We start from the raw sequence: 112,082 nt of genomic DNA on the forward strand, positions 1-112,082 counted from the left end.
GTTTGGGTCCAAGGCTGCGCGGGACGGGACCACTCGATCCAGGCGAGGGTCTGGCCATCCGGGCTGATACGCGGTGCGGCGTAGAAGTCGGCCCCTTCGACGAGTACCTGACGGTGCCCACCCTCCAGGGCAATGGACACCAGCCGGTGAACGCCCCGGTCTTCTTCCACTGCCAGTACGGCCCGCTCACCCGGCCAGAGATCGCCGTAGCGGCACCCAGGGGTCCCGGTCAGCGCGGCAGGTACGCCGGAGAGAACCTGGACATAGAGCTGCTGGTCTGCCTCGTTGACGAACGCCACGCCCTCGTCGAGCAAGCAGAAAGCGCCGCCACCGTATTCGTAGACCCGGCTGCGCACGGAAAAGGCGGCGGGTGTGAGGCAGCGTGCAACGCCTGCCTGCCAGCGCCAGAGCGTGGTACGGCCATCAGCGGGGTCGAACAGACTCCAGAACAGCCCCGCTGGTCCCCAGCGCAGCTCCGCGAAGTCACGGCTCGCCGCCACGGCACGTTCCGCGCTCCAGTCACTGTCCCAGAAACCAAAAGGACGGCTCTCAGGCGCGGCAGATGATCTTGGAGGTGCGCTCATTGCGATAGGTCAGTTGCTCCAGTCCCTTGGCAGCGTGTTCCGCTTCTTCCCGTGCCGCCAGTACCTTGCCGTGGTGCGCCGACTTCACGCAGACCGGATCGGCGTTGCTGGCATCACCAGTGAGCATGAAGGCCTGGCAACGGCATCCGCCGAAGTCCCGCTCCTTCTCGTCGCAGGAGCGGCAAGGTTCTGGCATCCAGTCATAGCCACGGAAGCGGTTGAAGCCGAAGGACTCGTACCAGATGTGGCGCAGGCTGTGCTCGCGCACATTGGGGAACTGCACCGGCAGCTGGCGCGCGCTGTGACAAGGCAGCGCCGTGCCGTCCGGGGTGATGTCGAGGAACAGGTTGCCCCAGCCGTTCATGCAGGCCTTGGGGCGCTCTTCGTAGTAATCCGGGGTGACGAAGATCAGTTTGCACGGATGCTTTTCGGCCGCCAGCTTCGCCCGGTAGTCATTGGTGATGCGCTCGGCGCGCTGCAGTTGCTCGCGGGTCGGCAGCAGGCCGGCGCGGTTCAGTTCGGCCCAGCCGTAGAACTGGCAGGTGGCGAGTTCGACGAAGTCCGCTTCCAGCTCCAGGCATAGCTCGATGATCCGCCCGATGCTGTCGATGTTGTGCCGGTGGGTGACGAAGTTCAGCACCATCGGGTAGCCCTGGGCCTTCACCGCGCGGGCCATGGCCAGCTTCTGGGCGAAGGCCTTGCGCGAGCCGGCCAAGAGGTTGTTCACCTCTTCGTCGGCGGCCTGGAAGCTGATCTGGATATGGTCCAGTCCGGCGTCCTTGAAGGTTTTGACGCGCGCCTCGGTGAGACCGATGCCGGAGGTGATCAGGTTGGTGTAGTAGCCCATCTCCCGCGCGGCGTGGATCAGTTCCTCGAGGTCCTGGCGCACCAACGGCTCGCCGCCGGAAAAGCCGAGTTGTGCCGCGCCCAGCTCACGGGCCTGGCGGAACACCTCGATCCACTGGGCGGTCGTCAGTTCCTCGCCCTGTTTCGCGAAGTCCAGGGGGTTCGAGCAGTACGGGCACTGCAGCGGGCAGCGATACGTCAGCTCGGCCAGCAGCCAGAACGGCGGCCCCGGCTGGGTTTCAGGCTTCGAGTTGCAACCAGAACTGGGCATGGGCCACCTCGATGAACGCCAGTATGTCTTCGTCCAGGCCGGGTACGTCGGGAAAGCGTCGACGCAGGTCGAAGACGATCTGCGCCACCGAACGCTGGCCATCCACCAGGCGCAGGATCTCCCCCGCACTCTCGTTCAGCCGCACCATGCCTTCCGGATACAGCAGCACGTGGCAGCCCTGGGCCGGTTCCCATTGCAGGCGGAAGCCCCGCCGCAGGTTGGGTACCTGATGCATGTCGAAGTCGCTCATAGTGCAATTCCCCGGTGCCAGACCCGTTCACGGGTCACCGTGTGGAACGGCGGACGTTCCAGCTCGAAGGCCATGCTCATGGCGTCGAGCATGCTCCAGAGCACGTCCAGCTTGAATTGCAGGATCTCCAGCATGCGCTGCTGGGCGTCCCACGTGCGGTAGTGGTCGAGGGTGATGCGCAGGCCGTGCTCGACATCGCGGCGCGCCTCTTTCAGGCGCTTCCTGAAGTAGTCGTAGCCAGTCGGGTCGATCCAGGGATAGTGCTGCGGCCAGCTGTCCAGCCGCGACTGATGGATCTGCGGCGCGAACAGCTCGGTCAGCGAACTGCTGGCAGCCTCCTGCCAGCTCGCGCGACGGGCGAAATTCACATAGGCATCCACCGCGAAACGCACGCCGGGCAGCACCAGTTCCTGGGACAGCACCTGCTCGCGGTCCAGCCCGACGGCCTCGGCCAGGCGCAGCCAGGCCTCGATGCCGCCTTCCTCGCCGGGGGCGCCATCGTGATCGAGGATGCGCTGAATCCATTCGCGGCGGGTATCGCGGTCCGGACAGTTGGCCAGGATGGCGGCGTCCTTCAGCGGGATGTTCACCTGGTAGTAGAAGCGGTTGGCCACCCAGCCCTGGATCTGCTCGCGGGTCGCATGGCCTTCGTACATGGCTCGGTGATAGGGATGATGGATGTGGTAGCAGGCGCCCTTGGCGCGCAGGGCCTGCTCGAACTCGGCGGGGCTCATGGCTGGCTGGTTCATCTCGGGCTCCCTTACAACTCGATGCTCATGCCGTCCCAGGCCACTTCGATTCCGTGGCGGCCCAGTTCGGCGCGCTCGCAGGAATCGACGTCGAGGATCGGGTTGGTGTTGTTGATGTGAATGAGCACCTTGCGCGGGCCCGAAATGCCATCGAGCACCTCGATCATCCCGCCCGGACCGCTCTGCGGCAGATGGCCCATCTCGCTGCCGAGCTTGTCGCCGACTTCGCAATGGCGCATTTCGTCGTCACGCCACAGGGTGCCGTCCACCAGCAGGCAGTCGGCGCGGCGCATCCAGCCGCGCACGGTTTCGTCTACCTGACCAAGGCCGGGGGCGTAGAACAGATTGCCGCCGGTATTCAGGTCTTCCACCAGCAGCCCGATGTTGTCGCCGGGGTGCGGGTTGCCCCGGTGCGGCGAATACGGCGGCGCACTGCTCAGCAAGGGAATCGCGGTGAAGCGCAGGCCCGCGCAGGCGGGAATCTCGAAGCCCGGACTGGCCAGGTCGATGGGGTTCCATGCAAGCCCGCCATTCCAATGACTGAGCATGGTGAAGAGCGGGAAGCCGGTGCTGAGGTCCTGGTGGACCATCTCAGTACACCAGACCGGGTGCGGGCAGCCTTCGCGCAAGCTGAGCAGGCCGGTGACGTGATCGATCTGGCTGTCCATCAGGATGATCGCGGCAATGCCCGTGTCGCGCACACGACGCGCCGGCTGCAGCGGCGGGAAGGCCTCCAGCTGGGCACGGATATCTGGCGAGGCGTTGCACAGTACCCAGTCGACACCGTTGGCGCTGATGGCGATGGAGGACTGCGTACGCGGCTGGGCGCGGACCTTGCCGCTGCGCACGCCACGGCAGTTGTGGCAGTTGCAGTTCCACTGGGGGAAACCCCCACCGGCGGCAGAGCCGAGAATCTGGATATGCATGGGATTAGCCCTGGGCGGGGGCCCCGGCAGGGCCGGGGCGATGCGAATCAGCGGTTGGCGAAGTACAAGGTCACTTCGAAACCAATGCGCAGATCGGTAAAGGCGGGTTTAGTCCACATGGAGCCATCCTCTTGTTATGGCGCCGGAGGATTCCGGCAAGTCCAGTTAATCACCAGGCCGGAGAGGCCCGAATGGTACTTTCGAAGGAGATGCGCTCGTGATTTGGTAGGGCTTTTGGGGGCCGGCAGGTCACGCGTCAGGCCGAGCTACCTGTGTAGGAGCGAGCTTGCTCGCGAAGGTCGTGGCACCGTTCGCCAGCAAGCTGGCTCCTACAGGGTCGCCAAGAAAAAACGCGGCCGAAGCCGCGTTGCGAGTAAACCCTGGCGGGCATGGGATTCGTGTGCGCAGTCCCGCTGGCAGGGCATCATCGGCAAAGGGAGTGTGGCGCCCGAACCTGCGCGCCACGGGATCAATCGTAGATCAGAAGAAGCCCAGCGGATTGATGTCGTAGCTGATCAGCAGGTTCTTGGTCTGCTGGTAGTGGTCGAGCATCATCTTGTGGGTTTCACGGCCGACGCCGGACTTCTTGTAGCCACCGAACGCGGCGTGGGCCGGGTACAGGTGGTAGCAGTTGGTCCACACGCGGCCGGCCTTGATGCCACGGCCCATGCGGTAGGCGCGGTTGATGTCGCGGGTCCAGACGCCAGCGCCCAGGCCGAACTCGGTGTCGTTGGCAATCGCCAGGGCTTCGGCTTCGTCCTTGAAGGTGGTGACGCCCACCACCGGGCCGAAGATTTCCTCCTGGAACACGCGCATCTTGTTGTGCCCCTTCAGCAACGTCGGCTGGATGTAGTAGCCGCTGGCGAGGCCGCCCTCCAGTTTTTCGGCCGCACCGCCGGCGAGCAGCTCGGCGCCTTCCTGCTGGGCGATTTCCAGGTAGGAGAGGATCTTCTCGAACTGCTGCTGCGAGGCCTGGGCGCCAACCATGGTGTCGGTGTCCAGCGGGTTGCCACGCTTGATCTTCTGCACCTTCTTCATCACCTCGGCCATGAACGCCGGGTAGATGGATTCCTGCACCAGCGCGCGCGACGGGCAGGTGCAGACTTCGCCCTGGTTGAAGAAGGCCAGCACCAGGCCTTCGGCCGCCTTCTCGATGAACTCGGGCTCGGCCTGCATGATGTCTTCGAAGTAGATGTTCGGGCTCTTGCCGCCCAGCTCCACGGTGGACGGAATGATGTTCTCCGCCGCGCAGTGGAGGATGTGAGAGCCCACCGGGGTGGAGCCGGTGAAGGCGATCTTGGCGATGCGTTTGCTGGTGGCGAGCGCCTGGCCGGCTTCCTTGCCGAAGCCCTGCACGATGTTCAGCACGCCAGGCGGCAACAGGTCACCGATGATCTCTGCCAGCACCATGATCGACAGCGGGGTCTGCTCGGCGGGCTTGAGCACCACGCAGTTGCCGGCAGCCAGCGCGGGGGCCAGTTTCCAGGCGGCCATCAGCAGCGGGAAGTTCCAGGGGATGATCTGCCCGACCACGCCCAGCGGCTCGTGGAAATGATAGGCAGCGGTGTGCTCGTTGATCTCGGCAGCGCTGCCTTCCTGGGCGCGAATGCAGCCGGCGAAGTAACGGAAGTGGTCAGCGGCCAGCGGTACGTCGGCGTTCAGGGTCTCGCGCACAGCCTTGCCGTTGTCCCAGGTTTCGGTGACGGCCAGCACGTCGAGGTTCTGCTCGATACGGTCGGCGATCTTCAGCAGGATCAGCGCGCGGTCCTGCACGGAAGTCTTGCCCCAGGCATCAGCCACGGCGTGGGCGGCATCCAGCGCCTTCTCGATATCCTCGGCGCCGGAACGGGGGAACTCGGCAATCACCTCGCCATTCACGGGGGAAGTGTTGGTGAAGTACTGGCCACCCACCGGCGGTACGAACTCGCCACCGATGAAGTTGCCGTAGCGCGGCTTGAAGCTGACGACGGCGCCCGGAGTGCCTGGTTGTGCGTAGATCATGGCGTTGCTCTCTCTGGTCGGTGCCCACCCGGTTGGGCAGGTTGTAGACCGATCTTAGTCAGCGCCCCGCGCTCCCCGGTATGCGCCCATGGCACAGACACCCTCCTCATTTGGTAGTAGTTGGCCCGTCCTCAGGCGCTTGCCAGAGCGTCCTTGCGCGGGGCCGGTGTCGCAGCGGCCTGCTCGGGCCGGTAGCCCAGGCGCAATCCACCCCAATGGCGCCCGTGGAGGATGATCGGCACCGAGAGGTCGTGCATCAGCTCACCGGTGTCACGGGTATAGGTCTGCAGCAGCAGCGGCTGCTGGTGGCTGCCACAGCGGATGCCGGTGCGGTCGCTGAACATCCGCTTGCTGCGGCTGCGAGCCATGTCCTGCTCGCGGTCCCCGCTGGGCGCCTGACTGAAGGCCAGGTTGTGGGTGGGCACATACCCCTCCTGGGTGCAGGCGATGGCGAACACCAGGCCCTCATGTTGTTCGAGCAGCGGCTCCTGGATGTCCGGCAGGACCTGGTCGGTGTAGCGGTCGAAGCGCGAGCTGTACTTCTGCGGGTAGGTGCCGGGCACCACCTGGAAGCGACGGTCGAACAGGTCATCGAGGCTGATGTGGCCGTCCCGCACATCCCGCTCGAAGCGTTCGGCGATGGACGTCGCGCCCTGCCGGGCCAGGTCATAGACCCGCTGGTGGTAGTCATCCAGGCCTACTTCGGCCAGGCGTTCGCTGATGGTTTCGGCTTGCGCTTCCAGTTGGCTGGCGGCCTCAGCCAGGCGGCGGGTCTGTTCATCACTGACACCCAGGTCGCTGCGCATCTGCCCCACGGCCTCGAACAAGCCCGCCAACTGGTCACGGTTGGTCCGGGCGCCTCGGGCGATTTCGTCCACCTGCCCTTCCACTGCGGCAGCCAGGCCCGCGATCTTCTCCAGCTGGCGGCCGGTCAACTCCACCTGGCCTACGCCCGCGTCCAGATCGATGGAAAGCTGTTGGATCTGTTCCACCACCAGCGTCGTCTGCCGCTGGATATCGGCCACCATCTGCCCGACTTCGCCGGTGGCGCTGGCGGTTCGCCCGGCCAGGCCACGCACCTCGTCCGCCACCACGGCAAATCCCCGGCCGTGTTCGCCGGCGCGCGCGGCCTCGATGGCGGCGTTCAGCGCCAGCAGATTGGTCTGGCTGGCGATGGACTGGATGACCTGGGCCACCTGCTGGATTTCCTCGCTGCGCTGGCTGAGGGCCGCAATCAGCTCACGACTGGCGCTGGCCCGGGCGCTGAGCTGGTGCATGAGCGCTATCGCCTGCCGCAACACCTCGCGACCTTCATCACTGCTCTGACGCGCGCCATGGGCGGCGGCGAAGGCCTGCTGGCTGAGTTCGGACGTGGCGGCCTCGGTCGCGATCATCACCTCGGCACTGCCGACAATGCGCTCGGCGGCCTGCAACTGGGATTTGAGACGTTCGGCCAGGCGATCCACCGACCAGGCGACACCGGCGGCGGACAGGGCATTGTGGCTGGTGCTGCGGGACAGGTCGCGGGTCAGTCGTGCGATGTCGGCACCCTCCCCCGCATCGGCCAGCGCGGCCATCGTCTTCGGTCGGAATAGCCAGGGCACGGGCAGCAGCAGGAGGACACCCAGCCAGGGCGGCAGGCCGGCAAAGGCCATTGCACCGGCGATGACGATAATCAGGAGGCTATGGATCAGGCAGTAGCGCATCGCTTGTCCCTTTGTTGTCATTGTTTTCGGGTATTAAGCGGCGAATCGGCTGTACGGAATATGGTTCCTTGGTCGTAGAGCGAACGGTGCGAATGCCGGTTCCTCGCCCAGGAGTGGCGATACCGCGTCGCCCCTGCATACTTCAGCTGCTGATTGTGCGGCGGCGCCTCCCACTGGCAGACTGCCGCCCCTGCTTCGCTTTCCAAGGCCCCCAGGACCTATGCAACTCTTCACTGATCGTCAATTGCTCCTGGCCAGCTGGGTCATCGCACTCATCGGCCTGCTGCTGGTGCTGCCCTTCCACCTGTTGCCGTCCCTGCTGTCCGGCCTGTTGGTCTACGAACTGGTGGTCACCCTGGCACCCCGCCTGCAACCGGTCATTCCCGGTGGCCGCCGCGCCCACTGGCTGGCGGTGGCCTTGCTGGGCATCCTGGTGGTGAGCCTGCTGACAGTCTTCTTTGTGTGGATCGCCGGCGTGGTGACTCAGGAAGTCCACAACCCCGGCCAGTTGCTGGAGAAGTTCATCGTCCTGACCGAGCAGGCGCGAGCGCAGTTGCCGGCGTCCATCGAGAATTACCTGCCGGCCAACGCCGATGACCTGCGCCGCGAGCTGATGGAATGGCTGCGTGCCCACGTCGGCCAATTGCAACTGCTGGGCAAGGGCGCGGCACACACCTTCGTGACCATGCTGATCGGCATGATCCTCGGCGCCATCATCGCCCTGCAGCCCATCCCCAATTTCGAGACCCTGCGTCCGCTCAGCCGCCTGCTGCTGGAGCGCATGGCGCTGCTGGTCACCGCCTTCCGCAATATCGTTTTCGCGCAGATCAAGATTTCCCTGGTCAATACCACCCTCACCGGCATCTTCCTTGCCGTGGTGCTGCCACTGATGGACATCCACCTGCCGCTGACCAAGGTGCTGATCCTGCTGACCTTCATCCTTGGCCTGCTGCCGGTGATCGGCAACCTGATGTCCAACACGCTCATCTTCATCGCCGGATTCTCGGTATCCCTCTGGGTCGCGCTGGGTGCCCTGGGCTACCTGATCGCCATCCACAAGCTGGAATACTTCCTCAACGCGCGGATCGTCGGCGGCCAGATCAGCGCCAGGGCCTGGGAGTTGCTGCTGGCGATGCTCGCGTTCGAGTCGATCTTCGGCCTGCAGGGGCTAGTGGCGGCACCGATCTACTACGCCTACCTGAAGAGCGAGCTGAAGCACGCGGAGCTGGTGTAGCCTCGCTCGCCAGCCAGACGCCCCCCGCGCAGGGTTCGATCACTCCTCCACGTGCACGCTTTCCAGGTAGGTGCGGATGGCCCACAGGGCTTCCTGGCTGAGGAACTCGGCCATCTTCGGCATGTACACCGCGCCGTCGCGCACCGCGCCGTTGATCACCCGCTCCTTGTACCACTCGTCACCGCTGGCATCGGTTTCCAGGTAGCGCAGGTCAGGGGCGATACCGCCGGATTTGGCTTCCAGGCCATGGCAGCGGGCACAGTTCTGGTTGTAGGCCGAAGAGCCGATCTCGACGGCAAGGTCATGCTGGGGATAGGGCGCGCGATAGGGGTTCTCGGCGCGCCACTCCTTGCCCAGTGCCTCCAGGCCTTCGGTGTTCACGGCCTGGGGCACCACGTCGCCATGGGCCAGGGCCATTCCGCTGAGAGTCAGGCCGGCCAGGAATGCGAGGCCGCGCAGTGCGCTGTTGTTGTTCATCACGTACATCCTCATTGAGCTACTGGGCAAGGCGGCGCCCCGTGGGGAGCGCTGTGGAGACATGGTAGGAAGCCCCCGGTCAGGCCCCCATCCTGCTTTGGTGGCTTGCCCTTCCTCCCTTGGTAGTAGTGCGGGTGGATGCGTGCGGACGAACGCCCTGGCGCCATCAGGCGTGCAGGCGCGAGCCTGCTGACGAACGACGCGACGTCATTCACCAGCAAGACGGGTGTTATGGAGGCGGGAGAAACGGGGCAATCAGTCGGCTACGGGCGTGGACGCCGGGAGGGAGAAACGTTGATCTGGCAGGTCGATGGCAGGGCGGACCAGGTCGCCGGAGGCCCTGGCCAGTTCGAACTCGAGCAGGCAGCAGATCAGCAGCAGCGGTAACAGAAGGTGCTTGATGATGATCATGACGGAATCCTCTTGCGGGTTTCCCTATCTGTCAGGCTAAGGCCGGGGAGCTCATCTGGCTGTAGCGCCTTGGTATCGAACGGCCGATACCTTGGTAGCGGTCGCTGCAACCTTCGTTCGTCGTAGCTCCTCGGAAGGTATCGACAAGGGCTTTGGCAGCAATGCCAAGTCATGCCCGGGCTGGGAAGTTTTCCCGACATGCGCGGGAGATTTTCCGTATCAAGGCGACAGCGCGAATTCCACCATTCGAAACGCCGGGCCAGCAGATGGCCCCGTATCCATCGACTATGGGAATCGCAAAGATGACAACAAGATCGCTACCCTCCCCTGCCAGCCCGCTTTCCACCGCCATCCGTTGCCTGCTTCTCGTCGGAGGCCTGACCGCTGCCGCCGGCGCCTTCGCCCAGAACGTGACCTGGGACGACATTGCCAACGACCACAAAACGACCGGTGACGTGCTGCAGTACGGCCTGGGCACCAATGCCCAGCGCTGGAGCCCGCTGGACAAGGTCAACGCCGACAACGTGTTCAAGCTGTCGCCGGCCTGGTCGTTCTCCTTCGGCGACGAGAAGCAACGCGGCCAGGAGTCCCAGGCGATCATCAGCGACGGGGTGATCTACGTCACCGCTTCCTATTCCCGCGTCTTCGCCCTCGACGCCAAGACCGGCCAGCGCCTGTGGACCTACAACCACCGCCTGCCGGACGACATCCGCCCCTGCTGCGACGTGGTCAACCGTGGTGCGGCCATCTATGGCGACAAGATTTTCTTCGGCACCCTCGATGCCCGCGTGGTCGCCCTGAACAAGAAGACCGGCAAGGTGGTCTGGAACAAGAAGTTCGGCGAACACGGTGCCGGCTACACCATGACTGGCGCGCCGACCATCGTGAAAGACCAGAAGAGTGGCAAGGTCCTGCTGGTGCACGGCAGCTCGGGTGACGAATTCGGCGTGGTGGGCCAGCTCTTCGCCCGCGATCCGGACACCGGCGAAGAGGTGTGGATGCGCCCCTTCGTCGAGGGCCACATGGGTCGCCTGAACGGCAAGGACAGCACGCCCACCGGCGACATCAAGGCGCCGTCCTGGCCGGACGACAAGAATTCCCCCACCGGCAAGAAAGAGGCCTGGAGCCACGGTGGCGGCGCGCCCTGGCAGAGCGCCAGCTTCGATCCTGAAACCAACACCATCGTTGTGGGTGCCGGCAACCCGGCGCCCTGGAACGGTTGGGCACGTACCGCCGATGGTGGCGATCCCAAGGACTTCGACAGCCTCTACACCTCCGGCCAGGTCGGCGTAGACCCGAGCACCGGCGAGGTGAAGTGGTTCTACCAGCACACGCCAAACGACGCCTGGGACTTCTCCGGCAACAACGAACTGGTGCTCTTCGACTACAAGGACAAGAACGGCAAGACCGTAAAAGCCACCGCCCACGCCGACCGCAATGGCTTCTTCTATGTGGTGGATCGCAACAACGGCAAGCTGCAGAACGCCTTCCCCTTCGTCGACAACATCACCTGGGCCAGCCATATCGACTTGAAGACTGGCCGTCCGGTTGAAAATCCGGGCCAGCGCCCGCCGCTGCCGGAGCCGGGCCAGAAGCACGGCAAGACGGTTGAAGTCTCCCCGCCCTTCCTCGGCGGCAAGAACTGGAACCCCATGGCCTACAGCCAGGACACCGGCCTCTTCTACGTACCGGCCAACCACTGGAAAGAGGACTACTGGACCGAAGAAGTGGCCTACAAGAAGGGCTCGGCCTACCTCGGCCAGGGATTCCGTATCAAGCGCATGTATGACGACCACGTCGGCATCCTGCGGGCGATGAACCCCACCACCGGCAAAGTGGCCTGGGAACACAAGGAGCGTCTGCCGCTCTGGGCAGGCGTGCTGGCCACCAAGGGCAACCTGGTGTTCACCGGCACCGGCGACGGTTTCCTCAAGGCCTTCGACGCCACGAACGGCAAGGAACTGTGGAAGTTCCAGACCGGCAGCGGCATCGTCTCCCCGCCCATCACCTGGGAGCAGGACGGCGAGCAGTACATCGGTGTGACCGTGGGCTACGGCGGCGCAGTACCCCTCTGGGGCGGCGACATGGCCGAGCTGACCAAGCCGGTGGCCCAGGGTGGTTCCTTCTGGGTATTCAAGCTGCCGAGCTGGGACAAGACCGCGCAGCGTTGAGTGACGGACCGGGGCCCAGCGCCCCGGTTTCCTTTCAAGCCTCCCTTCGGAAACCTGCCATGAACAACCTGCACCTCTATCTGCCGCTCGCCCTGCTGGTAGCCGGCAGCCTGGCCCTGGCCGACGACGGCGACCTGATGATCAACGGCTGCCGCATCGCCCCGGAAAGCCGCTGCCCCGGCGCCGACCTGCGTGGCGCCCAACTGGCCAACCAGGATCTGGGCAAGATGGACCTCTCCGGTGCCAACCTCGAAGGCGCCGACCTGCGTCATGCCCGCCTCGATCTGGCCAACCTGGAAAAGGCCCGTCTGGTCGGCGCCAACCTGACCCGGGCAAGCCTGCAACAGGCCAACCTGCGCCTGGCGGACCTCAGCAACAGCCGCATGGTGGCCGTGCAAGGTTGGGGAATGTTCGCCCAGGCCGCGCAGTTCCAGGGCGCGGACCTCTCCGCGGCCTACCTGGAATTCGCCCGCCTTTCCGGCGCGAAAATGCACCGGGTGAAGCTCCAGGCCGCCGACCTGGAAATGGCCTGGCTGAGCAAGGTCGACCTCAAGGATGCCGACCTGCGCGACGCCAACCTGCAGGAAGCCAAGATCGGTCAGGCAAACCTGGAAAACGCCGACCTCACCGGCACCCGCAAGCACTATGCGACCTTTCAGGAGACCAATATGGAAGGCTGCACGGGTTGCCCGAGCGGGTGGGATTGAGCGCCCCAGCGCGGCACTGAAGGTGTGTAGTTTTTCTGTGGGGGCGATTTCAATCGCTGTGTCTGCGTTAGCTGTTGCACGAGATTTACCATCGGTCCAAGAGCCTTGTAGGAGCTGGCTTGCCAGCGAAACGGGGCTATTCGCTGGCAAGCCAGCTCCCACGGGCAATACGGCTTCTTGCAACACGTAATGCAGACATCGCCAATTCATTCGCCAAGGGCCGCGAAGCGGCCCCTCTCCTACGGCCCCACCCGCAAAACACCGGTATCGATCGCCAGGTGCACCAGTTCTGCATGGGATTCCACCTGCAGCTTGCTCTTCAGCAAAGTCAGGTAGTTCGACACGGTCTTGCCGCTGATGCACAGGCGCTCGGCGATTTCGCGAGAAGGCAGGCCACGGGCGAGCATCACGAATATCTCGAACTCACGTTGGGTAATGCCGCGCAAGCGCGGGTCATCGGTCTGATGGCACGCCAGCTGGGTCGCCAACTGCTGTTCGATGTAGGGATGGCCGGCAAGGATGCGCCGTACCGCTTCCAGCAGCACTTCCGGCGGCGAGCTCTTGGTGATGTAACCCGCAGCGCCGGCGTCCAGGGCCTGGCGCACCAGGGGCAGTTCGTCGTGCATGCTGAAGAACAGCACGCGCAACTGCGGCAGGCGCTGGCGCAACCGGCGAGTGACCTCCAGGCCGCTGATGCCGGGCAGACCCACGTCCATGATGACCAGGTTGGGAATCTCCTCCTGCACCTTCTGCAGGGCGTCCTCGCCGCTGCCGGCCTCGCTGACCTGCACCTCCGGCAGCAACGCGCAAAGCAAGGCCGCATAGCCCTGGCGCACCACGGCATGGTCGTCCACCAGCAGGATTTTCATGATCCAAGCCCCTCCACGGGCACGCTGAGGCTAAGCACCAGGCCAGCGCCGGGACGCGTCAGCAATCTGAGCTCACCTCCCAGGCAGCGGGCGCGTTCGCGCATGGAGCGCAGGCCGATGCCACCGCCATCGAGACGCTCGGCGCCGCGTCCGTCATCCCGCACCACCAGGCGCAACCTTCGCCCTCCGGCGCGCAGGCGCACCCGCACCTCGCTCGCCTCGGCATGGCGCACCACATTCGTAAGCGCTTCCTGCAGCAGTCGATAGAAATGGGCCTTGGCTTCGCCGGAAATCGGCGGCAGGTCCTCAGCCAACTGCATGCGACAGGTGATGCCATGGGTCTGCTGCCACTGCTGGCCGAGCAGGCGAATGGCTTCGACCAGTTCCAGGCGTTCCAGCATCACCGGGTAAAGATCGCGGACCAACGCGCGGAAGCCGTCCTGCAGGTGCTGGCAATTGCTCTCCAGCGCCTGGGCGGTGTGGTTCACCACAGGCAGTTGGCCGGTCACGCTGCGCAGCAGGAAGAGCTGGGCACGAATCCCGGCGAGGTATTGACCGAGGTCGTCGTGCAGCGCCTGCGCCAGCTGGCGTCGCTCGCGCTCCTGCAACGCCAGTAGCGCCTGGGTAAGCGTGGCGTTCTCCGCCTTGACCTGTTCCAGGGAGGACGCCATCTGATTGAAGTGACTGGCCAGACGGCGTGATTCGGCCGTGGAATAGGCTGGCAGGCGCACCTGCAGCTCACCACGGGACACCTGCTGCAAAGCGCCGAGCAGGTCATCCAGCACCCGCATACCACGCCTCACCGCCCAGCGCATTGCCCACAGGCCGAGGCCAAGGGCGATGCCGAACAGCGCCAGCATGAAGATCAGGGTCACCAGCAGGTCGACGTGCCATAGCGTGTGCATGGCAGGCCTCACTCATCCATCCAGAGAATGCGCTCCACACGCCCCCCGGTCGGGTGGCGGTCGTCCACCGGCCTGGCTCGATCGAAGCCGAGCAGACTGAGGATCAGCAACGCAGGCAACAGCAAATGCTTGAGGATGCGCACGGCGCGAACTCCCTCTGATTATTGTGTTGCCATGCTAGGACCGAACGGCAGAGAGGCTTCTACTACCTTGGTACCGCCCGACCGGTACTTTCTGCGTACGTTCGCACCCTGACCCCTTCCTGTGGGCTGGCCCTGGGACGGCAGGGTGCCCAAGCCGGGAACCGTTCTGGCATGGGCCATCTACTACTTTGGTACTGCTTCCCCCCTCTCAACGTCGAATTCCAAAAGCAGCGGCACTGGCCTGTAATAGCTGCCTATAAAAAGTACAGAGCGTCCGCGATGAAGTCCGCCCGTCCCGTGCCCTTCCCCTGACCGGGCACACCCGGGCCTGCCGCACCATAATGAAAACAATGAGGTGAAAGGCCGTGTACAAGATTCTGATTGCCGATGACCACCCGCTCTTCCGCGAAGCCATCCACAACGTCATCAGCGATGGGTTTCCGGAAAGCGAAGTGATGGAGACCGCCGACCTGGACAGCGCCCTGGCCCTGACCCAGGAGCACGACGACCTGGACCTGATCCTCCTCGACCTGAACATGCCCGGCATGCATGGGCTGAACGGGCTGATCAACCTGCGCAACGAGGCCCCCACCGTGCCGGTGGTCATCGTCTCCGCCGAGCAGGACAAGCAGGTGGTGTTGCAGGCCATCACCTACGGCGCGGTGGGTTTCATCACCAAATCCTCGCCCCGCGCGCAAATGACCGACGCCATCGAGCAGATTCTCAACGGCAACGTCTATCTGCCGTCCGACATCATCCGTACCCAGAAGACCTCGCCCCGCCGCCACCATGAAGACGCCGGCATCCCGCCGGAACTGCTGCAGGCGCTGACCCGCAAGCAACTCCTGGTGCTGGAACGCATGACCAAGGGCGAGTCGAACAAGCAGATCGCCTACAACCTGGACATCGCCGAAACCACGGTGAAGGCCCACGTCTCGGCCATCCTGCGCAAGCTCAACGTACACAACCGTGTACAGGCCATCCTCTCGGCCAGCGATATCGACTTCACCGCCTATCTGCGCCGTTGAACCAACGGGTATCCCCCTAAGGACAGCCATGCCCGCCGCCCGTACGCTGTTGCTCACCGCACTGGCCATGCTGGCCTTTGCCGGCAACTCCCTGCTCTGCCGACTTGCCCTGAAGGAAACCGCCATCGACGCGGCGAGCTTCACGGCCATCCGCATCGCCTCCGGCGCACTGATGCTCTGGCTGTTACTGCGACTGCGTCACACGCCCCTGGCCAGCACCGGCAACTGGCGTGCCGCGCTGGCGCTGTTCGTCTACGCCGCAGCGTTCTCCTATGCCTACCTGCAGCTGGACGCCGGGGCCGGCGCGCTGTTGCTGTTCGGCGCGGTGCAGCTCTGCATGGTGGTTTTCGGCCTGTTGCGTGGCGAGCGCCTGAACCCTCAACAGACCCTGGGTTTCGCCCTGGCCACGGGCGGCCTGGTGGTGCTGCTGCTACCCGGCGCCACTGCGCCGCCCCTGGTCGGCGGGCTGCTGATGCTGCTCGCGGGCCTGGCCTGGGGCGTCTATACCCTGCTGGGCCGCCAGGCCGGCCTGCCGCTGGCGGCCACCGCCGGCAACTTCATCCGCGCCCTGCCCTTCGCCGCCCTGCTCCTGCTGCCCTTCATCGACCAACTGACCCTGGACCTGCCAGGCCTCATCTACGCCCTGCTCTCCGGCGCATTGACCTCGGGCATCGGCTACGCCATCTGGTACAGCGCCCTGCCCGGCCTCGGCGCCCTGCAGGCCGCCAGCGTGCAACTCAGCGTCCCCGTCCTCGCGGCCCTTGGCGGCGCGCTGCTGCTGGGCGAAACCATCAGCCTGCGCCTGGTGCTGGTTTCGCTGGCGGTGCTGGGCGGCATTGCGCTGGTGCTGCGCGCGAAGTTGCAGGGGGTGGTGCCGCAGAAGGCGTAAGGCTTACTCGATTTCCCACGTTCGTAGGACGTGGGCTTGCCTATGGCCCCGATAAGGGGGGTATCTCGGATTTCATCCGGGCTACCGACAATCCGGCTTAAGGCCGAGCCCATCGGGCCCGGCCTTTTCTGTCCGCCAGCACGATCAGCGCAGCGGCTGCCCCTTCATCTCCGGCATACGGATGTAGACCACCAGGCTCACCAGGCACACCGCGGCGACGTAGACCCAGAACAGATGGCCATAACCCGCGCCCGCTGCCGCCGTCATGATGTAGGGCGAAGTCCCGCCGAACAGGGTGACCGACAGCGCATAGGGCAAGGCGATGCCCGTGACCCGCACCTCGGCCGGGAACTGCTCGGCCATGGTTACGGCCGAGGCGGCGCCGAAGCCGGTGAGGATGACCATGGAGACAGTTTGTAGCAGCACCACCTCAACCAGGCTGATGCCCTGGTAAAGCAGCCCGAAGCTTGGCCAGGCCCAGAGGATGGACGCAGCGGCAAAGGCAATCAGCACCGGGCGGCGGCCAATGCGATCAGCCAGCATGCCGACCAGCGGCATCAGCAGCAGCGACACGCTCACGGCGATGGCCCCGGCGAGCAAGGTCTCGCGGATCGACATCCCGGTCACCAGGTGAACCTGGGACGGGTAGCTCACCATCCACACATAGTTCAGCAGGTTGCCCGCCATGGCGACGCCGATGACCCGCAGCACGTCCTTGCGGTGTTTGGTGAACATGTCGCGGATCGGGCGTTTCTCGACGGCCTTCTTGGCCACGCGGGACTTGAACACCTCGGTTTCCTTCACCGACAGCCGGATCCACAGGGTGAGCACGCCCATCAGCGCGGCGATGATGAACGCCACGCGCCAGCCCCAGTCTTCCAGGGCCGTGTCGCTACCCACCGAGGCCAGCACGAAGCCGAGCAGGAAGGACACCAGCGTGCCGGCGTTGATCGCGAACCACTGCCAGGAGCCGGCGAAGGCACGCCGGTTGGACGGTGCCGATTCGATCAGGAAGGCCGAGGCGGAACCGAATTCCCCACCGGCGGAGAAGCCCTGGGTGAGGCGTGCCAGCACCAGGATGATGGGGGCGGCGATGCCGATGCTCTCGTAATTGGGGCAGATGCCGATCACCAGCGAGGCCAGCGACATCAGCAGGATCGACAGGGTCAGGCCCTTCTTGCGGCCATAGCGGTCGGCGAACACACCGAGCACCGCACCGCCGATGGGGCGCATGAGGAAGCCCACGGCGAACACCGCCAGTACCGAGAGCAGCGCGGTAAGGCTGTTGCCTGCCGGGAAGAACTGCTTGGCGAGGATGGACGAGAAGGTGGCGTAGATCACCCAGTCGGTGTACTCGACTATGGTGCCCAGGGTCGCGGCCACGATGGCCTTTTTCTCGGTCCGGTTCAGCTTGCGGCCAATATCGGCCTGGCCCGTGGCGGACATGGAATCAGGCATGAGGCCGCCAATCGCACTATTGTCGTTAGTCATTGCATCGCTCCCGTGAGCACACTTTTTGTTGTTGATCGCCCGAAGGCGTTCTCTTCTGGTTAGCGAGCAAGATGCAGTGTCACGCAGGGGCGGTGAAGCGAGATTTCCGCCCAGTACACTTGACTTTAAATCAAGCGACAGCCCAGGCGAGGCGTGCGTTCCGGGCAATCTGACGCTTGAGGTTTTCTCAAGCCTTGATGGCTGAAAATTCCTTTGAAGGCACGCAGCCGAAGGCCGAACCTGCCCCTGCGCCCGGGTCGACGAACAAGAATGGCACCCGATCATGATCCGGGCCTTGAATTGAGGAGTCTCGAAGCATGTTCTTGAAAGTTGAGAGCTACATCGGCGGGCGCAGCCTGGCGCCTGTCGAAGGTCGCTACGTCGACAAGTTCGACCCGCGCACCGGCGAAAAGCTCGGCGAGGTCGCCAACAGCGGCCCGCAGGAAGTGGAGCTCGCCATCCAGTCCGCCCAGGACGCCCTGCCGGCCTGGCGTGACATGCGGCCTTCCGAGCGTGGCCGCATCCTGGTGGAGCTGGCGCGTATCGTGCGCCGCAGCGAAGACCGCCTGGGCAAGCTGGAAAGCGCCGAGACCGGCAAGCCCGGCCGCGAGATGGCCACGCTGATGGACCTCACCGCCCAGTACTTCGAGTTCTACGCCGGCCTGGTCAACGTGATGGACGGCGAAGTGATCAACCAGGGCCCCAACTACCACGTCTACACCCGCCGCGATCCCTTCGGCGTGATCGGTGCCATCCTGCCCTGGAATGCCCCGTTGCATCAGGCCGCCCGCGCCATCGCACCGGCCCTGGCCACCGGCAACACGGTCGTTGCCAAACCTTCCGAGCACACCTCCGCCTCGCTGGTGGAACTGGCCCGCATCGCCGTTGAAGAAGCCGGCCTGCCTGCCGGTGTGTTCAACGTGATCGTCGGCAAGGGCAGCGTCATCGGCCCGGTGATGGCGCGCCATCCGCTGATGCGCAAGATTTCCTTCACCGGTGGCATTACCGCGGGTCAGGAACTGGGCCGCATCGCTGCCGAGCGCATCCTACCGCTGACCCTGGAGCTGGGCGGCAAGTCGGCGAATATCGTCTTCGATGATGCCGACCTCGACGCCGCCGCCAAGGGCGCCACCACGGCCTTCACCTGGAACAGCGGCCAGTGGTGCTGCGCCGGCACCCGTCTGCTGGTGCAGGAGAGCGTCCACGACCGCTTCGTCGAGAAGCTGGTGGCCGAGGTCGCGGCCTTGCGCGTCGGCCCAGACTTCGACTGCACCTCCGGCCCCATCACCACCCAGGCACAGTTCGAGAAGATCCAGAGTTACTTCGCAATCGCCGAGCGCGAAGGCCTCAAACCGGCCATCGGCGGCAAGGTGGCCAGCGGCGAGCATCTCGGCAATGGCTGGTACATCGAACCCACGGTCTACACCGGCGTGACCAACGACATGACCCTGGCCCGGGAAGAAATCTTCGGCCCCATCCTCTGCGTCATTCCCTTCAAGGACGAAGCCGATGCCCTGCGCATCGCCAACGACAGCGAGTTCGGCCTGGGGGCCGGCATCTGGAGCCGCGATATCGGCCGCGTGCACCGCGTGGCCGCCGGCCTGGAAGCGGGGCGCATCGTAGTCAACGAGTACAGCGGCGGCTTCGTCCAGACGCCGTGCGGTGGCTTCAAGCAGAGCGGCTACGGCCGCGAGCAAGGCATCGACGCCCTCTCCCACTACACCCAGCTGAAGTCGGTGATCATCCGCCTCTGATCCTGCGCCAGGGATTGCCCATGCAGGATGTGGCGGGCGGCGTTCCGCTGGGGCGCAGCGATACCCATCACCTCGTATCGATGGGTATCGCAAGCTCCACCCATCCTACGGCCTCGAATTGAGCGAGACGCTGTACCCCCTACAAGAACGCAAAAACCGGCCCCTTCTGGGGCCGGTTGCTTTGCGCTGATACGGATTACCAGAGCGGCAGGGTGTAGGTGACGATCAAGCGGTTCTCATCGATATCGGGACCGAAGTTGCTGCGCACGCTCGCATTGCGCCATTTGATGCCGAGATTCTTCAGCGGCCCGTTCGGCACCACGTACGCGATGTCGGTATCCCGCTCCCACTCCTTGCCCTCCTCCGTCCGGCCCGTGACTTGCACGTTATCGCCCGACAGGTAGCGCGTCATGAAGGTCAGGCCGGGAATGCCCAGCGCGGCGAAATCGAAGTCGTAGCGCGCCTGCCAGGAGCGTTCGTCCGCATTGCCGAAGTCGTTGATCTGCACCAGATTCACCAGGTAACCATCCGCCCCGCTGACATAGGCGAAGCCGGTATCGCCGGCCATGTGCTGGTAGCCCATCCCGAGGGCGTGGGGGCCGCGCTTGTAAGTGAACATCGCCCCCAGGGCGCGGTTATCGACATTGCTGCCGCCATCGTCGAGGCTCCGCGCCCAACGCAGGTCGGACTTGATGGAGCCGGCATCGCCCAGGTCCAGGCTGTGGCCGAGGGTGAGGTAGTGCTGGCGGTAGATGCCGTCCAGTCCGCCGTAGTGGTACGCGGTGGTCAGGGCCGGTGTCCACTTGTAGCTGGCACCGGCGAAGTCCAGCGCATCGCTGGTCTTGTTGCGGCCCAGCACGATGTTGCGCGCCCCGCCGTTGAACACCTGCATCGCCTCGTTATCCGAAGAGTTGCGCAGGTTCACCCGGTCGAAGCGTCCCAGGTCCAGGGTCAGGTCCTTCACCTCGGTACTACTGAGCCAGGCACCGCGAAAGGTCTGCGGCAGCAGCCGACTGTCGTTGGACAGGGCAACCGGCAGCTTGGGCTGCAGAGTGCCGATCTTCAGCAGGCTGCTGGAGGCCCTCAGCTTGGCAGTGAGCCCCAGTTCGCCGTACTCGTCCTGGGCACGATTGGGCCTTTCCCGGTCGGATTGCAGCAGGCCCGTTCCGGTGCGATCCGGGCTGGAATCCAGCTTCACCCCGAGCAGGCCAAGGGCATCGACGCCGACGCCGACCGGCCCCTCGGTGAAACCCGACTCGTAGCGCAGCAGAAAACCCTGGGCCCACTCCTCGGCCTTGCTCTGTGCAGCGCCGTCCTGGCGGAAATCGCGGTTGAAGTAGAAGTTGCGCAATTCCAGGCTGGCCCTGGAGCCATCGATGAAATCGGCACTGGCGGTGCCGCTGGCACCGCAGGTCAGGCCGAAGAGCGCAAACAGGGTGTGCGGACCGAAGCAACGGGCCCGGTTGGGAGTGGTCATGGAGCGGCTCTCTCTTGTTGTTGTGATACGTCCGGAGCCGATCCTAGGAACCCGCCAGAGGCCGCGACAAACGATTAAAACAGGGTTTTCGCTTGAGATTTACTCAACCAGAACTAGAGTAAGATTCCGCGCCATTCCACGCGTCCAAGAAGAAGAACCGATGATGGACAGACTGCCGCCGCTCAACGCCGTAAGGGCTTTCGAAGCCGTTGCCCGGCACCTCAGCATCACCCTCGCCGCCGATGAACTGAACGTCACGCCAGGGGCTGTTTCCCGGCAGATCCGCGCCCTGGAGGATTACATGGAACAGCCACTGTTCCTTCGCGGGCACCGGCAGATCACCCTCACCCCGGCCGGCGAGCAGTACTTCAAGGCAGTGGCACGCATCATCGAAGAACTACGCAGCGCCACCCGCAAGCTCAAGCGCCCCGCCAAGCGCCGGCAGATCAAGGTACGCGCCTACACCACCTTCGCCATGCAATGGCTGATTCCGCGCCTGGCCAGCTTCCACCAGGAGAACCCCAAGATCGAGGTGCTGCTGACCGCCTCGCTGGACCCGGTGGACTTTCAGAAGGATGACCTGGATGCAGCGATCCGCCTCGGCTCGGGAGACTGGCCCAACTGCAACTGCTACGTGCTCAGCGACAACGTACTGGCCCCCGTGTGCAGCCCCAGCCTGCTCGACATCGGACCGGGCCTGCACGAGCCGGCGGACGTGGCCGAGTACACCATGCTGCACTCCATCGCCCGGCCGGACGACTGGAGCCATTGGCTGCAGGCCGCAGGCGTGGGCAGCGCCGTGGACGCCCGCGCCGGCATGACCTACCAGAGTTCGTCCATGGCCTATGCAGCGGCTTCCGGCGGCCAGGGCATCGCCATCGCCCAGTTGTTCCTGGTGGAAAAAGAGCTGCGCGAAGGCACCCTGGTGCGACCGTTCCCGCAGACCGTGGACATGGGCGCCTACACCTATTACCTGCTCACCCCCAGGCACCGGGCGGAGAGCGAGGACATGAGCATCTTCCGCCAATGGCTGCTGGAACAGGCGCGCCAGACGCGGCACGGCCCTTCATAGGTTGGCGCTGAGCGCAGCCGGGTGGATCACGCTCCACCGATCCACCATCGACGCTCACCCTGGCGCCGAATGGTGGAAATGCAGCGCGATTTCCACCCTACGCGTTGACCACCGCTCCGGCCTCGAGCATCTGTGCTACTTCCAGCTCGCTGAAGCCCATCTCGGCCAGCAGCTCGCGGGAGTGCTCGCCCTTGTCCGGCGCTGGCCTGTAGGGCTGCTTGGCGGCCTCGGCGCTGTTCACCGGGAAACCGGGTACCCGCAGCACGCCATGCCGCGGATGCTCGATCTCGGCGAGCATGCCGTTCTGTTCAAGCTGAGGATGGTTCAGCAGGTCGCTGTAGTCGGCCACCTTGGCGCAGAGGATGTCCGCCGCACGCAGGCGCTCCAGCCAATGGCCGGTGCCCCGGGTGCGGAACACGCTATTGAGGGCTTCCTGCATCTCGGTCCGGTGCACCACGCGTTGGGCGGAGGTGAGGAAGCGTGGATCGGTGGCCCATCCCGGGTGACCGAGCACCGTGCACAGGCGCTCCCAGCGGTTGCCGTTGTAGGCAGCCACCATCATCCAGCCGTCCGCGGTCTGGAAGGCTTCGTTGGGTGCCGAGTAAGGCGCGGCGCTGCCGATCGGGGTGGGTAGCTCGCCGTCACGCAGGTAGCTGCTGATGGAGGACTGCTGCAACGCCAGGGCGGAGTTCATCAGGCTCACATCCAGGTGCCCGCCCTGCCCGTCCTGGTGCCGCGCCTGCAGCTTGGCGAGGATGGCCATGCAGGCCATGTAGCCGGTGACCACATCCACCACGGGCGCCTGCACCTTGCAGGGCGGCGCACCGGGGATGCCGATCAGGCTCATGAGTCCAGAGTCCGCCTGGAGGATGCCATCCACGCCCGCGCGGTCCGCGTAAGGACCCTGCTGGCCATAAGCGGAAATGGAGCAGTAGATCAATGCGGGATCCTGCGCCGACAGCGCTTCGAATCCCAACCCGAGCCGCGCCATCACGCCGGGGCGCATGCTTTCGATCACCACGTCCGCTTCAGCCACCAGGCGCTTGGCGACGGCCAATCCCTGGGGATTCTTCAGGTCGAGGCAAAGGCCTTGCTTGCCCCGGTTGAAGCCGTGGTAGAGGGCACTGGAATCCCCCACCCAGGCCGGCCCCAACGTGCGGCCGAGGTCACCTTCCGGCGGTTCGATCTTGATCACCCGCGCGCCCATGTCGGCGAGCAGCATGGTGCAGGTGGGGCCGGCGGCGATCTGGGTGAAGTCCAGCACCGTCAGCCCTTGCAAGGCATTACGCAGCATGACGGCGGTCTCCCTGCTTGAAGGTGCCCTGGGCCGTGGCGAGCACCTCGCCCTCTTCGTCCACCAGGGATGCCTCGGCGAAGTAGAGGCTGCGGCCACTGCGGCTGACCCTGCCCCGGGCGATCACGCGTCCGGAGCGGGCCGCTTTCAGGTAGGCGATGTTCAGCATCACCGTGACGCCGTGGACTTCTTCCTCGCCCTCGGCCGAGTGCAGGCCCGCGTAGCCACAGGCGGCATCCAGCAAGGTGGCGATCAGCCCCCCGTGCAACATGCTCTGGCGGTTCAGGTGACGCGCCTCGATGGGCATGTGGAACTCGGCCTCGCCAACGGCCCAGTGGACCAATTCGACACCCAGGCTCTGCAAGAACGGATTGCTCAGATGCATGACGGCTCTCCCCGGAACTAACGGCCCTTGTACTGAGGTGCGCGCTTCTCGGCGAAAGCCGTGCGCCCTTCCAGGCGGTCCTCGGTGTCCCGCAGCACGCCCCAGTACAGCTCGGTGAGACGCTGGGCGTCGGCATCGGACAGGTGCGCCGTCTGCCGTGCCAGGGATTGCAGCGCCTGGACCGCCAGCGGTGCCTGGGCGGCGATGCGCTCGGCCAGTGCGAAGGCCCGTTCCAGCAGTGCTGCCGGACTGGCCGAAACCTCTGACACCAGACCGATGGCCAACGCCTGGGCGGCATCGATGCGCTGGCCGGTCAGCGCCATCTGCATGGCATGGGCCGGCGGCACGGCCTTGAGCAGACGATGCAGGCCGGACACTGCTGGAATCGACCCCACCACCGCTTCCGGCAGGCCGAAACCGGCGTTGGCGGAGGCAATGCGCAGGTCGCACTGCAGCGCCAGTTCCAGGCCTCCGCCCAGGCAGTGCCCATTGATGGCCGCGATCAGCGGCTTGCGCAGGTCGAGGTCGGCCAGGTCCATCAGGCGGATGTACAAGCCGGCATCGGCCGCCAGCTCCTTGTCGAGAAACAGCGCCTCGGCATAGGACGCGTTGGACGCCCGCGTGCTCTTCAGGTCGGCGCCGACGCAGAAGGCGCGTTCACCGGAGCCGGCGAGAATCGCCGCACGAATTTCGCGGCGGTCACGGACCTCCTCCAGGCGCGCACGCAGGGTGCGCAGGGATTCGATATCCAGGGCGTTGAGGGCATCCGGGCGGTCGAGGCTGATCAACGCCACCGCGCCCCGGATCTGCAGATGTACAGGCATGGTGGCCTCCTCAGACGCTGGCTGACGACAGGCTGCGCCCGCCGCAGACATAGAGGGTCTGTCCGGTGATGTAGGCACTCGCCGGGTCGAGGAAGAACTCCACGGCGTTGGCGATATCCTCCGGCGTGCCGATCCGTTTGACCGGCACCGTGTCCTTCAGGCGCGCCTGCACCTCGGGCTCGAAGGCCTGGAACAGCGGTGTGTCGACGATGCCGGGAGCAATGGTATTGACCGTGATGCCCTTGGCCGCGAACTCGATGGCCAGGCTGCGGCTCAGGCTCACCACCCCGCCCTTGGCGGCGGAGTAGTTGGCCTGGCCGAAGCCGCCCAGCCAGGCGCGCGACGACAGGTTGACGATGCGTCCGAAGCTGCGCTCCAGCATCAGCGGCAGCGCCGCCTTGCAGCAAAGGAACTGCGCCCGCAGGTTGGTATCCACCACCAGGTCCCAGTCGTCCTCGGTCATCTTCAGGAAGCGCTTGTCGCGGACCACGCCGGCATTGTTCACGAGGAAGTCCAGGCCGGCGCCGGCTTCGGCGATACGGCCGAAAGCGCGCTCCACCGCAGCACCCTCGGTGAGGTCCAGGGCCAGGCCATGGACGTTCATCCCCTCGCTGCGAAGCTGGGCGACCGCTTCGGTCAGCACAGCCTCGTCGCGGTCCAGCAGGTAGACGGTCACGCCCTGGCGCGCCAGGCGCGTGGCAATGCCGAGGCCGATGCCGCGGGCGGCACCGGTAACGGCCGCCACCTGCCCTTCATGGAAGCGTTGTGCGCTCATCTCACACCCCCAGTACGTGAACGGAAGACGCGGCATGGTCGACGCCGGCGATGCCGCCACCGGTGCACTGGGCAACGCCGATGGTGGGCTTGTTGTCCGCCTGACGGCCTGTTGCGCGGCCCTGCAGCTGCCACATCAGCTCGACCATCTGTGCCACGCCGGTAGCGCCCAGCGGGTGCCCCTTGGCGAGCAGGCCGCCGCTGGGGTTCACCGGCACCCGGCCGCCCAGGCGGGTGGCACCGGAATGCAGCAATGCGACGGCTTCGCCATGCGGTGCCAGGCCCAGGGCCTCGTAATAAAGGAGCTCAGCGATGGTGAAGGCGTCGTGCAGCTCGACCACGCCCACCTCACGCGGGTCCACGCCCGCCTGCTCATAGGCCAGGCGCGCGGCGCGGGCGGTGATCTCGGCATCGAGGATGTCGTCGCGGGCACCTTCACGCAGGCCGGAAACCACGATCGAACCCAGTACGCGGACGTCCTTCGCATGGGGGCCGGGCTTGGTACCCAGCACCAGGGCGGCGGCGCCATCCACCTGGGACGGGCAGCACTGCAGCAGGGTCAGCGGGTCGGCGATCATGCGCGAACCCAGCACCTCTTCCAGGGTCACTTCGGTGCGCTGCTGGGCGTACTCGTTCAAGGAACCGTGGTAGCGGTTCTTCACCGCGATACCGGCCAGGTCAGCCGGGCTGGCACCGCGCTCGTGAATGAAACGGGTCGCGCGCATGGCATAGACCGCTGGCAGCACCATGCCGGCCTTGGCGAACAGGTCGGTCTTCTCGTCGTTGCGTTGCATCGGAATGGTGCCGCCACCCAGTTGGGTCAGCTGCTCGATACCGAACACCAGCACCCGCTCGTACTGCCCGGCGAGCAGCGCGTGGCGCGCCAGGTGCACCGCAGTGGCGCCGCTGGCGCAGGCGTTCTCGATGTTGTAGACGGGAATCCCGTCCAGGCCGAGGTCACGCAGGATCACCTGGCCGAGGATCATGCCGCCGAGGACGTTGGCGCAGTAGATCGCCTGGATGTCCTTCAGCGCGAGTCCCGAGTCGGCCACCGCTTTGAGGATCGCCTGCTGCGCCAGTTCCGGCGCCATCACACCCTGGTGGCGGCCAAAGCGGGTCATGGCACCGCCCATTACATGCATCTGGCTCACGGGCGGGCCTCCACGGATTCGAACACATAGCCATAGGTTTCATCGGGCAGGACGCGATAGCTGCCACCGATCACCGGGCGCTCGTTGCCGGTGATCCGGCCGAACAGGCGCACCGGACCCTCCAGGTCCAGGTAACCCAGGGCGAAAGGTTCCAGGCCGCTCTTCGGGCTCGGGTTGATGATGGTGAAGCTGTACAGGCTGCCCTCACCGGACAGCAGCTCGACCTGGTAGTGATCGGCCAGTGGCGAGTGGCTGGGCAGCATCGGGAACACCAGTTCACCGGTGGCGATATGGCGGGAGCCAAGCAGGCGCGAGGGGCTATCGGCCCCCCAGAGGGATGGCAGCGGGTTCATGTCGACCTCCTGTTGTTTTCAGCCGCGCAAACGGCTCTGGACAGGCGCTATGGTCGACATCGGGCGCAGGCCCGACAAACGATATAAAGACCACCTTTGATTGAGGTTTTATCAAACGAAACAGCGTAGGCCGCCACGGATTCGCCGTGGCGCCACGTACGAAGAAACCTGCATTGCAGGCGCTAGGAGCTCAGTCGCGTGACGAACTCCGAGCATCTCATTGGGTCAGCCCCAACTCCTTGGCGCGAATCACGGCCTGCGTGCGCCGCTCCACCCCGAGCTTGTGGTTGATGCGCTGTGCGTGGGTCTTGACCGTGTGCAAGGAAATGAACAGGGATTCGGCGATCTGCTGGTTGGAATGGCCCTGCGCGATCAGCTTGAGCACATCCAGTTCGCGCCGGCTCAACAAGGCGACTGGCTCGCATTCGACCACGCTGCCGGCGCCCTTGCCGGCCCAGCGCATCATCGCCGGATTGCGCTGACTGAATGCCCGTTCGAGGCTGGCAAGCCCCAGTTGCCGGGCCATGGCCAGGGCATCCAGCAGCACCTGTCGGGCCTGGGCCGGCCTGTTGCAGCGGTGCAACGCCTCCGCCAGGCTGAACCCGGCTTCGCAAGCCAGCGGACGTCGTCCTTGGGCAAGTGCCGAGCTGTGGATGGCCGCGAGACTGTCCACTGCCTCCTCTGCCGCTTCGCTGGCCAGCAAGGCGCGCGCCAGCAGCAGGCGCAGACGTACATTCAGCTCTGGCGCGCCGAATGGCGGCAGTTGAGTGGCTACGGCCAATTGATTGCGCAACGCTTTTTCGGCCTGAACGTGATTGCCCTGGTGCAGCCAGAGCCGCGCCTTGGTCAGCACGATCAGGCCCTGGTAGAGCTGCACGCTGATGCGGCCGTACTGCATCAAGCGCTCGGCTTCGGCGATGCGCGCGAAGGCGCCCGAAATGTCGCTGTGCAATGCATCCAGTTCGGCCAACCCCAGGTAACCCCAGGTGGCGGCCGGATCGGCGCAGGCCTGGCACTCGCGCACGCCGGATTCGAAAGCGGCTTCAGCCTCCGCATAGCAGCCACGCTGCAACAACAGGCTGGCGCGCAGCAATTGCACGCGCCCCTTGATGGGGCTGTCCTCGGCCCCCCAGGCGCTGCTCAACTCCTGGTGCAGGCGGGTCAGCAGGGTTTCCGCACGCAGCAGCTCGCCACGGACTTCCAATAGCTTCACGTACTCCAGGGCGAGCACGCTTTCGATGGCCAGGCTGCCGTGCTCACGGGCCTGTTTGATGGCCTGCCGGTTGAGCGCCTGGGCCCGCGGAAAATCACCTTCGATCAGCGCCTGCTCGACTTGCAGCACCGCGCACAGAAGGCGCTGGCACCAGGCTTGCTCCGGCAGTTCGGCAATCGCCTCAGTCACCAATGGCCGCGCCTGCTCGGCATCCCCGCGGTGAAACGCCAACTTGCCCGTCAAGGCCTTCCATTGGGCAATCAGCTCGAACTGCCGACGTGCATCCGGTTGCGGCAGGAAGCGACCGAGCGCGTCAATGAAGTACTGCGACTCTTCGAGCCGTCCGCTGAGCAGCAGCAGCCAGGCATTGATCAGGGTCAGTCGGGGGGTGCTGGTCAGCATCGACAGCGGCAACTCACGGCGCCACTCCAGCAGCAAGGCGAAGTCGCTCCCCTGCAGCATGCGGTCCTGGGTATAGCGCTCCATCAGGCTGGCAGCCACTTCCGGTTGTTCCGCCTTGAACGCGTATTCCAGCGCCGGGCCTATCTGCTCCAGGCCGATGTACCACTGGCAGGCCTTGCGGAACAGCGACTTGGCCAGGTTGCCGGGCAACTGCTCGGCCAGCAGCGGCGCGAACGTCCGCTGCACCCGCAGCAGTTTTCCCTCCTGGTCGACGGGCTCGATGAACAGGCCACATTCGAGTAGACGGTCGAGCAATTCTGCGCCCTCGCCCATGCCCAGCAGTTGCTCGCACAGGCCCCGGTCGAACTGCGGAAACTGCGCCAGGCTGCACAACGCCTGCAGCCAGTCAGCGGGGAGTTCATCAAGCACTTCGCGCCTGAGGTATTCCAGCACCAGGGCATTACCGCCATCCAGCGCGGCCTGCTGGCCGGGCTTGAGCCCGAGCAGGCGCAGGCAGATCCCGGCACACCAGCCCTGGGATTGCTCCATCAGTCCCAGGACCGCCGGGCGTGGCCAGTGATGGCCGATCCGTTGCAGCAACTCGGCCAGTTCGCCTTCGCAGAACGCCAACTCATGGCCGCCCAGCTCGAACAGTTCGCCATCCAGCAGTAGACGGGCCAGTTGCAGTAGCGGGCGGCGACGACCGGCAACCCACCAGCGCGTGCGATTCGACGAACCGAGGATGAGTTCGTTGAGCGCCCGATCCAGCTCGCTGGCGGTCAGGCGCGGATAGTCGTCCAGCACCAGCCAGCAAGGCTGCTCCTCCGCATGCAGGTGCTGCATGATCGCGTCGAGGTCGGCCGTCGCCAGGCCCAGCGCGTCCGCCAGGCGCTGCAGAAATGCCTTCGCATCCAGGCGCTGGCCACGCAGGTCGAGGTAAACCAGTCGGGTATCGGTTGGGCACTGCCGCATGCACTCGCCAAGGAGGACGCTCTTGCCGCTGCCGGCCGTGGCGCACAGCAGGCGCAACCGGCAATCGGCCTCCAGCAGGGCATCGCGCAGGCGTGGACGGGGAATGTGGAGCGGCGGTAGCCGAGGCAGGTCGGCATTGAGCGGCGGTTGTGCCATGGACACATACGCTTCCTGATCGATGATTGAACCATCCTTGCAGAGCGTGAGGAGATTGCGCAATGGCCGCTTTTACCAACGAAAAAGCGGCCCCGGAGGGCCGCAAAACACACGGGTGTAGCGTTCAGTTGCGAATCAGCGGATACCGGCCTGGCGCAGGGCTGCCGGCGTGTAGGCCGACGCGGACGCCGTGGCGCCGAACTCGTAGCTCTGTTTCTCCTCGTTCTTCAGGCCCAGTACCGAGTAGCGGCCGGAGATCAGGTCATACAGGGTTTCGGCGGTATAGCCCGGCACCTGCTTGTGGTAGTACTGCTGGACATGGCCTTCACCGACGCGCCACAGCTGGCCGCGACCGTCGTAGTGATCGACCAGCGCCAGCTGCCAGCTGTCTTCGTCGAAGTACATGTGGCGGGTGGCATAGATGTGGCGCTCGCCCGTCTTGAGCTTGGCCACCACTTCCCACACGCGATGCAGCTCGTAGCGGGTCAGGTCCTGGTTGATGTGGCCCGGACGGATGATGTCCTTGTACTTGAGGCTCGGCGAATCAAGCTTGTAGGCGTTGTAGGGGATGTACATCTCCTTCTTCCCGACCAGCTCCCAGGTGTAACGGTCCGGCGCGCCGTTGAACATGTCGTAGTTGTCCGAGGTGGCCAGACCGTCGGCGGCGGTCGCCGGGCCGTCGTAGGCCACCTGCGGCGCACGGCGCACGCGGCGCTGACCGGCGTTGTAGAGCCACGCCAGGCGCGGTTCCTTGACCTGGTCGATGGTCTCGTGGACCAGCAGCACGTTGCCGGCCAGGCGCGCCGGAGCGGTCACGTTCTGGATGAAGAAGAACAGGACGTTCTCGGCCTTGTTCTTGTCCATGTCCGGCAGGTTCGCGGGGTACGACACCTCGTCGGTGAACTGGACCATGCTGAAGGCGCCGTTGGACTGCGGCTGCACACGGGTCATGTAACGCTTGATGTTACCGCCGCGGTAACGGGTGCTGTGGTTCCACACCACCTCGACACCGCTCTTGGGAATCGGGAACGCATAGTAACGACTGTCACTGAAGCCCTTCAGGCCGTTACCACCATCCACGCCTTCGGTATTCAACGCGCTGGTCCTGGCCGCGGCGTAGATGTTGTCCGGGAGCGCCGCACTGCGGTGGGTCTTGTACACCGGGATCTTGTAGGTGTCCGGATAGCGCTTGAACATCGCCATCTGACCGGCCGATAGCTTGTCCTTGTACTGCTCGGCGTTGCTCGCGGTGATGGTGAACAGCGGCTTCTCATCGGCGAAAGGGTCGGAGAGGAAGCCCTTGGCATCGACGCTGCCGGCAGTCTGCGGCAAGCCGCCGGTCCACTCGGGAATGCTGCCATCGGCGTTAGCGGTCTTCTCTGCGCCAATCGGGGTCAGGCTGGTACCGAGCTTCGCGGCCTCATCCGGGGAGACCTTGGCCATGACGCTGGTCGCCAGCAGGCTCAGTGCCAAGGCACCGGATTGCATCAGTCTTTTCTTGTTCATTGGTCTTTGTCCTCTACTTCTGGTGCAGCGCTTAGAAGCTCATCCCGACGCTGAGCGCGAGAAAATCGCGGTCGATCGAGGTGTTGTATGTGCCACCGAAGAAATCGGTGTAGGAAAGGCTGGCGCTGTAGGTGTTCTGGTAGTCGGCATCCAGGCCCAGGCTGACGGCCTTGTTGCCCTCGTTGAAGGCGCCGTTGGCGCCGTAGCCGTCGACATCGTGGGACCAGGCCACGCTGGGCTTGAGGTTCACGCCGGCGAACACGTCGTTGTAGTCCCACACCGCACGCATGCGATAACCCCAGGCCGTACTGGTGACGAAGCCATCGTCCTCGCAGTACTTGCTGACGTTCTCGGCGGTGGCACTGCCCAGCGTGCTGGCGTTCAAGGCCAGGCAGGTGTTGACCGGGCCAGTTGCTGGCAGCGGACCTGGACCATAGACCGGGTCACGCCCGTAGCGCGCCTTGCGGGTGCTTTCCAGGCCGCCGACGTGGGAAACGCCGATTTCGCCCACCAGGGTCAGGCGCTCGGCGCCCATGACCTGATCGAAGAACTGCACAAAGGTGGTCTGGAACTGGGTGATTTCCTTGCGGCGATAACCATGCAGGTCCTGGCCTGGCGTGCCATCCAGCACCGAGGCATTGCCGAAGGCGGCGAATGCCGGGCTGAGCGCGGCCAGCGGCCCAACGCCGGAAAACAGGATGTCGGTGGAGTTCAACTGGACCGGCACATTGGGGCGGTAGCTGAGCTCACCGCTCCAGGCGGTGCCGGTGGGCAGCGTGGTGGAGAAGCTCAGGCCGTAGAGGCGGATATCCTCGGGATACTCCATGAAGTAGTTGGAGCGACCGGCCACGGCCAGGGGCGCCAGGGCTCCCAGCCCCGCCGAATCGATGAATACGGCTTGTGACGGCGCAGCGCCGCTGAAGATCGGCGTCCGGCTGTGGTAGTTGATGAAGTAGGCGCCGAATTCAGTGTCCAGCGGTTCGAAGAAGTAGCGCAGCGCGGTACCCCATTGGCCGCTGTCGTCGGCATCGCGGTCGGCACCACGGCGAACCAGTACGCCCTCCTGGTTGACATCGATTCCTCGGGCCGTCAGGAGCCCGAGCGCCGGCCCGAGAGACGAGGCCGACCGCAGTACGCGAAGGTTGTCGTCGCAACCGTCAGCCACGATATCCGGCTGGGCGAAGAAGGTGCCGCAGTTGTCGACGACGGTCTGGTCCCATTCCAGTTGATAGAAGGCCTCGGCGGACAGGTTGTCGGTCAGGCTCTGGGACACGTAGAACATGTTGACCGGAATCAGGCCTTCCTTGATCTCGGCGCCCGGACGACGGAACGCGGAGACGTCGATCGGGTTGATCGCGTTGATGCCGTTCTGGATGAAGGTGCTCTCGCCCCAGCTCACCACCTGCTTGCCCAGGCGCACGCTGCCCGGCAGGTCGGCGATGGTGTAGTTGTGGTAGATGAAGGCGTCCAGCAACTGGGCACCGGAGGACTTGGCGCCTTCCTTGCGGCCGCTGTCGTCGATGTCCTTGAACAGGCGGTCTTCATCCTTCAGTTCGAAGTCGTACCAGTACTTGCCGCGCAGGAAAACGCCGGTATCGCCGTACTTCAGTTCGAGGTCGTGAATGCCCTTGAAGATCTTCGAGAAGGTCTCGCCCTTCTTGAAGTTGAGGTGGGAGTCGTCGGAGGTTTGCGACAGGCCGTCCCCACCATTGTTCGATCCGATCAGGTCGGGATCGGCCCCGCGCATGGACCAGCTGGCCCCCACGGACAGGGAAGAGTCGAACTGGCCTTCGATTTCACCGACGTTGAAGCTCACCGCTCCCGCCGGAAGCGCGATGCTCGCTGCGACGGCGGCAGCCAGCGCGTGGGGATAGAAGGATGTGCAGGTCTTTCTTGTTGTTTTCATTGGCCTCTACCAGATGGGCATTGCGAGGAGGCCAACGCTATTCAATCACCCCACCCCTCCGTAACCGGAGAAGTAGTGATTCTGAAAGTCATACCAAAGAGTGAACGAATTACTGCGCCAGGACAGGGGCCTGGCGCGTGTAACCCTGCAGCCGGCAGGACGGATGGGATGCTACTGCTCCACCATGCCGATGAAGTTGGCCAGCTCCGGCGTCTGCGGGGCGCTGAACAGGGTTCGCGGATCACCCACCTCGTGCACTTTGCCGTGGTGCATGAACACCAGCTTGTCGCCGACTTCACGAGCGAAGCGCATCTCGTGGGTCACCATGATCAGGGTCATGCCTTCGCTGGCCAATTGGCGGACCACGCCGAGCACTTCGTTGACCAGTTCCGGGTCCAGGGCTGAGGTGATCTCGTCGCAAAGCAGCACCTTGGGCGACATCGCCAGCGCACGCGCAATCGCCACCCGCTGCTGCTGCCCACCAGACAGACGATCCGGGTAGGCGTCGACCTTTTCCGCCAGGCCGACCCGGGCCAGCATCTCTTCGGCGAGGGCCCGCGCCTCCGCCTTGCCGAGTTTCTTCACCACCTGGGGCGCGAGCATCACGTTCTCGCCCACCGTCAGGTGGGGAAAGAGATTGAACTGCTGGAACACCATGCCGACCTTCTGGCGCAGCGAGCGCAGGTCCGCCCTGCCGGCGTCCAGGTATTCGCCGTCCACCTCGATCACACCGTCGTTGATGGATTCCAGGCCATTGAGCGTGCGCAGCAGCGTGCTCTTGCCGGAACCGCTGCGGCCAATGATGGCGACCACCTCGCCCTCTTCAATGCTGAGGTCGATACCCTTCAGCACATGGTTGTCGCCGTAGTACTTGTGCAGTGCGGAAACTCTAAGCAGGGACATGCAGCCTCCTCTCCAGGTGACGTGCGCTCAGCGAGAGCGGATAGCAAAGGATGAAATAACCCAGGGAGACCAGGCCGTAGATCAGGAAGGGTTCGAAGGTGGCATTGGCGAGCATGCCGCCGGTCTTGGTCAGTTCGGTAAAGCCGATGACGGAGGTCACCGCCGTGCCTTTCACCACCTGTACCGAGAAACCCACGGTCGGTGCGATGGCAATGCGCAGCGCCTGGGGCAGCACCACATGGCGCAATTGCTCCAGCCGGCTCATGGCCAGGCTTGCGGATGCCTCCCACTGGCCGCGCGGAATGGACTCGACGCAACCACGCCAGATTTCGGCGAGGAAGGCGCTGGTGAACAGCGTCAGTGCCACCGCGGCCGCCGCCCAGGCGGAGACGTCGATGCCGAACAAGGCAATTCCGAAGAACACCATGAACAGCTGCATCAGCAGCGGCGTGCCCTGGAACAACTCGATGTAGCCACGCGCCAGGGTGCGCAGCGTGAAGTTCCCGGAAATGCGCGCCAGCAGCACCAGCAGGCCAGCGATACCGCCGCAGACGAAGGCCACCAGCGACAACAGCAGGGTCCACTGCAGCCCGGTGACCAGGTTGCGGACGATGTCCCAAAGGGTGAAATCCATCAGCGCCTCCCCATGATCAGGCGGTTGCCGGCCCAGGCCAGTACCTGGCGCAACAGGATGGCCATGACCAGGTACAGGGCCGTGGTCAGCAGGTAGGTTTCGAACGCGCGGAAGTTGCGCGACTGGATGAAGTTGGCGGCGAAGGACAGTTCCTCCGTGGCGATCTGCGAGCACACCGCCGAACCCAGCATCACGATCACGATCTGACTGGACAGCGCTGGCCAGACCTTGCCCAGCGCGGGCTGGATGACCACGTAGCGAAATGCCTCGAACCGGCTCATGGCCAGGGCCGCCGCGGCCTCCAGCTGCCCCTTGGGGATCGCCTGGATGCCGGCGCGAATGATCTCCGTCGAATAGGCACCGAGGTTGATCACCATCGCCAGCACGGCCGCCTGCCATTCGCTGAGACGAATGCCCAGCGAAGGCAGGCCGAAGAAGATGAAGAACAACTGCACGATGAAAGGCGTGTTGCGGATCAGCTCCACATAGGCACCGAACACCCAGTCGAACGGTCGCAGGCGCCAGGCCCGCACCGCGGCGCCGACCACACCGATGGCGACGCCGAGCAATGTCCCGATGACGGTCAGCTCCAGGGTGAAGATCGCGCCCTTGAGCAGCAGGTCACCCTGCTGCAGCACCGGCAGGAAATCGAATTGATACGCCATGGATGGACCTCCGGCAGCAGTGGCTCAGAGGTCGGCAGGCAGCGGCTGCTTCAGCCACTTCTCGGCGTTGCGATTGAGGCTGCCATCGGCCTTGGCCTCAGTGATGATCGCGTTGACCTTCTGCAGCAGCGCCGGCTCGTTCTTGGCCAGGCCGATGTAAACCGGAGAGTCCTTCAGCTTGACCTTCAGCGCCGGCACCTTGGCCGGGTTCTTCGCGGCGATGGCCGCCATCACCACACTGCCGCTGGCGATCAGATCAACCTGCCCGGCCAGGTAGGCGGCAATCGTGGAGTTGTTGTCCTCGAAGCGCTTGATGGTGGCGTCCTTGGGTGCCACGGCGCTCAACTCCATATCCTCGATCGAGCCCCGGGTAACGCTGATGGTCTTGCCCGAAAGTGCTTCGAGCGCGGTGATGGCGACGTCCTCGGGACCGAACACCGCCAGGTAGAAAGGCGCGTAAGGCGTGGAGAAATCGATCACCGCTTCGCGCTCGGCGTTCTTGCCCAGGCTGGAGATCACCAGATCCACCTTGCCGGTGGTGAGGAACGGAATGCGGTTGGTGCTGTTGACGGGCGTCAGCGCCAGCTTCACTCCCAGTTTGTCGGCCAGCAGTTGCGCGGTGTCGATATCCAGGCCGCGTGGCTTGAGGTCAGGCCCGACGGAACCGAAGGGCGGGAAGTCCTGGGGCACCGCCACCTTCAGTACGCCGCGCTCGCTGATATCACTCAGCGCATCCGCCTGGGCGATGGGCTGGGCCAGCGTGCCGCCGCAAAGAAGAGTCGCCAGCAGAAGGTTCCGGAATTTACGCATGGGGGCTTACCTCGGGGTAGATGGCAGGACGATTTTCCTGTCAGGCCCCAGTGCACAGCCCATGCCAGCACGCGGTCGGGAAACCGGGCTGAATCGTTAAAGCCAGCAGGCACAAGGTCTTACTGGTCTGAACAGTTGAAGTTGCTGACCACTTGGTCAATCGACCCCGTGTTCCCCTTTTGTGCAGCGGCTTCCAGCCGTGCGCCAGGCCGGTGCAACGCTTGCAAAGTGCACCTTTCCGGCCTTAAAAGATGTCCATTCGACGAACCAACTGGTCTGAACAGCATGCTCGACACCATCCCTCGCGCAGTCCCCGAAATTGCCCTGCAGGCCATCCAGAAACTGATTCGCGATGGGGGTTATCAAGCGGGCGACGCCCTGCCCTCGCAACGCGACCTGGCCGAGCAGCTTGGCGTCAGCCGTGCGTCCCTGCGCGAAGCGCTGTCCTCACTCAGCGCCCTGGGCCTGATCAGCGTGCAGCCTGGCAAGGGCGTGTTCGTCCAGACGCCATCACCGACCGTGCGCACCGCGCCCCAGGGTTTCTCCTGGCCTTATGCCGAGCAGGTTTCGGCCGCGGATACCTTCCAGCTGCGCTATGTGCTGGAAGGCTTCTCAGCCGGCCAGGCCGCCATTTCCCTGACCGCCGAAGACATCGACCAGTTGGAGGCCAATGTAGCGGCCATGCGCCAGGAACTCCGTGCCGCCGACTTCGAGGCGGCCGCACGCCTCGACTTCGAATTTCATAGGCGTTTGCTGGAAGCCAGCGGCAACCGCGCCATGCTGCAGATCATCACCGCCAGCCAGGACATTTTCCTGGAGAGCCAGAAGCTTCCCTTCATCCGCCCCGAGCGGGCCATGGAAACCTGGCAGGAGCACCGCAAGATCCTCCGCCACCTCGCCCGCCACGCCTGCGGTCCGGCACAGAAAGCGATGCAGGAACACATCCGCAACGCAGCATCGCGCACGGGCATTCTCTTCCCGGTTTGACGTCGGGCTCACCGATCCAGAGGCATCGGTGAGCCCTCCGCCTCAGGCCTGCTTCAACTGCGCCGGGTCGATCGGCAGGCTGCGCAGGCGCTTGCCGGTCGCGGCGTAAATGGCATTCACCACCGCCGGGGCGATGATCACGGTGGACACTTCGCCCAGGCCACCGGGGGACTCGCCGCTGTTGATGATGTGGGTCTCGATGGGTGGGACCTCGTTGATACGCAGCAGTCGGTAACTGTCGAAGTTGCCCTGCTCGACCCTGCCGTCCTTGAAGGTAATGTTGCCGAACAGCGCTGCCGTCAACCCGAAGACGGTGCCACTCTGCATTTGCGCCACCACCGAGTCCGGGTTGATGGGAATGCCGCAATCCACCACGCCGATCACCTTGTTCACCTTCACCGTACCGCTGGCATCCACGCTCACCTCCGCCACTTGCGCCGCGTAGGTGCCGAAGCAGTAGGTCAGCGCAACGCCACGGCCGTGCCCGGCTGGCAGGGGTGAATCCCAGCCGGATTTCTCGCGCAGGGTTTCCAGCACCTTCAGCGCCCTCGGGTGTTTCTCCAGCAACGGAGCACGGTAGGTGAATGGGTCGGCCTTGTTCATCACCGCCAGCTCATCCATGAAGCCTTCCACCATGAAGGCGTTCTGGGTGTGCCCCACGCCGCGCCAGAAAGCGGGGGTGATGCCCTTCGGCGGATCATGGCGCACGTAATGCACGGCGAGGTTGGGAAAGCCGTAGGGCCCGCAGGCATCGCGCACGGCATCGCCATCGACCCCGTTTTTGAATCGGTCCGGCGCCCAGCGCGCGATGATGGACCCGCCGGTGACCTTGTGGGTCCAGGCGATGGGTCGTCCCTGCTCGTCCAGGCCGGCCGACAGGTGGTTGTAGTGGAAAGGCCGCAAGGTACTGTGGCGGGTGTCTTCTTCCCGGGAGTAGATGACCTTCACCGGGTAATCCACCTGCTTGGCGATCTCCACCGCATGGCCGACGAAGTCGGTTTCCAGGCGCCGACCGAAACCTCCGCCCAGCAGCTGGTTATGCACCTGCACCGCCTCTTCGGGCAAACCGGTGAGCTGTGCCGCCAGGGTCTTGGCCCTGGTTGGCACCTGGATGCCAAGCCAGAGGTCGCAACCGTCCTTGCGCACATGGGCCGTGCAGTTGACCGGCTCCATGCAGGCGTGGGCGAGGAACGGCACCTGGTAGGTCACCTCGACCTTCTTCGCCGCCTTGCTCATGGCCTCCTGCACATTGCCCTCGGCACGGGCCTGCACCCCCTCTGCCTTGGACGCCTCCGCGATGTTCTTCAGCAGGTCGGCACTGGAAAGCTTGGCGTTTTCACCCTCGTTCCACTTGATCTGCAACGCTGCCAAGCCTTTGCGTGCCGCGCCGGTGTGATCGGCAATCACCGCCACCGCGTTGTTCGTCCGCACCACCTTGCGTACGCCCTTGACCGCCATGGCCGGCGCTTCGTCCACCTCGGCCAAGGTGCCGCCCAAGACCGGGCAGATGGTCAGCGCTGCGACCTTCACACCCTCGGGACGGGCGTCGATGCCGTACATGGCCTTGCCCCGGACCTTGTCGGGGCCATCGGTGCGCTTGGCCGGCGTGCCAATCAGCTTGAACTGGGCCGGCTCCTTCAGGGCAACCTCGCCCGGCATCGGCAGCTTCGCGGCGGCGTCCACCAGTTCGCCGTAGCCCAGCTTGCGCCCGCTTTCCGCGTGCACCACGACGCCGTTCTCAGCCTTGCAGCTCTCGACCGGCACCGACCACTGCTGCGCTGCCGCCATCACCAGCAGGGTGCGTGCAGTGGCGCCAGCCTGGCGCAAGGGGACCCAGTTCGCCGGTACCGATGTCGAGCCACCGGTAACCTGGAAGCCCAACATGGGGTTGGCGTAGCGCTTGTCGTCGGCCGGAGCGTGCTCGATCACCACCTGGTCGAGGGCTACTTCCAGCTCTTCGGCGATCAGCGCGGGCATCGAGGTGTACGTGGCCTGGCCCATTTCCACGGGCTGAATGATGAAGAACACCTTGCCGCTGCGATCGATGCGGATGTAGGCGTTCGGACTGAACTCACCCTCTGCGGCCCGTGCATCGCCCATCAGGCCCGGCACGGTGAAGCTGATCAGCAGGCCGCCACCCACCGCGGCGCTGGCCTTGAGAAAGCCCCGACGGCTGAGGCCGAGGTCGGTGATTGCGCTGACGTCGTTCATGCTGCGCCCTCCCCTTTCGCCGGTTGCGGCCCAGCCGCCACCTTGATGGCCTCGCGGATGCGCAGGTAAGTGCCACAACGGCAGATATTGCCGGACATGGCGCCGTCGATTTCCGCATCGCCGGGATTGGGGTTGCTGGCCAGCAATGCAGCGGCAGACATGATCTGCCCCGATTGGCAGTAGCCGCACTGCACCACCTCCTGGGCCAGCCAGGCGTCCTGGACACGCTTGCCTACTTCGGTGTCGCCGATACCCTCGATGGTGGTGATTTCCGCACCCACCATACTGCTCACGGGCATCAGGCAGGAGCGCACCGCCGCGCCGTTCATGTGCACGGTGCAGGCGCCGCACAGGGCCATGCCACAGCCGAACTTGGTGCCGGTCATGCCCAGCACGTCACGTAGCACCCACAGCAACGGCGTATCAGGATCGACGTCGACGCTGTGCTCGGCGCCATTGATTTTCAAGGTGAGGGCCATATCGCCTCCTGTTGGTTTTCATCAGGAGCCCGTCTGCACGGGCATTGCACGGTTCGCCAGGGCAATACGGCGGCCCCGGAAGCAAAGGCAGGGGAAGGGATTGATCAAGGAGCGCCTGAGTGGGCTTCGGGTGGCGTGCCTGGGTAGTCGACAAGCAGAACCTGAAGCATGGGGTGCCTCCGTAGGTAGGCCGTTCCATCAGGACTGGGTGGCTGGCGGCTCCGAGGCGCCAGCGCGGGGTATCCGAAGCATGCTAGAAGCGCAGGCGGAAACTGCCAAACGATTTAAACGCACTACTCGGGTGAGTTTTTTTCAAGCCTTTTCGGAGCCCCGATGCCACTCGCGGTATCCTGTAGCGCTCGCTCGCACAGGCCCGATGTTCCAATGTCCGCTGCCCTCTCCCAGGAACACCTCCCTCCCGTTCTCGCCGGCCCCATGCTGCGCCGGATCGAAGCCCGCCGCCTGGTGTTCTGGCTGGTCGGCTCGCGCAGGCTGGCGCCAACGCTGCGCCTCTCCCTGGAAGGGGGCGTCGAGTACCCGCTGGGCGCGGACTGCTGTCGGGTGATCCCCTTCGGGCGGCACGCCTACTTGCACTTGATCGACCTGCGGCTGGAGACCTCGCTGCCCCTGGACCAGCAGATCGACTACGACCTGTTGATCGACGGCGCCGGTATTGCCGAGTGGGCGCCTCATCTGATTTACGACGAGGCGAGCCAGCCCGGCTTCGTCCTACGCTCGCGCATCGACCAGCTGCTTCATGGCTCCTGCCGCAAGCCACACTACCCAGCGGATGACGGCCTGCTCTGCGCCGATCGCCTACTGGCAGCTGGGCCCGCACCTGAACAGCGACCCGCCCTGCTGATGCTGAGCGGCGACCAGGTTTACACCGACGACGTCGCCGGTCCCATGCTGCGGGCCATCCATCAGTTGATTGCACGACTCGGGCTGTTCGATGAACGCCTGGACGGCGCCGTGGTGAGCGACAGCAGGGCGCTGTATGCGCACCCTGCTGGCTACTACCACCGGGCCGACCTGCTGCCCGCGCTGGAAAGCAACGAAACGCTGCGCGAGCGTTTCTTTGGCGGCGCACGCAAACCCATCTTCACCAGCAGCAACGCCGAGAACCATCTGGTGACCCTGGCCGAAGTACTGGCCATGTACTTGTTGGTCTGGTCGCCCGTGCCCTGGACGCTGATCGAATCGCAGATTCCCGTCCTGGCGCCCAAGAAGGCCGAGCGCTACCGCCTGGAAGAGTCGCGCCTGGAGGGTTTCCGAGCGGGGCTTCCCGGTGCCGCGCGCGTGTTCGCCCACCTGCCGACGCTGATGATCTTCGACGACCACGACATCACCGACGACTGGAACCTTTCGGCCCAGTGGGAGCAGACCGCCTACGGCCATCCGTTCTCCAAACGCATCATCGGCAATGCGCTGCTGGCCTATATGCTCTGCCAGGGCTGGGGCAACGATCCGGCCGCCTTCGCCGAACTGCTGGACCGGACCGAGTCGCTGGCCGCCACGGCCGCTGATGACAACACCCTGAACAGCACGACCCTGGATGGACTGATCGACCGCCTGATCACCTTCAACCGCTGGCAATACGTGCTGCCTACTACGCCGGCGCTGGTGGTGCTGGACACCCGTACCCGCCGCTGGCGCAGCGAAATCAATCTCAAGCGCCCCTCTGGCCTGCTGGACTGGGAAGCATTGAGCGAGCTGCAGCAGGACCTGCTGGACCACCCTTCGGCCATCATCGTGTCACCGGCCCCGGTATTCGGGGTCAAGCTGATCGAGACGGTACAGCGGGTGTTCAGCTGGCTGGGCCACCCGCTGCTGGTGGACGCGGAGAACTGGATGGCCCACCGCGGCGCGGCCCAGGTGATCCTCAACATCTTCCGCCACTCGCGCACGCCGGGCTCCTACGTGATTCTCTCCGGCGACGTGCACTATTCCTTCGTCTACGAAGTGCTGATCCGCCATCGCCAGCAAGGCCCGAAGATCTGGCAGATCACCAGCAGCGGCATCAAGAACGAATTCCCGCGCCGCCTGCTGGATGTGTTCGACCGCCTCAACCGCTGGCTCTACTCGCCGCGCTCGCCGCTGAACTGGTTCACCAAGCGCCGCCCGATGAAGGTGATGCCGCGCACGCCGGAGCACAGCAAGGCCGGTGAGCGGCTGTGGAATTCCGCAGGCCTTGGCCAGGTGTTCTTCGATCTGGAGGGCCGGCCGACGCGCATCTTCCAGCTCAACGCCAACGGCACCGAGCCCACCGAATTCCTCGAAGAGCGCGCCGACGAGGCGGATGAACATCCCGTGGCCCGGCGAGTATGATGCCTCCTCGCTCTTCTGACGGCCCTTCCATGAATACGACTCCCCCCTTCGGCACCGGTGACGCCTCCTACCAGGCCGCCGGTGGCATCGACGGCCTGCGCCGGCTGGTCGACGACTTCTACCGCCTGATGGACGAGCTGCCCGAAGCGGCCGACCTGCGCCGCCTGCACCCGGAAAGCCTGGAACTGTCCCGCGACAAGCTGGCCTGCTTCCTCAGCGGCTGGCTGGGCGGGCCAAAGCTGTTCAGCGAGAAGTACGGTTCCATCTCCATTCCGTCCTTTCACGCCCAATGGCCAATCGACGAATCCCTCAGCGCTGCCTGGCTGGGCTGCATGGAACGCGCCATCGCCCTGCAGCCCTTCTCACCGGCGTTCGCCGACTACCTGCTGGCGCAGTTGCGAGTGCCAGCCCATCGGGCAGTGCAGGCTAGCCGCGCACGGCATTCGGGTACGTAATCCAACGACGTCGTTCTCGGGCTTTTGACGGCCTCACGAGCACGCCCCTATAGTCAGCACCGCTTATCATATGGAGACCTTCCAATGCCCCCTCGTGACGAGAACTTCGGCTTTCTCCTCGCCGATGTCTCCCGGCTGATGCGCAGGTCCTTCGAGCGGCGCCTCACCGGCAGCACGCTGACACTCAGCCAGGCCCGCGCCCTGGCCCATATTTCGCGCAACGAGGGCTGCCGCCAGGTGGAGCTGGCCGACCAGTTGGAGGTCAAACCCATCACCCTCGCCCGGCTGCTCGACCAGTTGGAACAGGCCGGACTCGTGGAGCGCCGGCCCGATCCCGTGGACCGCCGCGCCTACCGCCTCTACCTGAGGGAAAAGGCCGAGCAGGCCCTGCTGGATATCCGCGAGGTCGCCGCCGCCACGCATGCCGACGCACTGCGCAATCTCTCCGGGGCTGAAGCCGATGCACTCGCCAGTGCGCTGCGCAAGATGCGCGAGAACCTGTCCTCCCGTTGATTCCCAGCGCTACCCCAAGTCATCGCAAGCGTTCGCCAAGCCGGACACCCACGCAATTACTGAGTGAGTTAACCCGCAGGCTGGCGACGTAGCTGATTGCGCCGCCAGGCCGCGGGTGGCGCCCCGAACTCGCGGCGAAACGCACGACTGAAGGCCGTGTCGGTCTGGTAGCCGACATCTTCGGCGATGCGCGCCAAGGGGGCGTTGCTGCGGCGCAGCAGGTTGGCGGCCAGCAGCATCCGCCATTGGGTCAGGTACTGCATGGGCGAGCTGCCCACCATCTGCTGGAAGCGCTCTGCCAGGACCGAACGCGACGTGCCGGCGGTACGGGCCAGATCTTCCAGGGTCCAGGCCTGGGCCGGGCACCTGTGCAGGGCATTGAGCGCCGTGCCGACGATGCGGTCGCCCAGCCCCACCAGCCAACCGGTGCGCCCTTCAGCCTGTTCGTTCATGTACAGGCGTAGCACCTCGATGAACAACACCTCGGCCAGTTTGGCCAGCACCCCCTCGCCGCCCGGCCGCGGCGACTTGGCCTCGGACAGGGCATAGCGCACCGAAGCCTCCAGCCAAGGGCCGGCACTGGATTCCCGTACATTCACGCGCACCAGCGGGGGCAGCCCGGCCAGTAGCATGTCCGCCAGGCGCGCATCGCACGCCAGGTAGCCACACACCAGACGAGTGATCGCGCCACCCCCGCCATAGGCCAGTTGTCGCGGCCGGCGAGCCAGCACCTCGTCGAGGCGACCACCCGTGGCCGGCGGCAGTCCGGGCTGTGACGTCATGCGATGGGCGTGGCCCTGTGGAAAGAGCACCACATCGCCCGCCACCAGGTGCACGGGGGAGGCGTGGCCAAGCTCGACGAAGCATTCACCTGCGGTAATCAGATGGAAGATCACCACCCGCTCGGCGCCGGGCTCCAGCAAAGGCGCTACCGAGTCGGCACGCGGCGACTGGTAGCACCAGGGCGCACTGAACCTGGCGTTGATGAAGATGGCGCCGACCAGGCGGACGACGCGCAGGGTTTCCGATAGAGCGTCCATCAGCCCTCACCTCCGGCGGCATTCCTCAAATTCTGGGCGTCCACAGGCGTTTGCAGAGCCCGGCCGGATAAATGGCCATGCTCAGGCGGACGATCGGATAGTCCTTGCCGACGCTCGGGCAGGACGACGCAGCAACAGAGGCGGATAGTTCGCCTGCACGCCCCTTGCGGCCCCATCCACTAAAGGCGTGCATGGAATACCCGAGAAAGCCAAGAAACGAGGTCACCATGCCCAAGTTCCTCATCGAAAGAGAGATACCGGAAGCTGGAAAACTCACGGAACGAGACCTCAAGGCCATATCACAGAAGTCCTGCCGAGTACTCCGAGAACTCGGTCCAGAGGTGCAATGGGTCCAGAGCTACGTCACCGACGACAAGCTGTACTGCGTCTACATAGCCGCCAGCGAGGAGCTGGTGAGAGAGCACGCCCAGCAGGGCGGCTTTCCCGCCAATCGCATTTCCCGCATCAGCTCGATCATCGACCCGACCACCGCCGAATGAGTCCCGAAATGACCACCGCAACTGATCTCAATGCTCTGAAAAGCCGTCAGATGGCCTCCTGGGCCAGCGGCGACTACGCCGTGATCGGCACCACCCTGCAACTGGTCGGCGAGCTGCTGGCCGAAGCCTGCGACCTTCGCCATGGCGAATCGGTACTGGACGTCGCCGCCGGCAACGGCAACGCGACCCTGGCCGCCGCACGCCGTGGCGCACGGGTAACCTCAACCGACTACGTCCCGGCGCTGCTGGAGCGTGGCAGGGAGCGTGCCCAGGCGGATCATCTGGAAGTGAGTTTCCAGACAGCCGACGCCGAGAACCTTCCCTTCGCCGATGCCAGCTTCGACGTGGTGATGTCGACCTTCGGGGTGATGTTCACCCCCGACCAGGCCAAGGCTGCCGCCGAACTGGCACGCGTCTGCCGACCGGGCGGGCGGATAGGCCTGGCGAGCTGGACGCCGGAAGGCTTCATCGGCCAGATGTTCAAGACCCTCGGTCGTCATCTACCGCCCCCGCCGGATGTGCAGCCGCCATCGCGCTGGGGCGTTGAAAGCCACCTGCGTGAACTGTTCGACGACAGTGCACGGGAAATCTCGGTGGCGCGCCGCCTGTTCAACTTCCGCTACCAGTCCGCCGCACACTTCATCGAAGTCTTCCGAACCTGGTACGGCCCGGTGCACAAGGCCTTCGCCGCCCTCCCCGCCGATGGCGCAGTCGCGCTCGAGCGCGACCTGACCGAACTGCTGGAGCGCTATAACCGCGCGGGGCCGGAGTCGCTGATCGTGCCGAGCGAGTACCTGGAGGTGGTGATCACTCGCCGTTGACGGGTGAATCACTTGTAGCCCGGATGCAATCCGGGAAGTTCGTGCAGCAATCCCCGGATTTCATCCGGGCTACAGGCCACCCGTGAGACATCCTGAATTTCCACAAATCTGGTAGCCTCGGGGCTTTCCGCCGTACCGGCCCAGCCAGGGAAGCCCAGGACCCATGCCCACTTCGATTCTCGACCCACTGGACTATGAAATCGTTCGCGAACTGCAGGAGGACGGACGCCGTGCCTTCCGCGAAGTCGCGCGCAACCTGTCGGTCCCTGAAGCCACGGTACGTACGCGGGTGAAGCGGCTGCAGGACCAGGGCATCCTGCAGATCCTCGCCTTCACCAACCCCTCCAAGCTGGGCCAGGCCAAACTCGCACTGCTCTTCGTCTCAGTCGCCCCGCAGGATCACGATCGGGTGGTCGACACCCTCGGGCGCTGGAGTGAAGTCAGCTACCTCTCCACGACCCTTGGCACTGCCGACATCTGCGTTCAGGTCCTCTGCCGCGACGACGAGACCCTCTGGGGGCTGCAGCAGAAAGTGCGCAGCCTGCCCGGCGTACAGGACGTGCAGATGATGCAAGAGGTGAAGGTGCACAAGATCCGCTTCACCATTCCATCGGCGCAACCGGCCGAGGAATGAGCTGATTTCGGACTCGTAGGGTGCGCGCAGCGCACCCTACCGGGTGTTTTTCCTCGGCAACGCCCCATTCCCGTCGACCATTCGTCCGCGCCTTGCGCATTTCAATCCTCACTATTTTGCGCATTGCGCATTTTCCTTCGCGCTATTTTCGCGCATCGCTAACACTGATACTTCCTCCCGCCCGCCGCCACCCCCTTTAGCTCGGGCCTTCCCGGCCGAACTCCGCTTTGGGGCATCAGACGTGCCATTATGGCGCAATGCGTATTTCAATTACGCATACGTTGCGCAATGCGTATTTTTTATCGATTTAAACGTATACATGCGCAACCAAACGGCATAGCATCAAATCATCGCGCGACCTTCCTACAAAACACAGCACAAGATGAGGGCGATGCAATGCACCAGGCCAACACTGGCTCCGAGCCATCGGTAGCACTCGAAAAAACCATTCGCTGGTGGGACGGGGTGGCCATAACCCTGAGCCTGCCGGCAGCTCTATTCGTCGGCCTCGGCTACTCCATCGGCGCCATCGGTGCCTGGGCGGCACTGGCGCTCTGGGCCGCAATCGCCGCCGTGGCTGTCCTACATAACTGGGTCTATTCGGAAATGGGCGCCATGTTCGCCGAGAAATCCGGTGGCATCGCGCTCTACGCCAACGAAGCCTGGAGCCAACGCGTTCCCTGCCTCGGCCCGCTGGCCACTTACGCCTACTGGTTCGCCTGGGCTACAGCCCCCGCCATCTGGGGGTTGGCGGTAGCGCAGATCCTCACCGAACAGTTCTTTCCCAACGCCAGCAACAGCCTGGACCTGGGCGTGATGCAACTCGACCTGCCGCAACTGATCGCCCTGGGCGTGGCGCTGTTCTCCTGGGCGCTGAGCATGGTCAACCTGCGTTTCACGATGATCATCATCACCGCTGCCGGCGTCCTGCTGATGATCCCGGTGCTGCTCTTCAGCGGCAGCTTCCTGGCCAGCGACTGGAGCACCAGCAGCTTCACCTGGCGCATCAGCGCTGACCCCGAGGGCCTGCGCACCGTGCTAGCCTGGCTGTTTGTGATGGCCTGGTCGGCTTACGCGGTAGAAGCAGCTGCGTCCTTCATCCCGGAGTTTCGCGACACCGTGCGTGACACCCGCAAGGCCCTGCGCATTTCCGCGCTGATCCTGCTGCTGGTGTTCACTCTCACCCCGCTGGGCCTGGCGGGCCTGCTGGGCGAACAGGCGCTGGCGGACCATCCCTACGGTTTCCTCCAGATCGGCGCACAAACACTGTTGGGTGGCGGCGCCGCACTGATCACCCTCGTGTTGATCGCCGGCATCCTGGTGCTCTCGGTCATGGGCACCGCCGACGCCGGCCGCGCGCTCTACCAGAGCTCGCTCGATGGCCTGACCATCCGCCAGTTCGGCACCCTCAATCGCTCCGGTGTACCGGCCCGCGCCGTCACCGTGCAGCTGCTGATCAACATTGCCCTGGTGCTGTTCGTTGGTAACGCCCTGGCAGTGATCGTCGCCGGCAACGTCGGCTACGTACTGGCCCACCTCCTGGCGGTGGCCGGTTTCGTGGTGTTGCGCAAAGACCGTCCGGACGCTGCCCGCCCGATTCGCCTGGGCCGTGGCTGGGTCGCTATCGCCGTCGGCCTCGCTCTGTTCGATGGACTGATCCTCGTGATCGGCACCACCAGCGCCTCGATCACCGGCTACGGCGGCCTGAAGGAAGTCGGCATAGCCATCGCCGTGCTCGCCATCTCCCAGGTGCTCTTCCGCCTGCGCCGCCTGCAGGACCGCGCCCAGCCCGCCGCCGCGCCCTTTCACTGATCCTGATAACGCCAGAAGGAACCGCCCTGATGAGCATCGATAACAAGGCCCGACTCGCGTGGCCGAACAAGAGCCCTGTTGCCGTTTCACTGACCTTCGACGTCGACGCCGAAGCCGGATTGCTGGGTGAGAGCCCGAATTTCGCCCGGCGCCTGACCAGCCTTTCCGAGGGTCGTTTCGGCGTCACTCGCGGCGTGCCGCGTATCCTCGAACTGCTGCGCCGTCACAAGATTCCAGCGTCCTTCTTCGTTCCCGGCCATACCGCCGACTTGCACCCGGGGCTGATCGAGCAACTGCTCAAGGATGGCCATGAAGTCGGCCACCACGGTCACATGCACCTGCGCAGCGACCGCATTTCCACCACCGAGCAGGAAGACGAAATGGAGCGGGGGTTGGAAGCCCTGGCCCGAGCTGGCGCGCCGAAACCCGCCGGCTACCGCTCCTCGTCCTGGGAACTGACGCCGGAAACCTTCGAGCTGGTCCTGGCCAAGGGCTTCACCTATGACTCCAGCTGCATGGGCGACGACCGTCCCTACTACGAGACCTGGAACGGCGCCTCCATCCTCGAGCTGCCGGTGCACTGGTCCCTGGACGACTGGCCCATGTTCGGCTGGGGCATCGACAACGGCGGCAACTTCACCCATCCGCGCACCCTCGCCGAAACGTGGCTGGCCGAATACGAGTCGGCCCGCCGCGACGGCCGTCACACCAGTTTTACCATGCACCCGGAAGTCATCGGCCGCGCCGCCCGCTTCGAGCAACTGGAGCGTTTCGTCGAGCGCCTGGCAAGCGATGGCGATGTCTGGTTCGCCCGTCTGGATGCAGTGGCCAAACAGGTCGCTCCGCAACTGCAGCAGGTGGCCAGATGAGTATCCATTTCCGCTCCACCGCCATTGAGCCCGCCGAGCGCGGGCTGGAATTCGGCCGTGTGCATGCAGAGAAGATCCACGCGACGGTCGAGCGCTATCGCGCCCTGTTCCAGCGCGTGGCGACCCGTCCCTACGATCTGCTCGCCCTGGGCAGCCAGGCCCTGGTGCGCACCGCCGCCTTTGCCCCGCCGCTTTATGACGAAGTTCTCGCCATGGCCGAAGGTGCCGCGATCGAGCCCTCATACCTGGGTGCCATCAATGCGCGGACCGAGGTACTCGCTTTCCTCGGTGCCCAGCTGCGCGGTGAGTGCTCCACCGTGGTCCGCCTCGAACCCTTTGGCGGCAACCCCGCAACGGCGCAGACCTGGGACTGGTACGCGGAGTTCGCCGAGCATTGGCTGACCTGGGAAATCCCCCATGCCGACGGCAGCCTGACCACCACCGTCACCGAGTTCGGCATCGTCGGCAAGGCCGGGGTCAACACCCGAGGCCTGGGCGTGCACTTCAACATCCTCCACCACGCCCGCGACGGCCAGGGTATCGGCGTGCCAGTGCACGTGGCCTCGCGCTGGATGCTGGACAGCTGCAACGACATCAACCAGGCCCTGCAACTACTGAGCTCGGCCAAGGTGTCAGCTTCCAGCTCCCTGACCCTGATCGCCGCGAAGGACCGATCCAGCGCTGCCGTCTCGGTGGAACTCCACCCCGGCGGGCCGGGCTTGGTATTTCCCGATGCCGCTGGCCTGCTGGTGCACACCAACCATTTCCTTTCCAGCCCGGCGCGGGAATTCGACACCGAGCCTGCCGCCTGCCCGGACACCCTGGTGCGCCATGACCTGCTGGTGCGGCGCCTGTCCGGCCGCCAAGGCCTGACCCCGCAGAAACTGCTGACCGCACTGAACAGCCATCTGGGCGGCGGTGCCGCACTGTGTTGCCACCCGGACCCTGCGCAACCGGCAGCAGGCCAGTACGCCACCCTGGCGAGCATCGTCATCGACGTCGCCAACGGCACCCTCACCGCCCTTCCCGGTGGCCCTTGTGGCCACCCGGACTGGCTCGACAACCACTGAATCAGGCAATTCGACAACAACAAAGGAGCCATCCCATGCTCAAGCTCAAACGCCTCGACAACATGGACATCCTCACCAACGACGTTCAGCGCCTGGTGGACTTCTACCACGGCACTCTGGGTCTCGGTTTCTTTCTGCCCTACGTGGCCGAAGAGAAGTGGGCCGCCATCGAGATGGGCAACGTCACCCTGTACATCTTCCACACCACCGACACCACGCCGGTGGAGCGCCGCACCGCTGTGAACCTGGAAGACAAGCCGGGCTTAGACTCCTTCGCCTTCGAGGTGGAGAGCCTCGACGCCGCCCTCGACTACCTCGACGGCAAGGTGGAATGGGTGACCGCCGAGCCCATCGAATGGCAGCACCCCAACGGCACCCATTACCGCTACCGCCCGATGTTCGACCCGGACGGCAACATGCTCTACGTCACCGAGCCACACAAGACCGTCTGACCGCCCCCACCGGAGAAACCCCATGACTGCTGCAACCCAAGGGGCCCTGGCTACCCAGGCGCCCGAGGCGGTGCTCGCCCTGTCACCAGCCGCCCAACGCCTGGAAGGCCGTATCGCCCTCGTCACCGGAGCCGGCCGAGGCGCTGGTCGTGCCCACGCCCGCCTGCTGGCCTCCCGTGGCGCGGCGGTGGCCATCGTCGATATCGATGAAGACGTGGCGCATGCCACCGCAGCCGAAATCGAAGCCACCGGTGGCCGCGCTATCGCCCTGGTGGCCGACATCACCGACCGAAACCTGGCCGAGCGCCTGGTGGCGGAAGTGGCGGAAACCCTCGGTGGGATCGACATCCTCGTGCACAACGCCGGGATGATGTACTCGCTCAAAGGGCTGGCCGATACCGACGACGCCAACTTCGACCGCCTGCTGGCGATCAACGTCCACGCACCGCTCTACCTCACCCGCGCCGCCCTGCCACACCTGCGCAAGAGCCGCGCCCCGCGCGTGATCTTCATCAACTCGCAGTGGGGCCAGGTACCCGACGGCCACTCCTACGGCTACATGGTCGGCAAGGCCGCCCAGCTGGGCCTGATGAAGACCATGGCCAAGGAGTTCGTCAGCGAGGGAATCCTGGTCAACGCCATCACCCCCGGCGCCATCCTCACCCGCATGGTTCCGGAGGAGTACGTGAGAGGCGAGAAGGCCAACATCCCGCTGGGCCGCCTGGTCCACCCCGAGGAAATCGCCGCCGCCGTGGCCTTCCTCGCATCCGACGAAGCCGCGTTCATTGCTGGCCAGGCCCTGCCGGTGAACGGCGGTGCCCTGGTCGTCGGCATCTGAATCCGAGAACAAGAAATACGCCGTGAGGACCTACCCATGAACACACCCCTTCCGCAACGCCAGCGCGCCGAACAGGCCATGCGCCGCCAATGGTTCCCGGTCGCCCGTTCAGCTGACCTGGCCACCCCGCAATCCGCCACCCTGCTGAGTCAGCGCCTTGTGGTATACCGCACTGAATCCGGCAAGGCCGTGGTGCAGGACGCGCGCTGCCCGCACCGCGGCGCCGACTTCGCCCTGGGCAAGGTGCATGGCGAGAACATTGCCTGCCCCTATCACGGCTGGCAGTTCAGCGCCGAGAACGGCAAGTGCAGCCACATCCCATCGCTGGAAGACCAGTGCAAGATCCCGCCACAGGCCGCCATTCGCACCTATCCCGCCATCGAGCGCTTCGCCCATGTCTGGACCGTGCTGGAAGAGCCCGCCATGGAACTCTATGACCCGGCCCAGTGGCAGGGCCTGGAGCTGGACTGGCTGGCCGCCACGCCGCTGGAGTCGCCCACTGGCGTCGCCGTGGCCATCGAGAACTTCCGCGATGTCGCTCACTTCCCCTTCGTCCACGAAGTCTCCATGGGCCCGAGCAAGCACGTGGTCGAGCCGCTGAACGTCAAGCGCGAAGGCATGGACATCTGGATGCAGCGGCCACTGGATGCCGGTGACGGCGACTGGGCCAACGATGGCGACTGCATGATGTTCTATCACTGCGTAGCGCCCGGCCTGGCGAGCATCACCTACGACTACGAGCGCCTGGGCAAGCGCATCGTCGCTGGCTTCCCCAGCCCGGTGGCCTACGACGAGGTGAAGATCTTCTGGGGCGTTGCCAACGAGCGCGACTACAAGGGCCTGGACCTCGAGGAATGCCTGCGCATCGAGGAGATGGTCTATCTGGAGGACATGCCCATCGCCGCCGGCATCTGGCCGCGCGAAATCGATTGGGACGGTGTCTTCGTCGAGCACTCGGTACCCGCCGACCTCTTCACGCTCAACTACCGCCGCGCCTTCCGCGAGTTCATTGAGCGCGCGAACCAGCCAGCGGCACCGCAGGTGACGCCGTGAGCGCCCTGGCTGCGCAGCTCGAGGTACAGATCACTGGCATGCGGCTGGAAGCCGAAGGCGTGATCGCGCTCGAACTGCAGGCGGCCGACCGCGCCCCGCTGCCGGAATGGAGCCCGGGGGCGCACATCGACCTGCTGCTGCCGTCGGGGCTGGTGCGCCAGTACTCGCTGTACGGCGATCCGCAGGACCGTACGCGACTGCGCATCGGCGTACTGCTGGAGGCCAAGGGGCGAGGCGGCTCGCGGGAAGTGCACGAAAGCCTGCGGGTCGGCCAGCGCATCGCCATGCGTGGCCCGCGCAATGCCTTCCCGCTCGCCACCGGCCAGCGCTACTTGTTCGTCGCAGGGGGGATCGGCATCACGCCGATCCTCGCCATGGCCCGCGAGGCTCAGCGCGCCGGCGCCGACTGGCAACTGGTCTACGGTGGCCGTTCGCGCAGTTCCATGGCCTTCATCGATGAGCTGTTGGCCCTGGGCGGAGAACGAGTATCCATCCAGCCCGCCGATGAGACGGGCCTGCTGGACCTGGAAGAGATCGCCGCCCGCGCAGCCGATGGCCGCCACGTATACAGCTGTGGCCCGGCCCCGTTGCTGGACGCACTGACCGAGCGCTTCAAGGTGGACGGCCTGAGCGATCGGCTGCATCTGGAGCGTTTCGCCCCTGCGGCGCCAGCGCCCTACGCCGGCAACGGCCAGGGACTGACAGTGATCCTCGCCCGCAGCGGCCGCGAGGTGGCCGTAGCGGACGACCTTTCGATCATGCAGGCCCTGCGCGAAGCCGGCTGCAACGTGTCGTCCTCCTGCGAACAGGGCGTGTGCGGCATGTGCGAGACCCGCGTGCTGGCTGGCGAAATCGATCACCGCGACATGCTGCTGACCGATGCCGAGCGCGCTCGCAACAACGTCATGATGGTCTGCGTCTCCCGCGCGCGGACGCCGACCCTCACCCTGGACCTTTGAAGGAGGCAACTCGGGATGGCCGGGACCGAACAGCGCATCCTCAAGGTATCGATCCTGGCCACCGCCCTGGTGGCCTGTGGCGGCATCGTCTTCGGCCTCTGGGCCGAGTCGCAATCCATCGTCTTCGACGGGCTGTTCAACGCCATCGATTCCTGCATGGCACTGCTTTCGCTGATGGTCTCGCGGCTTCTGGTGAAGCAGCCGGGCCGGCGTTTCCAGCAGGGCTACTGGCATTTCGAGCCGCTGGTGCTGGCGCTCAATGGCAGCGTGCTCGTGCTGCTCTGCGTCTATGCACTGATCAACTCGGTCAGCGGCCTATTGCGCGGTGGACACGCCCTGGCGTTCGACACGGCGCTGATCTACGCACTGGTCACGTTGGCCTGTTCGGCGATGATGCTCGGCTACCAGCGACGTCGCAACCGTAGCCTGAAGTCCGAACTGATCCAGCTCGACATTCAGAGCTGGCTGATCTCCACCCTGATCACCGCGGCCCTGCTGCTGGCCTTCGTTGCCGGAATCCTGTTGCAAGGCACGCCCTGGCAATGGCTCGCCCCCTACATCGACCCGGCCGTCCTCGCGCTGCTTTCGCTGCTGCTGATACCTGGCCCACTGCGAACGGTGGTCAAGGCGCTGAAGCAGGTCCTGCGCATCACCCCTGAAGCGCTGGACCACGAGATCAGCGGGCTGATGACGGACATGACCCGACGCTATGGCTTCGAGTGCAGTTCCCACTCGGTCGCCCAGATCGGCCGGGGACTGTTCGTGGAAATCCAGATCGTGCTGCCCGACGCGATGGACCGCTGGAGGGTGTCCGAACTGGATGCCGTACGCGCAGAGATCGCCGCCGCCATAGGCCGCGAAGGCCCCAACCGCTGGCTGGCGATCGCCTTCACTCGTGATCGCCGCTGGATCTGATCCACCCACCGCTAAAAGAAGAAAAAGGAGAAAGTCCCTTGAACCACGCCCTGAAAATGGCCGTGGCCGGCACCCTGCTGGCCAACTGCAACCTCAGCCAGGCGATTACCCTCAACGATGATTTCAGTGTGACCCTGGAGGCTAGCTTGTTCAGTGACTACCGCATGCGCGGCCTGTCCCAGACCCTCGGTGACCCGGCGATCCAAGGCTCGGCCACCCTGCTCCACAGTAGCGGCCTCTATGTCGGGGCCTGGAGCTCGAACGTCGACTTCGGAGGAAACAGCAAGACCCACCAGGAACTGGACGGCTACGCCGGCTACTACTGGCAGGCCACCGACGACGTGAGCCTGGATGTCGCCTGGTACAAGTACGTCTATCCCAAGGAAGGCCGCCTGAATTACAGCGAGTACTTCGCCGAGCTGAAGGCCTACGGCGCCAAGGTCGGCGGCTACTACTCCGACGACCTCTACGGCGACCAGAGCATGCTCTACAGCTACCTCGGCTACGGGTTCAGCCTGCCCGGTGAGGTCAGCCTGGAAGCCCGCTACGGCTGGGTGGACTACAAGGACCCGGTGTGGATTTCCGCCAGCGGCAGCGCCCGTGACAGCTACAACGAGTGGGAAGTGAAGCTCGGCAAGAGCCTGTTCGGTCTCGACTGGTCCCTGAGCTACATCGATACCGACCTTTCCCAGGCCGAGTGCAGCAACTACCTCGGCTTCGACGACCTCTGCTCCGCCACGCTGGTGGCCGGAGTCAGCAAGACCTTCTGAGTGGTGGCGTGCGTCGTGCGCGGCGTACGCCCGGAGTCTCCATCATGTGGTTCAACAACGAGTCCGCGCGGCTGGTGCCGCAACTGTCCGAATGGATCGCCCGCCTGCTTAACGGCCAGCCCATCGAGCCCAGCGGGCAACTGGCCGTCCATCCCGCCCTCCGCCAGTCGCTGGAGCGACTGCAGCTGGCCTGGCGACAACAGCGCGCCGCGCTCGAGAGCCGCGAGCCACCGCCCTGCACCGAGGAAGAGTTCACTTCTCTGCAACGCCAGCTCGACGACAGCATCGGCCAGGAGGCGCTGCTCCACGCCCAGCTCGACGCCGCGCGCCAACTGCTAGGGGAACAACAGCTGCGCCTTGCGCACTGGGACCAGGAACAGCGCGCCTGGGAACTGACGCGCCAGACGCTCACCGAAGGTAGCTGGGACCTGCTGGTGTCCAATGGCGACGCGGACCATCCGCAAAGCCGCATCCGCTGGTCCGAGCAGTTCTGCGCCCTGATCGGCTACAGCCGCACCGAACTGCCCGATGGCTGGGACAGCTACAACCAGGTCACCCACCCCGACGACCTCAAGCAAGTGATGCGGTGCTTCGGCGAGCTGATCCGCGATCCATCACCAGATGCGTCCTACGTGGCCGAGTACCGCATGCGCCACAAGACCCGTGGCGAGATCTGGTTCCGCGAGCGCGCACGCTGTCTACGGGACGAGTGCGGCGTGCTGTTGCGGGTAACCGGGGCGGTGCGCGACATCAGCGATGAGAAGCAGGCCGAGGCCGCGCGCCAGCGGGAACAGGCAGCGATGCAGGCCACCTACGGCCAGATCGCCCAGGTGGTGGGTGTGATCAAGGCCATCGCCGACCAGACCAACCTCCTGGCGCTCAACGCCGCGATCGAAGCGGCCCGCGCCGGGGAAGTCGGTCGGGGATTCTCGGTGGTGGCGGACGAAGTAAAGAACCTCGCTCGCCGTACCCGGGTGGCCACCCAGGAAATCCAGGACATGCTGGAGCGGCGCTGACGCCGGGGATGCTATGCATCCCTTCGCGATTGAAATAGCTCCTACAGGGTGACGCACTTCATTTGGGAACGAGTTCGTTCGCGAAGGGTGCTCTCACCTGTCCAGCGCCTCGGCAGCCAGCCGCGCCACGCGCATATCTGATTCCGCGGATTCTGCGTCGCCATCCTCGAGGAACCACGCCGCCGACAACCCCGCGTAGGCCAGCACCCAGCGCAGGAGACGCTCGCGCCCCAGGCCGGAAGCCTCGGCAATCACTTCAACCTGGCGAGCGAAGCGCGCCGGCTGGGTCACGGTGGGGAGCTCGGGATTGCAGATCAGGTTGGCGTAGTCGTAGCCGCGATCGCCAATCACCCGCTTGGGGTCGATAGCCAGCCAGCCCCGTTCGCCGAAATCGAGCACGTTCTCGTGATGGACATCTCCGTGCAGTACCACCACTTCGCGCTGAGAGCCCAGCAGCTCGCGGGCGACGCCAGCTGCCTCAGCGAACAGCCCGCCCTGTCGTCGCGCTACCGGCCACAGTGAACGGAACCACGCTTCCAGGGTGACCAGCTCCGGTGCGGGAGCGGGTCTGGGCGCATGCAAACGGGCGATGGTGGCGCAGGCGATACGGCTGGCCTGGTCGTCCTCGCCTTCCAGGGCCATGCGCATCAAGGAAGCCGACCCGGTGGCGCGCTCCAACAGCAGCGCATCGCCTTCGTGCCGGTAAACCCGTGCCGCACCTTCGCCGCCCCACCAGCACATGACCAGGGCGCCAACCTTCTCTTCGCTGTCCCGCGCGATCTTGAGCATGGCGGGCAGCCCATCGAAGCGCACCGGCAGCAGGTCGCTGCCAGGCGTATGGATGGGCGCGCCGTCGGGCTGCAATGTCCATTTCGTCAGATAGGGTTCGAACAAGGTCGGAAGCTCCGTGCAAGTGTTCATCAGGTCCAGCCCCTGTGGACCCGGTGCGCCATGGTAGCCAGTTTTCCCTGACTCATTGCCACCGGTCTGGCCGGTGCCGCTAAACCAGAGGTTCTTAACCCGTCCGATAACCGCACAGAACCCCCTTGGACAAATTGACGTAATTAACTGGTTAGTACATTTTCATTGTCAGACGCTCTGGCGCTTTTCAGCCGGGTGAGAACAACAATGGAGACCTGCCGTAATGACTCGCACCGTCCTCGTGCTCAACGGGCCGAACCTGAATATGCTCGGCACCCGTGAGCCCGCCACCTATGGCCATGAAACCCTCGCCGACATCGCCGCCCAGTGCAGCCGCACTGCCGCTGGGCTGGGTTTCGAGGTGGACTTCCGCCAGACCAACCACGAAGGCGAACTGATCGACTGGATCCACCAGGCACGCGGTCGCTGCGCCGGCATCGTCATCAACCCTGCCGCCTGGACCCACACCTCCGTGGCCATCCGCGACGCCCTGGTGGCCAGCGAGCTGCCGGTGATCGAAGTGCACCTGTCCAACGTGCACAAGCGCGAGGAGTTCCGTCACCACTCGTTCGTTTCCGCTATTGCCGTCGGCGTGATCTGCGGACTCGGCAGCCAGGGCTACAGCCTGGCACTGCAGCACTTCGGCCAACTGTTTTCCAAGGGTTGAACACTATGTCCCAGAGCAAGCACTCCGTCCTCGCCGGCCTGATCGGCGCTGGCATCCAGGCGTCCCGCACCCCCGCCCTGCATGAGCATGAAGGCGACGCGCAGAGCCTGCGTTATCTCTACCGCCTGATCGACCTGGACCAGTTGAAACTGGACAGCAGCGCCCTGCCCGACCTGCTCAGCGCCGCTGAGCGCATGGGCTATACCGGGCTGAACATCACCTTCCCCTGCAAGCAGGCGATTATTCCGCTGCTGGACGAACTCTCCCCGGAAGCCGCCGGCATCGGCGCGGTGAACACCGTGGTGCTGAAGGATGGCAAGCGCGTCGGCCATAACACCGACTGCCTCGGTTTCGGTGAAGGGTTCCGCCGTGGCCTCCCCGATGTACAGCGCCGCCAGGTGGTGCAGATGGGTGCCGGTGGCGCGGGTTCCGCCGTGGCCCACGCCCTGCTGGCCGAAGGTGTCGAACGCCTGACCCTGTTCGAAGTGGACGCCGCCCGTGGCCAGGCCTTGGTGGACAGCCTCAACCAGCACTTCGGTGCTGGCCGCGCGGCCCTGGGTACGGACCTGCCCAATGCCATGGCGGAAGCCGATGGCCTGGTCAACACCACGCCGATTGGCATGGCCAAGCTGCCGGGCACACCGGTGCCGCAGGATCTGCTGCGGCCCGAGTTGTGGGTAGCGGAGATCATCTATTTCCCGCTGGAAACCGAACTGCTGCGTGATGCCCGCGCCATCGGTTGCCGCACGCTGGATGGCGGCACCATGGCCGTATTCCAAGCCGTGAAGGCATTCGAACTCATCAGCGGCCATAGCGCCGATGCCGACCGGATGATGGCGCACTTCGCCAGCATGAACGGCTGATTGAAAGCGCACGCCGTGCGTACCGGACGTCCGGTGCGCACGGCGCACACTACCCGATCAGTCCAGCACCGGACTCGGCAGCGTAAGCGCATGGGTAGTAATCCAGCCCGTACATCCCCGCCTCGTGATCCTGGTTCACCCCGGCATAGCCCTGGGCGGCCAGCTTCTGCAATTCAGCCTTCGATTCGCGTGAATGGTGTCAGCTGACGTCGCGCGGCGCGCGAACGGCTCAGGCCTGCAGGTAACGCAGCACCGACTCGCAGATCATCGCCTTGTGCCGGGCCTTGACCTCCTCGTCGGTGAGATCGATCTGGAAGATCTGGCCGAAGGTATTGCGATTGGAGACGCGATAGAAGCAGAAGGAGCTGATCAGCAGGTGCAGGTCCAGCGCATTGACGCCCGCTCGGAACAGGCCTTCAGCCTGGCCGCGTTCGATGATCTCGCCCATCGCATCGAGGATGGTCGTGCTCATGGAACGGATGGCGTTGGACTGCTTGACGTACTCGCCGTAATGGATGTTTTCGATGGAGACGATGCGCACGAAATCGACGTTGCGGTCGTGGTGGTCGAAGGTGAATTCCACCAGCCGGCGAATGGCCTCGCGCGGTTCGAGTTCAGCCAGGTGGAGCTTGCCTTCGGTGTGGCGGATATCGCCGTAGAGCTTTTCCAGCACTTCGACGTAGAGCTGCTCCTTGCTGCCGAAGTAGTAGTAGATCATGCGTTTGGAGGTATGCATGCGCTCGGCGATGGCGTCGACCCGAGCGCCGGACAGGCCCTGCTGGACAAACTCGGTAATGGCCGCCTGGAGGATGTTCTCGCGGGTTTTCTCCGGGTTGTTCTTGCGCCCTTTGCGAGGGGCCTCTACGGGCAGGTCTTGGCGTTCGGCAGTTGTTGTCATCTTGGGCTCACGGCCAGCGGAAACTGGGTGGATTATGGGCTGGGCGGCGGCCGTTAGGAAGCCTGGCGCAGGCAAGGCGCCAGGCTCCCGCGCGGTTTACAGCTTGGCCTTGGCGATGGCGCCGCTGCGCGCCTTGGCCATGGCCGCCAGGCGCACCGCAACGTTGGCCGCGCCGTAGCCGGCATAGCCGTTCTTGCGCTGCAGGATTTCGAAGAAGAAGCGTCCCTCGAACGGCTCGGTGTAGACGTGGAACAGCTCGCCACCCTGGGCGTCGCGGTCGTACAGCACGTTGTAGTAGGCCAGTTCGCTGAGGAACTCGTCGTCGAAATCGAAGCGCGCCGCCAGGTCGTCGTAGTAGTTGAGCGGGATATCCAGCAACGGCACGCCAGCATCCTTGGCGCGACTCACCTCGGCGAAGATGTCCTCGCAGGAGAAGGCGATGTGGTGGGCGCCGGAGCCGCCATAGCTGGACAACGCATGGGAGATAGCCGTGTTGCGGTTCTCCGAGATGTTCAGTGGCAGACGGATGCTGCTGCAGCGGCTGCGCAGGGCGCGGCTCTTCACCAGGCCGTAAGGGTCCGGCAGCACCACTTCGTCGTCGGCTTCGAAGTCCAGCACGCTCTTGTAGAACAGCACCCAGCTGTCCAGGCCGTCGGCCGGCAGGGCCAGCGCCATGTGGTCGATGCGGTCGAGCTGACCGGTCTGGCTGGCGCCCGCATCGAGGACGAAGTCACTGTCATAGATGGTCTGTCCGGCCTGGGCCTGTTCCACCAGGTAGATCAGGCTGCCATCCGGCGCACGCACGGCCGGAATCTCGCGTTCGTTTGGCCCTACCAGGCCACGGAATGGTTGTCCCTTGAACTCGCGGGCTCGCTCCAGCGCGCTGCCACTGTCCTTCACCCGCAGGGCGGTGGCGCACAACGACGGGCCGTGGGCCTCGAAGTATCCGTGGGCAAAGGAATAGGGTTCGGCATTGAGCACGATATTGATGTCGCCCTGGCGCAGCAGGCTGACCGCCTTGGAGCGGTGCTTGCCGGCGCGGGCGAAGCCCAGGCGCTCCAGCCAGTTGGCGAGCTTGGCGCCCTGGGACTCGTCCACGGCGAACTCAAGGAATTCCACGCCGTCGTAGCGGCTGGCCGGCGGCGGCGCGAAGAGGATGTCCAGGTTGGCCGGCGGGGTCGGGTCCTTGGCCAACAGCTTGCGGGTCTTCTCTTCGAGGTAGAGCAAGGAGCGCAGGCCATCCGCGGCGTTGGCGCGCGGCGGCGCGGCGCGGAAACCGTCGTTGAAGATCTCCAGCGACAGCGGGCCGGTGTAGCCGCTGCGAATGATGGGCGCGAGGAAGCCCGGCAAGTCGAACTCACCCTGGCCGGGGAAGCAGCGGAAGTGCCGGCTCCACTCCAGTACATCCATGGCCAGCAGCGGCGCGTCGGCCATCTGCACGAAGAAGATCTTGTCGCCGGGAATCTCGGCGATGCCACTGGGATCGCCCTTGATCGACAAGGTATGGAAGCTGTCCAGCAGAACGCCGAGGGCCGGATGGTCGGCCTGGCGCACCAGGTTCCAGACCTGCTGCCAGCTGTTGACGTGACGGCCCCAGGCAAGCGCCTCGTAGCCGATGCGCAGGTTGCGTGCACCGGCGCGCTCGGCCAGCAGACGCAGGTCGTCAACGAGGATTTCCTCGTCCGGCAGCGAGTCGGGCTGAACGTTGCTGCACACCAGCACCAGGTCGGTGCCCAGTTCCTGCATGAGGTCGAACTTGCGTTCGGCGCGGTCGAGGTTCTTCTGCAAGCGGTCGCGGCGGCAGCCCTCGAAGTCGCGGAACGGCTGGAACAGAGTGATGGCGATGCCGAGATCGGCGCACATCTGGCGGACTTCGCGCGGGCTCCCGGCGTAGTACAGGAGGTCGTTCTCGAAGATTTCGACACCGTCGAAACCGGCGGCGGCAATGGCCTCGAGTTTTTCCGGCAGGGTACCGCTCAGGGAGACGGTGGCAATGGAACGCTGCATGCTTCAGCTCCTTGTGGGTGGGCGCTGCAACTACCTGTAGGGGTGAATTCATTCGCCAAGGGTCGCAACGCGGCCCCCTGTGAATCCCAGGGCAGATCTACGGTCCGCCAGGCGATTGAATTCGCCCCTACAACAGATTGCGAAAACCCTTCGTTTTCGTAGCTGGATCGATTATTCGCGCGTAAAGTCTGCCCAGCAATTCAATATGTACGAACCAGTTAGTTTTGTGTTCGATCAGCGAACAAAAGGCCGGTTATCGAATTGACGCTTTTTCGATCACTGCGCAACATGAACCCCATGTTGCAGACAACCCGTCGGGTGGCATCACTGCCAGCCCAGTCACCCGGAGGGTCCTGCGATGACAACCAAGCGTCACGACATAACAATTTCAAGAAACAGGTACCCGCTCATGCTCACTACCAGCCACCTGATCGAACCCCCCTCCTCCAGCCGGCATGCCACGGCATCCAGACCGAGTGCGACCGCCACGTCGCCACTCTGAACTGACTCCCTGACACCACTCGGACAGCGATAACCGGAAAGCTCCCGACGAGCACCGTTGCGCAAGCGTGCACGCGTTCCAACCAGGCCTAGCGCCGGGGAATGTGCGTCCGGCTACCTAACAAAAACAACGGAGACAACGATGGCTACTCCCTCCAGCTCCCAAGCCAAGAAAGCAACTGCCAGCGGGTGGATAGGCTCCGCCCTCGAGTATTACGACTTCTTCATCTATGCCCAGGCGGCAGCGCTGATCTTCCCGCAGATCTTCTTCCCGAACACCGACCCGAAAATGGCCATCATCGCCTCGCTGGCGACCTACGGCGTCGGCTACCTGGCGCGCCCGGTGGGTGCCTTCGTGCTGGGCCACTGGGGTGACACCCGCGGCCGCAAGAACGTGCTGCTGCTGTGCATGTTCCTGATGGGTATCTCCACCATGGCCGTCGGCCTGCTGCCGACCTACCACGATATCGGCATGCTTGCCCCGGTACTGCTGGTACTCCTGCGCCTGGTCCAGGGCTTCGCTGTAGCCGGCGAAATTTCCGGTGCCAGTTCGATGATCCTCGAACACGCGCCATTCGGACGGCGCGGCTACTACGCCAGCTTCACCCTGCAAGGTGTACAGGCTGGCCAGGTGATGGCGGCTGCCGTGTTCCTGCCGCTGGCCTACTTCATGCCGAGCGAAGCCTTCAATGAGTGGGGCTGGCGGATTCCGTTCCTGCTGAGCGCCTTCGTCCTGGTAGCGGGCTTCATCATCCGTCGTGAAGTCCATGAGACCCCGGCCTTCGTCAACGAAGAGAACCAGCACAAAGTCGCCAAATCCCCGGTTACCGAAGCCTTCCGCCACAGCTGGAAGAGCATGGTGCTGGTGATGTTCATGGCCCTGATGAACGTGATCCCGGTCGTCGCCACCATCTTCGGTGCGGCCTACGCCGTGCAGCCGGCCTACGGCATCGGCTTCGACAAGAGCGTGTACCTGTGGATTCCGGTGGTGGGCAACATCGTCGCCGTGCTGGTCATCCCCTTCGTCGGCAACCTCTCCGACAAGATCGGCCGCCGTCCGACCATGATCGCCGGCTGCCTGGGCTCCGGTCTGCTGGCCTTCGTTTACCTCTACGCCATCAGCATCCAGAGCGTTCCGCTGGCCTTCTGCACCTCGATCCTGATGTGGGGCATGGTCTACCAGGGCTACAACGCGGTGTTCCCGAGCTTCTTCCCTGAGCTGTTCCAGACCCGCTTCCGCGTCTCGGCCATGGCCATCGCCCAGAACATCGGCACCATGCTGACCGCCATGCTGCCGGCCCTGTTCGCCGCCGTCGCCCCGCCCGGCTCGGACAACATCCCGGTAGTGGTCGGCTGCATCGCCTTCTTCATCACCTGCGTGTGCGCCCTGGCTGCCTACGTGGCGCCGGAAACCCATCGCCTGGCCATGGACGACCTCGGCAACGCGGACGCCAAACCGATGGACAAGCAGCAATACGAGTCCACCCGCGAGAACAGCATGCGCGCCGTCAGCCACTGATCGCGCACGCCACCTGAGCAGAGAAGGCCCCAATTGGGGCCTTCTCTCTTTCTACCGGACCTGTTTCGAACGCTCATGACAATGGAGATGAGCATGGCATTCCTTCGCCTCAGCATCGCCCGCCGTGCACTGGTCAGCTTCGGCCTGATCGCCCTGCGCCAGGTGGCGGAAGTACGCGCCACCGGGCAGCACACCGAGAACGTGTCACTGCCCAGCACCCGCTATCTCGGCGAAATCCGCGACTACATCCTGAGCACCCGCGTGCTCAGCCTGCGCATGGCCCTGAACCGCGAGCCCGAAGTGCTCAAGCCGACCGTCGAGCGGCTGCATCTGGTGGAAGGCTGGCTGGACGATGCCCTGGAACTGCAGGAACGGGTGGTGAGATTCAGGCTGTAGCTCGACTCGCTCCCCTCTCCCGTTGGGAGAGGGGCTGGGGGTGAGGGAACCTGCAGTGGACTCAGCTCTTGCGCTGCATCCAGGCCGCGCCCAAGCCGCTCAGGCAGATGATGGCAATTCCCACCAGGCTGGTGGCATCAGGGGTGTGAGAGAAGACCACAAAGCCCAGCAACCCGGCGAACACGATCTGGCAGTAGCCGAACGGCGCCAGCAACGCCGGTGCAGCCAGGCGGAACGCCTGGGTCAGTAACAGGTGTGCGGTCATGCCAGCGCCTCCCAGTGCCAGCATCAGCAGCCCATGCCCCAAGGTCGGGACTTGCCAGAAGAAAGGCACCAGGGCGCTCATCACCAGGGTGTTGCACAGGCCGGCAAAGAAGTTGCTGGTGGTCGGGCTGTCATGGGCCGCGACCTTGCGGGTGAGCAACTGGTAGAAGCAGAAACCCAGGGCCGAGCAGAAGGGAAACAGGATGGCCGGGGTGAACAGCTCCCCACCTGGGTGAACAACCACCAGCACACCAATGAACCCCATCACCACCGCAGCCCACTGGCCAACGCTGACCTGCTCCTTGAGCAAGGGCACCGAAAGCGCTGTGACCAACACCGGCGCCAGGAAGTTGACCGCAGTCGCCTCCGCCAGGGGAATGTACTGCAGCCCCGCAGTGAACAGCAGACTGGTGCTGAGCAGGCTCAATGCCCGCAGCACCTGCAGCACTGGCCGCTTGGTGCGCAGTACGCGCAGGCCGGCCTGGGGCAGGAAGATGCCGGCCATCAGCAGGGTATGCACCAGGTAACGCGCCCAGACGACCATCACCACCGGATAGAGGCCGCCCAGGTACTTGGACAGCCCGTCATGCCCGGCGAAAAGGAAGGTGGCCAACACCACCAGCAGGATGCCCCGCAGCGGTTGGTTGGCGCCGGACAGCGGGGTACTGATGCTCATGGGGTTCTCGAAAAAAAGAACGCGGCCCAGCCGGCCGCGTAAAGGGTGAAATCTCAGACCTGCTGAAGCAGCGTCCGCGCCTTGTCCAGCGCCATCCTCGCGCGGTCCTGGGCACTGACGCCCTGCTCCATCAACTGGCGCGTGGGAATTTCCAGACTCAGGGGAATGTTCGCCGGCAGTGTCCTGAGCAACCCGATCAGGTCGCTATCACCATCGCCGGGGAAGCGCCGCTCGTTGCGCGCCTGACGAAGAATCTCGTCCATGTCGTCCGGACGCGGGCCAGCCACATCACAAAGCTGGACATAGCGCAGGCGCTCCGGGGCCAATTTGGCGAGGTCCTCCAGTCGCGAAGCCGAGCGGTTGAAGTGGAAGGCATCCACCAGCACGGCGCCGTTGGCCCGCCCGGCGTTCTCAACGATGCGCGCGGCCTGGACCAGGTCGCGCGCGTCGGTCCAGGGCATGAACTCCAGACTGGGATGCATGCCGTAAAGGCCGGCCAGGTCGCAGAAGGCGGCGAAATTGTCGGTCATCCGCACCTCGTCAGCGTCGTTGCCGGCCACCAGCACTTCCGTAGCACCGAACTCGGCACCGGCGGCCAGTATGGGTTCGAAATCGGCTATGCGGGTTTCCGCCTTGAGCCGCAGGATTTCGATATCCAGCACCTTCACGCCGGTGTCGCGCAGGCGCTCGAGGGTCTGCCGACGCAACGCGGCATCGGCCACCAACCGGAAGTGATGCTCCTCGGGTGTGGCCGGCACCAGGCGCAGGCCGACATGGCTGTAGCCGGTACGTGCGGCTACTTCCACCATCTCCGGTGGAGAGAGTTCGAGGACGGTGAGGGCGGCGAGGGAGAAAACTCGATCAGTCATGCTCTACTCGGAATCCAGTTCCACAATTTGTCTGGCAGTATTTAGAACGCAGTTCCATTTATTCGCAAGAAAAAAATGCGGCCCTCTGACGAAAGCAGGATTCGCGAAGAGATGTGGGGAAGGTGCAGGAATCTGTAGGGGCGATTTCAATCGCCAAGCAGCCCGAAGGGCTGCCCTGCTGACCAACTTGGGGCAGCTGCGCCGCCCTTGGCGAATGAATTGGCTAAGTCTGCGTAAAGTGTTGAAGGCCCTGGAATCCCTTGTAGGAGCTAGCTTGCTAGCGAACGCGGACATTTTCGCCAGCAAGCTGGCTCCTACCCGCACCCACACTCCCTGGTTGCCGCCTAGCATTAGCTAATGTCGGCATATCCAATGAATTCACCCCTACGGGTTGCCCCCGGCGGAACGCCGGGCCGGAGCGCTCAGACAAAAAACTCCGATGCCTGGCTGGCCGCCGACAGCTCGTCCACGGCCGCCAGCAACTGCGGCGCCACTTCGTGCATGCGCTCTTCCGGCAGCCGCGCCGTGGGGCCAGCGACACTGAGTACGCCAATGGCCTTGCCAGTGCGCGGGTCACGCACCACCGCCGCCAGTGCCGACATACCCACCGAGGAGCTTTCCACCACCCAGGCATAGCCGCGCTCACGCGCCAGGCGCAGACGTTCCAGTAACTCGATGTTGGAACGTGGGGCGTTGGGTCCGAAATCCTTCGGGTCAGCCACGCCCTGGCGCTCCACCAGCAGCAGCGCCTCGGCATCGCTCAGGCTGGCTAGCCAGGCATGGCCGGAGGCGGTGTAGAACAGCGGCGCATCGCGGCCCATGTCGGGGTCGTAGCGCAGACCGGAGCGTGCGCCCTGGGATTTGACGATCCAGGTCAGGCGGTCATCCTCGATCACCCCCAGACGCACCAGCTCGCCGCTTTCCTGGGCCAGTCGATCGAGGATTGGCTGCACGATATCCGCACCACTGTTGGCCAGGTAGCGAAACGCCATGGCCACCAGCCGGGTGGACAGCTGGTAGCGGCTGTTCTCCTGGTTCTGGCGCACGTAGCCGAGGCGGATCAGCTCGGCCAGCATGCGGTGCGTAGCGCTCTTGGGAATATTCAGCTCATCGGCCAGGGTCTGCATCGGCAGGCCGCGCGGATCAGTGGTGAGACGTTCGAGCAGGTTGAAGGCACGTTCGATCTGGCTACCGGCCATGGGGCATGGGTCCTCTTGAAGGTGTGCCGATTCTAGAAGACAACACCTCCCCCGTGAAACCTGGAACTGCGGCAAGGGATTCCACCCATCCAGCAGCAACAATGTACGGAACAGTTAGTTTTTGTTCGATGATCGAACAAAAGCGTTTCCAGCCGATTGAACGCAAGGCTGGCGGATTTCACTATCGGTCCCAAGTGCGAGGCGTTGCCGCAACCAGCCTGCGATCCCAGCAACGCTTCGCCTTTTACCGACATAAATACAAGAAAGGTCCATGAAGATGCTCCAGCCCCGCACCTCCCATGCCTCGCCGCCCGCCTCCGGGCTGCTCTTCGATAGCGCATCGCCCTTCGCCTCCATCGCCCTGGTCCAACTGGCCAGCAGCGAGCCCCTGGGCGAGCAGCTGAAACGCTGCCTGACGCGCCTGATCGAGCGCCGCAAAGCCCGCTGACGCCCCCGTAACTCCAGCACAGACGTGTATTCGCGCAACCGCCGCGAAGGGGCTTTTGCGCACCCTGGAACAACAATCAAAGAGGCAAGACCGAGCATGAATTCCACGAGCCGCCGCCAGGCCCAACCCTTTGTTCCCTGCATCCTCGCTGCCGCCGTCGGCCTGGCCGCCCTGCCCGTCCAGGCTGCCGATGAGCATGGTTTCGTCGAGGACGCCACGGCGACCCTGAACCTGCGCAACTTCTACCTGAACCGTAACTTCGTCAGCGACTCCGCCACCCAGGGCAAAGCCGAGGAATGGACCCAGAGCTTCATCCTCGATGCCAAGTCCGGCTTCACCGAAGGTCCGGTGGGCTTTGGCGTCGACATGCTCGGCCTGCTCTCGGTCAAGCTCGATGGCGGCAAAGGCACCGACGGAACCCAACTGCTGCCGGTGCATGGCGACGGTCGCCCGGCTGACGACTTCGGCCGCCTGGCCGTGGCCGGCAAGATGCGCGTGTCCAAGACCGAGTTGAAGGTGGGCGAGTGGATGCCGGTGCTGCCGATCCTGCGCTCCGACGACGGCCGCTCGCTGCCACAGACCTTCCAGGGCGGCCAGGTGACCTCCAAGGAAATCGACGGCCTGACGCTGTATGGCGGCCAGTTCCGCCAGAACAGCCCGCGCAACGACGCGAGCATGGAAGACATGTCCATGAATGGCCGCGCGGCCTTCACCTCCGACCGCTTCAACTTCGTCGGCGGCGAATACGCCTTCAATGACAACCTCACCCTGGTGGGCCTGTGGAACGCCGAGCTGAAGGACATCTACCAGCAACAGTTCGTCCAGCTGGTTCACAGCCAGCCCATTGGCGACTGGACCCTGGGCGCCAACCTCGGCTACTTCACCGGCAAGGAAGACGGTTCGGCCCTGGCAGGTGACCTCGACAACCGCACCTGGTCCGGCCTGTTCTCCGCCAAGTATGGCGCCAATACCTTCTATGTCGGCCTGCAGAAGGTCAGCGGCGACGATGCCTGGATGCGCGTCAACGGCACCAGCGGCGGCACCCTGGCCAACGACAGCTACAACTCCAGCTACGACAACGCCAAGGAAGAATCCTGGCAGGTGCGCCACGACTACAACTTCGCCGCCCTCGGCGTGCCCGGCCTGACCCTGATGAACCGCTACATCAGCGGCGACAACGTCCATGTCGGCGCAGTCACCGACGGCAAGGAATGGGGTCGCGAGTCCGAACTGGCCTACGTGGTGCAGTCCGGTGCGTTCAAGGCCCTGAGCGTCAAATGGCGCAACTCCACCATGCGCCGCGACTGGGGCAGCAACACCAGCTTCGACGAGAACCGGCTGATCATCAGCTACCCGCTCTCGCTTCTCTGATCCTTTGGTCAGCGTGCTTTGACTACCTCGGCCCGCCATCTGGCGGGCTTTTTTATGGGTTGCCATTCCCTCTCTCGCGAGGCGACCGATTTCCGTTCGCTGACCGGCCACTTGCGTTGCCCCGGTCTTGGTCGTGGAATGTAGCGGCCATAGAATGCGGAACACAGTTCCAGTATTTGAGGTTCCTCGAAATGCCTGCCGCAAGCCCTGCTCCAAACCGCCTCGATTGCGATCTACTGGTCATTGGCTCAGGCGCTGCGGGCCTTGCCGCCGCCGTCACCGCCGCCCATCACGGCCAGAAAGTGATCCTCGTAGAGAAGGAACCAGTGTTCGGAGGTGCCACCGCCTGGTCCGGCGGCTGGATGTGGGTGCCACGCAACCCGCTGGCACGCCGCGCCGGCATCGAGGAAGACATCGAACAGCCGCGCACCTATCTGCGCAACGAACTGGGCGAGCACTTCCGCCCGGAACTGGTGGACGCCTTTCTCCAGAACTGCCCTGAAATGGTGGGCTTCTTCGAGCAGCACACCGCGCTGCAGTTCGTCGATGGCAACGGCATACCTGACATGCATGGCGACACCCCCGGCGCCGCCAACGGCGGCCATCAGGTGATCGCTGCGCCCTATGACGCACGCGAGGTCGGCGACCTGCTGCCACGCCTGCGCAAGACCATGCGCGAAACCTCCTTCATGGGCATGCCCATCATGGCCGGTGCCGATCTGGCCGCGTTCCTCGGCATGACGCGCTCACTGCGCGCCTTCGCCCATGTCACCCGACGTTTCACCACGCACCTCTATCACCTGGCCCGCTACGGCCGCGCCATGCACTTGGTCAACGGCGTCGCGCTGGTGGCTCGCCTGGCCAAGTCGGCCGACGACCTGGGCGTGCAGCTGATGGAATCGGCACCAGCACGCCAGCTGATCATCGAAGAGGGCAAGGTCTGGGGTGCGGTGGTGGAGTACAACGGCGCGGAGCTTTCCATCCGCGCCAGGTCCGTGCTGCTCGCCGCCGGGGGCTTCCCCAACGACCCGGTCCGGCGCAAGGCGATGTTCCCTCGCGACAGCAGCGGCCATGACAACCTCGCCCTGCCCCCAATCTCCTGCTCCGGTGACGGCTTGCGCCTGGGCGAGTCTGCCGGCGGCGTGGTCGCCGACGACCTGCGCTCGCCCGTGGCCTGGGCGCCCGTGTCGAAGGTGCCCTACCCCGACGGCACCTTCGGCCACTTCCCGCACATCATCGATCGCGGCAAACCCGGCATCATCGGCGTGCTGAAGAATGGCCGGCGCTTCGTCAACGAAGCCGGCGGCTACTACGACTATGTCGACGCCATGAACAAGGCGGTGCCGGAGGGCGAGGAAAGCTGCTCCTGGCTGGTCTGCGACCATCGCTTCCAGCGCCGCTATGGCCTGGGCTTCGCCCGCCCCGCGCCCGTGCCGCTCTGGCCGCATGTGCGCAATGGCTACCTCATGCGCGGCAACACCCTGGTCGAACTGGCGCAAGCCTGTGGCATCGACCCGGCCGGTCTCGCCACCACGGTAGAAGCTTTCAACCACCATGCCCGACGCGGCGAAGACCCGGAGTTCGGCCGCGGCAGCACGGCTTTCAACCGCCGCAGCGGCGATGCCTCCCACCAAGGCCCCAACCCCTGCGTGGCGCCCATCGAACACGGGCCTTTCTACGCCGTGAAGGTCCAGCCGGGCTGCTTCGGCACCTTCGCCGGCCTGCGCACCGATGGGCAGGCGCGAGTGTTGGACGAAAACAACCAGCCGATTCCAGGGCTCTACGCAGCAGGCACCGATATGGCCAGCGCGCTGGGCGGTCATTACCCGTCCGGCGGCATCAACCTGGGGCCGGCCATGACCTTCGGCTACATCGTTGGCCGCCACGCGGCAGGCGCAACCTCGCAATGAATGACAAGGAGTACTCCATGCGGAAACTGACCACCGCCCAAGGATTGAACATGCCTCAGCTCGGTCTTGGCACCTGGCCGATGACGGGCGATGAATGCACCTCTGCCGTGCGCCAGGCCCTGGAACTGGGCTACCGGCATATCGACACCGCGCCCGCCTACGAGAATGAAGCAGCGGTTGGCGCGGCCCTGCGCCAGAGCGACGTGCCCCGCGACGCCATTCACCTGACCACCAAGGTCTGGTGGGACCAGTTGCAACCGGCCTCCATGCGGCTGTCTCTGGAAAACAGCTTGCGTGCCCTGGGCACCGAGCAGGTGGATCTGTTCATGATCCACTGGCCGGCGAAGGACTGGGACCTGGCACGCAGCATCGACACCCTGGTGGCCCTGCGCGACGAAGGCAAGGCGCGTTGCATTGGCGTGGCCAACTTCCCGCTCGGACTGTTGCGCCAGGTGGTGGAAGACCTGGGGGCGCCGCTGTCCGCCATCCAGGTGGAGTACCACGTGCTGCTCGACCAGCAGCGCCTGCTGGACTACGCCCGCAGCAAGGGCCTGGTGTTGACCGCCTATACCCCGCTCGCGCGTGGCCTGGCCGCGGAACAGCAGGCAATCCGGCAGATCGCCGAGAAGCACGGCGCCTTGCCGAGCCAGGTGGCGTTGAAATGGCTGCTGGATCAGGACGGCGTCGGCGCCATTCCGAAGGCCAGCAGCTGGGCCAATCAGCAAGCCAACCTGGATGCGCTGAAGGTGCAGCTCGATGATAAAGACCGCGCCCTGATCGCCGCCCTGCCGAAGGACAAGCGCGTGGTGAGCCCGGACTTCGCGCCGGAGTGGGATGCCTTATAGGGATGCCCGAGGGGGACGCTACGCGTCTCTTGGCGAATGAATTCGCCCCCACAGATGCACCGATCCCCCAATAAAAAACGCCGCCCGGATGCGTGGTCCGGGCGGCGTTTCTGTGTTGCGGCGGATCAGCCTTGCAGCGATTCCACCCCAAGCTCATCCCACACGGCTTCGGCCAGGTGGAACGTAGCGTTGGCCGCCGGGATGCCACAGTAGATGGCACTCTGCATGATCACTTCCTTGATCTCGTCGCGGGTCACGCCGTTGTTCTTCGCGGCGCGCAGGTGCAGCTTCAGCTCGCCCTCGCGGTTCATGCCGATCAGCATGGCGATGGTGACCAGGCTGCGGGTATGGCGCGGCAGTCCCGGGCGGGTCCAGATGTCGCCCCAGGCGTGACGGGTGATCATTTCCTGGAACTCTTCATTGAACGGCGTGAGGTTCTGCAGGCTGCGATCCACATGGGCGTCGCCCAGCACTGCACGGCGAACCTTCATGCCGGCTTCGTAGCGTTCTTTCTCGTCCATTCGGAAGTCCTCGATGGGGCTCAGGGGAGCGGGCTCTGCTCGAGAGCTGTTGCGGTCGCGATGTTCGCGAGCAAGCTCGCTCCTACAGGAAAGCGGCGATCAGGCGGTGAGGAAGGCCAGAACACGCTGGCTGAAGGCATCGCCCGCCTGCACGTTCGACAGGTGCGCCGCGTGGAACTCCACCAGCTCGGCGCCGGCAATGCGTTCCTGCATGAAGCGGCCGTGTGCGGGGGTGGTAACCGGGTCACCGCTGCCGCAAACGATCAGAGTCGGCGCGCTGATGCTGCCAAGCTGCTTGCGGTAGTCAGCGTCACGCACGGCAGCGCAGTTGGCGGCGTACCCCTCGGGCGAAGTCTCGGCCAGCATGCCAACGATAGGCTCGACCTTGGCCGGCACGGCTTCGGCAAAATCCGGGGTGAACCAGCGGGAGATCGACGCGTCGCGCAGGTCGCGCATGGCCTGGGAGCCACCGGATAGCACGGTGTCGATTCGCGGGTTCCAGACTTCAGGGGTTCCGATCTTGGCGGCGGTGTTGCACAACACCAGGCGCTCGATGCGCTCCGGGGCGTTGATCGCAAGCCACTGGCCGATCAGGCCACCCATGGACAGGCCGCAGAAGGACGCCTTCGGGATATCCAGGGCGTCCAGCAGGGCGAGCACATCGCCGCCCAGTTGCTCGATGCTGTAGGGGCCTTCGCTGACCAGGGACTGGCCGTGACCACGGGTGTCATAGCGCAGCACCTGGAAGTGCTGGGTGAAAGCCGGGATCTGCGCGTCCCACATGTGCAGGTCGGTGCCCAGGGAGTTGGACAGCACCAGCACCGGCGCACCGGTCGGGCCTTCGAGGCGGTAGTTCAGGTCGCCATCGGCGAGTCGTACGGCAGGCATGTAAATCTCCTAGCGCGAAAATGCGTGGTGTTCGGCCAGTGCGCGGTCCACCCAGCGGCGGGCCTGGCCAAGGTAATGGGCCGGGTCGAGCAGGCGGTCCAGCTCGGCGGCGGAAAGTTGTGCGCTGACCTCGGCATTGGTGCCGAGCACGGCGCGCAGGTGGGCGCCCTCCTTCACTGCCTGGCGGCAGCACTGCTCCACCAGGTGATGGGCGGCGTCGCGGCCGATGCGCTGGGCAAGCGCGATGCTCACGGCTTCGGCCAACACCAGGCCCTGGGTCAGGTCGAGGTTCTCGCGCATGCGCGCGGCATCGACTTCCAGGCCGGGCACCACCAGCAGCGCCTGCTGCAACGCACCGGAAACCACGCAGCAGAGTTCCGGCAGGGTTTCCCATTCAGCGTGCCAGAGGCCGAGGCTGCGCTCGTGCTCCTGGGGCATGGCGGCGAACATGGTGGACACCAGACCCGGTGCGCGAGTGGCCGCGCCAATCAGCACGGCGGCGCTGACCGGATTGCGCTTGTGCGGCATGGTGGAGGAGCCACCCTTGCCAGGCGCAGAAGGTTCAAAGACTTCGCCCGCCTCGGTCTGCATCAGCAGGCTGAGGTCACGGCCGAGCTTGCCCAGGCTGCCGGCGATCAGGCCGAGCAGGCTGGCGAACTCCACCAGGCGATCACGCTGGGTGTGCCAGGGCTGGTCGGGCAGGTTCAGGTCCAGCTCGCGGGCCAGGGCCTCGGCAACAGGCCAGGCCTGCTCGCCCAGGGCAGCGAGGCTGCCAGACGCACCACCGAACTGCAGGCAGAACAGGCGCGGCTTGAGTTCAGCCAGGCGTTGACGATGACGGGTCACCGCCCCCAGCACACCGGCCAGCTTCATGCCGAGGGTGACGGGCGTCGCCTGCTGCAGCCAGGTACGGCCGGCCAGCGGGGTGTCGGCGAAGCGTTCAGCCTGCACGGCCAGGGCCTGGGCCAGGGCGGCAAGGTCCTGCTCCAGCAGCTCGGCGGCGGCGCGCAGTTGCAGCACCAGACCGCTGTCCATGGCGTCCTGGCTGGTCGCGCCCAGGTGCACGAAGCGTTCGGCTTCCGTGCTTTGGGCGGCCACGCGCTTGCCGAGGGCCTTGACCAGCGGGATAGCGGAGTTGCCAGCCGTGGTGATGGCCAGGGCCAGTGCGGAGTAGTCGTAGAGTTCGGCGCTGCAGGCCGCCTCGATGGGCGCCACGGAGTCGCCCGGGATCAGGCCGACGCTCGCCTCGGCGCGCGCCAATGCAGCCTCGAAGTCCAGCATGCCCTGCACGCGTCCCCGGTCGGAGAACACCGCACGCATGGCGGGCTGGGTGAAATAGGCGTCGAAGAGTTGGTTGCTCGGGCTGTTCAAGCCAGTGCTCCGGAATTCGGGATGGTGTTTCGTTTTATAGCAGCCGACCAACAAGAGCCAGCTTCAGGACGTGTGGTGGGCTTCAGCCCACCACACGGACTAACCGCGTGGGCTGAAGCCCACCCTACTTGAGCAGGTGCCGATCAGACCTTCTCGATGGCGAGCGCCAGGCCTTGGCCGACACCGACACACATGGTCGCCAGGCCCAGCTTGCCGCCGGACTTCTCCAGCTGGTGCAGGGCGGTCTGGACCAGGCGCGCACCACTGGCACCCAAGGGGTGGCCAAGGGCGATGGCGCCGCCGTTGGGGTTGACCTTGTCGCTGTCGTCGGCGATGCCGAGGTCGCGCATCACGGCCAGGCCTTGGGCGGCGAAGGCTTCGTTCAGTTCGATCACGTCGAAGTCACCGATGGCCAGGTTCAGCCGCTCCATCAGCTTGCGCACCGCCGGCACCGGGCCGATGCCCATGACGCGGGGCGCAACGCCGGCGCTGGCCATGCCGAGCACTTTCGCGCGCGGGGTCAGGCCGTGCTTCTTCACGGCTTCGGCGGAAGCCAGGATCAGCGCTACCGCGCCGTCGTTGACGCCCGACGCGTTGCCAGCGGTGACGGTCTTGCCTTCGCCGTTGACCGGCTTCAGCTTGGCCAGGGCTTCGAGGGTGGTGTCGGGGCGCAGGTGCTCGTCCTGGTCGACGACCGTCTCGCTCTTCTTGCCCTTGATCACCACCGGGACGATTTCTTCGGCGAAGAAGCCTTCAGCCTGGGCGCGGCCGGCGCGCTGCTGGCTGCGCAGGGCGAACAGGTCCTGGTCTTCGCGGGAGACCTGGTAATCGTCGGCGACGTTGTCCGCAGTCTGCGGCATGGCGTCGACGCCGTACTGGGCCTTCATCAGCGGGTTGATGAAGCGCCAGCCGATGGTGGTGTCTTCGATCTTCTGGGTACGACCGAAGGCGCTGTCGGCCTTGCCCATCACATAAGGAGCGCGGGACATGGATTCCACGCCGCCAGCGATGGCCAGTTCCATTTCGCCCGAAGCAATAGCGCGGAAGGCAGTTCCGATGGCGTCCATGCCCGATGCGCACAGGCGGTTCAGGGTGACGCCGGGCACGCTATCCGGCAGACCGGCCAGCAGCAGCGCCATGCGCGCCACGTTGCGATTGTCCTCGCCGGCCTGGTTGGCGCAGCCGAGGAACACCTCGTCCAGCAGATCCCATTTCACCTGGGGGTTGCGCTCCACCAGGGCCTTGATCGGGATCGCGGCCAGGTCGTCGGCGCGTACCGGGGCCAGGGAGCCGCCGAAGCGGCCGATGGGCGTGCGAATGGCGTCGCAGATGTAGACCTCGCGACTCATTCCTCACCGCCTTGCTGGCCGTGGGCAGCAGCGGTGCGGGCTTCCAGGGCGCGCAGCGCGGTCAGCTCGGTTTCGTTGGGGGCCAGAGTCTCGGAAACGTCGGCGGCAAAACGAATGGCCCAACCGGTGTTCTCGATTACCTGCTCGCGGGTCACGCCCGGGTGCAGCGAGGTGACGATGAATTCGTTGGTGCCGGCTTCCGGCTCCATGATGCAGAGGTCGGTGATCAGCGCCACCGGGCCTTTGCCAGGCAAGCCCAGCTGCTTGCGATGATCGCCGCCCTCGCCGTGGCCGACGGAGGTGATGAAGGCCAGCTTGTCGACGAAGGTGCGGTGGGACTGCTTGAGGATAATCAGCACTTCCTTGGCGGAACCGGCGATCTCCGGAGCACCGCCAGCGCCCGGCAGACGTACTTTCGGGCTGTTGTAGTCGCCGATCACAGTGGTGTTGATGTTGCCGAAGCGGTCGACCTGGGCGGCACCGAGGAAACCGACGTCGATACGGCCGCCTTGCAGCCAGTAACGGAAGATCTCACCGGTGGGCACCACGGTGTCAGCGGTTTCGGCCAACTCGCCATCGCCGATGGACAACGGCAGCACGGTCGGCTTGGCGCCGATGGGGCCGGATTCATAGATCAGCACCACGTCCGGGGACGAGGTCAGGCGCGCCAGGTTGGCGGCCTTGGACGGCAGGCCGATGCCGACGAAGCAGACGGCGCCATTCTTCAGGCGGCGGGCAGCCGCCACGGTCATCATTTCATTGGTGCTGTAGTCAGGGGTGGATTGAGCGCTCATCACTTGGCCTCCGCAATCTTGGCTTGGGCGATCTTCTGCTGGAACTCGGCGAAATCGGCAGTGCCGCGGATGTACTCATCGATCCAGGCAGTGAAGGTTTCGCGGTTGCGGGCGATCGGGTCCCAGGCCTGGTAGAAGCGGTTGTCGCGCTCGTAGTAGCCGTGGGCATAGGACGGATGGGCGCCACCAGGCACGTGGCAGACAGCGGTCAGGGCCCAGGTGGGCAGGACGCAGGCGTTCATCGGCGCGTTCAGGTCGTCGACGATTTCTTCCACGGTGACGATGCAGCGCTTGGCCGCCAGGGCCGCTTCCTTCTGCACCCCGAGAATGCCCCAGAGCAGCACGTTGCCCTTGCGGTCGGCCTTCTGGGCGTGGATCACGGTGACGTCCGGACGAACCGAAGGCACCGCCGCCAGTTGCTCGCCAGTGAACGGGCACTGGATGAACTTGATGTTCGGGTTGACCTTGGGCAGATCCGAGCCGACGTAGGCACGCAGCACGGCGAACGGCAGGCCCGAGGCACCGGCCACATAGGAGTTGGCCAGGTCGGCATGGCTGTGCTCGTCGATCTCCAGGGCATTCGGCCACTGCTTCTCGACCGCATCACGCAGGCGATGCAGCGAGCCGACACCGGGGTTGCCACCCCAGGAGAACGTCAGCTTGCGCGCGCAACCGGCGCCGATCAGCAGGTCGTACACCAGGTCGGGGGTCATGCGTGCCAGGTGCAGGTTTTTCTTGCCTTGGCGAATGATCTCGTGGGACGCGGCAGTGGGAATCAGATGGGTGAAGCCTTCGAGGGCTACGGTGTCGCCATCGTTGATGAAGCGTTCGACGGCTTCGCGGAGGGAAAGGATTTCAGCCATGGTCGATCTCGTGTTGTTATCCAGGGCGTTTCGGGCGCCGGGTGAACAAAAAGTACTCCCCGGCACCCTCCCGGACAATCCGATAATCGACTATTGGTGCGGTTATCGAACGGTTGTCTATCTCGCTACCGAATCCTTTCCAGGCTGCGACGACCTCAGCCGTCGAAGGCTTTCTTCAGGACCGCGATATCCAGTTTTTTCATCTGCATCATTGCGGCGAAGGCGCGCTGGGAGCCTGCCGACTGCGAGTCTTCGAGCATCTTTATCATCGCAATGGGCACCACCTGCCAGGACAGCCCGAAACGGTCCTTCAGCCAACCGCATTGCTGGGCGCTCGGGTCGCCTCCTGCGGAGAGTTTGTCCCAGTAGTGGTCCAGTTCCTCCTGATCGTCGCAGTGGATCTGGAACGACACCGCCTCGTTGAACGTGAATACCGGACCGCCATTGAGGGCGGTGAAGCGTTGGCCGTCCAGTTCGAAGTCCACGGTAAGTACCGATCCTGGCTCCTTGCCGTGGACATCCCGGCCGGCCTCACCGTAGCGGCTCATGGCGGTAATCCGTGAATTGGGAAAGATACCGACATAGAAGTTGGCCGCCGCTTCCGCCTGGTCGTCGAACCATAGGCAGGGGACGATGGTGTGGATCCGTTTGCTCATGGCGCACCTCCTGGTGGGTTGGATGACGATAGTCGATCACCCCCTGGTCGTTTGGCCGCCCGACAGATCGACAAGGCGCCTCGCTACATCTCGTCCACCAGTACTTTCACCAGCTCCGCCGCCGGCATTTCCCGCGCCAGGGGCGCGCCCTGCCCGGCCCATTGCACGGCGAAGTCGTTGCAGCCCTTGGCGCTGGCCGCGGCGTGCAGCGCCTTGGCCGCGTCATAGGTATTGGGGTAGTCCGGCAGGGCCGGCGCATCGGGCGTATCCAGGTCACTCCAGAGGCGGTTGACCATGCCACGCGCCGGGCGGCCGGAGATGGCCGCGGTGATACGCGTCTGGTGGGCGCGTTCGCTCTTCAGGGCAGCGCGGTAGGCGGTGTTGGCGGCCGACTCGGGGCACGGCACGAAGGCGGTGCCCAGTTGCGCCGCCTGGGCGCCGAGGGCCATGGCGGCCTTGATGCCCTGCCCGTCCATGATGCCGCCGGCGGCGATCACTGGCAGGCGGCTGCTCCGGGCGATGAGCCGCACCAGGGCCAGGGTGCCGATGCCGGCGTCGCCCTTCTCGGGTTCGAACACACCACGGTGGCCACCCGCCTCTATGCCTTGGGCGACGATGGCGTCCACGCCGGCCGCTTCCACCAGGCGTGCCTCTTCGAGCGTGGTCGCACTGGCCAGCAGACGGATACCGGCGCCTTTCAGCGCATCGATCCAGTCCTGCGGCGGCAGGCCGAAATGGAAGCTGACCACGGCCGGGCGCTCATCCAGCAGCATCTGCGCCATTTCCGGGTCGTCGAGGAAACTCTTGTAGATCTCGCGGATGGCGGCCGGCGGTTCAGCGTCGAATTCGGCGAACAGCGGCCTGAGGTGCTCCAGCCAGGCGGCCTCGCGCTGGGCGTCGGCCACCGCCGGGCGGTGGCAGAACAGATTGACGTTGAAGGGCCGGCTGGTCAGTTCGCGGGTTTGCGCCAACATGGCGCGGGCCTGCGCCGGGGTGCTGGCACCGATACCGATGGACCCCAGGGCGCCGGCATTGGAAACAGCCGCAGCCAGGGCCGGCGTAGAAACGCCCACCATGGGGGCCTGGATGATGGGGTGCTCGATGCCGAGCAATCGGGTGATGGACATGAGGCAGCGACTCCGTACCGGTGAAAACCTGGCCAATCTATCTCAAATAGAGAATACTTTTAAATATTCGTTCTCTATTTGAGATTTTAAAGCATGGACCTATCCAGCCTGGAGATATTCCGCGCGGTCGCCCTGGAGCACAGCGTCACCCGCGCGGCCCAGCGCTTGCACCGGGCGCAATCCAACGTCACCACGCGGATTCGCCAGTTGGAGGAAGAACTGGGCACCCCGCTCTTTCTTCGCGACGGCAAGCGCATGGCCCTCACCGATCGAGGGCAGGCATTTCTCGACTACAGCGAGCGCCTGCTGGCCCTGGCGGACGAGGCGCGCCAGGCGATGCACCCGCAACAGCCAAGTGGTCGATTGCGTCTGGGCAGCATGGAGAGCACCGCAGCCAGCCGCCTGCCCGGGCCACTGGCGCGCTTCCACGGGCAGTGCCCGCAGGTGGAGCTGGAGGTGAGCACCGGCACCAGCCAGGCACTGATGGAAGCCGTGCTCGCGCGGCGCCTGGACTGTGCGCTGGTGGCCTGGCCGCAAAGCAAAGTGCCATGGCGCGAGGAGGTTGCCGCCATGGCGCTGGAAGCCCGGCCGGTGTTCGAAGAAGAATTGCTGCTGGCACTCCCTGCCAGCCACCCGCAGGTCGCCGGCCCGGGGGACGTACAGGTGCGCGGGCTGGCTGGTTTCGCCGAGGGCTGCACCTATCGGCAGATCGCCGAGAACTGGCTGTCTGCCGGAGGTCTCCCACTGCCGAAGGTGCAACAGGTGGGTTCCTACCACGCCATCCTCGCTTGCGTCGCCGCGGGCTCGTGCGTCGGCATCCTGCCCCGCTCGGTGCTGGAGCTACAGCGCGAACCGCCCCTCCTGCGCCAGGTTCCGCTGATGCGCGTGGAAACCCTGCTGATCTGGCGCCGGGGATACGCGACGGCGTCCTTCGAGGCCTTCCGCAACGTACTGGCACCCTTCGGGTAACGGCCGCTGGCTGACCTGACGCCGTCCTGCAGGTCTAGGGTTCACAGACGGCCGTGCAAAGCCTTCTCGAATATCTGGCTGTAGGTCCTGGCGTCGTACTGGACCGGATTGGTGCCTGCCGACGGATCGACTTCGGCCATGCGTCCGACCTGCTCTATGCGTGCGTCGTCAATGCCGATTTCCCCCAGGCTGTGGGGGATGTCCAGTTCGCCGCGCAGGTTCACCACCCAATCCAGCACCCCGGCGAATCCGGCCTTGGGCAATCCGAGGTAACGCGCCAGCCGCGCCATCGGGCCTTCGATGTGGGCGCGGTTCGCCTGTAGCACATAGGGCATCAGCACGGCATTGAGTAATCCGTGGTGGGCGTCGTACAGCGCACCGAGGGGATGGGCCAGGGCATGCATGGCACCGAGGCCACGCTGGAAGGCGGTGGCCCCCATGCTGGAGGCCACCAGCATCTGCAATCGGGCCTCGATGTCGTGGCCTTTGGCGCTGGCGCGCGGCAGGTAGTCCTTGACCAGTCGCATGCCTTCCAGGGCAATGCCTTCGGCCATAGGGTGATAGAGCGGTGAACAGTAGGCTTCCAGGCTGTGGGACAACGCATCCATGCCGGTGGCGGCGGTGATCTTCGGTGGCAGGCCGACGGTGAGTTCCGGGTCGAGGATGACGATGGCCGGCAGCATCCGGGCGTGGAAGATGATGCGTTTGATGTGCACCTGGTCGTCGGTGATGACCGCTGCGCGCCCCACTTCCGAACCGGTGCCGGCCGTGGTGGGTACGGCAACCACCGGGGCCATGCCGGCGACGTTGACCCGCGAGGCGTTGTCACCGATGTCTTCAAAATCCCAGAGCGGGCGATCCTGCCCCACCATCAGGGCGATGGCCTTGCCGGCATCCAGCGCCGAGCCGCCGCCAAAGGCGATCACCCCGTCATGGCCACCGGCCTTGAAGGCCGCTACGCCATCCATCACGTTCGGCCCGGTCGGGTTGCCCTTGATCTGATGGAACAGCCCGGCACCCAGCCCTGCATCTCGGCACTGGCGCAGGGCCGCGTCGATCATCGGCAGTGCGGCAAGACCGGGATCGGTGACCAGCAGCGGCGACTGCATGCCGAGTTCGCGACAGGCGGTGTTCAGCTCGGCGATGCGGCCCACGCCGACACGCACCGAAGTCGGGTAGTTCCAGTTCATGCGGAAGTGGCTAGAGTCCATGGCACGCCTCACAGGCTGGTCTTGAAGTGGAAGGACTTGGGTCGAGTCAGATGCTCGTAACCCACCCGCGACAGCGTGCAGCCACGCCCGGATTGCTTGACGCCGGTCCAGGCCAAGGCCGGGTCCAGGTAGTCGCAACGGTTGAGGAAGACGGTGCCAGCCTCGACCCGATCGGCCAGCGCGAGGGCGCTGGCTTCGTCCTGGCTGAAGATCGCGGCGGTCAGGCCGTAGGGGCTGTCGTTCATCAGTGCCAGCGCCTCCTCATCGTCACGCACTTTCTGGATACCCACCACCGGACCGAAGGACTCTTCGCTCATAACGCGCATGCCGTGATGCACATTGGTCAGCACCTGCGGTGCCAGGTAAGCGCTGCCGGCGCTATCCAGGGCGAATGTCGACGGGTCCAGATGGGCCCTTGCGCCCTGCCCCACGGCGTCGCGGATCTGCGCCCGCACGAACTCCGCCGCCTCGGGGCGCACCAGCGGGCCCATAGTGGTTTCGGGATCGTCGGGGCGACCCAGGCGGTATTGCCCAACCAGCTCCACAGCCTGCTCGACGAATGCGTCATAGCGATCGGCGTGCACGTAGATACGTTCGATGCCGCAGCAGGACTGGCCGGAATTGAAGAAGGCCCCGTCGATGGCGGTTTCCACGGCGTGGCCGAGGTTGGCGTCGGCTCGAACATAGGCTGGGTCCTTGCCGCCCAGCTCCAGCCCGGAACTGATGAAGCGCCCGGCAATGGCACGTTCGACCATGGCGCCGCCCGCCACGGAGCCGGTAAAGGCCACGTGACGAACCGGCTCGGCCTGGATCAGCCGCTCCGTGTCGCTGTGGCTGAGGTGCAGATACTGCAACACGCCTGGCGGCAAGCCCGCCTCGACGAAGGCTTCGACCATGCGTTCGGCGCACAGCGGGGTCTGCGCGGAATGCCTGAGCAGCACGCAGTTGCCCGCCAGCAAAGCCGGCACCACGGCATTCACCGCCGTCAGGTAGGGGTAGTTCCAAGGCGCAATGACAAACGCCAGGCCCAATGGCTCGCGGCGGATCAACCGGGTAAAGCCGGGCTTGTCTGGCAGATGGATATCCGCCAGCGCCTCTTCGGCGATATCCGCCATGTAGCTGGCGCGCTCGACGAATCCGCGAATCTCCCCCGGCGCATAGCGGATGGGCCGGCCCATCATCCAGCAGAGCTCCTCGGCCAGTTGTGCCTCACGGGCGGCGAAGGCCCCGATGGCGCGACGGACAAGGGCGACACGTCCGGCCACCGGCGTGCTCTTCCAGGCCCCGCGCACCGACTCCGCGCGTTCCAACGCGGCAACGACCTCGGCTGGCGTGGCCAGCGGGCGCTCGACGTAGACCGAGCCATCCACCGGCGATACGCAACGCAACAGGTTCATGACAACTCCTTCTGGTCAGGTGCCCGGTCCAGCCTCACCGCCGGACCGGGCCACAGCTTCAGTAGCGGTACGGTGGGCCGGCCTTGGTCATCAGGGCGTTGTACTGCTTGAAGATCTCGACGACCTTGGCGCAACGTGGGCTGGTCTTGGCGATCTCGTCCCAGAACTTATGCGCCTCATCTTCGACCGTTTTCCATTCCTCGTCTGGGATGGACGTGAGCTGCAACTTGGTGCCTTCCACCCGCAGCTTGGCTTCGCCGCCCCAGTACCAGTGCTGGCGGTAATAGTGGGAGCTGTCCATGCACAGTCGGAACAGCGTCTTGAGGTGCTCGGGAACTTCGGCCCAGCGCTCGGAGTTGGCGAAGTAGGAACCGATCCAGGCACCTGAGATGTTGTTGGTGAGGAAGTACTTGGTGACGTTGGCCCAACCCACCGTGTAGTCCTCGGTGATGCCGGACCAGGCGATGCCATCGAGCTCGCCGGTCTGCACCGCCACTTCCACATCCTCCCAGGGCAGCGTCACAGGTATCACGCCGAAACGCGCGAGGAACTTGCCCGCCGTCGGGAAGGTGAACACCCGCTTGCCCTTGAGATCAGCGAGGCTGCGGATAGGTTGTACCGTGGCGAAGTTGCACGGGTCCCAGGAACCGGCACCCAGCCAGGTAACGCCCTTCACTTCGCCATAGGCTTCTTCCCAGATCTTGTTCAGGCCCCATTGATGAAAAAGCGTGGGGACATCCAGGCTGTAGCGGGTAGCAAAGGGGAAGTAGCCACCGAATACCGCTACGTCCACGGGGGCGGCGATGGAGTCATCGTCACTCTGCACTGCGTCGATGGTGCCCTTCTGCATGGCGCGGAACAGTTCACCCGTGGGTACGAGCTGATCGGCAAAATAGAGCTGGATCTCCATCTCGCCGTTGGCGGCTTTGTTGAACGCCTCGATCGACGGTTTGATCACGTGTTCGGCCAGGGCGGGCCCGGCGTAGGTCTGCAGGCGCCAGGTGATTTTCTTGCCGGACTGGGCATGCACGAACGGTGCGCCGAGCGTCGTGGCGCCCACCGCGCCGGTGGCGACGGCGGCGCCTTTGAGAAACGTACGTCTGGTACTCATGCGGTTACCTCCTGGAGAGTGGAAGGGGGTGCCTGGCACCCGCCCAACCCAGCGCCGCCGGGGGCGGCGCAGCTTCTCAGGTCGGCATGAGACCCTTCACTTCAACTTCATGTCCGTCACGCCAGGAACTGCTGCTGGTCGTGCTGCCGGTCCTGACAATTCATTGTCCCGCGCCGTAGTGCCACCGGGGCAGCCAGAGGGCGATGTCGGGGAAGATCATTACCAGCGCCAGGGTGACGATCATCACGATCACGAAGGGGCCCACGGAGACATAGATGTCCCTCAAGGTCACTTCCGGCGGCGCCATTGCTCGCATCAGAAACAGGTTGTAGCCAAAGGGTGGCGTCATGTAGGCCATCTGGCAGGTGATGGTGTAGAGCACGCCGTACCAGACCAGGTCAAAGCCCAGCGCGCCCACCAGCGGCACATAAAGCGGTGCGACGATCACCAGCATGGCGGTGTCATCGAGGAACATGCCCATGATGATGAAGGACAGTTGCATCAGGATAAGGATATGCCAGGGACCCAAGCCCATCTGCTCAACGAACAGCCCCTCGATGGCCTTGACCGCACCGAGACCGTCGAACACCGCTCCGAAGCACAGCGCCGCAAGGATGATCCACATGAACATGCAAGTGATGCCCAGCGTCTTGCGCAGGGTTTCCTCCATCACCTGTCGGGTCAGACGCCCCTGGATCAGCGCCGCCAGGGTTGCGCCCAGAGCCCCCACGGCGGAACTTTCCACCAGGCTGGTGTAGCCCAGCAGGAACAGCCCGGTCATGGTCAGGAAGATGAACAGCGGCACCAACCCTGCGCGTAGCAGGCGAATGCGCTCACCCCAGGTGATCTGCTCACGCTCCTCACGACTCAGCGGTGGCCCGAGCTGCGGTTGCAGGCGACAGCGGATGACGATGTAGAGGATGAAGAGCGCCGCCATCAGCAGGCCGGGAAACACACCCGCCAGCCACAACTGACCCACGGGTTGGCGGGCGATCATGCCGTAGAGCACCAGCACGACACTGGGGGGAATCAGGATGCCGAGGGTACTGCCCGCCTGAATCACGCCGGTGACCATGATCTTGTCGTAGCCCCGTCGGAGGAGCTCTGGCATGGCGATGGTGGCGCCAATGGCCATGCCCGCGACGCTGAGACCATTCATGGCCGCGATCACCACCATCAGGAAAATCGTGCCGATGGCCAGTCCGCCGTGCAGTGGTCCCATCCAGACGTGGAACATGCGGTAGAGGTCGTCGGCAATGCGCGACTCGGAAAGCATGTAGCCCATGAACACGAACATCGGCAGGGTCAGCAGCGGGTACCACTTCATCAGCTTCATGGCCGCACTGAAGGCCATCTCCGAGCCGCCATCGCCCCATAGCAACAGCGAGGCCGCAGCAGCGACGAAGCCGATGGCACCGAACACCCGCTTGCCGGTAAGCAGGAGCAGCATCATCGAACTGAACATCAGCAGTGCGATGAGCTCGTAGCTCATGGAAGCTCCTTGCCCAGGATCACGGCCAGGTCGCGGAAGAAGTTGGCGATGGCCTGCAGAAGCATCAACAAGATGCCGAACGTCATCACCACCTTGATTGGCGCCATCTGCGGTGACCAGGACGAGTAGCTGGTTTCCTTATACTCCAGGGCGTACTGGGTCGAAGAGATGCCACCGTAGAGCAGCAACGCCAGGTAGAAGAGCAGAAATCCCACCGTGAGCGCATCGAGGACGGCCTGCGTCCGAGGGCTGAAACGTCCGTAGATCAGGTCCATGCGCACATGGGCGTCGAGCTGCATGGAATACGCGCCGCCCAGCAGGAAATAGGCGACCATCAGGAACTGCGCCGACTCCAGGGTCCAGATCGACGGCGTGAAGAAGGTCTTGGAAGTCGACGAATACAGGAGGACGGCCAGCATCACGAAAATCAGGTACATGGCGAAGCGGCCAACCACACGGTTGAACCATTCCACTCCCCTGACATAGGCGCCTATGGCATTGAACATGCCGCGAATCCCGCAAGAGTTGCCGTCTTCCGAAACTCTAGCCGATGGCCGGAGAATGCCAAGGCGCCGACACCCTGCACGTTGCGTGCAGGGTGCATCAACCGAGCATCAAGGTTGCGCGAAGGCTTCCTTGAACAGTTCCTGCATATCGTTCCAGGAGTTTTCGTCGGCGACTTTGCTGTAGCCCAGGTCAGGCCCCTTCTCGCTGCCATGCCCGGCATGACTGAGTCGATCGGCGTCCGGATTGGTGAAGCTGTGTTTGGCGTTGGGTTGGACGACGACACGGTAATCGGCCTTGGCGTTGTCGAACTCCTCCTTGAACGAATTGACCGAAGCCATAGGCACCAAGGTGTCCTTCTCACCATGCTCCACCAGCACCTTGGCCTTGATGTCGCCCGGCTTGGCCGCCGAGGTGGCGGCCAGCACGCCGTGGAAACTCACTACCGCCGCCAGGGGCACACCCGCGCGGGCCATGTCCAGCACCACCTTGCCACCGAAGCAGTAGCCGATTGCGGCCAGCTTGCTGGCGTCGGTCTGGGGCTGCGCCTTGAGCAGATCGAGTCCGGCAAGGAAGCGCGCCTTGGCCGCCGGCGCGCTGGCCAGGGCTGCTTCCATGAAGCCCTGGGCATCGGCCGGATGCTCGGTGTTCTTGCCATCGCCGTACATGTCAATCGCCAGGGCGCTGTAGCCCAAGGCAGCGAGGTCACGGGCGCGGCGCTTGGCGTAGTCATTGAGGCCCCACCATTCGTGGACTACCACCACACCCGGACGCTTGCCGGCGATGGCATCGTCGTAGGCGTAATAGCCGATCAGGGCGGTACCGTCCGGGCCCTTGTACGGGATTTCACGGGTCTTGATCTCGGCCTGGGCAAGACCGATTCCCAAGAACAATGCAAACAGAAGCGCGATCCTGGACATGCTGTATTCCTCCAACCTGAAATGGACTCGGGCGATTGCATCCAGTGTCGCGGGTTTAGCGGATTTCGCCAGCGATTGAGAATGAAAAGCCTTACTCGGGATAGCGGCTGACTTCGATGAGGTTGCCGTCTGGATCGCGGAAGTAGACCGACTCGATCGGGCCGAGAGCGCCGGTTCGCATTACCGGCCCCTCCTCCACATCGACGCCCTGCTCCGCCAGGTGCTCCAGCACCCGCTCCAGGGGCCAGCGGGTAATCAGGCAAAGATCGATGGCGCCAGGTGTTGGGAGCGCGGCCTTGGGTTCGAACTCCCGACCAGCCTGGTGCAGGTTGAACTTCTGCTGGCCGAACGCCAGCGCGTGGCGGCCGTTGCCGAAGGTTTCGTGATGCATCCCCAGCACCCGCTGGTAGAACTCCAGGGTGCGGGGTATATCGGCGACGGTAAGCACGAGGTGGTCGAGGCGTTCAATCATGGCGTCAGTCCCGGTCGAGCAGGTGGAAGCGCGGCAGCGAGAGTTTCCAGTGGATGGCCGCCAGGCGAATCAGCAGCACCACCAGCATGGCCGCGGCGGTGACCAGCCAGGCAGGCAGCGCCACTTCGCGCAAGCCGATGAACACCAGGGAGCCGGCGATACAGGCAATCGCGTAGATCTCTTTCTGAAAAATCAGCGGCACCTCGTTGCAGATGATGTCGCGTAGCACACCACCACCGACGGCGGTGATCACGCCCATGATCACCGCCGTGCCCGGCTGCAGGTTGTGCTGAAGGGCGACTTCGGTGCCGTAGACGGTAAACACCGCGAGGCCGAAGGCGTCCGCCAGCAACAGGCCGGTTTCGTTGATCGGCCGGGTCATGCGCACCCAGAGCACCGTGCCCACGGCCGCCAGGGAGGCGACCAGGATATAAGTATCGTCCCTGATCCAGCTCACCGGGTGGTTACCGAGGATGACGTCACGCAGGGTGCCGCCACCCAGGGCAGTGATGATGGCGATCACCAGCACGCCGAACAGGTCCATGGACTTGCGCCCCGCCATCAGGGCACCGGTGATGGCGAAGACAGCCACGCCAAACAGATCGGAAAGGTAGAAGAGCTGCTCCATTCAGGGTCAGGCACCTACCGGCGTACGCATGGTGACGAACTCTTCGGCAGCAGTGGGATGCACGCCGATGGTTTCGTCGAAGATGCGCTTGGTAGCACCGGCCTTGATCGCCACGGCCAGCCCCTGGACGATCTCACCTGCCTCCGGACCGACCATGTGGCAGCCGAGGACGCGGTCGGTTTCAGCGTCCACCACGAGTTTCATGAGGGTGCGTTCCTGGTTCTCGGTGAGGGTCAGCTTCATCGGCCGGAAACGGCTCTCGAAGAGCTTCACCTTGTAACCCTTGGTGCGCGCCTGCTGCTCGGTCAGGCCGACAGTGCCGATGTTCGGCAGGCTGAATACGGCAGTGGGGATGTGCTCGTAATCCACCGGGCGGTATTCCTCCGGCTTGAACAGGCGGCGCGCCACGGCCATCCCCTCGGCCAGCGCCACGGGCGTGAGCTGCACACGGCCGATCACATCGCCCAGGGCGAGAATGGACGGCTCGGTAGTCTGGAACTGCTCATCCACCTTCACAAAGCCACGCTCGTCCAACTCGACGCCAGTGTTCTCCAGCCCCAGGTTGTCGAGCATCGGACGGCGGCCGGTGGCATAGAAGACGCAGTCGGTCTCCAGGTGACGGCCGTCCTTGAGGGTGGCCAGGAGGCTGCCATCGGCCTGTTTCTCGATGCGGGCAATGTCGGAATTGAAGTGCAGGTTCAGCCCCTTCCTGCCCAGCTCATCACGCAGGTGATGGCGCACTGAGTCGTCGAACCCGCGCAAAAACAGTTCGCCGCGATAGAGCAAGGACGTCTGCGCACCCAAGCCATGGAAAATGGACGCGAACTCGACGGCGATGTAGCCACCGCCCACGACCAGCACGCGCTTGGGCAGTTGTTCGAGGAAGAAGGCCTCGTTGGAGCTGATGGCCAGCTCGCGGCCGGGGATGTCGGGGATCTGCGGCCAGCCGCCGGTGGCGATGAGAATGTGCTTGGCGGTGCAACGTTGACCGGCAACGTCCACCGTGTGCGGGTCAACCAGTTTGGCGTGGCCTTCGAGCAGGGTGACGCCGCTGTTCACCAGCAGGTTGCGATAGATGCCGTTGAGGCGGTGGATCTCGCGGTTCTTGTTGCCGATCAGGGTCGGCCAGTCGAAGCCGGCCTCGCCCAGCGACCAGCCGAAACCCTGAGCCTGCTCGAAGTCCTCGGCGAAGTGGGCACCGTAGACCAGCAGCTTTTTCGGTACGCAGCCGACATTGACGCAGGTGCCGCCCAGGTAGCGGCTCTCGGCGATGGCCACGCGGCCCCCGAAGCCGGCCGCAAAGCGTGCCGCACGCACACCGCCGGAACCGGCACCAATGACGAAGAGGTCAAAATCGTAAGCCATGGCAAGTCTCCAGAAACAAGCCGCAAGCATACCGGAAGATCTGTCTCTGGCCAGTTGCCAGGCCTATCCTTGAGGCATCGAGAAGGAGAGTCCCATGCGCCCCACCCTCACCCATGTGGCCCTGCATGTACCGGAGCTGGAACCCTGCATCCGCTTCTACGCCGATTTCTGCGGCATGCGTGTGATCCACGAGCGCGCCGCCAAGGGGTCGAAGATCGTCTGGATGGCGGAACCCGGCAAGGAACACCAGTTCATCTTCGTGATCATGCCCGGCGGTCATGATCGCCACCTCGCCACCGACGACTACAGCCATTTCGGTTTCGCCGTGGACAGCCGCGAGCGGGTCGACGCCATTGCCACCCAGGCCGCGGCGGCTGGCTGTCTGATCTGGCCACCGCGAGACGAGCCCTACCCCGTGGGCTACTACTGCGGCTTGCGCGACCCGGCGGGCAACTACGTGGAGTTCAGCTACGGCCAACCACTGGGGCCGGGATCCGAGGCGTTGCCGATTCCCTGACGCCCAGGGACGCAATACGACCCCGTCTGATCCTCATTGGCAGGCCTTCAGCCTGCTTGGCGAATGAACTGGCTATGTCTGCATGACGTGTTGCAAGCAGCTCCTACAAGTTTCTTGGCCTCGCTAACGCAGACATAGCGAATGAATTCACCCCTACAGGCCTTTCCCGGGCCCAATGAAAAGGCCGCCCGAAGGCGGCCCTCTGCGTGGCGTGGCCGATCAGTAGGCCTTGCCGGTCTTGTACAGGTTCTCGAAGCAGTAGTTGGTGGCTTCGATGTAGCCTTCCGCGCCGCCGCAGTCAAAGCGCTTGCCCTTGAACTTGTAGGCCAGTACGCAGCCGTCCTGCGCCTGCTTCATCAGCGCATCGGTGATCTGGATTTCACCGCCCTTGCCCGGCTCGGTCTGTTCGATGAGGTCGAAGATGTCCGGCGTCAGGATGTAGCGTCCGATGATCGCCAGGTTCGACGGGGCATCTTCAGGCTTGGGTTTTTCCACCATGCTGTTCACGCGGAAGATGTCGTCACGGATCATCTCGCCAGCGATCACACCGTACTTGGAGGTTTCCTCGCGCGGCACTTCCTGGATCGCGACGATGGAGCAGCGGAACTGGTTGTACAGCTTGACCATCTGGGTCAGGACACCGTCGCCTTCCAGGTTCAGGCAAAGGTCGTCCGCCAGGACCACGGCAAAGGGTTCGTCACCGATCAGCGGACGACCGCTGAGGATGGCGTGACCCAGGCCCTTCATCTCGACCTGGCGGGTATAGGAGAAGCTGCACTCATCGATCAGGCGACGGATGCCGACCAGGTATTTCTCCTTGTCGGTGCCCTTGATCTGGTGTTCCAGCTCGTAGCTGATGTCGAAATGGTCTTCGAGGGCGCGCTTGCCACGGCCAGTCACGATGGAAATTTCGCTCAGACCAGCGTCCAGGGCCTCTTCAACGCCGTACTGGATCAGCGGTTTGTTCACCACTGGCAGCATTTCCTTGGGCATCGCCTTGGTGGCCGGCAGGAATCGGGTACCGTAACCGGCGGCGGGGAACAGGCATTTCTTGATCATTTCGATCCTTTGGGGTGGGTGTTATGGCGAATTGCCGCGCAGTCTAATCAGGCCGCAGTCGCCTTACAATGCCCGCTTGCGGGCCGTCCTATGCCGCGATAGAGGAACCCTGCTTCGACCAGCTGCGCCGGCTCGTAGAGGTTACGTCCATCAAAGATCACGGGCATGCGCATAAGACCACGAATCCGCTCGAAGTTCGGCTGACGGAACTGCTTCCACTCGGTGACAAGCACCAGCGCGTCGGCCCCCTCGGCCGCGCTGTAAGGGGAGTCCGCCAGGCGCAACTGGCCCGACTCCACCGCTTTGGGATAGCGAGCGGAAACCCCGGCACTGGCCGCAGGATCGTGCGCTTGCACCCGAGCACCGGCTTGCAGAAGTGCATCCAGCAGTACCAGGCTGGGCGCTTCCCGCAGGTCATCAGTGCCTGGCTTGAAGGCCAGCCCCCAGAGCGCCACCACCCTGCCCTGCAGGACGCCGTTGAAATGCTCGCGCAGCGCCTGGAACAGCAGGGTCTTCTGTAGCGCGTTGCGTGCTTCCACTGCCCGCAGGATGCCGGGCTCAATTCCCTCCTGCTCCGCAGTCCTGATAAGGGCGCGCACATCCTTCGGGAAACATGAACCACCATAACCACAGCCGGCATAGATGAAATGGGTGCCGATTCGCCTGTCACTGCCAACCCCACGGCGGACTTCTTCGATGTCCACGCCCATTCGCGCGCAGATGCCGGCCATTTCATTCATGAACGAGATCTTGGTCGCAAGGAAAGCGTTGGCGGCGTACTTGGTGAACTCCGCGGCGCGGACGCCCATGGTAAGCACCCGCTCATGGTTGCGCAGGAACGGCGCATAGAGGCGGCGCAACTGCTCGGTGGCATCCGCTTCGTCACAGCCGATGATGACCCGGTCCGGGCGCATGAAGTCGTCGATGGCCGAACCCTCCTTTAGAAACTCAGGGTTGCTCGCCACCTGGATCTTGAAGCCCAGGCCACGGGCAGCGAGGCCAGCCTGGATGCGCTGGGCGACCCGCTCCGCCGTACCGACTGGCACGGTGGACTTGTCTACGACCAGGCAGGGCCGCTTGAGGCTGGCACCCAACTCGTCGGCCACGCCGAGCACATGGGAAAGGTCGGCGGAGCCATCTTCGCCACTGGGAGTCCCGACAGCGATGAAGACGATATCGACCTGGTCGATACCCTCCTCTATCTGTGCTGTGAAACTCAGCTGCCCGCTGGCAAGGTGAGCCTGGAGCATGGGTTCCAGACCAGGCTCGTAGATGGGGACCTGCCCCCGGTGAAGACGGGCCAGACGGAACGGATCGCGTTCGACACAGCTCACCTGGTTACCCATCTCGGCAAAACAGGTAGCCGTCACCAAGCCCACATAACCCGCACCAATCACGCATAGTCGCATGGACAGCCCCTCCACCATTGATAGGCGGATTCCATCCAAGCTGCATGGCAAGACCGTGACGGCGACGTGACAGTACGGAGAAACAACAACGGCCCGTGAGGGCCGTCTGGTCAGGGTTCTTGGGGGATTTCCGTCAACTCAAGCTCCACCAGCGCCTCAGTGCTCTCGTGAAGGATGGGCACATCGCTGTAGGTGGCAAGCGCCTCCCAATGCTGGTCAAGCCCGGCGCCTATGGCGGCCAGGTGATCGATCATGCGCCGTCCTGCGCTCTTCACCGCCGGATCCTCACTGCGCATCATCTCGAACGACATTTCACTCATTGCCGCCGTGAGATGGGTGAGGCTACGGGTCGTAAGGCTGAGCAAGCGCACCAGGTGCTGCTCTTTCGATTCCATTCGATTTCCCTCTTTCACCTGATCCGTTCAGGCTCCCTGAAGCCAGCCAAAAAACAAACAACGGATACGCCCCTCCGGCGCACCGCAACATCAGCGTTAGTCCGCCCGCAAGCGCCAAAGGTTCTACATCAGCACGACGGAATCATTTCCGGTCCCGTGTCGGGTGAGCATATAGGAAGGACCGTCGAGCAGATATCACCAGACACGAACAGGCCCGCACATGGCGGGCCTGGAATTCGTAGTAGGTGGCCGGCGCTGGTTTCCGGCTTGCGAGGTTTATCAGGCATCCCACAGAAGCATGTAAGCGCTTCTGCTTCACACGGCGTAAGGGCTGGATCTCATCGGGGAGATCTTTCTAACCGTGTACCCTTCGGAACGCGCCCCACGTTTCCTCACTATCCGCTTGCGCATCAGTCTGCGTATCCACCTACTGATATTGAGGCTAGCAAAGCCCTTTGCTTCCGACAGGACGTTTTTAGATCGTTTTCTTCCGGCCTGGAAATGTGCTGGAACTGAACGTGCTCTCGCAACCCCGGCAAAGAACTGGGTGACGAAAGAAAAGACTCAAAGAGTGGCCAGCAAGAGCTTGATTTGAATGGTGCCCGGAGCGGGACTCGAACCCGCAAGCCCAAAGGGCGAAGCATTTTAAGTGCTCTGCGTATACCGATTTCGCCATCCGGGCAGGAGGGGCATTGGTGCAGGGCGCTGATTTAAGCCCAAATAAAATTTCGAATCAATCACTTAGGCGTTGAACAGCACACCATTTGCTGCGCTTTCCTGGATCGCTCTTGCCTGGGCGCCCGCAACTACGCCAGTTTCCTGGGCACATGAAAAAAGCCCCGTAGACTTTTGATCTACGGGGCTTTTTAGATGGAGGCCGAAGTCGGAATCGAACCGGCGTACACGGATTTGCAATCCGCTGCATGACCACTCTGCCATCCGGCCTAAACGATGACGCCGCTTGCGGCGGCGTCATCGCGTGAAACTGGAGCGGGAAACGAGACTCGGACCCAGCCTCTAACCCTTTGATTAATAAGAGCTTTCCGCAACCACTGCCTCAGCAGCGGACGCAATTATGGACTCGTTTGATAGGCCTGGCAACCCCCGTGCGATTTTTTCTTTCGAGAGCACCTGAGGCAGCGAGCCAGCCGCCTCTCCTCACAATTCACTGGCCCCAAGACCTGGGAACTTTGCCTATGTCCGCCCCTCTATCTAGGACACTCGTTCCAGCCACCGCCACCCCGAGGATGTGATGATCCTCCCGCGTCGGCCGAGCAACTAACCCTGTGAACGAGACGGCCTATCCAGCAGGGGGACAACCAGGACGAATCGCCCCGATGCCTTTGTCAGTCGTGACGAGGCAAGGGCTAGCAATCACCAAGGAGTTTCAATGAGCGATCTTCAGGCGACGGAGCCGCCTGCACATCCTGCTCTCAAGACCGGATGTTTGCGGCCTGCCCTTGAGGAGCACAGCCAAGCATGGAGGCTATTGTATGCGGATACGTTACCTACGCTACTTCCTGGTCGTCGCCGAAGAACTAAACTTCTCGCGGGCGGCAGCCAGAGTCCATATCGAGCCATCTCCCCTCTCACGTGCCATCAAAGAACTGGAGTCCGGATTGGGGGTTCGTTTGTTCCAACGCACAAAGGGGCGCATACGTTTGACCTGGGCGGGCGAAGTTTTCCAGGAAGAAGCACGACGCATACTTAGCCTGGTGGAAGACGCCCAGAGCCGTGTCCGTGCGGCTGAGAAAGGCTATCGCGGCCGGCTGCGCATCGGCCTGACAGACAGTCTTGCACAACCCTACCTGACCAAATTGCTGGCGCGTTGCCGAGAGGAAGAACCCCTCACTGAGGTGAAGATCGCTGAAATGACGGTCAGCGAGATGGTCAAGGCATTGATGCATGACCAGATCGATGCTGGCTTCACTGTGCATACCGAGCTCAGCGCAGGGCTCGTCAAGGAAGTTGTCTGGACGGATCGGCCCATCATTGCTGTCCCGCGAAACCACCCTCTTCTCTCCTTGGAGAAAATTCCTCTCCAGGAGGTGGCTCGGCACACCCTGATTCTGTGCCATCCGGAATTGTGCTCAGGGGGATACGATGTCATTCATCGCTGGTTCTACGAGGCCACGTTGCCGTTCCCCACGAATGCCGAATATGTTTCCGGGCACGAACCCATGGTGATGTTGGTCGCTGCTGGTTACGGCATCGGCATTGGACTGGCCTCGCAAATCACCCTGTATAGCCATCCTGATGTGATCATCCGTCCGGTCACGGACGATGTACCCAACACAGCGACGTTCATCACACTACTCGATCAACCACGCCCTGAGGCCCTCAGCCGATTCATCGCCCGCGCCCGGCAAATTGGTGAAGCGGTTATTGGGTAATGGCCTTTTCCCAAAATCCTTAGCATGGCTCTGCCGCTACTCCGCCTATAGTGAGGGGCCGGGGTAGACAAATTGGATGATACCTAGTCCGGACTAGTAACAAGGAAACCCGGCAGCGTGGCTGTTTTTGTTCGTGCCAGAGATGTACCGCTCCTGATTCGCCAACGCGGCCGTGCTTGTTTCGTTTTCCGCAAGCTCCGCCTCGCCGTCACAGGCACGTCACATTGAAGCTGGAAGCTGTGTGGACTTGCCGCAACGTTCACAACGGCGGGGGAGTTCGACTTGACCTCAAACCCCACCCAGAAATGTTCGCCCCCCACGCCCGACGGGCTCGTGCCGGCTGCGGAATACGTCCGCATGTCCACCGATCACCAGCGCTACTCCACCGAAAACCAATCGGAAGCAATCAATACCTACGCGGCAAGCCACGGAATGGCCATCGTTCAGACCTACCGAGACGAAGGCAAGAGCGGTTTGGACATCGATGGCCGCGACGCACTCCGACGCTTAATTGATGACGTACAAGCAGGTCGCGCCAACTTCCAAACCATCCTAGTGTACGACGTTAGCCGATGGGGACGCTTTCAGAACACGGATGAAAGCGCCCATTACGAGTACCTTTGCACTCGGTCCGGAATCCGGGTCGTTTACTGCGCGGAGCCTTTCGACAATGACGGCTCGCCCCTTGCCACCATCTATAAGGGCATAAAACGCTCAATGGCCGGCGAGTACAGCCGGGAGTTATCGACCAAGGTATTCGCTGGACAATGCAGACTCGTTCAGCTCGGCTATCACCAAGGCGGTCCCGCTGGATATGGGCTACGTCGCGCCCTGCTGGACGAACGCCAGGATTTCAAGGGGGAATTGTCTCGCGGCCAGCACAAGAGCATTCAGACTGACCGCGTGATTCTCATACCCGGACCTCAAACAGAAATTGAAGTCGTCCAACGCATCTACCAGCAGTTCGTCTACGACCGACTACCTGAACGCACCATCGCCGATGGACTCAACGCGGAAGGGCTGACAACTGATCTGGACCGTCCATGGACACGCGGCACCGTTCACCAGGTGCTGACCAACGAGAAGTACATCGGCAACAACGTCTACAACCGGACGTCCTCCAAATTGCGGCAACGGACCGTGCGAAATGCCCCTGAGTTGTGGGTGCGCTGCGATGGCGCATTCCAGGGAATTGTTTCTGCTGAGTTGTTCACCAAGGTCCGGGAAATCATTCTGGAACGGAGCCATCGCCTAGACGATGCACAGATGCTCGCGATGCTGCGTGCGTTACTCGACCGAGCAGGATCACTTTCCGGCCTTCTTATTGATGAAGAAGAAGGCATGCCGTCCAGCACCACCTACATCAGCCGTTTCGGCGGGTTGCTACGAGCGTATTCGCTGATCGGATACACCCCAGACAGGGACTACCGGTATCTAGAAATCAATCGCGCCCTACGCCGCTGGCGCCCCCAAGTCTTGGAGGAAGTCGCTTCGCACCTACGGCAAGTCGGTGCAGAGGTGGAACGGAACCCCCAAAGCGACATTCTGACCATCAACGAAGAGTGGACAGCCTCCATCGTCATCGCGCGCTGCCAACCGACCCCAGCAGGGACGCTGCGTTGGCGGCTACGTTTCGACAACCATCTGGCCCCAGACATCACCGTGGCGGTCCGGATGGATCAAGCCAATCAGCAAGCCATGGACTACTACCTGATACCACGTCTCGACATGGGGTCTTGGCCGCAACGGTTGGTCGAAGAGAACAGCGCTTTGATTGATAGCTACCGCTTCGAAACACTGGCAGTTCTAGACGAATTGGCCGCACGCAGCCCACTGAAGGAGGTTTCATGACAGCTCCCGCCGGCTCTCGCGAACAAGTCGAATTCATTCCCATCGCTCAAATCCATGTGCTCAATCCCCGAACTAGGAACAAACGAATTCACCGCGAGCTGATCGACAACATCCGGGACGTGGGCTTGAAACGGCCGATCACGGTCAGTCGAAGGGCCGAGGATCGGGGACCGCACAAATACGACCTTGTATGTGGGCAAGGCCGGCTGGAAGCCTTCCAAGCACTGAAACAGACAACGATTCCCGCGTTTGTCATTGATGCCAACGAAGAAGACTGCCTTGTCATGAGCCTGGTGGAGAACGTGGCTCGACGACAGCATCGTCCAATTGACCTGATGAACGAGGTTGGACGATTGCGTGAGCGAGGTTACAGCGATGCCGATATAGCCGAACGAATAGGGGTGACGTCTTCGTGGGTCAACATGATCGGCGGGTTGCTGGAACGCGGTGAGGAAAAGCTGTTGGCCGCCGTAGAAACCGGTCTGATTCCGTTGAGCATGGCAACGGATATCGCCAGAAGCAGCGAGGCTGAAATTCAAAACCTCCTTGCGGAAGCCTACGAACACGGATTCCGAGGCAAGAAGTTAACGACGCTGCGGCATCTGCTGGAACTGCGAGCTAAGAGGGACAAACTAGTCCGAGCCAACCCATTGGGTGGCGGCCAACCCAAGAAGAAGCGGATGACAACCGCCGATCTCCGACGGTTATTCGAACGAGAAGCCGAACGACAGCGACTGATGGTCAAGAAGGCGGCCTATACCCATGATCGTCTGATATTCGCGACCCAAGCTCTGAAGGAGCTGCTGAACACCGACGAATTTATCGAGCTACTGCGGGGCGAGAAACTGGGGTCAGTGCCAAAGCTGGTCCAATCCCGGATACAGCAGATGGGGAAAAGCTAATGACACAATCCCCGGACCACGTACCTTCGCCCCCACCGAAAAGCGGCTTTCTCCGCGAATGCGTACGGGTGAAGATCGTCAACATACTGCCGTTGAAAGTCCTGCGACCGTCGGTCAAGAGCAGTCTTAAGTATCAACAGATTCTGGCCTCAGTGCAGGATGTCGGGTTGGTAGAACCACCAGCCGTCATGCCAATTCCCAATAGGCCGGGTCATTATTTCTTGCTGGATGGTCACCTGCGCATCGAGTCCCTGAAAGACCTGGGGCAACTGGAAGTCGATTGCCTGGTGGCACTGGACGACGACACCTACTCGTACAACAAACGCATCAATCGACTCTCTGCGGTCCAAGACCACAAGATGATTGTGCGAGCCATGGAACGAGGCGTGTCGGCTGAACGTCTGGGTAAAGCATTGGGGCTTTCACCGCAGACCATCAAGCATCGCTTCCGACTCCTCAACGGTATCTGCGAAGATGCTGTCGCCATGCTGGCGGATACCAACTGTCCAGCGAAAGTGTTTGACATACTCCGCCAGATGAAGCCGTTGCGGCAGATCGAAGCAGCCGAGTTGATGGTTGGGAACAAGAACTTCTCCGTCATGTTCGCCAATGCCTTGCTAGCAGCCACCCCAGCCAATCTGCTGGCCTTCGAGCACAAGACGGAGCCGGAACAGCAAGTTTCAGCAGAGTCCATCGCTCGCATGGAACGTGAACTTGCCGCCTTGCAGATGCAAATCAAGGTCGTTGAAGACGATTACGGCCCGGATGTTCTACATCTCACCGTCATCAGGGGTTATCTGTCCAAGCTGCTGGCCAATGCGGCAATCGTGCGATGGCTAGCAAAGCATCAACCTGAATATCTGAAAGAGTTTCAGCGCATCACGGAAATGACTGACCTGCCTGGGGACCATGGCGGCACAGCCCCCGAGGCAGGGTAACCATTTACTCACATGCGAGAAGGAGATGTGAACCACGTCCATTCCATCGGCCCTGTTGACCTGCTGATCGCAGGATTTGACCGCAAAGGGCCCCACCGAATTTGCGGCTTTCGGCCCACGTATGACGCTTGTGAAGGCCATCAACTAACCGGTGAACGACCACAAATTGGGCTGGAACGAGATGCTCATCTGGCTGCGCGAGAAGCGCTGGCAGAGCCTGGACGTCGGCGGTGCCACCTACCTGGGACTGCTGATCCCTCTCATCAACATCCTGATGATGCCCGCCGCGGTGGCCGGCGCGCCCCTGCTCTGGCGGCGCGATGGCGGCGACAGTCCGTTGTCGCGAATGGTCGAGGAAATGAAAAAACTACCGAGCATAGCGAGGGAAGCCGGATTGCTAACCTAGCTCGGTGCTTCCAATATCGAAATCCACCGGACTGGACAAGGACCGACAACGGTACTTGCCAATTGCCAGTAATGCAGCTGCTTACTACGCTGAGGTCGTCTTCAGCAAGGAGCGTGACATGGAATTCATCGAGCGACTGAATGCGTTATCTGCCAAGGTCCGGCAGCAAGGCGGGGCGATTCAAACCGAGGAAGCCACCAAGACGGCGTTTGTTATGCCGTTCATCAACTCGGTGCTTGGTTACGATGTGTTCGACCCTTCGGAGGTGACGCCGGAGTACGTCTGCGACATTGGCACCAAGAAAGGCGAGAAGATCGATTACGCCATCCTGAAGAATGGCGAGATTCAGATTCTGATCGAATGCAAGAAGATCGGGGAGCCGCTGCACATCAACCATGCGAGCCAGCTTTTCCGCTACTTCCACGTTACCAGTGCGCGCATATCCATCCTCACCAACGGCCAGGTCTACAAGTTCTTCACGGACCTCGATGCCACCAACAAGATGGATGAGAAGCCGTTTCTGGAACTCGACCTGCTGGACGTTGATGAACACGTACTGCCCGAGCTTCAGAAGATCACCAAGGCCGCGTTTGATGTTGATTCGATCATCAACGCTGCTGGCGAGCTGAAGTACGTCAGCCAGATCAAACGGGAGATGGCTGCCCAGTTCAACCAGCCTGACGATGACTTCGTGAAGTTCTTCGCGGCCCGTGTTTACGACGGGATCATCACGCAGAAGGTGAGGGAACAGTTCGCCACGCTCACCCGAAAGGCGGCGGCCCAGTTCTTGGGGGATCAGGTTAATGATCGTCTCAAGTCAGCCATGAGTGGAGCCATTCAACCCACCTATACAGCGGCCCCAGTGGAGCCCGCCGTGGCGAGTGAAGCGGCGAACGAACCTGAGGAGGATCGGGTTCAAACGACGCTGGACGAACTGGAAGGCTTCCACATCGTCAAGGCGATTGTTCGGGCAGTCGTTGACGCAAAACGGATCGTCCACCGCGACACGCAAAGCTATTTTGGCGTGCTGCTGGACGACAACAACCGGAAGCCGATTTGCCGCCTCCACTTCAACCGGACTCAAAAGTACCTCGGCATCTTCGATCACGAGAAGAACGAAACCCGCCACCCCATCGCGTCCCTGGACGATATCTACACCTATGCGGAACAGCTTAAAGGCACCATCGCGTACTACGAGTGATCCGCTCCCCGCTGACTGAGCCCGCCGATGGCGGGCCTTTCAAATGTGCCGGGTACGTTCTCCAGCAGCCCCCCTGGCCCGCAGGTGCTGCGTGTGCTGAATGCGTAACCCCGTGAACCGCACACACTGGAAGCCTTGGGCCATTACACGGAGCGGCAAGCATGGTGTTGGTGAGAAAGGAAGTTCAGAAAAAAATCTACATCCACAACGATCTAGCCAACGCGGCGAACCATCTGCGAAAGCGAGTCGAGGAAAATGAAGCGACCGACAACCATGAAGGCATCAGTCTAGACATCATGGCTTGCCTAACCATGTTGGCGTTTACGTTTGAGTCCCGGCTGAACTTCATCGGTGCCAAGACGGTGGACAGCTGGAACGAGTGAGTGGGACAACTTCCCCAACAAAGTTAAAAAGGTGCTTCAGACGATGGGGGTTGACGCCAGCGAAACGGAGCCCCCCTAAAGCACGGCGTATGCGCTCCAAGGCTTCCGCAACACCCTTGCTCACGGGAAACCTGACGAAAGCAAAACCGAGGACGTCGTTGAAAGCGATGCAACGCTCGAAGACTTGGCCACAGACCTTCGCGGAACGTGGGAGGCCCATCTAACCGTTGAATTCATGCGCATGTGTACCGAGGACGTTGACGCCATTTGGCATGATTGGCTTGCACGGGGCGGGATTGGCCGCCACGAAACGTTCACCCACGGATGTACTGGTCGGGTCGATGCTGCCACTAGATGAGGGTGAATCTTGTCCGCCCGATCATCCCTGTCAAGGCTAAGCAAGAGCGCAACCTGCTGGTTCTGAAGGACATGTGGGAAGTAGCGACCACCCCCGAATTGGCGGCGGAGGTTGAGCTCCTCAAGCTGGCCGAGGTCTTAGCCCGGGACGGGCCGGCAATTTCGCGCAAGGAGTTTGGCTAGACCGCGTTTGTTGCGGATGGGCTAGTCTTTTGCCGGGAGAAGAAAAAAGCGAAGCCCGCACGAGGCGGGCTGGGGAAGGGTGGCGCGGGCCGCTAGAGGACAGCCATCAGCCCCACAATGGAACTGGAAATACTCAGCACTCGGCCGAACTGAACCACGGCGTACCACGCTCATCGATCTGCTTCAACTTGCGCAGGGCATCTTCGGCTGCCTCGATGGCATCGGCACGGCGTATGAAACAGGAGCGGTCGTAGACCTGGTGAAAGTGAGGCTCGGCCTCACTGTTGCGGGGCTGAATGGCGACGAAGGCCAGCACGTGGTCTCCGTTGATGCGGGTTTCGGTCCAGGCGGAATGCCCTGGGAAGTCTCGTCTGTTCATGGCGGCCTCCGGCAGGTGCGTCTCAGGTGGGCGGATACCCACTATGGACCCCCGATAGGGGCCAGGGTCATAAACCGGACGAAGGGCCAGAAACGAAAAGCTCGGCACTTGTCCGGGCTACGAGGCAACACTATGGCTTAACCGCGCCTGAGGGCGGCCAGGAATTGCTCGGGGTCATTGTTGATGGCGCTGGGCTTTCTCGTTCCAGGCATGGGCTCTCTTCTCAATCCAGCATGTCGGCGCGCAGGGCCCCCACCTTTATCGGCGGCCAAAAGAAGTCAGACTGCTGGACATGCCATTACCGGATTTCCAATTGTCCGGGCAGCGAACTACCTGCACTTCCAATTGATACCTCTGCTGAGCGTGCTGCGCCCAGTATCATGCACGGCCACGTTCATGACCATGCTGGATAAGCCGCGCTCGGAGGAGCTAAGCAGATTCATCGCCCGCGCCCAGCAAATTGGTGAAGCGGTAATTGTGTAATGATCTTTGCCTAAATTCATCAGCATGGCCCTGGACGCACAGCCAGGGCCCTGTCCCTTTCGTCCTCGCCCTGACCGTAAAGGTCGCTCTCCATTGCGGAATAAATTCCAGATTGCGATGCGTAGCGGGTCGCATGGACACCACCACTGGCGCCATCGCCGAATGAGAATCACTAGCACATTAACGCGACTGTTTTGGTCACCTTGCTGACCCAATATGCGATTTCACCACCTCATCACTCCTGCAGCAGAGTGCTGTGCCTTTTTGACCTTGATTGTCCCCGAAGCAGTTTCAATAGTGGCCCCCTTGCGGGTCGGCTGGACGGTGACGTCAGGGCAGCGAACGCTGCAGCTCTCCGTTGAAGCCGGTGGTCAGCACGATCCGATTGTTTGATGCGTTCAATGGAGTGACGCGCTTGTACTACGTGTCACGCCTACGAGTGCTACCAAGCATAAAGGAGTGACCACTATGTCCACTGAGCAATCCGCGACTGCCGAGCATCGCATCCTCCGCCGCCCGGAAGTTGAAGCCAAGACCGGCTTCAAGCGCGCCCATATTTACAACCTGATGAAGGAAGGCAAATTTCCGAAGGCTATGCGCCTGGGCGTTCGTGCAGTCGGCTGGGACTCCGCCGAGATCGACGCCTGGATCACCGAACGCCGCCAAGATCGCGTTTGAGGCCGCTCCGCCACTGACAAGGAGCGCGCCATGCAGGTGATCGCCATCATCTCGACCAAGGGCGGTGTCGGCAAAACCACTGTCGCGGCCAATCTGGGGGGATTCATTGCCGATGCGGGCAAGCGGGTGCTGCTGGTCGACCTGGACGTGCAGCCGACGCTGTCGTCCTACTATGAGCTCACCCACCGCGCTCCCTGTGGCATCTATGAGTTGCTGGCCTTCAATGAGCCAACCCTGTCGCAGCTGGTTTCCCACACCACCATCAACCGCCTGGACCTTGTGCTGTCCAACGACGACCACCAGCAGCTGGGCACACTGCTGCTGCATGCGGCTGATGGGCGCCTTCGCCTACGCAATCTCCTGCCGCTGTTCCAGCCCCACTACGACCTGGTACTGATCGACACCCAAGGCGCCCGCAGTGTCTTGCTGGAGATGGCCCTGCTCGCCGCCGACCTGGCCGTCTCCCCAATCACCCCAGAGATTCTGGCTGCCCGCGAACTGCAACGGGGCACGCTGCAACTGGTCGAAGCGATTGCGCCCTACCGCCATTTGGGCATCCCGCCACCGCCCCTGCATTTGCTGCTCAATCGCGTGCCAGCCATCTCGTCGAACGCCAAGTTGGTTCAGCAGACGCTACGGCTGATCTTTCGTGAGCACAGCGAGGTTCAGATACTGGGCACTGAACTGCCCGCGATCGAAGCCTTCCCGCGTGCGGCAACCTCGAGCCAACCCGTGCACAGGACCGAATACCGACGCCCGAGCGGGCGGCAGGCACCAGCGGCGCTGGAGACCATGCGCACCCTAGCCAGTGAGCTTCTGCCTCAATGGCAAGAGCAGTTTGCCAGCGTGACCGGTCGCGTCGGCAGGAGGCCGTCACATGTCGAGCACCTCTGAACACTGCCGCGGGCGCCAGCGGCTCCTGGCGCTGATTGAGTTCGCCTTGCGTGAAGACTGGGACGTCCGCTGTACGCCTGCAGGGCAGCTAAAGCTCGTGAAACCAGGCCTGCCGCCGATCTTCACTCGCTCAACGACGAGCGACCTCCCGGCAAGCCAGAGCAAGTAGGGAGGCCGTCATGGCGACTGTCACGCCTCAGGAAATGGCCGGCAAATTGATGGCCGAGGGGTTTTCTCGCTCCGGCTCTGCCGCACAGGTGTTGAGCGACCCTGTGGCCGACACCCCGATGGTGGTCACCCTCGATGACCTGCGCCCCTATGAGCTCGATCCACGCCTGACGCGCAATCCGCTCTACGACGAAATCAAAGCATCCATCCGTGAGCGGGGTCTGGATGCCCCGCCACCGATTACCCGACGCCCCGGTGCCGAGCACTTCATCATTCGCAACGGCGGCAACACCCGCCTGGCGATCCTGCGCGAGCTGTGGTCGGAGACCAAGGACGAACGCTTCTTCCGCATTCCCTGCCTGTTCCGACCCTGGCCGGAACGCGGCGAGATCGTCGCCCTGACCGGGCACTTGGCGGAGAACGAGCTGCACGGCAGCCTGACGTTCATCGAGCGGGCGCTCGGCGTTGAGAAAGCCCGAGAGCTCTACGAGCTGGAAAGCGGTAAGACGCTGTCGCAGTCGGAGCTGGCCCGCCGCCTCAGCACGGACGGCTATCCCATCCAGCAGTCGCACATCAGCCGCATGCAAGACACCGTGCGCTACTTACTGCCGACCATTCCCAACGTCTTGTACAACGGCTTGGGCAGGCATCAAGTCGAGCGCTTGGCGGTATTGCGCAAAGCCTGCGAGCTCACCTGGGAAAAGCATGCGAGCGGCAAAGCGTTGGCCGTCGACTTCGAGACGCTCTTCCACGACGTCCTCACCCCCTTCGATGGACAGCCTGATAGCTTTTCCGTCAGCCGCGTCCAGGACGAACTGATCGGCCAGATGTCGCAGCTGCTCGACATCGACTACAACGTGCTGGCGCTTGATGTCGACAGCACCGAGCACCGCCAGCGTGCGGTAACCAGTCCACCCCAGCTGCCAGTCGAAACCGCAACCGTCGTCCACACCGCGCGTGCAGCCACTCCATCGCCGGATGCCACTCAGAGCAATGGCACTGCAGCAGGCACTTTAGGAGCCGCACCGAACAACGACACCGCCCCATCGCCAGTCCCAACGCCGACACCAGAGCAAGACGCGTCGTCCAGTGAACAGGATCCTGAAGTGCGCCTGCAGGGCCTCATCGTCTCACCGGCCGGAAACACCAAGCGACTGCAAGCCATCCAACATATGGTCGCCGAGCATACCGGTGATGCTCTGCCCAGCTTTACGGACACGGTGCTGCAGGCGATTCCGGTGCAAGCCGGCGGACTCTTCCCGATCAGCGACGTCTGGTACATCGACCCAGGACTGGATTCGCCTGATCGCCTGCGCATCCACATCGCCCAATTCGCCCAAGAGATCGCCGAGGAAGCCGAACGGCTCGACTGCATCGAAACGGCCAACACCGGCATAGGTTTCACCTGCACTCCGCCCCATCAGGGCGCAACGCCTCCTGCTTTCGGCCAGGTGGTGTTGGCGTTGTTACGCACCTTGAGTCTCCCCCATACCGCAGCGTCCGATCAGGGCGACATGCGCCTGGACGACAATCTTGGGGCACTTTTGCTGGGAGGCGGCGTCAGGGATACAGGCGCCCTCCCCCGCCTGAGCGATAACGGTTTGGTCAAGTTGTTCCGTCTGGTCCGGCTGGCACGCCGGCTGTTGGATCTGGAGGCCAATCCAGATGAGGACACCCCCTGAAACAGGCCGGAGGGAACCATGTCGGCACCTCATCCGCTTAATCAAGCTGTGGTTGCACAGGCGCTGCACGACCTGCGCAACGGCCAACTTCGCCGTTGCCAGTCAATGGGTTTCAGCGAGCGGGAACTGGACGTACTGAAGCAGCCGGCGCTGGTGAGCCTGCTGGCCAACGCCCAGGTGCCCTGGTGTTCTGTGACGGTCAACACGGACGTCCTTTGGCGCCTGGTCAGCCAGATGCACGACATCGAGCAGGAGATCGCCACGATTGATCGCATGCTGCGTCTGGGGGCCAGTACCGAAATGGTCAGCAAGTTTTATGGGCTGACGCATCAGGAGGTCGCCCTGCGCCGTGACATCATTTGTCTGCCCAAGCGCCGCGGGCGACATCCGGTGCTGAATGAAGAACAGGAGATGGCCCTGTGGAAGCAATGGAAGTCCGGCATCACCGAGCGTGGCATCGCGCTGGATGACGACAGCACGATGCTGGCGCTGACGATGGATCTGGCCGAGTCCCTCTCTTTGCCCATGTCCGTGATCTGGGCGGCCATCGCAAGCTGGATCGACCAAGGCCTGGTGTAGGGCCATGGTCGCGCAGGCAGGTCCCGCCACGCTTTCAACGCTGCTCGACGACGCCCTGTGGCAGCTGCCTCCCAACCGGACACCCACGCCTGCCAGCGATGGATTCCTCTACAGCGGCAATCGCCATGAAAGCGTGCCCCGGGCGCTGTTTCTCGACACGCGGTTGACCCCGCTGGAGCGCAATGCCTGGCAAATCATCCGGCTCATGCTCAACGCCGATGGCGTCACGGCGTTTCCCACCTACGATCAGTTGCGTCCCTACCTGGCCTCGACGCCCTGCGCGCAGCAGGCGTCGTACGAAACCGTGGCGCGGGCGCTGACCCTGCTGCGCCTGACACGCTGGCTCAGCCTCGTGCGCCGCCGGCGCGACCCCAAGACCGGGCGCATCAAGGGCAATCTGTACGTCCTGCACGACGAGCCCCTCACCCCCTTCGAAGCCATGCAGCTCGACCCCGAATACCTGGGGCTGGTGAGCCATGCGCTCGAGCATGCCAGCAAGGCGGTTCAGCGGGTGAGCTACCGCACCCTCCAGGACATCAGCGAAGACCCGTTGCTCAGCGGCCGCGTGTTGCCGACGCGGCTGCAGGTGCTGGTACAGCGCATGGCCCCGGGCGGCGTCAGCTCTCTGGAACGCTATCCACAGGAGCAGCTCGAGCACGATTCCGAAGAAGGTGAAAATGCCCTTCTTCGGAATGGCGAGCCGCCGCCTTCGGATTCCGAAGCAGGTACGAAAGCCAACCAAACCGCCTCTCTTCGGAATCCGAAGCAGGACCGTACTAGTACTCGTATAGATAAATCCGTACGTACGGTACCGCTTGTGCGAGAACACCCGCCTCTACGCCTGCCTGAGCGCTTCCTGGCGCTGCGCGAAGAGCAGCAGGCCGGCGCGTTGGTGGCCCTGCAGCAAGTGCAGGCCGAACAGCGACAAGCCGTGCTCGATGAATGGGCCGCGCGCTGTCGCAGCAACGAGGTGCACAAACCGGCCGGTTACCTGTTCGGCATCATCCAGGCGGCCATCCGCGGTGAGTTCAACGCCTGGGCCGGACAGGACAAGCGCCGGGCCTCCGCTGATCCGCCGCCCGCACCCCGAACGGCAAACCCCGACGTGGTGCAAACCCACCTCGCCCAACTGCATGCCCTGTTGCACCCGAAATGATGGTCGAGTAACCCTCCCTGGCTCTCTCTGGAACTATCCCCTGGGGATAGTTGCCACACACAGCCTTCCGGAAGCGAACCATCGCCCTGCTCTTCGCCAGCGACACCCGCCTGCCGACTGGATCTCCCTGGAGCTATCCCCCGGGGATAGTTGCAACAGGCAGCCTTCCATAGGTGAGCCACCGCCCTGCTATTGGCCAGCAAAGCCGGCTGGCGGTGGCGGCGCTTTGTTGACTGACCGCCTTCCGTGCGCTGGCCAAGCTGGCGACTCGTTCCCCTCACGCGAGTCGTCCCCATGGCCACCGACACCTCCTTGCAACTGAATCTCGGATCGCTGCGCAGTGCCATGTCGCTGACGTTGCACACCCATCACGCCTCGCGCATTTGGCACGGCCGCGCGGCCAGCGAGGGCAAGCCCGGCATCGTTGGATTGAACGGTTTCATCGCCATCGCCAACAAGATCAAACGTGGCGCCGAGCAGGACGACCCCTACTCGGACTGGTGGATGCTGAGGCTCGAGGAAAAGCTGACGCTGACCAAGGACAGCCTGCAGGCCCTGCGCGAGCAGGTCGACCAGGCCCTGGCCGACGTGCCGCCGGCGCTGTCGCTGGGCGAGAATATGAACGTGCAGCCGGTGAAGCTGCCGCTGTTCGTCAACGCGCAACTCGGTTTCCTCGCCGTCTACCTGCTGGCCGACTACGACGACCTGGCACGCAAACTGATCCTCGCCCACCACACCGCGCTGATCGACCGCAGCACGCTTGAGCGCTGGCTCAACGAAGGGGCGCACGCCCTGCGCAGTCTGTTCTCGCTGGCGCAGCAGTACCGCTACTCGGGCTGCACCCGGGACGACTTCGCGGCCAAGAATGCCGCTGCCCGAGCCGCCCTGGAGAAGCTCGGGGAACTGCCGCAGGAGGTGCTCGAAGGCACGCTGCGCTCGCGCTACGCACCGCCGATCATCCGGCGCTCGGCGCTGGCCGCCGCGGCACCGCAGGATGCCGCGGATGCCAGTGACGACGATGCCCTGCCTGAAAGCGCCGACCTCACCCTGACCGCATCCGGCGATAATGAGGGGGCCTCCGCATGACGTTGACTCCGGCCACGGCGGTAACCCACCGCTTTTACCCCCTGGAACAGGCTGACTTCCTCAAGCTGGAACAGGCCGCCTCTCTAAAAGGCCTTTTACAGCCTTTTAAAGGTAAGGGGGCACTTACCCAGTGGGCCAGCCAGTGCCACAGGCTTCGTGATGAGCTGATTGAGCTGGCGCAGCGACGCGTCCTGGCGCAGGCGAACGCCTACCCTTTCCGCCTGCTGCCGGTGGAGCTGGCCCAGCAGACCACGGGCGCCGGCACGACGTTTCTGCGCTGGCGCAAGCCTGATCGCACAGCCATGGGTGTGGCGCTGTGGCAGACACTGATTAGCAGCGCCACCACGCCCGACACCTTGCTCGATGACCTCTACGCCATGGAGGTGCAGCGCATCGTGCTGAACATGCAGATCAGCCTCCTGCACACGCTGGGCCGCCAGGCTCACGAATGTGCCAGCAAGCTGGCCCAGGCCGAATCGCTTTACCTGCAACGCGTCCCCGGAAGCGCTGCGTCCATCCGCACCACCTGTTCCAAGGAGTCGCTATGAGCACGCACTTTGTTGGCGAAGGCAACATCGGTTCTGCGCCGGAGTTCAGGGAATTCCCGAGCGGCAACGACGAGCCCAGGCGGCTGTTGCGCCTGAACGTGTATTTCGACAACCCGGTTCCGACCAAGGAGGGCTATGACGATCGCGGCGGCTACTGGGCGCCCGTGGAGCTGTGGCACCGCGAGGCCGAGCACTGGAAAACGCTGTACCAGAAAGGCATGCGCGTCCTGGTGGAAGGCCGCACGGTGCGTGATGAGTGGGAGGACGCGGACGAGAACGAGCGCGTGACCTTCAAGATCGAGGCGCGGCGTGTCGGCATCCTGCCGTACCGACTCGATGCCGTAACCCTGAGCCCGAAACCGGCCGGCGAGCCCACCCAGCCAGCCGAGTGATACCGCAAAAGCCGTCCATGGAACTATCCCCGGGGGATAGTTCCATGGAGTTCCACTGAGGTCCGCCGCCGCCGCGAACGAAGCTGCAGGTGATTACGCGCCTCAGGCTCTGTTCACATCCCTGAAAGAACGCCTCGCCCCGCACAACTGGGGCGCTGCCGCTGCCACGTTATTTGCTGTCGCCGAGATCGCGGATGGCCATGCTGAGGCTCACTCGATGCCCCTACCCCGGAGCCTGTATGCGCCTGTTTCTCTGCGAGAAGCCATCCCAGGGCAAGGATATCGCCCGTGTGCTGGGGGCTGGCCAGCGCGGCAGCGGCTGCTACAGCGGAGCGGGTACCGTGGTGACCTGGTGCATTGGGCACCTGATCGAAGCGGCGCCACCGGAAGCCTACGGCGAGCAGTACAAGCGCTGGTCACTCGAGCAGCTTCCGATCATTCCCGAGCGCTGGCGGGTCGCGCCGAAAGCGGCAACCGCTGCGCAATGGAAGATCGTCAAACAGCTGGTCGGCCAGGCCAGCGAGCTGGTGATCGCCACCGACGCGGACCGCGAAGGCGAAATGATCGCCCGCGAGATCATCGAGCTGTGCGGCTATCGCGGGCCCATCCAGCGGCTGTGGCTGTCGGCGCTCAATGACGCGAGCATTCGCAAGGCGCTGGGTGCACTGAAACCGTCGAACGAGACGCTGCCGCTGTACGCTGCGGCGCTCGCGCGCTCCCGCGCGGACTGGCTGGTCGGCATGAACCTGAGCCGCCTGTTTACCCTGCTGGGGCGTCAGGCCGGCTACGACGGTGTGCTCTCGGTCGGCCGGGTGCAGACACCGACGCTGGCCTTGGTGGTCACGCGCGACCGCGAGATCGCGCGCTTCGTCTCGGTGCCGTTCTGGAGCATCGAGGTCAGGCTATCGACCGGCGGGCAGCGCTTCCTTGCCAGCTGGGTCGCCGCCGACGGCTGCAGCGATGATGCGGGCCGCTGCCTGCAGCAGGCGGTGGCCCAACACGCCGCCGACCACCTGCGCGCCGCCAGCGGCGCCCAGGTGGTCACCGTCGCAACGGAGCGCGTGCGTGAGGCGTCACCGCTGCCCTTCGACCTGGGCACGCTGCAGGAAGTGTGCTCGCGGCAACTCGCTCTGGACGTGCAGGAGACGCTGGACATTGCCCAGTCCCTGTACGAGACGCACAAGGCGACGACCTATCCGCGCTCGGATTCGGGTTACCTGCCCGAGAGTATGTTCGCCGAGGTGCCGGCCGTGCTCGCTGCTGTACTCGCCACCGATCCCAGCCTGCGCCCGCTGCTGGAGCAACTCGATCGGACTCAGCGCTCACGCGCCTGGAATGACCGCAAGGTGTCGGCCCACCACGGCATCATCCCGACGCTGGAGCCGGCCGACCTGTCGGCCATGAGCGATAAGGAGCAGGCGGTCTACAAGCTGATCCGCGCGCACTACCTCGCGCAGTTTCTGCCGCATCACGAGTTCGACCGCACCACTGCGCAGTTGCGCTGCGGCGGGCAGACCCTGCGAGCCGTTGGCAAGCAGGTGATCATCGCCGGCTGGCACCAGGTGCTGGCCGTCGCGGAAGCGGACAACGCCGACGGCGAAGCGGCCCCGCGCAGCCAGGTGTTGCCGGCGCTGCACGAAGGATTGTCTTGCCAGGTCGGCCACGTCGATCTGAAAGCCCTCAAGACCCAGCCACCAAAACCCTATACCCAAGGCGATCTGATCAAGGCCATGAAAGGCGTCGCCAAGCTGGTCACCGCCCCGCGGTTGAAGCAGAAGCTGAAAGAGACCACCGGCATCGGCACCGAAGCCACCCGTGCCAGCATTATCAAAGGCCTGCTCGAGCGTGGTTACCTGCTCAAGAAAGGTCGCGCCGTGCGGGCCTCCGAAGCGGCGTGCACGCTGATCGATGCGGTGCCCGCGGCCATCACCGATCCCGGTACGACCGCGGTCTGGGAGCAGGCCCTGGACATGATCGAAGCCGGCGAGATGACGTTGGAGACCTTCGTCGCCAAGCAATCCACGTGGATCACCCAATTGGTGCAGCAGTATCGCGCGGCCACCCTGGCCATCAAACTCCCCGAGGGCCCCGCCTGCCCGCTGTGCGGCAGCGCCACCCGCCAACGCACCGGCAAGACCGGCCGGTTCTGGACCTGCTGCCGCTATCCCGATTGCAAAGGCACCCTACCCGTCCAGAATGGCCGGCAGCGCAGCCCCTCACGCAAACCGCGGCAGATGCCAAAATAGCTCGTAGGTTCGTCTCCCCATCGTATCGACCACGGTCGATGCGCACACCTCGCGCCCGCGGGGAACCCAGCACGCCCCCTCCTTCTGCAACGCGTGTCCGTCGCCAGCGAGTCGCTAGGTCGACGGGAAGGCTGACTCATCCAGCGCCCGTATACCCGGACAGGTTGATCTGCTGAGTGTCGCGATGAAGGGTCCCCTGGTGACTTGTCTCGATAGCCCGACGAGGCTCCAGGAGACCCTTCGGGTCGAATGGTATTCAATGCCGGCACCCACCGGCGAAACAACGGGTTCCTTTTGTGCGCGGATGCGTGCCAAAGGATGTCGACCCCAGCCACGACACGGGTCGAGTGCAATTGCTGCGTCGGCGGATGGCTTTGACGACGGCCACTCCCTGCATCAGCTCACAGGTGGTGTCTTGCTCGACAGCCGAAGGCCCAAGCCTTCGGCCCTTTTCTCCTGCCTACCCGGAACCGCTGTGGTGGTTCAATTTCCTCGGACTTGCCTTGGCGATTTGCGCCTGCGCCTGGGAGGGCTCATCGGCATGTCGCCCATGTTCATACCGGACATATCGTCGGCGAGAGCGGGTAGGGCCGAGCTCAAGACGAGTGCAACCGCCGCGGTGAATGCTGTTCTCATGAAACTTCTCCAAAGGTGGTTTGCGAAGTGGGATGGGGTTGCGTACGACGGCGCATCAGCCAATACGCCGCCGGAATGACGAACAGGGACAGCAGTGGAGCGGTGATCATGCCGCCCACCATGGGCACGGCGATCCGACTCATCACTTCGCTGCCGGTGCCGCCGCTCCAGAGGATTGGTAGCAGGCCGGCAATGATGACGGCGACAGTCATCGCCTTGGGGCGCACGCGTTGCACAGCGCCCTCGCGAATGGCGCAGCGCAGGGCTTCATTCGAGGCGTGCCCGGCATCCTGCTTTTCCGTCCAGGCGTTCTTCAGGTAGAGCAGCATGATCACGCCAAACTCGGCGGCCACGCCGGCCAGGGCGATAAATCCGACGCCGGTGGCGACCGACAGGTTGAAACCCATCAGGTAGAGGAACCAGACACCCCCGGTCAGTGCGAACGGGAGCGTGGCCATGATCAGCAGGGCTTCATCGAAGCGGCTGAAGGTGAGGTAGAGCAGGACGAAGATGATCGCCAATGTGGCTGGTATCACCA

105 protein-coding genes, 2 tRNA genes and 6 pseudogenes (1 of these 113 running past the window's edge) are annotated in these 112,082 nt (G+C 63.9%); 51 read left to right on the top strand and 62 right to left on the bottom strand.

Annotated features, from left to right (window positions below):
* The 8 genes and pseudogenes from FFS60_RS07000 to FFS60_RS07035 all read right to left on the bottom strand — a co-directional run.
* Window positions 1–584: pseudogene (locus FFS60_RS07000) on the bottom strand (S9 family peptidase); the annotation flags it as partial.
* Window positions 550–1,701: a pyrroloquinoline quinone biosynthesis protein PqqE gene (pqqE, locus tag FFS60_RS07005; protein ID WP_137821522.1), complete on the bottom strand. Its 1,152-nt coding sequence runs from the start codon at window positions 1,699–1,701 to the stop codon at window positions 550–552. The pseudogene FFS60_RS07000 and the gene pqqE, both read right to left, overlap by 35 nt.
* Window positions 1,670–1,951: a pyrroloquinoline quinone biosynthesis peptide chaperone PqqD gene (gene pqqD, locus FFS60_RS07010; RefSeq protein ID WP_137821523.1), complete on the bottom strand. Its 282-nt coding sequence runs from the start codon at window positions 1,949–1,951 to the stop codon at window positions 1,670–1,672. Before pqqD ends, pqqE begins: the two co-directional genes overlap by 32 nt.
* Window positions 1,948–2,700: a pyrroloquinoline-quinone synthase PqqC gene (pqqC, locus tag FFS60_RS07015; protein WP_137821524.1), complete on the bottom strand. Its 753-nt coding sequence runs from the start codon at window positions 2,698–2,700 to the stop codon at window positions 1,948–1,950. The genes pqqD and pqqC overlap by 4 nt, the downstream gene beginning before the upstream one ends.
* Window positions 2,701–2,711: 11 nt before the next feature.
* Window positions 2,712–3,626 carry a pyrroloquinoline quinone biosynthesis protein PqqB gene (gene pqqB, locus FFS60_RS07020; protein ID WP_137821525.1) on the bottom strand — a complete coding sequence of 305 codons (915 nt, stop codon included), beginning with the start codon at window positions 3,624–3,626 and terminating at the stop codon, window positions 2,712–2,714.
* A gap of 47 nt (window positions 3,627–3,673) precedes the next feature.
* The gene (gene pqqA / locus FFS60_RS07025; RefSeq protein WP_072432761.1) at window positions 3,674–3,745 is read right to left on the bottom strand and encodes a pyrroloquinoline quinone precursor peptide PqqA; all 72 of its coding nucleotides are present in this window, start codon (window positions 3,743–3,745) and stop codon (window positions 3,674–3,676) included.
* A gap of 361 nt (window positions 3,746–4,106) precedes the next feature.
* The gene (locus FFS60_RS07030) at window positions 4,107–5,627 is read right to left on the bottom strand and encodes an aldehyde dehydrogenase family protein (RefSeq protein WP_137821526.1); all 1,521 of its coding nucleotides are present in this window, start codon (window positions 5,625–5,627) and stop codon (window positions 4,107–4,109) included.
* Between the two features lie 131 nt (window positions 5,628–5,758).
* Complete coding sequence (locus tag FFS60_RS07035; RefSeq protein ID WP_371926378.1) at window positions 5,759–7,354, bottom strand: methyl-accepting chemotaxis protein; 1,596 nt, start codon at window positions 7,352–7,354, stop codon at window positions 5,759–5,761.
* A gap of 199 nt (window positions 7,355–7,553) precedes the next feature.
* Here FFS60_RS07035 and FFS60_RS07040 point away from each other — a divergent pair, with 199 nt between their 5' ends.
* Window positions 7,554–8,567 (top strand): AI-2E family transporter, encoded by a 1,014-nt coding sequence (locus tag FFS60_RS07040; RefSeq protein ID WP_137821528.1) that lies wholly within the window; start codon window positions 7,554–7,556, stop codon window positions 8,565–8,567.
* A 39-nt stretch (window positions 8,568–8,606) separates the two neighbouring features.
* Here FFS60_RS07040 and pedF read toward each other — a convergent pair whose 3' ends face one another.
* Together pedF and FFS60_RS28635 are read right to left on the bottom strand one after the other, a co-directional pair.
* The gene (gene pedF / locus FFS60_RS07045) at window positions 8,607–9,044 is read right to left on the bottom strand and encodes a cytochrome c-550 PedF (protein WP_137821529.1); all 438 of its coding nucleotides are present in this window, start codon (window positions 9,042–9,044) and stop codon (window positions 8,607–8,609) included.
* Between the two features lie 255 nt (window positions 9,045–9,299).
* A complete protein-coding gene (locus tag FFS60_RS28635; protein ID WP_171016495.1) occupies window positions 9,300–9,455 on the bottom strand; it encodes a hypothetical protein in 156 nt (51 codons plus the stop codon).
* Between the two features lie 302 nt (window positions 9,456–9,757).
* Between FFS60_RS28635 and exaA the strand changes: the two genes are divergently transcribed.
* Together exaA and FFS60_RS07055 are read left to right on the top strand one after the other, a co-directional pair.
* Window positions 9,758–11,626 (top strand): quinoprotein ethanol dehydrogenase, encoded by a 1,869-nt coding sequence (gene exaA, locus FFS60_RS07050; protein ID WP_137821530.1) that lies wholly within the window; start codon window positions 9,758–9,760, stop codon window positions 11,624–11,626.
* Between the two features lie 59 nt (window positions 11,627–11,685).
* Window positions 11,686–12,333, top strand: coding sequence for a pentapeptide repeat-containing protein (locus tag FFS60_RS07055; protein WP_137821531.1), 648 nt, complete (start codon window positions 11,686–11,688; stop codon window positions 12,331–12,333).
* 239 nt (window positions 12,334–12,572) lie between these two features.
* On the opposite strand, the gene FFS60_RS07060 is transcribed toward FFS60_RS07055, so the two are convergent.
* The 3 genes and pseudogenes from FFS60_RS07060 to FFS60_RS28985 all read right to left on the bottom strand — a co-directional run bounded on the left by FFS60_RS07060 (window position 12,573) and on the right by FFS60_RS28985 (window position 14,250).
* Window positions 12,573–13,202 carry a response regulator transcription factor gene (locus FFS60_RS07060; RefSeq protein ID WP_137821532.1) on the bottom strand — a complete coding sequence of 210 codons (630 nt, stop codon included), beginning with the start codon at window positions 13,200–13,202 and terminating at the stop codon, window positions 12,573–12,575.
* Window positions 13,199–14,062 (bottom strand): annotated as a pseudogene (locus FFS60_RS07065) (ATP-binding protein); the annotation flags it as partial. The pseudogene FFS60_RS07065 and the gene FFS60_RS07060, both read right to left, overlap by 4 nt.
* Before the next feature lie 53 nt (window positions 14,063–14,115).
* The gene (locus FFS60_RS28985) at window positions 14,116–14,250 is read right to left on the bottom strand and encodes a hypothetical protein (RefSeq protein WP_256658047.1); all 135 of its coding nucleotides are present in this window, start codon (window positions 14,248–14,250) and stop codon (window positions 14,116–14,118) included.
* A gap of 365 nt (window positions 14,251–14,615) precedes the next feature.
* On the opposite strand from FFS60_RS28985, the gene FFS60_RS07070 reads away from it, so the two are divergent.
* Together FFS60_RS07070 and FFS60_RS07075 are read left to right on the top strand one after the other, a co-directional pair.
* Window positions 14,616–15,278 carry a response regulator transcription factor gene (locus tag FFS60_RS07070; RefSeq protein WP_028627975.1) on the top strand — a complete coding sequence of 221 codons (663 nt, stop codon included), beginning with the start codon at window positions 14,616–14,618 and terminating at the stop codon, window positions 15,276–15,278.
* A 28-nt stretch (window positions 15,279–15,306) separates the two neighbouring features.
* Complete coding sequence (locus tag FFS60_RS07075; RefSeq protein WP_137821533.1) at window positions 15,307–16,167, top strand: DMT family transporter; 861 nt, start codon at window positions 15,307–15,309, stop codon at window positions 16,165–16,167.
* Between the two features lie 144 nt (window positions 16,168–16,311).
* Here the strand turns inward: FFS60_RS07075 and FFS60_RS07080 are convergent, their stop codons facing one another.
* Window positions 16,312–17,658: an MFS transporter gene (locus tag FFS60_RS07080; RefSeq protein ID WP_137821534.1), complete on the bottom strand. Its 1,347-nt coding sequence runs from the start codon at window positions 17,656–17,658 to the stop codon at window positions 16,312–16,314.
* A gap of 317 nt (window positions 17,659–17,975) precedes the next feature.
* Here FFS60_RS07080 and FFS60_RS07085 point away from each other — a divergent pair, with 317 nt between their 5' ends.
* A complete protein-coding gene (locus tag FFS60_RS07085) occupies window positions 17,976–19,412 on the top strand; it encodes an aldehyde dehydrogenase (RefSeq protein ID WP_137821535.1) in 1,437 nt (478 codons plus the stop codon).
* 196 nt (window positions 19,413–19,608) lie between these two features.
* Here FFS60_RS07085 and FFS60_RS07090 read toward each other — a convergent pair whose 3' ends face one another.
* Window positions 19,609–20,889: an OprD family porin gene (locus tag FFS60_RS07090; RefSeq protein ID WP_137821536.1), complete on the bottom strand. Its 1,281-nt coding sequence runs from the start codon at window positions 20,887–20,889 to the stop codon at window positions 19,609–19,611.
* Window positions 20,890–21,049: 160 nt separating this feature from the next.
* On the opposite strand from FFS60_RS07090, the gene gcvA reads away from it, so the two are divergent.
* The gene (gcvA, locus tag FFS60_RS07095; RefSeq protein WP_256658048.1) at window positions 21,050–21,961 is read left to right on the top strand and encodes a transcriptional regulator GcvA; all 912 of its coding nucleotides are present in this window, start codon (window positions 21,050–21,052) and stop codon (window positions 21,959–21,961) included.
* A 97-nt stretch (window positions 21,962–22,058) separates the two neighbouring features.
* Here gcvA and FFS60_RS07100 read toward each other — a convergent pair whose 3' ends face one another.
* From FFS60_RS07100 to FFS60_RS07160, 13 genes are all read right to left on the bottom strand, one after another.
* Window positions 22,059–23,255, bottom strand: coding sequence for a CaiB/BaiF CoA-transferase family protein (locus FFS60_RS07100; protein ID WP_137821537.1), 1,197 nt, complete (start codon window positions 23,253–23,255; stop codon window positions 22,059–22,061).
* Complete coding sequence (locus FFS60_RS07105) at window positions 23,245–23,640, bottom strand: PaaI family thioesterase (protein WP_137821538.1); 396 nt, start codon at window positions 23,638–23,640, stop codon at window positions 23,245–23,247. Before FFS60_RS07105 ends, FFS60_RS07100 begins: the two co-directional genes overlap by 11 nt.
* A 17-nt stretch (window positions 23,641–23,657) precedes the next feature.
* Window positions 23,658–24,464, bottom strand: a complete 807-nt coding sequence (locus tag FFS60_RS07110) for an enoyl-CoA hydratase/isomerase family protein (RefSeq protein WP_137821539.1) — start codon at window positions 24,462–24,464, stop codon at window positions 23,658–23,660.
* A gap of 10 nt (window positions 24,465–24,474) precedes the next feature.
* Window positions 24,475–25,239, bottom strand: a complete 765-nt coding sequence (locus FFS60_RS07115; RefSeq protein WP_137821540.1) for an SDR family NAD(P)-dependent oxidoreductase — start codon at window positions 25,237–25,239, stop codon at window positions 24,475–24,477.
* Window position 25,240: 1 nt separating this feature from the next.
* Window positions 25,241–26,380 (bottom strand): thiolase family protein, encoded by a 1,140-nt coding sequence (locus FFS60_RS07120; RefSeq protein ID WP_256658051.1) that lies wholly within the window; start codon window positions 26,378–26,380, stop codon window positions 25,241–25,243.
* Between the two features lie 5 nt (window positions 26,381–26,385).
* Window positions 26,386–26,742, bottom strand: coding sequence for a Zn-ribbon domain-containing OB-fold protein (locus FFS60_RS07125; RefSeq protein WP_137821542.1), 357 nt, complete (start codon window positions 26,740–26,742; stop codon window positions 26,386–26,388).
* A 217-nt stretch (window positions 26,743–26,959) separates the two neighbouring features.
* Window positions 26,960–29,485 carry a LuxR C-terminal-related transcriptional regulator gene (locus FFS60_RS07130; RefSeq protein ID WP_137821543.1) on the bottom strand — a complete coding sequence of 842 codons (2,526 nt, stop codon included), beginning with the start codon at window positions 29,483–29,485 and terminating at the stop codon, window positions 26,960–26,962.
* Window positions 29,486–29,620: 135 nt separating this feature from the next.
* Window positions 29,621–30,991: a DUF1329 domain-containing protein gene (locus FFS60_RS07135; protein ID WP_137821544.1), complete on the bottom strand. Its 1,371-nt coding sequence runs from the start codon at window positions 30,989–30,991 to the stop codon at window positions 29,621–29,623.
* A 31-nt stretch (window positions 30,992–31,022) separates the two neighbouring features.
* Window positions 31,023–32,897, bottom strand: a complete 1,875-nt coding sequence (locus FFS60_RS07140; protein WP_137821545.1) for a DUF1302 domain-containing protein — start codon at window positions 32,895–32,897, stop codon at window positions 31,023–31,025.
* Window positions 32,898–33,068: 171 nt separating this feature from the next.
* The gene (locus FFS60_RS07145; RefSeq protein ID WP_028627981.1) at window positions 33,069–33,800 is read right to left on the bottom strand and encodes an amino acid ABC transporter ATP-binding protein; all 732 of its coding nucleotides are present in this window, start codon (window positions 33,798–33,800) and stop codon (window positions 33,069–33,071) included.
* Window positions 33,787–34,437, bottom strand: coding sequence for an amino acid ABC transporter permease (locus FFS60_RS07150; protein ID WP_028627982.1), 651 nt, complete (start codon window positions 34,435–34,437; stop codon window positions 33,787–33,789). The genes FFS60_RS07145 and FFS60_RS07150 overlap by 14 nt, the downstream gene beginning before the upstream one ends.
* The gene (locus FFS60_RS07155) at window positions 34,434–35,099 is read right to left on the bottom strand and encodes an amino acid ABC transporter permease (protein ID WP_028627983.1); all 666 of its coding nucleotides are present in this window, start codon (window positions 35,097–35,099) and stop codon (window positions 34,434–34,436) included. The genes FFS60_RS07150 and FFS60_RS07155 overlap by 4 nt, the downstream gene beginning before the upstream one ends.
* 24 nt (window positions 35,100–35,123) lie before the next feature.
* Window positions 35,124–35,909 carry a transporter substrate-binding domain-containing protein gene (locus tag FFS60_RS07160; RefSeq protein WP_028627984.1) on the bottom strand — a complete coding sequence of 262 codons (786 nt, stop codon included), beginning with the start codon at window positions 35,907–35,909 and terminating at the stop codon, window positions 35,124–35,126.
* Between the two features lie 285 nt (window positions 35,910–36,194).
* On the opposite strand from FFS60_RS07160, the gene FFS60_RS07165 reads away from it, so the two are divergent.
* Window positions 36,195–36,896 carry a FadR/GntR family transcriptional regulator gene (locus FFS60_RS07165; RefSeq protein WP_137821546.1) on the top strand — a complete coding sequence of 234 codons (702 nt, stop codon included), beginning with the start codon at window positions 36,195–36,197 and terminating at the stop codon, window positions 36,894–36,896.
* Between the two features lie 42 nt (window positions 36,897–36,938).
* Here FFS60_RS07165 and FFS60_RS07170 read toward each other — a convergent pair whose 3' ends face one another.
* Window positions 36,939–39,107 carry a xanthine dehydrogenase family protein molybdopterin-binding subunit gene (locus tag FFS60_RS07170; protein ID WP_137821547.1) on the bottom strand — a complete coding sequence of 723 codons (2,169 nt, stop codon included), beginning with the start codon at window positions 39,105–39,107 and terminating at the stop codon, window positions 36,939–36,941.
* Entirely contained in the window at window positions 39,104–39,586 is a 483-nt protein-coding gene (locus FFS60_RS07175; protein ID WP_028627987.1) for a (2Fe-2S)-binding protein, read from the bottom strand. The genes FFS60_RS07170 and FFS60_RS07175 overlap by 4 nt, the downstream gene beginning before the upstream one ends.
* A 384-nt stretch (window positions 39,587–39,970) precedes the next feature.
* Between FFS60_RS07175 and FFS60_RS07180 the strand changes: the two genes are divergently transcribed.
* The 3 genes from FFS60_RS07180 (at window position 39,971) to FFS60_RS07190 (ending at window position 42,882) form a co-directional block, all read left to right on the top strand.
* Entirely contained in the window at window positions 39,971–41,914 is a 1,944-nt protein-coding gene (locus FFS60_RS07180; protein WP_137821548.1) for an alkaline phosphatase D family protein, read from the top strand.
* Between the two features lie 29 nt (window positions 41,915–41,943).
* Window positions 41,944–42,369, top strand: a complete 426-nt coding sequence (locus tag FFS60_RS07185) for a group II truncated hemoglobin (protein ID WP_171016497.1) — start codon at window positions 41,944–41,946, stop codon at window positions 42,367–42,369.
* Window positions 42,370–42,453: 84 nt separating this feature from the next.
* The gene (locus FFS60_RS07190; protein WP_137821549.1) at window positions 42,454–42,882 is read left to right on the top strand and encodes a MarR family winged helix-turn-helix transcriptional regulator; all 429 of its coding nucleotides are present in this window, start codon (window positions 42,454–42,456) and stop codon (window positions 42,880–42,882) included.
* A 68-nt stretch (window positions 42,883–42,950) separates the two neighbouring features.
* Here FFS60_RS07190 and FFS60_RS07195 read toward each other — a convergent pair whose 3' ends face one another.
* Window positions 42,951–43,922 carry an AraC family transcriptional regulator gene (locus FFS60_RS07195; protein WP_137821550.1) on the bottom strand — a complete coding sequence of 324 codons (972 nt, stop codon included), beginning with the start codon at window positions 43,920–43,922 and terminating at the stop codon, window positions 42,951–42,953.
* 25 nt (window positions 43,923–43,947) lie between these two features.
* Window positions 43,948–44,151 (bottom strand): hypothetical protein, encoded by a 204-nt coding sequence (locus FFS60_RS07200; protein WP_137821551.1) that lies wholly within the window; start codon window positions 44,149–44,151, stop codon window positions 43,948–43,950.
* Between FFS60_RS07200 and FFS60_RS07205 the strand changes: the two genes are divergently transcribed.
* The 14 genes and pseudogenes from FFS60_RS07205 to FFS60_RS29405 form a co-directional block, all read left to right on the top strand.
* Window positions 44,150–44,422, top strand: coding sequence for a DUF4242 domain-containing protein (locus FFS60_RS07205; protein WP_028627991.1), 273 nt, complete (start codon window positions 44,150–44,152; stop codon window positions 44,420–44,422). The two genes, FFS60_RS07200 and FFS60_RS07205, sit on opposite strands and share 2 nt — an antisense overlap.
* An 8-nt stretch (window positions 44,423–44,430) precedes the next feature.
* Complete coding sequence (locus FFS60_RS07210) at window positions 44,431–45,243, top strand: class I SAM-dependent methyltransferase (protein WP_137821552.1); 813 nt, start codon at window positions 44,431–44,433, stop codon at window positions 45,241–45,243.
* A gap of 163 nt (window positions 45,244–45,406) precedes the next feature.
* The gene (locus FFS60_RS07215) at window positions 45,407–45,877 is read left to right on the top strand and encodes an Lrp/AsnC family transcriptional regulator (RefSeq protein WP_137821553.1); all 471 of its coding nucleotides are present in this window, start codon (window positions 45,407–45,409) and stop codon (window positions 45,875–45,877) included.
* A gap of 465 nt (window positions 45,878–46,342) precedes the next feature.
* Window positions 46,343–47,689, top strand: coding sequence for an APC family permease (locus FFS60_RS07220; protein WP_371926381.1), 1,347 nt, complete (start codon window positions 46,343–46,345; stop codon window positions 47,687–47,689).
* Window positions 47,690–47,718: 29 nt separating this feature from the next.
* Window positions 47,719–48,558, top strand: a complete 840-nt coding sequence (locus FFS60_RS07225; RefSeq protein ID WP_137821555.1) for a polysaccharide deacetylase — start codon at window positions 47,719–47,721, stop codon at window positions 48,556–48,558.
* Window positions 48,555–49,628: a C45 family peptidase gene (locus FFS60_RS07230; RefSeq protein WP_218570589.1), complete on the top strand. Its 1,074-nt coding sequence runs from the start codon at window positions 48,555–48,557 to the stop codon at window positions 49,626–49,628. Before FFS60_RS07225 ends, FFS60_RS07230 begins: the two co-directional genes overlap by 4 nt.
* 35 nt (window positions 49,629–49,663) lie before the next feature.
* On the top strand, window positions 49,664–50,080 hold the full coding sequence (locus tag FFS60_RS28865) for a VOC family protein (RefSeq protein ID WP_218570590.1): 417 nt from the start codon (window positions 49,664–49,666) through the stop codon (window positions 50,078–50,080).
* Window positions 50,081–50,102: 22 nt separating this feature from the next.
* On the top strand, window positions 50,103–50,918 hold the full coding sequence (locus FFS60_RS07235; protein ID WP_137821556.1) for an SDR family NAD(P)-dependent oxidoreductase: 816 nt from the start codon (window positions 50,103–50,105) through the stop codon (window positions 50,916–50,918).
* 36 nt (window positions 50,919–50,954) lie between these two features.
* Window positions 50,955–51,971 (top strand): Rieske 2Fe-2S domain-containing protein, encoded by a 1,017-nt coding sequence (locus tag FFS60_RS07240; RefSeq protein ID WP_137821557.1) that lies wholly within the window; start codon window positions 50,955–50,957, stop codon window positions 51,969–51,971.
* Window positions 51,968–52,930 (top strand): PDR/VanB family oxidoreductase, encoded by a 963-nt coding sequence (locus tag FFS60_RS07245; RefSeq protein WP_137821558.1) that lies wholly within the window; start codon window positions 51,968–51,970, stop codon window positions 52,928–52,930. Before FFS60_RS07240 ends, FFS60_RS07245 begins: the two co-directional genes overlap by 4 nt.
* A gap of 15 nt (window positions 52,931–52,945) precedes the next feature.
* Window positions 52,946–53,845, top strand: a complete 900-nt coding sequence (locus FFS60_RS07250; RefSeq protein WP_137821559.1) for a cation diffusion facilitator family transporter — start codon at window positions 52,946–52,948, stop codon at window positions 53,843–53,845.
* Window positions 53,846–53,883: 38 nt separating this feature from the next.
* Window positions 53,884–54,615 carry a TorF family putative porin gene (locus tag FFS60_RS07255; RefSeq protein ID WP_137821560.1) on the top strand — a complete coding sequence of 244 codons (732 nt, stop codon included), beginning with the start codon at window positions 53,884–53,886 and terminating at the stop codon, window positions 54,613–54,615.
* Between the two features lie 44 nt (window positions 54,616–54,659).
* A pseudogene (locus tag FFS60_RS07260) lies at window positions 54,660–55,382 on the top strand (PAS domain-containing protein); the annotation flags it as partial.
* Window positions 55,356–55,619, top strand: a pseudogene (locus tag FFS60_RS29405) (methyl-accepting chemotaxis protein); the annotation flags it as partial. The pseudogenes FFS60_RS07260 and FFS60_RS29405, both read left to right, overlap by 27 nt.
* Before the next feature lie 105 nt (window positions 55,620–55,724).
* On the opposite strand, the gene FFS60_RS07265 reads toward FFS60_RS29405, so the two are convergent.
* Window positions 55,725–56,525 carry an aminoglycoside phosphotransferase family protein gene (locus FFS60_RS07265; RefSeq protein ID WP_137821562.1) on the bottom strand — a complete coding sequence of 267 codons (801 nt, stop codon included), beginning with the start codon at window positions 56,523–56,525 and terminating at the stop codon, window positions 55,725–55,727.
* A gap of 250 nt (window positions 56,526–56,775) precedes the next feature.
* Here FFS60_RS07265 and aroQ point away from each other — a divergent pair, with 250 nt between their 5' ends.
* The gene (aroQ, locus tag FFS60_RS07270; RefSeq protein ID WP_028627994.1) at window positions 56,776–57,219 is read left to right on the top strand and encodes a type II 3-dehydroquinate dehydratase; all 444 of its coding nucleotides are present in this window, start codon (window positions 56,776–56,778) and stop codon (window positions 57,217–57,219) included.
* Window positions 57,220–57,224: 5 nt separating this feature from the next.
* Complete coding sequence (locus FFS60_RS07275; RefSeq protein ID WP_137821563.1) at window positions 57,225–58,082, top strand: shikimate dehydrogenase; 858 nt, start codon at window positions 57,225–57,227, stop codon at window positions 58,080–58,082.
* A 229-nt stretch (window positions 58,083–58,311) separates the two neighbouring features.
* On the opposite strand, the gene FFS60_RS07280 is transcribed toward FFS60_RS07275, so the two are convergent.
* Together FFS60_RS07280 and quiC are read right to left on the bottom strand one after the other, a co-directional pair.
* On the bottom strand, window positions 58,312–58,980 hold the full coding sequence (locus tag FFS60_RS07280; protein ID WP_028627996.1) for a TetR family transcriptional regulator: 669 nt from the start codon (window positions 58,978–58,980) through the stop codon (window positions 58,312–58,314).
* A gap of 96 nt (window positions 58,981–59,076) precedes the next feature.
* Window positions 59,077–60,987: a 3-dehydroshikimate dehydratase QuiC gene (gene quiC, locus FFS60_RS07285; RefSeq protein ID WP_028627997.1), complete on the bottom strand. Its 1,911-nt coding sequence runs from the start codon at window positions 60,985–60,987 to the stop codon at window positions 59,077–59,079.
* A 643-nt stretch (window positions 60,988–61,630) separates the two neighbouring features.
* Between quiC and FFS60_RS07290 the strand changes: the two genes are divergently transcribed.
* Both FFS60_RS07290 and FFS60_RS07295 read left to right on the top strand, forming a co-directional pair.
* A complete protein-coding gene (locus tag FFS60_RS07290) occupies window positions 61,631–63,007 on the top strand; it encodes an MFS transporter (RefSeq protein WP_028627998.1) in 1,377 nt (458 codons plus the stop codon).
* A 93-nt stretch (window positions 63,008–63,100) separates the two neighbouring features.
* Window positions 63,101–63,370 (top strand): annotated as a pseudogene (locus tag FFS60_RS07295) (methyl-accepting chemotaxis protein); the annotation flags it as partial.
* Window positions 63,371–63,464: 94 nt separating this feature from the next.
* Here FFS60_RS07295 and FFS60_RS07300 read toward each other — a convergent pair.
* The 3 genes from FFS60_RS07300 to FFS60_RS07310 form a co-directional block, all read right to left on the bottom strand.
* Window positions 63,465–64,343, bottom strand: a complete 879-nt coding sequence (locus FFS60_RS07300; protein ID WP_137821564.1) for a DMT family transporter — start codon at window positions 64,341–64,343, stop codon at window positions 63,465–63,467.
* 53 nt (window positions 64,344–64,396) lie between these two features.
* Window positions 64,397–65,212 (bottom strand): sugar phosphate isomerase/epimerase, encoded by an 816-nt coding sequence (locus FFS60_RS07305; RefSeq protein ID WP_137821565.1) that lies wholly within the window; start codon window positions 65,210–65,212, stop codon window positions 64,397–64,399.
* A gap of 422 nt (window positions 65,213–65,634) precedes the next feature.
* Window positions 65,635–66,411 (bottom strand): IclR family transcriptional regulator, encoded by a 777-nt coding sequence (locus FFS60_RS07310; protein ID WP_028628002.1) that lies wholly within the window; start codon window positions 66,409–66,411, stop codon window positions 65,635–65,637.
* Between the two features lie 271 nt (window positions 66,412–66,682).
* Between FFS60_RS07310 and FFS60_RS28640 the strand changes: the two genes are divergently transcribed.
* From FFS60_RS28640 to FFS60_RS07325, 4 genes are all read left to right on the top strand, one after another.
* Entirely contained in the window at window positions 66,683–66,859 is a 177-nt protein-coding gene (locus FFS60_RS28640) for a hypothetical protein (RefSeq protein WP_171016498.1), read from the top strand.
* Between the two features lie 96 nt (window positions 66,860–66,955).
* Entirely contained in the window at window positions 66,956–68,230 is a 1,275-nt protein-coding gene (locus tag FFS60_RS07315; protein WP_137821566.1) for an OprD family porin, read from the top strand.
* 191 nt (window positions 68,231–68,421) lie between these two features.
* Window positions 68,422–70,140 (top strand): FAD-dependent oxidoreductase, encoded by a 1,719-nt coding sequence (locus FFS60_RS07320; protein ID WP_028628004.1) that lies wholly within the window; start codon window positions 68,422–68,424, stop codon window positions 70,138–70,140.
* A 17-nt stretch (window positions 70,141–70,157) separates the two neighbouring features.
* The gene (locus FFS60_RS07325) at window positions 70,158–70,985 is read left to right on the top strand and encodes an aldo/keto reductase (RefSeq protein WP_137821567.1); all 828 of its coding nucleotides are present in this window, start codon (window positions 70,158–70,160) and stop codon (window positions 70,983–70,985) included.
* Between the two features lie 125 nt (window positions 70,986–71,110).
* On the opposite strand, the gene pcaC is transcribed toward FFS60_RS07325, so the two are convergent.
* The 8 genes from pcaC to FFS60_RS07365 all read right to left on the bottom strand — a co-directional run bounded on the left by pcaC (window position 71,111) and on the right by FFS60_RS07365 (window position 78,554).
* Entirely contained in the window at window positions 71,111–71,506 is a 396-nt protein-coding gene (pcaC, locus tag FFS60_RS07330; protein ID WP_028628006.1) for a 4-carboxymuconolactone decarboxylase, read from the bottom strand.
* Between the two features lie 99 nt (window positions 71,507–71,605).
* A complete protein-coding gene (pcaD, locus tag FFS60_RS07335; RefSeq protein ID WP_137821568.1) occupies window positions 71,606–72,394 on the bottom strand; it encodes a 3-oxoadipate enol-lactonase in 789 nt (262 codons plus the stop codon).
* A gap of 9 nt (window positions 72,395–72,403) precedes the next feature.
* Window positions 72,404–73,765, bottom strand: coding sequence for a 3-carboxy-cis,cis-muconate cycloisomerase (locus FFS60_RS07340; RefSeq protein WP_137821569.1), 1,362 nt, complete (start codon window positions 73,763–73,765; stop codon window positions 72,404–72,406).
* A 143-nt stretch (window positions 73,766–73,908) separates the two neighbouring features.
* A complete protein-coding gene (pcaF, locus tag FFS60_RS07345; RefSeq protein WP_137821570.1) occupies window positions 73,909–75,114 on the bottom strand; it encodes a 3-oxoadipyl-CoA thiolase in 1,206 nt (401 codons plus the stop codon).
* Window positions 75,111–75,908 carry a CoA-transferase subunit beta gene (locus FFS60_RS07350; RefSeq protein ID WP_028628010.1) on the bottom strand — a complete coding sequence of 266 codons (798 nt, stop codon included), beginning with the start codon at window positions 75,906–75,908 and terminating at the stop codon, window positions 75,111–75,113. The genes pcaF and FFS60_RS07350 overlap by 4 nt, the downstream gene beginning before the upstream one ends.
* The gene (locus FFS60_RS07355) at window positions 75,908–76,771 is read right to left on the bottom strand and encodes a CoA transferase subunit A (protein WP_028628011.1); all 864 of its coding nucleotides are present in this window, start codon (window positions 76,769–76,771) and stop codon (window positions 75,908–75,910) included. The genes FFS60_RS07350 and FFS60_RS07355 overlap by 1 nt, the downstream gene beginning before the upstream one ends.
* 155 nt (window positions 76,772–76,926) lie before the next feature.
* Complete coding sequence (locus FFS60_RS07360; RefSeq protein WP_028628012.1) at window positions 76,927–77,427, bottom strand: VOC family protein; 501 nt, start codon at window positions 77,425–77,427, stop codon at window positions 76,927–76,929.
* Window positions 77,428–77,510: 83 nt separating this feature from the next.
* Window positions 77,511–78,554 carry a nitronate monooxygenase family protein gene (locus FFS60_RS07365; protein ID WP_028628013.1) on the bottom strand — a complete coding sequence of 348 codons (1,044 nt, stop codon included), beginning with the start codon at window positions 78,552–78,554 and terminating at the stop codon, window positions 77,511–77,513.
* 93 nt (window positions 78,555–78,647) lie between these two features.
* Between FFS60_RS07365 and FFS60_RS07370 the strand changes: the two genes are divergently transcribed.
* On the top strand, window positions 78,648–79,523 hold the full coding sequence (locus FFS60_RS07370; protein ID WP_137821571.1) for a LysR family transcriptional regulator: 876 nt from the start codon (window positions 78,648–78,650) through the stop codon (window positions 79,521–79,523).
* Window positions 79,524–79,564: 41 nt separating this feature from the next.
* Here FFS60_RS07370 and FFS60_RS07375 read toward each other — a convergent pair whose 3' ends face one another.
* From FFS60_RS07375 to gorA, 9 genes are all read right to left on the bottom strand, one after another.
* A complete protein-coding gene (locus FFS60_RS07375; RefSeq protein WP_028628015.1) occupies window positions 79,565–80,734 on the bottom strand; it encodes an iron-containing alcohol dehydrogenase in 1,170 nt (389 codons plus the stop codon).
* Between the two features lie 8 nt (window positions 80,735–80,742).
* Window positions 80,743–82,131 (bottom strand): aldehyde dehydrogenase family protein, encoded by a 1,389-nt coding sequence (locus tag FFS60_RS07380; protein WP_137821572.1) that lies wholly within the window; start codon window positions 82,129–82,131, stop codon window positions 80,743–80,745.
* A gap of 58 nt (window positions 82,132–82,189) precedes the next feature.
* Window positions 82,190–83,242 (bottom strand): TRAP transporter substrate-binding protein, encoded by a 1,053-nt coding sequence (locus tag FFS60_RS07385; protein WP_028628017.1) that lies wholly within the window; start codon window positions 83,240–83,242, stop codon window positions 82,190–82,192.
* A gap of 160 nt (window positions 83,243–83,402) precedes the next feature.
* On the bottom strand, window positions 83,403–84,734 hold the full coding sequence (locus FFS60_RS07390) for a TRAP transporter large permease subunit (protein WP_028628018.1): 1,332 nt from the start codon (window positions 84,732–84,734) through the stop codon (window positions 83,403–83,405).
* The gene (locus FFS60_RS07395; protein WP_028628019.1) at window positions 84,731–85,240 is read right to left on the bottom strand and encodes a TRAP transporter small permease subunit; all 510 of its coding nucleotides are present in this window, start codon (window positions 85,238–85,240) and stop codon (window positions 84,731–84,733) included. The genes FFS60_RS07390 and FFS60_RS07395 overlap by 4 nt, the downstream gene beginning before the upstream one ends.
* A gap of 108 nt (window positions 85,241–85,348) precedes the next feature.
* On the bottom strand, window positions 85,349–86,158 hold the full coding sequence (locus FFS60_RS07400) for a dienelactone hydrolase family protein (protein WP_137821573.1): 810 nt from the start codon (window positions 86,156–86,158) through the stop codon (window positions 85,349–85,351).
* A gap of 91 nt (window positions 86,159–86,249) precedes the next feature.
* Window positions 86,250–86,630 (bottom strand): VOC family protein, encoded by a 381-nt coding sequence (locus tag FFS60_RS07405; RefSeq protein ID WP_137821574.1) that lies wholly within the window; start codon window positions 86,628–86,630, stop codon window positions 86,250–86,252.
* A 4-nt stretch (window positions 86,631–86,634) separates the two neighbouring features.
* Window positions 86,635–87,258 (bottom strand): trimeric intracellular cation channel family protein, encoded by a 624-nt coding sequence (locus FFS60_RS07410; protein ID WP_028628022.1) that lies wholly within the window; start codon window positions 87,256–87,258, stop codon window positions 86,635–86,637.
* A gap of 6 nt (window positions 87,259–87,264) precedes the next feature.
* Window positions 87,265–88,623, bottom strand: coding sequence for a glutathione-disulfide reductase (gene gorA, locus FFS60_RS07415; protein ID WP_137821575.1), 1,359 nt, complete (start codon window positions 88,621–88,623; stop codon window positions 87,265–87,267).
* 94 nt (window positions 88,624–88,717) lie between these two features.
* Between gorA and FFS60_RS07420 the strand changes: the two genes are divergently transcribed.
* Window positions 88,718–89,140: a VOC family protein gene (locus FFS60_RS07420; RefSeq protein ID WP_028628024.1), complete on the top strand. Its 423-nt coding sequence runs from the start codon at window positions 88,718–88,720 to the stop codon at window positions 89,138–89,140.
* 219 nt (window positions 89,141–89,359) lie between these two features.
* Here FFS60_RS07420 and galU read toward each other — a convergent pair whose 3' ends face one another.
* The 5 genes from galU to FFS60_RS07445 all read right to left on the bottom strand — a co-directional run bounded on the left by galU (window position 89,360) and on the right by FFS60_RS07445 (window position 92,948).
* A complete protein-coding gene (gene galU / locus FFS60_RS07425) occupies window positions 89,360–90,199 on the bottom strand; it encodes a UTP--glucose-1-phosphate uridylyltransferase GalU (RefSeq protein ID WP_028628025.1) in 840 nt (279 codons plus the stop codon).
* Window positions 90,200–90,246: 47 nt separating this feature from the next.
* Entirely contained in the window at window positions 90,247–91,608 is a 1,362-nt protein-coding gene (locus tag FFS60_RS07430) for a UDP-glucose/GDP-mannose dehydrogenase family protein (RefSeq protein WP_137821576.1), read from the bottom strand.
* A 110-nt stretch (window positions 91,609–91,718) separates the two neighbouring features.
* Window positions 91,719–92,003: a hypothetical protein gene (locus FFS60_RS07435; protein ID WP_028628027.1), complete on the bottom strand. Its 285-nt coding sequence runs from the start codon at window positions 92,001–92,003 to the stop codon at window positions 91,719–91,721.
* A 596-nt stretch (window positions 92,004–92,599) separates the two neighbouring features.
* Window positions 92,600–92,685: transfer RNA gene (locus FFS60_RS07440), tRNA-Leu, on the bottom strand.
* Between the two features lie 189 nt (window positions 92,686–92,874).
* Window positions 92,875–92,948 (bottom strand) — tRNA-Cys (locus FFS60_RS07445).
* 548 nt (window positions 92,949–93,496) lie between these two features.
* Here FFS60_RS07445 and FFS60_RS07450 point away from each other — a divergent pair.
* The 7 genes and pseudogenes from FFS60_RS07450 (at window position 93,497) to FFS60_RS07480 (ending at window position 100,077) form a co-directional block, all read left to right on the top strand.
* Entirely contained in the window at window positions 93,497–94,396 is a 900-nt protein-coding gene (locus FFS60_RS07450; RefSeq protein ID WP_137821577.1) for a LysR family transcriptional regulator, read from the top strand.
* 333 nt (window positions 94,397–94,729) lie between these two features.
* Window positions 94,730–96,247, top strand: a complete 1,518-nt coding sequence (locus FFS60_RS07455) for a recombinase family protein (protein WP_256658052.1) — start codon at window positions 94,730–94,732, stop codon at window positions 96,245–96,247.
* The gene (locus FFS60_RS07460; RefSeq protein WP_137821579.1) at window positions 96,244–97,149 is read left to right on the top strand and encodes a plasmid partitioning protein RepB C-terminal domain-containing protein; all 906 of its coding nucleotides are present in this window, start codon (window positions 96,244–96,246) and stop codon (window positions 97,147–97,149) included. The genes FFS60_RS07455 and FFS60_RS07460 overlap by 4 nt, the downstream gene beginning before the upstream one ends.
* Window positions 97,149–98,087: a plasmid partitioning protein RepB C-terminal domain-containing protein gene (locus FFS60_RS07465; RefSeq protein ID WP_137821580.1), complete on the top strand. Its 939-nt coding sequence runs from the start codon at window positions 97,149–97,151 to the stop codon at window positions 98,085–98,087. Before FFS60_RS07460 ends, FFS60_RS07465 begins: the two co-directional genes overlap by 1 nt.
* Before the next feature lie 148 nt (window positions 98,088–98,235).
* Window positions 98,236–98,493: pseudogene (locus tag FFS60_RS07470) on the top strand (hypothetical protein); the annotation flags it as partial.
* Window positions 98,494–98,611: 118 nt separating this feature from the next.
* Window positions 98,612–99,694, top strand: a complete 1,083-nt coding sequence (locus tag FFS60_RS07475) for a type I restriction endonuclease (protein WP_137821582.1) — start codon at window positions 98,612–98,614, stop codon at window positions 99,692–99,694.
* 161 nt (window positions 99,695–99,855) lie between these two features.
* Window positions 99,856–100,077, top strand: a complete 222-nt coding sequence (locus tag FFS60_RS07480) for a hypothetical protein (protein WP_137821583.1) — start codon at window positions 99,856–99,858, stop codon at window positions 100,075–100,077.
* A 673-nt stretch (window positions 100,078–100,750) separates the two neighbouring features.
* Here FFS60_RS07480 and FFS60_RS07485 read toward each other — a convergent pair.
* Complete coding sequence (locus tag FFS60_RS07485; RefSeq protein WP_137821584.1) at window positions 100,751–100,996, bottom strand: hypothetical protein; 246 nt, start codon at window positions 100,994–100,996, stop codon at window positions 100,751–100,753.
* Between the two features lie 951 nt (window positions 100,997–101,947).
* On the opposite strand from FFS60_RS07485, the gene FFS60_RS07495 reads away from it, so the two are divergent.
* From FFS60_RS07495 to FFS60_RS07540, 9 genes are all read left to right on the top strand, one after another.
* The gene (locus FFS60_RS07495; protein ID WP_137821585.1) at window positions 101,948–102,157 is read left to right on the top strand and encodes an AlpA family transcriptional regulator; all 210 of its coding nucleotides are present in this window, start codon (window positions 101,948–101,950) and stop codon (window positions 102,155–102,157) included.
* 30 nt (window positions 102,158–102,187) lie between these two features.
* On the top strand, window positions 102,188–103,051 hold the full coding sequence (locus tag FFS60_RS07500) for a ParA family protein (RefSeq protein WP_137821586.1): 864 nt from the start codon (window positions 102,188–102,190) through the stop codon (window positions 103,049–103,051).
* A gap of 179 nt (window positions 103,052–103,230) precedes the next feature.
* A complete protein-coding gene (locus tag FFS60_RS07510; protein WP_137821588.1) occupies window positions 103,231–104,901 on the top strand; it encodes a ParB family protein in 1,671 nt (556 codons plus the stop codon).
* An 18-nt stretch (window positions 104,902–104,919) separates the two neighbouring features.
* Entirely contained in the window at window positions 104,920–105,480 is a 561-nt protein-coding gene (locus FFS60_RS07515) for a DUF2857 domain-containing protein (protein ID WP_137821589.1), read from the top strand.
* Between the two features lie 4 nt (window positions 105,481–105,484).
* Window positions 105,485–106,636, top strand: coding sequence for an STY4528 family pathogenicity island replication protein (locus FFS60_RS07520; RefSeq protein ID WP_137821590.1), 1,152 nt, complete (start codon window positions 105,485–105,487; stop codon window positions 106,634–106,636).
* A 294-nt stretch (window positions 106,637–106,930) separates the two neighbouring features.
* Window positions 106,931–107,722, top strand: coding sequence for a PFL_4669 family integrating conjugative element protein (locus FFS60_RS07525; protein ID WP_137821591.1), 792 nt, complete (start codon window positions 106,931–106,933; stop codon window positions 107,720–107,722).
* Entirely contained in the window at window positions 107,719–108,270 is a 552-nt protein-coding gene (locus tag FFS60_RS07530) for a DUF3158 family protein (RefSeq protein WP_137821592.1), read from the top strand. The genes FFS60_RS07525 and FFS60_RS07530 overlap by 4 nt, the downstream gene beginning before the upstream one ends.
* A complete protein-coding gene (locus FFS60_RS07535; RefSeq protein ID WP_137821593.1) occupies window positions 108,267–108,662 on the top strand; it encodes a single-stranded DNA-binding protein in 396 nt (131 codons plus the stop codon). Before FFS60_RS07530 ends, FFS60_RS07535 begins: the two co-directional genes overlap by 4 nt.
* A gap of 239 nt (window positions 108,663–108,901) precedes the next feature.
* Window positions 108,902–110,908 (top strand): DNA topoisomerase III, encoded by a 2,007-nt coding sequence (locus FFS60_RS07540; RefSeq protein WP_137821594.1) that lies wholly within the window; start codon window positions 108,902–108,904, stop codon window positions 110,906–110,908.
* A 632-nt stretch (window positions 110,909–111,540) separates the two neighbouring features.
* Here FFS60_RS07540 and FFS60_RS07545 read toward each other — a convergent pair.
* Window positions 111,541–112,082: the 3' portion of an efflux RND transporter permease subunit gene (locus tag FFS60_RS07545; protein WP_137821595.1), read on the bottom strand. The gene runs 2,620 nt beyond the window's last position; only the last 542 of its 3,162 coding nucleotides appear in the window; its start codon lies beyond the right edge, outside the window — the gene reads right to left on this strand; the stop codon is at window positions 111,541–111,543.

The sequence above is a fragment of the Pseudomonas sp. D(2018) genome, from assembly GCF_005502555.1.
In the GTDB taxonomy this organism is placed as follows: Bacteria; Pseudomonadota; Gammaproteobacteria; order Pseudomonadales; family Pseudomonadaceae; genus Metapseudomonas; species Metapseudomonas resinovorans.

What these genes read in the sequence shown, in the direction of transcription:
- pqqE (WP_137821522.1), bottom strand. Translation starts at nt 1,701, where the DNA reads ATGCCCAGTTCTGGTTGCAACTCGAAGCCTGAAACCCAGCCGGGGCCG.
- pqqD (WP_137821523.1), bottom strand. Translation starts at nt 1,951, where the DNA reads ATGAGCGACTTCGACATGCATCAGGTACCCAACCTGCGGCGGGGCTTC.
- pqqC (WP_137821524.1), bottom strand. Translation starts at nt 2,700, where the DNA reads ATGAACCAGCCAGCCATGAGCCCCGCCGAGTTCGAGCAGGCCCTGCGC.
- pqqB (WP_137821525.1), bottom strand. Translation starts at nt 3,626, where the DNA reads ATGCATATCCAGATTCTCGGCTCTGCCGCCGGTGGGGGTTTCCCCCAG.
- FFS60_RS07030 (WP_137821526.1), bottom strand. Translation starts at nt 5,627, where the DNA reads ATGATCTACGCACAACCAGGCACTCCGGGCGCCGTCGTCAGCTTCAAG.
- FFS60_RS07035 (WP_371926378.1), bottom strand. Translation starts at nt 7,354, where the DNA reads ATGACAACAAAGGGACAAGCGATGCGCTACTGCCTGATCCATAGCCTC.
- FFS60_RS07040 (WP_137821528.1), top strand. Translation starts at nt 7,554, where the DNA reads ATGCAACTCTTCACTGATCGTCAATTGCTCCTGGCCAGCTGGGTCATC.
- pedF (WP_137821529.1), bottom strand. Translation starts at nt 9,044, where the DNA reads ATGAACAACAACAGCGCACTGCGCGGCCTCGCATTCCTGGCCGGCCTG.
- FFS60_RS28635 (WP_171016495.1), bottom strand. Translation starts at nt 9,455, where the DNA reads ATGATCATCATCAAGCACCTTCTGTTACCGCTGCTGCTGATCTGCTGC.
- exaA (WP_137821530.1), top strand. Translation starts at nt 9,758, where the DNA reads ATGACAACAAGATCGCTACCCTCCCCTGCCAGCCCGCTTTCCACCGCC.
- FFS60_RS07055 (WP_137821531.1), top strand. Translation starts at nt 11,686, where the DNA reads ATGAACAACCTGCACCTCTATCTGCCGCTCGCCCTGCTGGTAGCCGGC.
- FFS60_RS07060 (WP_137821532.1), bottom strand. Translation starts at nt 13,202, where the DNA reads ATGAAAATCCTGCTGGTGGACGACCATGCCGTGGTGCGCCAGGGCTAT.
- FFS60_RS07075 (WP_137821533.1), top strand. Translation starts at nt 15,307, where the DNA reads ATGCCCGCCGCCCGTACGCTGTTGCTCACCGCACTGGCCATGCTGGCC.
- FFS60_RS07080 (WP_137821534.1), bottom strand. Translation starts at nt 17,658, where the DNA reads ATGACTAACGACAATAGTGCGATTGGCGGCCTCATGCCTGATTCCATG.
- FFS60_RS07085 (WP_137821535.1), top strand. Translation starts at nt 17,976, where the DNA reads ATGTTCTTGAAAGTTGAGAGCTACATCGGCGGGCGCAGCCTGGCGCCT.
- FFS60_RS07090 (WP_137821536.1), bottom strand. Translation starts at nt 20,889, where the DNA reads ATGACCACTCCCAACCGGGCCCGTTGCTTCGGTCCGCACACCCTGTTT.
- gcvA (WP_256658048.1), top strand. Translation starts at nt 21,050, where the DNA reads ATGATGGACAGACTGCCGCCGCTCAACGCCGTAAGGGCTTTCGAAGCC.
- FFS60_RS07100 (WP_137821537.1), bottom strand. Translation starts at nt 23,255, where the DNA reads ATGCTGCGTAATGCCTTGCAAGGGCTGACGGTGCTGGACTTCACCCAG.
- FFS60_RS07105 (WP_137821538.1), bottom strand. Translation starts at nt 23,640, where the DNA reads ATGCATCTGAGCAATCCGTTCTTGCAGAGCCTGGGTGTCGAATTGGTC.
- FFS60_RS07110 (WP_137821539.1), bottom strand. Translation starts at nt 24,464, where the DNA reads ATGCCTGTACATCTGCAGATCCGGGGCGCGGTGGCGTTGATCAGCCTC.
- FFS60_RS07115 (WP_137821540.1), bottom strand. Translation starts at nt 25,239, where the DNA reads ATGAGCGCACAACGCTTCCATGAAGGGCAGGTGGCGGCCGTTACCGGT.
- FFS60_RS07120 (WP_256658051.1), bottom strand. Translation starts at nt 26,380, where the DNA reads ATGCATGTAATGGGCGGTGCCATGACCCGCTTTGGCCGCCACCAGGGT.
- FFS60_RS07125 (WP_137821542.1), bottom strand. Translation starts at nt 26,742, where the DNA reads ATGAACCCGCTGCCATCCCTCTGGGGGGCCGATAGCCCCTCGCGCCTG.
- FFS60_RS07130 (WP_137821543.1), bottom strand. Translation starts at nt 29,485, where the DNA reads ATGGCACAACCGCCGCTCAATGCCGACCTGCCTCGGCTACCGCCGCTC.
- FFS60_RS07135 (WP_137821544.1), bottom strand. Translation starts at nt 30,991, where the DNA reads ATGAACAAGAAAAGACTGATGCAATCCGGTGCCTTGGCACTGAGCCTG.
- FFS60_RS07140 (WP_137821545.1), bottom strand. Translation starts at nt 32,897, where the DNA reads ATGAAAACAACAAGAAAGACCTGCACATCCTTCTATCCCCACGCGCTG.
- FFS60_RS07145 (WP_028627981.1), bottom strand. Translation starts at nt 33,800, where the DNA reads ATGTCCCTGCTTAGAGTTTCCGCACTGCACAAGTACTACGGCGACAAC.
- FFS60_RS07155 (WP_028627983.1), bottom strand. Translation starts at nt 35,099, where the DNA reads ATGGCGTATCAATTCGATTTCCTGCCGGTGCTGCAGCAGGGTGACCTG.
- FFS60_RS07160 (WP_028627984.1), bottom strand. Translation starts at nt 35,909, where the DNA reads ATGCGTAAATTCCGGAACCTTCTGCTGGCGACTCTTCTTTGCGGCGGC.
- FFS60_RS07165 (WP_137821546.1), top strand. Translation starts at nt 36,195, where the DNA reads ATGCTCGACACCATCCCTCGCGCAGTCCCCGAAATTGCCCTGCAGGCC.
- FFS60_RS07170 (WP_137821547.1), bottom strand. Translation starts at nt 39,107, where the DNA reads ATGAACGACGTCAGCGCAATCACCGACCTCGGCCTCAGCCGTCGGGGC.
- FFS60_RS07175 (WP_028627987.1), bottom strand. Translation starts at nt 39,586, where the DNA reads ATGGCCCTCACCTTGAAAATCAATGGCGCCGAGCACAGCGTCGACGTC.
- FFS60_RS07180 (WP_137821548.1), top strand. Translation starts at nt 39,971, where the DNA reads ATGTCCGCTGCCCTCTCCCAGGAACACCTCCCTCCCGTTCTCGCCGGC.
- FFS60_RS07185 (WP_171016497.1), top strand. Translation starts at nt 41,944, where the DNA reads ATGAATACGACTCCCCCCTTCGGCACCGGTGACGCCTCCTACCAGGCC.
- FFS60_RS07190 (WP_137821549.1), top strand. Translation starts at nt 42,454, where the DNA reads ATGCCCCCTCGTGACGAGAACTTCGGCTTTCTCCTCGCCGATGTCTCC.
- FFS60_RS07195 (WP_137821550.1), bottom strand. Translation starts at nt 43,922, where the DNA reads ATGGACGCTCTATCGGAAACCCTGCGCGTCGTCCGCCTGGTCGGCGCC.
- FFS60_RS07205 (WP_028627991.1), top strand. Translation starts at nt 44,150, where the DNA reads ATGCCCAAGTTCCTCATCGAAAGAGAGATACCGGAAGCTGGAAAACTC.
- FFS60_RS07200 (WP_137821551.1), bottom strand. Translation starts at nt 44,151, where the DNA reads ATGGTGACCTCGTTTCTTGGCTTTCTCGGGTATTCCATGCACGCCTTT.
- FFS60_RS07210 (WP_137821552.1), top strand. Translation starts at nt 44,431, where the DNA reads ATGACCACCGCAACTGATCTCAATGCTCTGAAAAGCCGTCAGATGGCC.
- FFS60_RS07215 (WP_137821553.1), top strand. Translation starts at nt 45,407, where the DNA reads ATGCCCACTTCGATTCTCGACCCACTGGACTATGAAATCGTTCGCGAA.
- FFS60_RS07225 (WP_137821555.1), top strand. Translation starts at nt 47,719, where the DNA reads ATGAGCATCGATAACAAGGCCCGACTCGCGTGGCCGAACAAGAGCCCT.
- FFS60_RS07230 (WP_218570589.1), top strand. Translation starts at nt 48,555, where the DNA reads ATGAGTATCCATTTCCGCTCCACCGCCATTGAGCCCGCCGAGCGCGGG.
- FFS60_RS28865 (WP_218570590.1), top strand. Translation starts at nt 49,664, where the DNA reads ATGCTCAAGCTCAAACGCCTCGACAACATGGACATCCTCACCAACGAC.
- FFS60_RS07235 (WP_137821556.1), top strand. Translation starts at nt 50,103, where the DNA reads ATGACTGCTGCAACCCAAGGGGCCCTGGCTACCCAGGCGCCCGAGGCG.
- FFS60_RS07240 (WP_137821557.1), top strand. Translation starts at nt 50,955, where the DNA reads ATGAACACACCCCTTCCGCAACGCCAGCGCGCCGAACAGGCCATGCGC.
- FFS60_RS07250 (WP_137821559.1), top strand. Translation starts at nt 52,946, where the DNA reads ATGGCCGGGACCGAACAGCGCATCCTCAAGGTATCGATCCTGGCCACC.
- aroQ (WP_028627994.1), top strand. Translation starts at nt 56,776, where the DNA reads ATGACTCGCACCGTCCTCGTGCTCAACGGGCCGAACCTGAATATGCTC.
- FFS60_RS07275 (WP_137821563.1), top strand. Translation starts at nt 57,225, where the DNA reads ATGTCCCAGAGCAAGCACTCCGTCCTCGCCGGCCTGATCGGCGCTGGC.
- FFS60_RS07280 (WP_028627996.1), bottom strand. Translation starts at nt 58,980, where the DNA reads ATGACAACAACTGCCGAACGCCAAGACCTGCCCGTAGAGGCCCCTCGC.
- quiC (WP_028627997.1), bottom strand. Translation starts at nt 60,987, where the DNA reads ATGCAGCGTTCCATTGCCACCGTCTCCCTGAGCGGTACCCTGCCGGAA.
- FFS60_RS07290 (WP_028627998.1), top strand. Translation starts at nt 61,631, where the DNA reads ATGGCTACTCCCTCCAGCTCCCAAGCCAAGAAAGCAACTGCCAGCGGG.
- FFS60_RS07300 (WP_137821564.1), bottom strand. Translation starts at nt 64,343, where the DNA reads ATGAGCATCAGTACCCCGCTGTCCGGCGCCAACCAACCGCTGCGGGGC.
- FFS60_RS07305 (WP_137821565.1), bottom strand. Translation starts at nt 65,212, where the DNA reads ATGACTGATCGAGTTTTCTCCCTCGCCGCCCTCACCGTCCTCGAACTC.
- FFS60_RS07310 (WP_028628002.1), bottom strand. Translation starts at nt 66,411, where the DNA reads ATGGCCGGTAGCCAGATCGAACGTGCCTTCAACCTGCTCGAACGTCTC.
- FFS60_RS28640 (WP_171016498.1), top strand. Translation starts at nt 66,683, where the DNA reads ATGAAGATGCTCCAGCCCCGCACCTCCCATGCCTCGCCGCCCGCCTCC.
- FFS60_RS07315 (WP_137821566.1), top strand. Translation starts at nt 66,956, where the DNA reads ATGAATTCCACGAGCCGCCGCCAGGCCCAACCCTTTGTTCCCTGCATC.
- FFS60_RS07320 (WP_028628004.1), top strand. Translation starts at nt 68,422, where the DNA reads ATGCCTGCCGCAAGCCCTGCTCCAAACCGCCTCGATTGCGATCTACTG.
- FFS60_RS07325 (WP_137821567.1), top strand. Translation starts at nt 70,158, where the DNA reads ATGCGGAAACTGACCACCGCCCAAGGATTGAACATGCCTCAGCTCGGT.
- pcaC (WP_028628006.1), bottom strand. Translation starts at nt 71,506, where the DNA reads ATGGACGAGAAAGAACGCTACGAAGCCGGCATGAAGGTTCGCCGTGCA.
- pcaD (WP_137821568.1), bottom strand. Translation starts at nt 72,394, where the DNA reads ATGCCTGCCGTACGACTCGCCGATGGCGACCTGAACTACCGCCTCGAA.
- pcaF (WP_137821570.1), bottom strand. Translation starts at nt 75,114, where the DNA reads ATGAGTCGCGAGGTCTACATCTGCGACGCCATTCGCACGCCCATCGGC.
- FFS60_RS07350 (WP_028628010.1), bottom strand. Translation starts at nt 75,908, where the DNA reads ATGAGCGCTCAATCCACCCCTGACTACAGCACCAATGAAATGATGACC.
- FFS60_RS07355 (WP_028628011.1), bottom strand. Translation starts at nt 76,771, where the DNA reads ATGGCTGAAATCCTTTCCCTCCGCGAAGCCGTCGAACGCTTCATCAAC.
- FFS60_RS07360 (WP_028628012.1), bottom strand. Translation starts at nt 77,427, where the DNA reads ATGAGCAAACGGATCCACACCATCGTCCCCTGCCTATGGTTCGACGAC.
- FFS60_RS07365 (WP_028628013.1), bottom strand. Translation starts at nt 78,554, where the DNA reads ATGTCCATCACCCGATTGCTCGGCATCGAGCACCCCATCATCCAGGCC.
- FFS60_RS07370 (WP_137821571.1), top strand. Translation starts at nt 78,648, where the DNA reads ATGGACCTATCCAGCCTGGAGATATTCCGCGCGGTCGCCCTGGAGCAC.
- FFS60_RS07375 (WP_028628015.1), bottom strand. Translation starts at nt 80,734, where the DNA reads ATGGACTCTAGCCACTTCCGCATGAACTGGAACTACCCGACTTCGGTG.
- FFS60_RS07380 (WP_137821572.1), bottom strand. Translation starts at nt 82,131, where the DNA reads ATGAACCTGTTGCGTTGCGTATCGCCGGTGGATGGCTCGGTCTACGTC.
- FFS60_RS07385 (WP_028628017.1), bottom strand. Translation starts at nt 83,242, where the DNA reads ATGAGTACCAGACGTACGTTTCTCAAAGGCGCCGCCGTCGCCACCGGC.
- FFS60_RS07390 (WP_028628018.1), bottom strand. Translation starts at nt 84,734, where the DNA reads ATGAGCTACGAGCTCATCGCACTGCTGATGTTCAGTTCGATGATGCTG.
- FFS60_RS07395 (WP_028628019.1), bottom strand. Translation starts at nt 85,240, where the DNA reads ATGTTCAATGCCATAGGCGCCTATGTCAGGGGAGTGGAATGGTTCAAC.
- FFS60_RS07400 (WP_137821573.1), bottom strand. Translation starts at nt 86,158, where the DNA reads ATGTCCAGGATCGCGCTTCTGTTTGCATTGTTCTTGGGAATCGGTCTT.
- FFS60_RS07405 (WP_137821574.1), bottom strand. Translation starts at nt 86,630, where the DNA reads ATGATTGAACGCCTCGACCACCTCGTGCTTACCGTCGCCGATATACCC.
- FFS60_RS07410 (WP_028628022.1), bottom strand. Translation starts at nt 87,258, where the DNA reads ATGGAGCAGCTCTTCTACCTTTCCGATCTGTTTGGCGTGGCTGTCTTC.
- gorA (WP_137821575.1), bottom strand. Translation starts at nt 88,623, where the DNA reads ATGGCTTACGATTTTGACCTCTTCGTCATTGGTGCCGGTTCCGGCGGT.
- FFS60_RS07420 (WP_028628024.1), top strand. Translation starts at nt 88,718, where the DNA reads ATGCGCCCCACCCTCACCCATGTGGCCCTGCATGTACCGGAGCTGGAA.
- galU (WP_028628025.1), bottom strand. Translation starts at nt 90,199, where the DNA reads ATGATCAAGAAATGCCTGTTCCCCGCCGCCGGTTACGGTACCCGATTC.
- FFS60_RS07430 (WP_137821576.1), bottom strand. Translation starts at nt 91,608, where the DNA reads ATGCGACTATGCGTGATTGGTGCGGGTTATGTGGGCTTGGTGACGGCT.
- FFS60_RS07435 (WP_028628027.1), bottom strand. Translation starts at nt 92,003, where the DNA reads ATGGAATCGAAAGAGCAGCACCTGGTGCGCTTGCTCAGCCTTACGACC.
- FFS60_RS07450 (WP_137821577.1), top strand. Translation starts at nt 93,497, where the DNA reads ATGCGGATACGTTACCTACGCTACTTCCTGGTCGTCGCCGAAGAACTA.
- FFS60_RS07460 (WP_137821579.1), top strand. Translation starts at nt 96,244, where the DNA reads ATGACAGCTCCCGCCGGCTCTCGCGAACAAGTCGAATTCATTCCCATC.
- FFS60_RS07465 (WP_137821580.1), top strand. Translation starts at nt 97,149, where the DNA reads ATGACACAATCCCCGGACCACGTACCTTCGCCCCCACCGAAAAGCGGC.
- FFS60_RS07475 (WP_137821582.1), top strand. Translation starts at nt 98,612, where the DNA reads ATGGAATTCATCGAGCGACTGAATGCGTTATCTGCCAAGGTCCGGCAG.
- FFS60_RS07480 (WP_137821583.1), top strand. Translation starts at nt 99,856, where the DNA reads ATGGTGTTGGTGAGAAAGGAAGTTCAGAAAAAAATCTACATCCACAAC.
- FFS60_RS07485 (WP_137821584.1), bottom strand. Translation starts at nt 100,996, where the DNA reads ATGAACAGACGAGACTTCCCAGGGCATTCCGCCTGGACCGAAACCCGC.
- FFS60_RS07495 (WP_137821585.1), top strand. Translation starts at nt 101,948, where the DNA reads ATGTCCACTGAGCAATCCGCGACTGCCGAGCATCGCATCCTCCGCCGC.
- FFS60_RS07500 (WP_137821586.1), top strand. Translation starts at nt 102,188, where the DNA reads ATGCAGGTGATCGCCATCATCTCGACCAAGGGCGGTGTCGGCAAAACC.
- FFS60_RS07510 (WP_137821588.1), top strand. Translation starts at nt 103,231, where the DNA reads ATGGCGACTGTCACGCCTCAGGAAATGGCCGGCAAATTGATGGCCGAG.
- FFS60_RS07515 (WP_137821589.1), top strand. Translation starts at nt 104,920, where the DNA reads ATGTCGGCACCTCATCCGCTTAATCAAGCTGTGGTTGCACAGGCGCTG.
- FFS60_RS07520 (WP_137821590.1), top strand. Translation starts at nt 105,485, where the DNA reads ATGGTCGCGCAGGCAGGTCCCGCCACGCTTTCAACGCTGCTCGACGAC.
- FFS60_RS07525 (WP_137821591.1), top strand. Translation starts at nt 106,931, where the DNA reads ATGGCCACCGACACCTCCTTGCAACTGAATCTCGGATCGCTGCGCAGT.
- FFS60_RS07530 (WP_137821592.1), top strand. Translation starts at nt 107,719, where the DNA reads ATGACGTTGACTCCGGCCACGGCGGTAACCCACCGCTTTTACCCCCTG.
- FFS60_RS07535 (WP_137821593.1), top strand. Translation starts at nt 108,267, where the DNA reads ATGAGCACGCACTTTGTTGGCGAAGGCAACATCGGTTCTGCGCCGGAG.
- FFS60_RS07540 (WP_137821594.1), top strand. Translation starts at nt 108,902, where the DNA reads ATGCGCCTGTTTCTCTGCGAGAAGCCATCCCAGGGCAAGGATATCGCC.